Origin of the sequence: Azohydromonas aeria (assembly GCF_009760915.1) — a bacterium.
GTDB classification, from domain to species: domain Bacteria; phylum Pseudomonadota; class Gammaproteobacteria; order Burkholderiales; family Burkholderiaceae_C; genus Azohydromonas; species Azohydromonas aeria.
The window spans coordinates 222,725-332,090 of record NZ_VIDQ01000001.1 but is presented as its reverse complement, the minus strand read 5'-3'; the positions used below and the strand labels follow the sequence as shown (position 1 = coordinate 332,090).

Below are 109,366 nucleotides of genomic sequence, written 5' to 3'. Positions count from 1 at the left end.
CGTCTCGATGGCGTTCTCGCCGATGAGCAGCTTGCCCAGGTCCTGCAGGTTGGGCAGGCCTTCGAGCATGAGGATGCGGTCGATGATCTTGTCCGCGTGCTTCATCTCCTCGATGGACTCGTCGTACTCGTGCTTGGCCCAGCGCCCGAAGCCCCAGTGCTTGAGCATCCGGTAGTGCAGGAAGTACTGGTTGATCGCCGTGAGCTCGTTCTTGAGCTGGGCGTTGAGAAAGTCGATGACTTGGGGATCACCCTTCATGAGCACTCCTTGGGGGGTTGTTGTTGAGCGGAGAACTCGGATTTTGGCCGCCGCGGCGCCGGCCGGGCCTTTGTCCCTTGCATCACGCTCTGGATGCGATGCATTCGCATGGCCCGGGCCCGGGCCCGTCCCGGGGCCGGCGCGGCCCGTTCAGGCCTGCAGCAGCCCCCAGCGCAGCGCCACCAGCGTGAGCTCGGACTGGTTGCTGGCGCCGAGCTTCTGCTTGACGTGGTAGAGGTGCGTGCCCACGGTGCTGGGCGAAAGCTTCAGGTCCGCCGCGATCTGCGCCACGCTGCGCCCGCGCGCGAGCTGGATGAAGACGGCGAACTCGCGCTCGGACAGCAGGTCCACCGGGTTGGCATCGCCTTCGAGCTGCGCCAGCGCCAGCGCCTGCGCGGTGCGCGCGTCCACGTGGCGGCGCCCTTCGGCCACCGCGCGCACGGCGGCGACGAGCTCGTCGGGCGCGGAGCGCTTGGCCAGGTAGCCCAGCGCGCCGGCGCGCAGCACGCGCTGCGGGTGGGCGGTGTCCTCGTGCGCCGACAGCACCAGGATGCGCGCGCGCGCATCCTGCGCCACCAGCCGGCGCACCGCCTCCAGCCCGCCCATGCCCGGCATGGACAGGTCCATCAGCACCACGTCCGGGCGCAGCGAGGCGTAGAGCTGCACGGCCTGCTCGCCGTCGCCGGCCTCGCCCACGACCTCGATGCCGGCATCGGCCAGCAGCATCCGGAAACCCATGCGCACCAGCGCGTGGTCGTCCACCAGCAGCGCGCGCGTCACGGCGACTCCTTGTGTTCATTGGCGGCGGATCCCGCCCCCAGCGGCAGCGCCACCTGCAATTCCACCCCCTGCGGCGCGGCGGGCTGCACGGACAGCCGTCCGCCCAGGCTGCCCACGCGCTCCTCCAGCCAGCGCAAACCGTGGTGTCCCGGGCGCTCCTGCCACTGCGCGGGCAGGCCGCGGCCGTCGTCGCGCAGGCGCAGGTGCACTTCGCCGGCCCCCTCCTCCTGCCACAGCCGCAGCTCGATGCGCGTGGCCGCGCCGTGGCGCAGCGCGTTGGTCAAGCCTTCCTGCGCGGCGCGGTACAGCGCCAGCGCGGCTTCGGGCGCCAGCGGCGCGAGCTCGGCCGGCAGCTGCAGCGAGAGCTGCAGCGCCGGGTGCGCGCGGCGCGTGCGCTCGACCAGGTCCTGCAGCGCCGCGCTCAGGCCCATGCTGTCGAGCACCAGCGGCGCCAGGCGCGGGATCAGCCCGTGCATGGCGTCGTACAGGCGCGAGGACTCGTCGGCAATGATCTGCGCCGCCTGGCGCGACTCGGCGTCCTGCACCCGGCGCGCCACCGCCAGCGCCAGGGAGCGGATGGCGGTCACGGACTGGCCCAGCTCGTCGTGCAGCTCGCGCGCGATGCTGCGCCGCTCCTGCTCGATGTGGTGGTCCAGCCAGCGCGCGAGCTCGCGGCTGTCGCCCAGGCGGCGCTCGGCCAGCACGGCGCGCTTCTCGGTGTCGATGTGCGCGCGCAGCTGCCCCACCATGCGGTTGAAGGCGCGGCCGATGGCCGCCGCCTCGCGCCCGCGCAGCGGCGGCAGCCGCGCGTCGAAGCGGCCCGATTCCAGCTCGCCCAGCGCCTGCTCGATGCGCTTGAAGGGCCGCACCGCGCGCCCGACCAGCCAGAACACCAGCGCATTGAGCAGCACCAGCAGCGCCAGCGCCACGGTGGCGAAGCGCAGCAGCTCGTCCCAGGCGTCGAGCACGGCGCGCGAGGCGTTGGAGCGCACCTCCAGCCGCCCGCCCGGGAATTCGTAGGCCTGCACCAGCGGTACCGGCGCGATGGCGCGCTCGAACCAGTCCGGCGCGTCGCGCCCGGCCTTGTAGGCCGAGGGCGGCGAGGTGTAGAGCACCTGGCCCTGCGGGTCGGTGAAGGTCACCTCGTTGGAGCGGATGCGCCCAAGCCCGTTGAGGAAGCCGACCATGCCCGGCGAGCCCTGCGAGGCCGCCAGCCAGGCGGTGCGGTTGAGCAGCTGCGTGGCGACGCGGTTGGCGGCCACGACCTCCTCCTTCACCGAGTCGCGCAGGTTGCCCAGCTTGAGCACCAGCAGCCAGGCCACGAACAGCACGGTCAGCAGCCCGACCAGCCCGTTGACCTGGGCGCGCAGCGTCAGGCCGGGGCGCGTGGGCGCCGGGGCGGACGCGGGCGGCGCGGGGGGGTCGTCGGGCATGGCCACCGGCGGCTCCAGCACGCTCATTCAGCCGCCCCGAAATCGCCCCGCGCCGCGAAGGCGTCCAGCGCGCGCGCCAGGGCGTCCTGCAGCAGCGGGTGCGCCGGGTCGTGGCCGACACCGGGCAGCATGTCCAGGGTGGCCCAGGGCACGGCCTCGCGCAGCGCCACGCTGCCTTCGGGCGGGCAGACCCGGTCCTCGGCGCCGTGCAGCAGGTGAATCGGCACCCGCGGCAGCGCCGCGCAGCGCTCCAGCAGCGGCGGCGACTGCAGCCAGCAGCCGTTGCGCAGGTAGTGCGCCTGCACCCGGTAGCGGTCCAGCAGCGCGTCCAGCGCCTCGCCTTCGGGCGGCGGCGCGGCGTCGTCCTGGCCGCAGCGGCGGCGCTCCCAGCCCCACCACAGCAGCGCCAGCGCCCGGGCCTGCGCCGCGTCGGCCGCGTCCAGGTCGGGCAGCGTGCGCCAGTCGGGCACCAGCGGCTCGGGGGCGCCGTCGAAGAAGTCCTCGATGTCCGCCTCGCGCGCCAGGAACGTGTTGCGCAGCAGCAGCCCGGACACGGCCTCGGCCTGGTCCAGCGCGTGCGCCAGCGCCAGCGTCGCGCCCCAGGAGCCGCCGACCACAAGCCAGCGCTCGATGCCGAGCCGCCGGCGCAGCAGCCACAGGTCGTCCACGAGCTTGGCCGTGGTGTTGTGGGCGACCTCCCCGCGCGGCGTGCTGCGCCCGGCGCCGCGCTGGTCCGGGCAGATCAGCCGGTACTGCTGCAGGTTGAAACCGCGGCGCAGCAGCGGGCTGCAGCCCGAGCCCGGGCCGCCGTGCAGGAGGAGCACGGGCAGGCCGTCGGGGTGGCCCCACTCCTCCACGTGCAGCACGTGGCCGTGCCCCACGGGCAGGGCATGGGTGCGCGGCGCGGGGCCGGCGGGGAATTCATAAAGCTCGGACACGAGGGCGATGGTAGCCACCGCGCAAGCCCCCCTCAGGGCGGCTTGCAGATTCATGATTTTCATGAGGCGCGAATCCAGAGCGCGGGCCTGTGGCGGCGCGGGCATCGGCCGCACCATGGGCTCCGGAACGTTGTTCCCGCGGACGCCACCTTCGGCGCCGCGACCAACCCGAAAAAAGGAGACCTGACATGCAATGGACGACCCCCGCCGCCACCGATCTGCGCTTCGGCTTCGAGATCACGATGTACGTGGCGGCGCGCTGATCGATCGATCGAGCGCCTGAACCACTGAGTGGATCAGCGGGGCGGCACGGTGCAAGCCGTGCCGCCCCGCCCACATCCGGCCAGACAAAAGAAGAATCCAGACGAGACACGGGACGCCATGCGCATCACGATCCTGGGCTCCGCCGCGGGCGGGGGCTTTCCGCAGTGGAACTGCAACTGCCGCAACTGCGCCGGGCTGCGCGCGGGCACGCTGCGCGCCAAGGCGCGCACGCAATCGTCCATCTTCATCCAGCCCGACGCGGGCGGCGACGGGCTGCTGCTCAACGCCTCGCCGGACATCCTCCAGCAGATCAAGGCCACCCCGGCGCTGCAGCCGGGCCGCGCCATCCGCGACACCGCCATCGCCGCCGTGCTGCTGATGGACGGGCAGATCGACCATGCCACCGGCCTGTTCATGCTGCGCGAGCGCGGCAGCCCGCTGCCGCTGTGGTGCACCGACCCGGTGGCCGAGGACCTCTCCACCGGCAACCCGATCTTCCGCGTGCTGCAGCACTACTGCGGCGTGGACCGGCACCGCATCGAGCCCGACGGCTCGGTCTTTGAAATCCCGGGCCTGGCGCCGCTGACCTTCCGCGCCATCGCCCTGTCCAGCAAGGCCGCGCCCTACTCGCCGCACCGCGACGCGCCGGTGCCGGGCGACAACATCGGCCTGATCGTGACCGACCCGCGCAGCGGCAGGACGCTGTTCTACGCGCCGGGGCTGGGCGAAATCGACCCGCGGGTGGCCGAGGCCATGCACGCGGCCGACGCCGTGATGGTGGACGGCACCTTCTGGACCAACGACGAGATGCAGCGCCTGGGCCTGAGCCGCAAGACCGCGCACGACATCGGCCACCTGGCGCAAAGCGGACCCGGCGGCATGGTCGAGTGGCTCGGGAAACTGCCCGCCTCGACGCGCCGGCTGCTCATCCACATCAACAACACCAATCCCATCCTCGACGCGGACTCTCCGGAGCGCGCCGCGCTGGATCGTGCCGGCATCGCCGTGTGCGAGGACGGCATGACCCTGGACCTCTGAAACCTGACGCACACCCGACCATGCGAGCCGACATCCTGCTGCAAGCCCCCGCTCCCTTCGACGGCCGCCCGGCCTGGAGCCGCGAGGAGTTCGAAGCCAAGTTGCGCGAGCGCGGGCGCAGCTACCACATCCACCACCCGTTCAACGTGATGCTCAACACCGGCAAGGCCACGCCGGAGCAGGTGCGCGGCTGGGTGGCGAACCGCTACTACTACCAGATCGCGATTCCGGTGAAGGACGCCAACGTGATGGCGAACTGCCCGGACCGCGAGGTGCGCCGCGGCTGGGTGCAGCGCATCCTGGACCACGACGGGTTCGAGATCGGCGGCATCCAGGACCCGGGCGGCATCGAGGCCTGGCTGCGGCTGGCCGAGGCCGTGGGCCTCACGCGCGAGGAAGTCACGGACCTGCGCCACGTCATCCCGGCGCTGCGCTTCTCGGTCGATGCCTACATCAATTTCGCGCGCAAGGCGCCGTGGCAGGAGGCGGTGTGCTCGTCGCTGACCGAGCTGTTCGCTCCGGAGATCCACAAGCAGCGCCTGGCGACCTGGCCGCAGCACTACGGCTGGATCGAGCCCGAAGGCCTGAGCTACTTCCGCAACCGCGTCAGCCAGGCGCGGCGCGACGTCGAGCAGGGCCTGGCCATCACGCTGGACCACTTCAACACCCGCGCGCTGCAGGAGCGGGCGCTGGAGATCCTGCAGTTCAAGCTCGACATCCTGTGGGCCATGAACGACGCCATGGCGCTGCGCTACGGAGTCAACGAATGACGACGGGCACGCCGGCGCTGGACGCCGTGCCGCGCATCGGCCGCGGTTTCAGGCTGCAGTGGGAAGAGGTGCAGAACTGCTTCGTGCTGCTCTACCCGGAAGGCATGGTCAAGCTCAACCAGAGCGGCGGCGAGATATTGAAGCGCTGTGACGGCACGCGCAGCGTGGCGCAGATCGTGGCCGAGCTGGAGCAAGCCTTCAATGCGCAGGGCCTGCAGGGCGACGTGCTCGCCTTCATGGAAATCGCCGGCAAGCAGCGCTGGCTGGAGTGGGAGGCCGCCTGATGTCCGCCGCCTCGCCCTTGCCCGCCACCGGCGCCGCGCTGGCCGCGGCGCGCCCCGGCCCGCCGCTGTGGCTGCTGGCCGAGGTGACCTACCGCTGCCCGCTGCACTGCGTGTTTTGCTACAACCCGGTGGACTTCGCCCGGCACGACCAGGAGCTTTCCACCGCCGACTGGCTGCGCGTGCTGCGCGAGGGCCGCGAGCTCGGCGCCGTGCAGTGCGGCTTCTCCGGCGGCGAGCCGCTGCTGCGCGACGACCTCGAAGAGCTCGTCGCCGAGGCGCACCGCCTGGGCTACTACACCAACCTGCTGACCTCCGGCGTGGGCCTGACGCCGCAGCGCGCCAAGGCGCTCAAGGATGCGGGCCTGGACCACGTCCAGCTCTCGTTCCAGGACTCCACCAGGGAAGTCAACGACTTCCTCTCCCACACCAAGACCTTCGACCTCAAGCGCCGCGTCGCCGCGCTGATCAAGGAACAGGGCTGGCCGATGGTGATGAACGTGGTGCTGCACCGCCTCAACATCGACCACATCGACCCGATCATCGCCCTGGCCGACGAGCTGGGCGCGGAGTACGTCGAGCTGGCCAACACGCAGTACTACTCCTGGGCCTTCCTGAACCGCGAGCAGCTGCTGCCCACGCGCGAGCAGCTCCAGCGCGCCGAGGCCGTGACGGACGCCTGGCGCGCCAAGCTCGGCGACCGGATGAAGCTGTTCTTCGTCGCGCCCGACTACCACGAGGGCCGGGCCAAGAAGTGCGTCAACGGCTGGGGCAGCATGTTCATCACCGTCACGCCCGACGGCGACGTGCTGCCCTGCCACACGGCCAAGATGCTGCCCGGGCTGACCTTCCCGAACGTGCGCGACAGCTCCATCCGCGCCGCCTGGTACGACTCCGAGGGCTTCAACCGCTACCGCGGCACCGGCTGGATGAAGGAGCCCTGCGCCAGCTGCGAGCACAAGGAGCAGGACCTGGGCGGCTGCCGCTGCCAGGCCTACATGCTCACCCACGACGCCCAGGCCGCCGACCCGGTCTGCGCCAAGAGCCCGCACCACCACCTGGTGCAGGAGGCGGTGCAGCGCGTCGAGAGCGGCGCGAGCACGCCGGTGCGCGAGCAGCCGCTGGTGTTCCGCGATCCGGGGAATTCGAGGCGGCTGAGCGAGAAGCTCAAGGCCTGAACGGAGCCCCAACGAAAAATGCCCGCCGAAGCGGGCATTTCCCTTTCTAGGGCGGGCTGTCAGCGCAGGTTCACCGACGCTTGCAGCGCCTTGACCGCCCCGGCGCCGACCGCCGCGCCGAAGCGCTTGGCCAGGCGCTCGGCCACGTTCTCCTTGGGCGTGTAGTCGATGACCTCCTCGGCCTTGACTACCTCGCGCGCGACCATGTCGAGGTTGCCGAAGTGGTCGGCCAGGCCCTGCGCCACGGCGTCCTCGCCGTTCCAGAACAGGCCCGAGAAGGTCTGCGGCGTCTCCTTCAGGCGCTGGCCGCGGCCTTCCTTGACGACGCTGATGAACTGCTGGTGGATCTGGTCGATCATGGCCTGCGCGTAGGCGCGCTGCTGCGGGTTCTGCGGCGAGAACGGATCCAGCATGCCCTTGTTCTCGCCCGCGGTGAGCAGCCGGCGCTCCACGCCCAGCTTCTCCATCAGCCCGGTGAAGCCGAAGCCGTCCATCAGCACGCCGATGGAGCCCACCAGGCTGGCCTTGTCCACGTAGATCTCGTCGGCGGCCACGGCGATGTAGTAGGCGCCCGACGCGCACATCTCCTCCACCACGGCATAGACCGGCTTCTTGTGCAGCGCCTTGAGGCGGCGGATCTCGTCGTTGACGATGCCGGCCTGCACCGGCGAGCCGCCGGGGCTGTTGATGCGCAGCACCACGGCCTTCGCCCCCTGGTCCTGGAACGCGGTGCGCAGCGCCGCGACCATGTCCTCGGCATTGGCCTCGGAGTCCACGGCGATCTCGCCGCGCACCTCGATCAGCGCCGTGTGCGGGCCGCTGGGCGTGGTGACGTGCGAGCGCTGTGCCAGCAGCGCCCAGGCAATGGCCAGGAACAGCCCCAGCCAGGCCAGCCGGAAGAAGATGCGCCAGCGCCGCTCGCTGCGGCGTTCGCGCACGAACTCGCGCGCCACCTGCTCCATCACGGCTTCGTAGCTCGGACGCGGCGACGGCGTGGGCGCGGCGTCGCGGCGGGGCACAGGCGCCGCATCCGGCGCATCGCCGGGCCGGATTTCATCGTTCATGGGGAGGGCTCTCTCGGGGAAGGTTCAGCCGGCTCGACCGGCCGGATGTCGGCGCAAGGATACCAATACACCTGTTCGCTCCTTTCCTCGACGCGCACCGGCCGCAGCCGCCCGCGCCCGCAGGGCCCGCCGGCGCAGCGGCCCGTGGCCGGCTCGTAGGCCGCGCCGTGGATGGAGCAGAGGATCCATTCGCGGTCCGCGTCCAGGAACTCGCCGCGCTGCCAGTCCATCTCCACCGGCACGTGCACGCAGCGGTTCACGTAGGCCACCACCGCCCCGTCGAAGCGCAGCGCGAAGGCCGTGGCGCGCTGGCCCCACAGCAGCACGTCGAACACGACCGCCTTGCCCTTCTCAGCCAGGTCGGCGCCGGCGCACAGGCGGCGCGGGGCGGCGTCCGGGACCGGCCTTGGCGCAGGCGGCAGCGGCGTGTCAGGCATGCTCGATCAGCCAGCCCCGCAGCTCGGCCACGGAATGCAGCACCGCCAGCGGCCGGTGCGCCGCGAAGGCCTCGGGCTCGTGCGCGCCGTAGCTCACGGCCAGGCTGGGCGTGCCGGCGTTGGCGGCGAGCTGCAGGTCGTGCGTGGTGTCGCCGATCATCAGCGTGCGCTCGGCCTCCGCGCCGAACTCGCGCATCAGCTCCAGCAGCATGCGCGGGTCGGGCTTCGAGGCCGTCTCGTCGGCGGTGCGGGTGGCGTCGAACAGGCCCGCCAGTTGCGAATGCGCCAGTGCCTCGTCCAGCCCGCGCCGGGCCTTGCCGGTGGCCACGGCCAGCCAGTGGTGGCGGCCTTTCAGCGCCTGCAGCATCTCCAGCGCGCCCTCGAACAGGCTGAGCTCATGCTGGCGTGCGAAGTAATGCGAGCGGTAGCGCTGCGCCAGCACCGGATAGCGCTCCGGGTGCAGGCCCGGCACGGCGTGGCGCAGCGCGTCGTGCAGCCCTAGGCCGATGACGTAGGCCGCGGCCTCGTCGGAGGGCACCGCCACGCCCAGGTCGGCGCAGGCGTCCTGGATGCAGCGCACGATCAGCGCGGTGGAGTCGAAGAGCGTGCCGTCCCAGTCGAAGACGATCAGGTCGAAGCGGCGGGGCAGGTTCGTGGTCATGACGCAAGTGTCAGCAGGGATCGGGCCAGGACGCTCGCGCCGGCCCATGTGAATCTCAGAGCCGTTCCAGCAGGCGAGCGCAGTCCTCGGGCAGCGGCGCCTCCAGCTCGATGCGCTCCCCGCTGGCCGGGTGGTCGAAGGCCAGGCGCCGCGCGTGCAGGAACATGCGCTCGAAGCGCAGCCCCGGCACCCGCTCGCCGCGCGCCAGGGCGCGGTTCAGGGCGAAGTCGCCGTACTTGTCGTCGCCGGCGATCGGGCAACCCTCGTTGGCCAGGTGCACGCGGATCTGGTGCGTGCGCCCGGTCTTGATGGTCACGTCCAGCAGCGTGAAGGCCTCGAAACGCTGGACGATCCTCACCAGCGAGATGGAACGCCGGCCGTCGGCATGGTCGGCGTCCACGGCGCGCACGCGGCGCTCGCCGGCGGCGTCGAGGTACTTGTGCAGCGCCACGTCGATGACCTTGCGCTTCTCCGGCCAGGCGCCCGTCACCAGCGCGGCGTAGGTCTTGCCCGTGTCGCGGGCGCGGAACTGGTCCTGCAGCGCGGTCAGCGCGCTTCGCTTCTTGGCGATGAGCAGCAGGCCGGAGGTTTCCTTGTCGAGGCGGTGCACCAGTTCGAGGAATTTCGCTTCGGGCCGAGCGCGGCGCAGCTGCTCGATGACGCCGAAGCTCACGCCCGAGCCGCCGTGCACGGCCACGCCGGCGGGCTTGTCGATGACGAGCAGGTGCTCGTCCTCGAACAGCAGCGGGAACTCGCGCGCGGGCACCGGCGGCGCGGCCGTGGGCGCGGGCAGCCGCACCGGGGGCACGCGCACCTCGTCGCCGATTTCCAGCCGCGTGTCGGCACCGGCGCGGCCCTTGTTGACGCGCACCTCGCCGGAGCGGATGACGCGGTAGACGTGCGTCTTGGGCACGCCCTTGAGCACGCGCAACAGGAAGTTGTCCAGGCGCTGGCCCTGCGAGCCCTCGTCCACCGTGAGGCGCTGCACGCTCGGGGCGGCTGCGACCTTCGGGGGATTGACAGCCGGCTGCGGGGCTGCGGAATTGGCGCCTATAATGCGTCGGCCCATGTGTGTTGTAAGTGCTTGATTTTTCACAGTTTACCGGCACTGCAGCATGCACCGGCCGCGCGCAAGCGCAAAAACCCGGTGATGCAACGCGGTCGCTGCGGCGGCGGGCCCGGTCCCCAAGTGACCCGGCAGCCCCCCAGCACGGCGGAAGAGACACCGTAGAAGAAGCCCCCCTGCCGTGTGGCAGGGACCGAACAAGGTTTTAAAGGGTGCAAGGCCTGACGGGCCCTGCATCCCGCGTCCAGTTGCCGTGCGCATGTCGTCGCCCTCTCCCCTCGAACTGACCGCCAAGCGACCCCGGGATACCGGCGTGGTCGCCGCCGGCCTGCCTGTCGCCGGTGGCGACGGGCCGTGGAGATGCGTCTTCGGTGCTTGTTTTGCTGTTGTGCCGCACGCAGCCCCGCTGCCGTGCCAGGCACCTGCTTGATGCCGGCCCCGGGCGATTCCTGACCGACGCTTCTTCCACGACTCTCGTGCATCGGACAGCCGCTCGTGGAGGACACGGGCGGCGCTGAGAGAGGCGGCCGCCATCGATGCGGCCGCAGGAGTGCACATGAAGCGCATGCTGATCAACGCCACGCAGCCCGAAGAGCGGCGGCTGGCGATCGTCGACGGCCAGAAGCTGCTCGACTTCGAGACCGAGATCGAAGGACGCGAGCAGCGAAAAGGCAACATCTACAAGGCCGTCGTCACCCGCGTCGAACCGTCGCTGGAAGCCTGTTTCGTCGATTACGGCGAGGACCGCCACGGCTTCCTGCCGTTCAAGGAGATCTCGCGCCAGTACTTCAAGGAAGGCGCCGAGGTCAAGAACGCGAGGATCAGCGACGTCATCCGCGAGGGGCAGGAGCTGCTCGTGCAGGTGGAAAAGGAAGAGCGCGGCAACAAGGGCGCGGCGCTGACCACCTTCGTGAGCCTGGCCGGGCGCTACCTGGTGCTCATGCCCAACAACCCCCGCGGCGGCGGCGTGAGCCGGCGCATCGAGGGCGAGGACCGCGAAGAGCTCAAGGAGGCGATGGACCAGCTGGAGCACCCGAAGGGCATGAGCCTGATCGCGCGCACCGCGGGCATCGGGCGCTCGGCCGCCGAGCTGCAGTGGGACCTGAACTACATGCTCAAGCTGTGGAGCGCCATCGACGGCGCCGCGCAGTCGGGCAAGGGCGCGTTCCTGATCTACCAGGAGAGCTCGCTCGTCATCCGCGCCATCCGCGACTACTTCACCGCGGACGTCGGCGAGATCCTGATCGACACCGACGACATCTTCGAGCAAGCGCAGCAGTTCATGAACCACGTGATGCCGGAGACGGCCGCACGTGTGAAGCGCTACCGCGATGACGCGCCCCTGTTCAGCCGCTTCCAGATCGAGCACCAGATCGAGACGGCCTTCTCCCGCACCGTGAACCTGCCTTCGGGCGGCGCCATCGTCATCGACCACACCGAGGCGCTGGTGGCCATCGACGTCAACTCCGCGCGCGCCACGCGCGGCGGCGACATCGAGGAGACCGCCACCCGCACCAACCTCGAAGCCGCCGACGAGATCGCGCGCCAGATGCGGCTGCGCGACCTGGGCGGGCTGATCGTGGTGGACTTCATCGACATGGAGGAGTCCAAGAACCGCCGCGAGGTCGAGCAGCGGCTGCGCGACGCGCTGCGCCAGGACCGCGCCCGCGTGCAGTTCAGCTCCATCTCCAAATTCGGGCTGCTGGAACTCTCGCGCCAGCGCCTGCGCCCGGCCTTGAGCGAGGGCAGCCACATCACCTGCCCGCGCTGCAACGGCACGGGCCACATCCGCGACACCGAATCGTCCGCGCTGCAGATCCTGCGCATGGTCCAGGAGGAGTCGATGAAGGAGAACACCGCCGCCGTGCACGTGCAGGTGCCGGTGGAGGTGACGAGCTTCCTGCTCAACGAGAAGCGCACCGAGATCACCAAGATCGAGCTCAAGCAGCGCGTCACCGTGCTGCTGGTGCCCAACAAGCACCTGGAGACGCCCAACTACAAGCTGGAGCGGCTGCGCCACGACGACCCGCGCCTGGAGAACCTGCAGGCCAGCTACACGATGATCGAGGAGCCCGACGACGAGGTCGGGATCACGCGGCGCGAGAAGACGAAGCCCAAGCAGGAGCCGGTGATCAAGGGCATCCTGCCCGACACCACCGCGCCGGTGGCGCCGCCGAAGCCCGCGCCCGCGCCGGCCCCGGTGGCGGCCGCTCCGGCGCCCGCGCCCGTGGCGGCGCCCGCGCCGGCCGCGCAGGCCGCGGGCGGCGGCTTCTTCGCCTGGGTCAAGCGCCTTTTCGGCGTGGAGACGGGCGGCAGCGCCCCGGTGGCATCCGCCGCCGGCGTGGCGGCCCCGGCGGCCGCCCCGGCCGCGTCCGCGGCCCAGGGCTACCCCTTCCCCGAGGCGCGCGAGACGCGCCGCCGCGAGCGCGGTGAGCGTGGCGAACGCTCCGAGCGCGGTGGCGAGCGCGGCGAGCGTGGTGGCCGCCGCGACGGCAGCCGCGCCCGCCCCGAGGAGTCGCGCCGCAACGGCGAGGCGCGCGGCGAGTTCCGCGAAGGCCGTGACAGCCGCGAAGGCCGCGAGGGCCGCAATGGCGGCGAGCGCGAGCGCGGCCGCCGTGCCGAAGCCGTCGAGAGCGTCAACGGCTTCGAGCCGCGCGCCGAGCGCGGCGAACGTCCGCCGCGCGGCGAGCGCGTCGAACGCGCGGAGCGCCCGGAGCGTGGCGAGCGCGCGGAGCGTGCCGAGCGCGCCGAGCGTCCGGAGCGTGCCGAGCGCGTGGAACGCGAGGACCGTCCCGAGCGGGCTGAGCGTGCCGAGCGCGGCGAGCGCCCGGAACGCGCCGAGCGTCCGGAGCGTGGCGAGGGCCGCCGCGGCCCGCGTGCCGAGCCGGTGACGCCGCCGCCGCTGCAGGAGGATCCGCTGGCCGTCGCGGCCGAGCTGATCGAGAGCGCGCCGGAGCAGCTGCCGCCGGTGGCTGCCGGCGACGAGCTGGACCTGGACGCGCAGGCCGAGCAGAACCGCCGCCGTCGCCGCCGCCGTGGTGGCCGCGACCGTGACGAGCTGCGCGCCGAGGGCGATGCCGCCGAGGCCATGGCCGAGGCCGTCGCGGCCGAGGGTGGCGAGGTCATGGGTGACACCGCCGTGACTCCGGCGGCGGGCGAAGGCGCCGAGGCCGCTCCCGTGGCTGCCGAAGAGACTGGCGAGGCCGACACGCGCCGCCGCCGCCGCCCGCGCCGCGAGCGCGAGCCGGTGGCTGCCGACGCCGCCGCTGACGCCATCGCCGCCGCGGCCATGGCCGAGGGCGCCGTCTCCGCGGCGGCCGCCGACCACGCCCCCGTGGGCGAGGAGGAGCCGGTGGGCGTGCTGCCGGTGCTGCCCGAGGCGACGCCGCCCGAAGGCGACCGCTTGGCGCCGCATGCCGACGCCGAAGCGGTGCCTGCCGCCGAGCCCTTCGAGCTGCCGCTGACCGAGCTGCAGGCGCTGGCCGAGTCGGCCGGGCTGCAGTGGGTGCACTCCGACGCCGAGAAGGTGCGCGCCGCGCAGGAAGCCATCGCCAACGAGCCGCCGCCGGTGCACGTGCCGCGCGTGATCAAGCCGGTGGTGCTGGTGGACGAGGGTCCGCTGGTACTGGTGGAGACGCGCAAGGACCTCACCCAGGTGAAGCTGCCTTTCGAGCTGGAAACCGCCGTGCAGTGATGCGGCGACGGCCCGGGTGACCGGGCCGGACGCGCTCAAGGACGAACGCCGCCGGGGCTTGCGCCCCGGCGGCGTTTTTTCATGCCGGCCGGTTGAGCCTGCGGCTCAGGGCAGCCGCTCCAGCGCCCGCTGGTACACCGCCTGGTGCATCAGGTCGTCCCACGGCACCGGCGCGCCCTGCGGCAGCAGCGCCACGCGGCGCGCCTCGCTGTCGGGGTCGAGTTGCCAGGCGCCCTGCTCCAGCGCGGCCTGCAGCCCGTCGAGCAGTTCGTCCACCGCCGCGCCGCCGTCCAGCGACTGGTTGCACAGCAGCACCAGGTCGCAGCCGGCGGTGAGCGCCGCCACCGCGGCGTCGGTGTAGCTCACGACTGCGCCGTCCAGGCGCCGCGCGCCTTCCATGCTCAGGTCATCGCTGAACACGGCACCGGTGAAACCCAGGCGGCCGCGCAGGATGTCCTGCAGCCACTTCGCCGAGAAGCCGGCCGGGCGCGCGTCCACCTTCGGGTAGATCACGTGCGCCGGCATCACCGAGCCCAGCCCGGTGGACAGCCATTCGTAGGGCTTGGCGTCCTCGGCCAGGATCGCCCGCAGCGAGCGTTTATCGACCGGCACCTCGGTGTGCGAGTCGGCGTGGGTGAAGCCGTGGCCGGGGAAGTGCTTGCCGCAGGCCTGCATGCCGGCCAGCAGCAGCCCGTGCATGAGGCTCTTGGCCAGCAGCGCGGCCACTCGCGCGTCGCGGTGGAAGGCCCGGTCGCCGATGACGGCGCTCTGGCCGTAGTCCAGGTCCAGCACCGGCGTGAAGCTGAAGTCCACGCCACAGGCACGCAGCTCCGAGGCCAGCACGTAGCCGGCGGCGGTGGCGGCGTCGGTGGCGGCCATGGCGTCCCGCATCCACAGCTCGCCCAGGCGCGCCATCGGCGGCAGGTGCGTGAAACCGTCGGTCCTGAAGCGCTGGACGCGGCCGCCCTCGTGGTCCACGCAGATCAGCACGTCCGGGCGCAGGCTCTTGATCTCGGCGGTCAGCTCGGTGAGCTGGCGCCGGCTTTCCCAGTTGCGGGCGAACAGGATCAGCCCGCCGGTGAGCGGGTGCTGGAGGCGGCGGCGATCGGCGTCGTCCAGCGCCAGGCCGGCGATGTCGAGCACCACCGGGGCGTGCTGCAGGGAAGTCATTCGGTGTCCTGGGTGAGTTTCTTTTCGACGACGACGAAGCTGACGGCGTAGTCGGTCTCGTCGCTCAGCGTCACATGGCCTTGCCAGCCCTGCGCCTCGAACCAGTCGCGCAGCGCGCCGTGCAGTTGCAGGTAGGGCTGGCCGCTGGCGTGGTTGAGGATCTCGCAGTCGCGCCAGCGCATGGGCATGTGCATGCCCAGGCCGATGGCTTTGGAGAAGGCCTCCTTGGCCGAGAAGCGGGTGGCGAGGTAGGCGATGCCGCGCGCCTCGGAGCGGGCGCGCCGCGCGGCGAACACCTGCTGCTCGCTCGGGCCGAGCACGCGCAGCGGGAAGCGGTCGCTCTTGCGGCCGAGCGTGGCGGCGATGCGCCGCACGTCGCAGACGTCGGTGCCGATGCCGACGATCATGGGTTCGGAGCGAAGGCCTGCTGGATGCAGCGCTGGTAGCCGCGGATCGTCTCGGCGTAGCCCAGCTCCAGCGCGTCGGCGATCAGCGCGTGGCCGATCGACACCTCCGCCACCCCCGGCACCTCGCGCAGGAAGCGGGTGAGGTTGTCGCGGTTCAGGTCGTGCCCGGCGTTGACGCCCAGGCCGGCGGCCAGCGCCGCTTCCGCCGCGCGGACGTACTGTGCCAGCACCGCGTCCTCGTCGGCCGTGCCCCACGCGCGGGCGTAGGCCTCGGTGTAGAGCTCGACGCGGTCGGCGCCGGCCTGCGCGGCGAAGGCCATGGCCTCGGGCAGCGGGTCCATGAACAGGCTCACGCGCACGCCCAGCGCCTTCACCTGCTGAATCACCGGGACGAGGCGCTCCAGGTCGGCCGGCAGGTTCCAGCCGTGGTCGGAGGTGAACTGCTCGACGTTGTCCGGGACGAAGGTCGCCTGGTGCGGGCGCACGGCCTCGATGAAGCCGACGAGGTTGTGGAAGGGGTTGCCCTCGATGTTGTATTCGACGTGCGGCCAGGCCTTCAGGAACTCGGCCAGCGCGTGCACGTCCTCGGCGCGGATGTGGCGCTCGTCCGGGCGCGGGTGCACGGTGATGCCCTGCGCGCCGGCCTGCAGCACCTGCTCCGCCGCGCGGATCACGCTGGGAATGCCCAGGTGGCGCGTGTTGCGCAGCAGCGCGACCTTGTTGAGGTTGACCGAGAGCGCGGTGCGGGCGTCGCGCGCCTGGGATTCGGGAGCCACCAGGGGATTCATCGCTCGAAGGAAGGGGGATTTCAGGCTGCTGGAGCGGCGGGGACGCCGATGAGCCGCTGCAGGTCGCGCATCACCTCGCGGGTGCGCAGCAGCGGGGAGCCGAGATGATAGTGAAGCAGTGCGCGCAGCTGGCTGCGCAGCGGCTGCAGCGCCGCGAGGCAGCCGGCCTGCAGCGCGCCCAGGTCGCCGGCGTCGAGGGCGGCCTGCAGCGCCGTCCAGGCCTGGCCGCTGAGCGCGGCCTCGGCGCCGCCGGCGTCCACGAGGCCCGATTCGGCGCGCAGCGCGTAGCGGACGCGCGGCTCGGTGGCTTCCAGCCGCAGCGTCACCTGCGCCAGGTCGGGCAGCAGGCCGGTGTCGCGCAGCAGCAGCAGCTCGAAGGCGCGCAGCGCCGCCTGCGCGTGCAGCTCGTTGCCGCCGCCCAGCGCGGGCAGCGTGGCGGCGTAGGCGTCGAAGAGCGCGGGGTGCGGGTCGTGCCGGGCGAGCAGCTTCATCAGCAGCTCGTTGAGGTAGAAGCCGGAGAACAGCGCCTCGCCGGCGAGCATGGGCGCACCGCCGGCCCAGTCGGCGCCGCGCAGCAGCTGCACCTCGGCCTCGGCGCTGCGGCCCAGGTGCACGTTCAGGCGCTGGAACGGCAGCAGCACCGGGCGCAGCTGCGAGTACGGGCGCTTGGCGCCCTTGGCCACCACGGCGATGCGGCCCTGGCCGCGGGTGAACAGGTCCAGCACCAGGCTGGACTCGCTCCAGTCCCAGCGGTGCAGCACGTAGGCCGGCTGGGGCGGAGCCTTGGCCTTCACGCCGGCCTTACTCGTAGCCGTAGGAGCGCAGGTGCTCCTCGCTGTCGGCCCAGCCCGAGCGCACCTTGACCCAGAGCTCGAGGAACACCCGGGCGTCCATGAGCCGCTCCAGCTCCTGGCGCGCCTCGCTGCCGATGCGCTTGAGCACCTCGCCCTTGTCGCCGATGACCATGCCCTTGTGCGCCTCGCGCTCGACGACGATGGTCGCGGCGATGCGGCGCAGCTTGCCCTCTTCCTGGAACTTGTCGATCACGACGGTGCAGCTGTAGGGCAGCTCGTCGCCGGTGAGGCGGAACAGCTTTTCCCGGATCAGCTCGCTGGCCAGGAAGCGGTCGCTGCGGTCGGTGAGCGCGTCCTCCTCGTAGAACCAGCCCTGCTCGGGCAGGTACGGGCGCACGATGCCCAGCAGCCGCGTCACGTCGGCCTCCTTGCGGGCGGTCATCGGCACGAACTCGGCGAAGTCGCGGCGCTCCTGCATGGATTTCAGCCACGGCAGCATGTCGTTGCGGCGCTGCACGGCGTCGAGCTTGTTGGCGATGAGCAGCACCGGCTTGTCGGCGGGCAGCAGCGCCAGCACCTTGGCGTCGTCCAGCCCGAAGCGGCCGGCCTCGACCAGGAACAGCACCACGTCCACGTCGGAGAGCACGCCCTGCACGGTGCGGTTGAGGTTGCGGTTCAGCGCCGTGGAGTGCTTGGTCTGGAAGCCCGGCGTGTCCACGAACACGAACTGCGCGTCGCCCTCGGTGCGGATGCCGGTGATGCGGTGGCGCGTGGTCTGCGCCTTGCGCGAGGTGATGCTCACCTTCTGGCCCACCAGCGCGTTGAGCAGCGTGCTCTTGCCCACGTTGGGCCGGCCGACGATGGCCACCAGGCCGCAGCGCTGGCCGGCGGCGGCCGCTGCCGACTTGCCGCCGAAGACGGCGTCCAGGTCCACAGCCTGGCGCGCGTCGCCGTCCTGCTCGTCACCCTCCGGGGCGTCCGCCGCGTCGTCCTCGGCGCCGGTGTCGGCGCCCTCCTCCACCGCGCCGGAAGCGTCGGGGTCGGAAGCGAAGTCAGGAGGCGTGTCGGCGCCTGCGGCAGCGGCGGCCTCGGGAGGCTGGGCGGCCGGCGCGGAAGGGTCTTGGTCGGGATTCACGGTCATTCGGTTCAGGAGCGCAGCGGCCCGCCGGGGCGGTCGCTGGACTTGAGGATGTCGAGCAGCCGCCGCGCGGCGTCCTGCTCGGCGGTGCGGCGGGAGCGGCCCTCGCCCGGGGCGGCCAGGCCCAGCGCGGGCTGGGCGCATTCGACTTCGAAGGTCTGGGCATGGGCCTGCCCGCGCGTGGCGACGATGCGGTACACCGGCACCGCCAGGCGGCGCGCCTGCAGCCATTCCTGCAGCTCGGTCTTGGGGTCCTTGCTCCAGCCGTCCATCTCGGTGGAGGCGATGACCTCGCCGAAGAGGCGGCGCACCAGCGCTTGCGCCGGCTCGAAGCCGCCGTCGAGGAAGGCCGCGCCCAGGATCGCCTCCAGCGCGTCGGCCAGGATGGAGGGGCGCTGCGCGCCGCCGCCGCGGGCTTCGCCCTCGGACAGGCGCAGCACTTCGGGCAGCCCCAGCTGCAGCGCGACGCGGTGCAGGCTGTCCTCGCGCACGAGATGGGCGCGCACGCGGGTCAGGTCGCCTTCGTCGGAGCCGCTGAAGCGCTCGTAGAGCATGGCGGAGATGGTGACGCTCAGGACGGCGTCGCCCAGGAACTCGAGGCGCTCGTTGTGATCGGCGCCGAAGCTGCGGTGCGTGAGCGCGCGCTGCAGCAGCCGCGGCTGCGCGAAGCGGTAGCCCAGGCGCTGCTGCAGCGCTTCGATTCGATGGTCCATGTCAGGATGTGCGGGCAAGTGGCGCGCCTTCAACGGGAGCGGCCGTGGTACTTGATGAGCAGGTACACCGGGGCCATGAGCTCGATCTCCTTGGCGTAGGCGAAGCGGATGACGACCTGGTCGCCCTCGCGCTCGATGGCCAGGTCATCGCCGCGCAGCACCGCCAGCGGGGGCTCGCTGCCGCGCAGCCGATCGTACGCGGCACGGATCTCGGCCGGGCTGCCGTTGGTGGCCGCCAGCCGCTCGACGGCACGGCGCACGGCGTAGTACTCGTTGACGGAGGGCAGCACCCGCACGGCCGCGAGCGCCGCCGCGGCCACCAGCAGCGCCCACAGCAGCAGGCTCGGCGCGGACAGCCCGCGCTGCCGGCGCGTGTGCAGCGGCGGCTGCGGGCCCATCCTCAATGGAAGGCGCCGATGCGGCCGAGGTTGCCGAAGTTCATCCACACGAAGAAGGCCCGGCCAACGATGTTCTCGTCGGGCACGAAGCCCCAGTAGCGCGAGTCCTGCGAGTTGTCGCGGTTGTCGCCCATCACGAAGTAATGGCCCGCGGGTACCTTGCAGCTCACGCCCTCGGCGCTGTAGCGGCAGGCCGAGCTGTTGGGGAAGGCGTGGTTGCCGGGGATGAAGGCGGGGCGGTCGCGGTCGATGAGGATGCGGTGCTCCACCTCGCCCAGCTTCTCGCTGTACTGCTGCGCGTAGCGCAGGCTGTCCTCGTCGTAGAAGTCGGGCAGCTGCTGCATCGGCACCGGCTGGCCATTGATGGTGAGCCGCTTGTTGAGGTAGCTGACCTCGTCGCCGGGCAGGCCCACCACGCGCTTGATGTAGTCCACGCGCGGATCGACGGGATAGCGGAACACGATCACGTCACCGCGCACGGGCTCGCGGTTGTCCACGATCTTCTTGTTGATCACGGGCAGCCGGATGCCGTAGTGGAACTTGTTCACCAGGATCAGGTCGCCCACCATCAGCGTCGGGATCATCGAGCCCGAGGGGATCTTGAAGGGCTCGAACAGGAAGCTGCGCAGCAGGAACACGGCCACGATCACGGGAAAGAGGCCCGCCGTCCAGTCCAGCCACCAAGGTTGCGCCAGCACCTTGCGCCGCGCCTCGGTGACGTCGCCGTCCACCTTCTCGATGCCCATCTTCGCCAGCTCCGCGCGGCGCGAGGCGGCCTGCACCTCCAGCTGCGCCGCGGCGGCCTCGCGCGCGGGGCGGAAGCGCAGCCGCTCGGCCAGCCAGTACACCATCGTCACCAGCGTGAGGATGAACAGCAGCAGGGCGAAGTTGCCCATCCAGTAGCCCAGGAACCAGCCGCCGAGATAGACGATCAGGGCCCCGTACAAGAGCGCGGTGAGGGAACTCATTCGTTGTGTCAGTCGTCCACCTGGAGAATGGCCAGGAACGCTTCCTGCGGCACCTCGACGGTGCCGATCTGCTTCATGCGTTTCTTGCCGGCCTTCTGCTTTTCGAGCAGCTTGCGCTTGCGGGTGATGTCACCGCCGTAGCATTTTGCCAGCACGTTCTTGCGCAGCGCCTTGATGTTCTCGCGCGCGATGATGTTGGCGCCGATGGCCGCCTGGATCGCCACGTCGTACATCTGGCGCGGGATCTGCTCGCGCATCTTGGCCGCCACGGCGCGGCCGCGGTACTGGCTCTGCGAGCGGTGCACGATCATCGCCAGCGGATCCACCCGCTCGCCGTTGATCAGGATGTCCACCTTCACCACGTCGGCTGCGCGGTACTCCTTGAACTCGTAATCCATGCTGGCGTAGCCGCGCGAGACGGATTTGAGCTTGTCGAAGAAGTCCAGCACGATCTCGGCCAGCGGCAGCTCATAGGTGAGCATCACCTGGCGGCCGTGGTAGGCCATGTTGAGCTGCACGCCGCGCTTCTGGTTGGCCAGCGTCATCACCGGGCCGACGTAGTCCTGCGGCATGTACAGGTGCACCGTGACGATGGGCTCGCGGATCTCGCGGATGCGGCCCACGTCGGGCATCTTGCTCGGGTTCTCGACCTCGATGACCTCGCCGTCGCCGAGCTCCACCTCGTACACCACGCTGGGCGCGGTCGTGACCAGGTCCTGGTCGAATTCGCGCTCCAGCCGCTCCTGCACGATCTCCATGTGCAGCAGGCCCAGGAAGCCGCAGCGGAAGCCGAAGCCCAGCGCCTGCGACACCTCGGGCTCGTAGCGCAGCGAGCTGTCGTTGAGCTTGAGCTTCTCCAGCGCGTCGCGCAGCTGGTCGTACTCGCTGGCCTCGCTCGGGTACAGGCCCGCGAACACCTGTGGCTGGATCTCCTTGAAGCCCGGCAGCGCCTCGGTGGCGGGGCCGGCGTTGTTGGGCAGCTTCTTCTCCAGCGTGACGGTGTCGCCCACCTTGGCCGCAGCCAGCTCCTTGATGCCGCAGATCACGAAGCCCACCTCGCCGGCGCGCAGCACGTCGCGGTTCTCGCTCTTGGGCGTGAACACGCCCAGGTGCTCGATGCCGTAGACGGCGTTGGTGGCCATCATGCGGATGCGCTCGCCCTTGCCGATCTGGCCATCGACCACGCGCACCAGCATCACCACGCCCACGTAGTTGTCGAACCAGGCGTCGATGATCATGGCCCGCGGCGGGCCGTCGGCGTTGCCCTTCGGAGCCGGCATGCGCGTGACCACGGCTTCGAGGATGTCGTCGATGCCCATGCCGGTCTTGGCCGAGCAGGGAATCGCGTCGGCGGCGTCGATGCCGATGACGTCCTCGATCTCCTCCTTGGCGCGCTCCGGGTCGGACTGCGGCAGGTCCATCTTGTTGAGCACCGGCACCACCTCGACGCCCAGGTCCAGCGCCGTGTAGCAGTTGGCCACCGTCTGCGCTTCCACGCCCTGGGACGCGTCCACCACCAGTAGCGCACCCTCGCAGGCCGACAGCGACCGGCTGACTTCGTAGCTGAAGTCCACGTGCCCCGGCGTGTCGATGAGGTTGAGGTTGTAGGTCTTGCCGTCGCGCGCCTTGTACTGCAGCGCCGCGGTCTGCGCCTTGATCGTGATGCCGCGCTCGCGCTCGATGTCCATCGAGTCGAGCACCTGGGCCTCCATCTCGCGGTCGCTCAGGCCGCCGCAGCGCTGGATCAGGCGGTCGGCCAGCGTGCTCTTGCCGTGGTCAATGTGGGCAATGATGGAGAAGTTGCGGATGTGGTCCATGCGAACGGCAATGCGAGGGGCCGAGGCCGCGGGCGGCGTCGGGCGCAGGCCGCGCTGCCTGCACGGGACCCTGCGGATCGGCCCGGCGACACGCCGCGCCGGCGGCCTGTCGGGGTCAAAAAAAAGGCACGTCGAAACGGTGACGCGCCTTCCAACAAAACGTATGGCAACTGCTTGTTGGGCCTTCATTGTAGCCAAAAGACCCCCGCCGGCCAGCCTCAAACAGTCACCGCGGCGGGTCTTCCGGTCTCGGCCAGCGTCACTTTTCAACAGTTTATCCACATCGTAGCCGCCTGCTACGGTCTCGGGCAATGCCCTTTGCCGCACGCCGCGCAATCCACAAGCCGCAAATGCCGGACATTCCAACCCGGCAGGCAGTCAATGCCGCATCGTGAAAAAACCCGGCGCCCGAGTGGGACGCCGGGTCTTGGCTGCCGGCTGCCGCGGCCTGGCTCAGCGCGCGTTGCCGCCGCCCGGGCGGATGACCACGAACGTGGTCTGGTCGCCGCGGCGCACCAGCACCGACAGCGGCTTGGACTTGTCGGCCTTCTCCACCAGGCCGGTGAACTGGCGCGCGCTGGTGATCTCGGTGTTGTCCAGGGCCAGGATCAGGTCGCCCTCGCGCAGCCCGGCACGCGCCGCCGCACCCTCCACCGACTCCACGCGCACGCCGCGGCCCTTGAGGTCGCGGCGCTGCGCCTCGGGCAGGTCCGACACCGACAGCCCGATGGACGTGGGGCTGCTGGCGCGCGGTGCGCTCTCGGCCTGCGCGGCGCGGCGCGGCTTGTCGGGCTCGATCTCGGCCACCGTCACTGTCAGGTCGCGGTAGTTGCCACGGCGAAACACCTGCAGCGTCGTGCGCGTGCCGGGCTTGGTGCCGCCGATGACGCGCGGCAGCTCGCCCGAGCGCTCCACCGTCCTGCCCTCGACCTTGGTGATGATGTCGCCGGGCTCGATGCCGGCCTTCTCCGCCGGGCTGCCCGCTTCCACGTTCTGCACCAGCGCGCCCACCGGCTTGCCCAGGCCGATGGATTCCGCCACTTCCTTGGTCACCGGCGCGATCTGCACCCCGATGCGCCCGCGCACCACGCGGCCGTTGGTGCGCAGTTGCTCGGCCACGCGCATGGCCTCGTCGATCGGGATGGCGAAGGAAATCCCCATGAAGCCGCCGGAGCGGCTGTAGATCTGCGAGTTGATGCCGATGACCTCGCCGCGCATGTTCAGCAACGGCCCGCCGGAGTTGCCCGGGTTGATGGCCACGTCGGTCTGGATGAAGGGCAGGTAGTCGCCCGTGTCGCGCTGCTTGGCGCTGACGATGCCGGCGGTGACGGTGTTGTCCAGCCCGAAGGGCGAGCCGATGGCCACCACCCACTCGCCCACGCGCAGCCGGCCCACGTCGCCGATGCGCACGAACGGCAGCCCGGTGGCCTCGATCTTGACCACGGCCACGTCGGTGCGGGTGTCGGCACCCACGATGCGCGCCTTGAGCTCGCGCTTGTCGGGCAGCGTGACGATGACCTCCTCGGCGCCCTCGACCACGTGCGCGTTGGTCATGACGAAGCCGTCGGCGCTGAGGATGAAGCCCGAGCCCACGCCGCGCTGCTGTGGCTCTTCGTTGCCGCCGCCAGGGGGGGTACCGCGCGGGTTCGGCCGCCCGGGCAGCGGAATGCCGAAGCGGCGGAAGAACTCCTCCAGGCCCTCGTCCATCTCCGGCGCGCCGCGGCTGGCCGAGCGCGCGCGCTCCAGGGTGCGGATGTTGACCACCGCCGGCCCCACGCGCTCCACCAGCTCGGTGAAGTCGGGCAGCACCTGGGCCTGTGCCGGGGCCTGGGCCGGTCCCTGCTGCGCGCGCGCCGGCGCGGCCAGCGCCGCGCCCAGGCTCAACGCCGCCAGCGCGGCCAGCGTGCCTCGTCGGGCCTGCCGGCCCAGCAATACGCCATCGATTCGCATGCGTTTCCCTTGCGTGTTGAAGTGATTTTTCCGGAGGGACGTCCGGATTCCTGACCGGGGCTAGGTCCGGCGTGCCAGGCCGGCCGCGAACTTCTGCAGGGTGCCCAGGGGCACCTCGCCCACCACCGTGATCCACCAGGTGCCATGCCTCTGCATCAGCGTGTGGGTGGCGCCGATAGCGGTCTGGACCGGGTGCTGGCGTCCTTCGCGGTAAGGCTCGATGAACAGCGAGACATGCGTGAGGCCGTCGGCCCACACCGCCTGCAGCGTCGTGCTGCCCTGCCCGTCTTCGTTGTCATCGAGCACGCGCTTGACGCAACTGAGCTGCTCGAAGCCGGGCACGACCGGCGCGCTCCAGCCCTCAGCCTCCAGCCGCGTGCGCACCAGCGCCGGGCGCAGCACGCGGTAACCGTCGAGCTTGCGCATCGGGCGCAGCACGGTGTCGGGCTGCGCGCGCACGTCCAGCGCCAGCTCGGTGAAGGCGGCGCTCTCCAGCACGCGGCCGTCGCTGGCCAGCAGGTCCACGCGCAGCGGCAGGGCGGTGTGGGGGTCCATCCACAGACGCTGGGCAAAGCGCAGGCCGTCGCGGGGGTGCAGCAGCACCACGTGGGCCTCGTGGCCGGCGACGCGGTCGCTGCCTTGGGGGCGCCACTCGTATCGCTCCAGCAGCTGGGTGTCCGGCCGCGCGCGCATGAGCACCGGCATCGACGCGCCGGGCTCGCGCTGCTCGATCACGGCCAGCTTGCGCTCGGGCCACAGCGTCAGCACCACGTCGTCGTGGCGGAACACGCGCCGCAGCTGCCCATCGAGCATCTCCATGCGCTCGTACTGGTGGCCACCTTCGCCGTAGTGGGCCACGCGCGAGCTGCTGACCATGCCGCCGGCGCTGTGCACCAGCGTGCCCTGGAAGTTGCGATGCTGCGCCGCGTCGCGTAACCGCTGCAGCCAGATGGCCGCGTCGGACGGCGCCGCGGCCATCAGCGGTGGTGCGACAAGAACTGCCAACGCCGGCAACACCCCCTGCACGAACCCTCGCCTGCGCATCGCTGCGTTCGCCTCAGCGCTGGGCTGCCGAAACCCGCGTAGCCACGACCGGCATCGCGAAGCTGCTGCCCCACTGCTTGTGGGCCACGAGGTAGCGGTCGAGCTGCGCGTCGCGCAGCAGCCGGTCGTCGGCCTGGGCCACGGTGCCCGACTCCGCCGCCGGCGGCAGCGCCCGCACCTCGGACACCGGCGTCCGCTGCGTCGGTGCCGGTGCCTGGGCGATCACGGCGCCGCCTCCCTGCCCAGGCTGCACCGGCTGCAGCCGCGCCACCACCAGCACGCCGCCCACGGCCATGACGCCCGCAGCCACCGCCGAGGCCGCCCAGGCGCGGCGCGGGATGCGCCGCTGGCGCCGTGGCTCCAGTGCGAGCGCCGGCACCGGCGCCGGGGTCGGCGCCAGCAGTACCGGCTCCGCGGCCAGGCGCTCGCGCAGCCGCAGCACGAAGGCCGCATCGTGGCCGGGCGGCTGTGCCAGGTCCTGCGAGCGCATCACGTCGCCGATGAGGTGGTAGCGGTGCCAACTCTCGCGCAGCCGCGCATCGCCGCGGCAGGCGTCGGCCAGGCGCGCGGCGGCGGCGGCGTCGAGCTCGCCATCCATCAGCGCCGACAGTGCCTCCTGTTCGGGTTGCGTCGGATCGGGCCGGTCGTTGTCGAGCATCTGGAACTCCATGGATTCAGGACCGCCCTACCAGCGCTCGTCGCCGCGCGTGCCCAGCAACGGGCGCAGGCGCTGCGCGATGGCCTCGCGCGCGCGGAAGATGCGCGAGCGCACGGTGCCGATGGGACAGTTCATCACTTCAGCGATCTCTTCGTAGCTCAATCCCTCGATTTCGCGCAGCGTGATGGCCTGACGCAAATCTTCCGACAGGGCATCGATGGCGGCATTGACGGTGGCGGCCACTTCCTTGCTGGCCAGCACTGCCTCGGGGGTTTCGCCGTCGCTTAGTTCGTTTTCCACCCGGGAAGTTTCCTCGCCGTCCTCGCCATGCGTGACATATGCCGCTTCGGGCACCAGCGGGTCGCGCTTGAGGTCCACCAGCGCCTTCTTGGCGGTGTTGACCGCGATGCGGTAGAGCCAGGTGTAGAAGGCGCTCTCACCGCGGAACTGCGGCAGCGCGCGGTAGGCGCGGATGAAGGTTTCCTGCGCGATGTCGGCCACCAAGTCCACGTCGCGCACCATGCGCGCGATGAGCCGCTCCACGCGGCGCTGGTACTTGATCACCAGCAGCTCGAAGGCGCGCTGGTCCCCGCGCTTGACGCGCTCCACCAACACGGCGTCGGCCTCGGCACTCATCGCGGCTTCATCCTTGCCGCGGCGCGCCGGTGGCGGCGCCCTCCGCGGCCGGGGGTCGTGCATGCAGCGCGCAGCGCAGCGCGTGCCAGTGCGCGGCGTGGCGCGAACGCGACAGCGCCAGCCAATGCCCTCGCGCCGCGCGCGGCGCACCGGACGGCGTCGGGCACAGGCGCAGCAGCAGCCACGGGCCCAGGTCGATCATCAGCTGCGCCCGGCCGGCGCACGGCCGCGCCTGGCCGCGCAGCCACAACTGCCACTGCGCGCCATCCCAGGCCAGCGCCGCGGCCTGCGGCGCGCGCCGCCGCCACGGCCAGGCGCCGCCGGCCAGCGCTGCCGCCGCGGCCGCGCCGAAGGCCCAGGCCGGCGCCAGCTCCAGCCGCAGCGCCAGGCCCAGCACCGGCACGGCCGCCGCCGCGGCGCCCAAAAGGCAAAGGCCGACACGCCAGGGCGTGTCGGCCTCCAGGGTCAGGTGAACGGCCGGGGCCGTGCGCATGCAGGCAGCGGACAGAGCTTCGGCGTGCCAGGGGCTTCAAGCCTTGCGGAACACCAGCGTGCCGTTGGTGCCGCCGAAGCCGAAGTTGTTCTTCACCGCCACGTCGATCTTCATCTCCCGCGCCTCGTTGGCGCAGTAGTCCAGGTCGCATTCCGGATCCTGGTTGAAGATGTTGATGGTCGGCGGCGACACCTGGTGGTGCAGCGCCAGCACCGTGAACACCGACTCCAGCCCGCCCGCGCCGCCCAGCAGGTGGCCGGTCATGGACTTGGTCGAGTTCACAACCAGCCGCTTGGCATGGTCACCGAAGGCCAGCTTGATGGCGTTGGTTTCGTTCTGGTCGCCCAGCGGCGTCGAGGTGCCGTGCGCGTTGAGGTAGTGCACCTCGTCGGCGTTGATGCCGGCGTCGCGCAGCGCCGCGCGCATCGAGCGCTTGGGCCCGTCGACGTTGGGTGCCGTCATGTGGAACGCGTCGGCGCCCATGCCGAAGCCCGCGAACTCGGCATAGATCCTCGCGCCGCGCTTCTTCGCATGCTCGTACTCCTCGAGCACCAGCACGCCCGCGCCCTCGCCCAGCACGAAGCCATCGCGGTCCTTGTCCCAGGGGCGCGAAGCCGTCTTGGGGTCGTCGTTGCGGGTGGACAGCGCACGTGCCGCGGCGAAGCCGCCTACGCCCAGCGGCGAAATGGTGCTCTCGGCGCCGCCGGCCACCATCACGTCGGCATCGCCGTGCTGGATCAGCCGCGCGGCTTCGCCGATGCAGTGCAGCCCGGTGGTGCACGCGGTGACGATGGACAGGTTCGGGCCCGTGAAGCCGAAGCGGATCGACACGTGCCCGGAAATCATGTTGATGATCGAGGCCGGCACGAAGAACGGGGAGATGCGCCGCGGGCCGCGGCTGCTGTACTCCTGGTACGTGTCCTCGATCAGCGGCAGGCCGCCGATGCCCGAGCCCACGATCACGCCAATGCGCTCGGCGCCCTCTTCGCTGAGCTCGGCGCCGGAAGGCAGTCCGGCGTCCTTCACGGCCTGGATCGACGCCGCCATCCCGTAATGGATGAAGGTGTCCATGTGGCGCGCTTCCTTGCCGGGGATGTACTCCTCCACATTGAAGCCGCGCACTTCGCCGGCGAAACGGCAAGCCAGCGCCGACGCGTCGAACTTCGTGATGTGGTCGATGCCCGAGCGGCCGGCAACCAGGTTGGCCCAGCCCTCAGCCACCGTATTGCCGACCGGGCTGATCAACCCCAGCCCGGTGATGACGACGCGACGTCGGCTCATGCTTGCTTCAGCCCTTCTGACTCTGGTTCTTGACGGCGTAGTCGATGGCCAGCTGCACCGTGGTGATCTTCTCGGCCTCTTCGTCCGGGATCTCGATGCCGAACTCGTCTTCCAGTGCCATCACCAGTTCGACCGTGTCGAGCGAGTCGGCGCCCAGGTCGGCCACGAAGGCCTTCTCGTTGGTGACTTCGTCCTCGGGCACGCCGAGCTGCTCGGCGATGATTTTCTTGACACGTGCTTCGATATCGCTCATTGACTCCTCCAGGAGGGGATTGCTCAAACGGCCCGGATTCTACGCGTCCGAGGGGGCCCGCCCCCTTGACGCCCCGGCGGGCCCACTCGGTGCTATTCAGTGCATGAACATGCCGCCGTTGACGTGCAGCTCGGTACCGGTGATGTAGCCGGCCTGCGGCGAGGCCAGGAAACGCACGGCATCGGCGATTTCCTGCGGCTGCCCCAGCCGCCCCAGCGGGATCTGCTGCAGCAGCGCGGCCTTCTGCGCCTCGGGCAGCACCTCGGTCATGTCGGTGGCAATGAAGCCCGGGGCCACGCAGTTCACGGTCACGCCGCGGCTGCCGAGCTCGCGCGCCAGCGCGCGCGTCATGCCCGCCACGCCGGCCTTGGCCGCGGCGTAGTTGGCCTGGCCCGGGTTGCCCGAGGCGCCCACCACGGAAGTGATGTTCACGATGCGCCCGTAGCGCTGCTTCATCATCGGCCGCATCACGGCGCGGCTCAGCCGGAACACGGCCTTGAGGTTGGTGTCGAGCACCGCGTCCCAGTCGGCGTCCTTCATGCGCATGGCCAGCTGGTCGCGCGTGATGCCGGCGTTGTTGACCAGCACGTGCAGCCCGCCATGGGCCTTGACCAGGGCCTCGACGGCGGCGTCCACGCCGGCGGCGTCGTTGACGTCCAGCGCGATGGCGCTGCAGCCGGCAAAGCCGGCCAGGGCCTCGGCGATGGACTGCGCGCCGGCCTCGGTGGTGGCGGTGCCCACCACCTTCATGCCCGACTGCGCCAGCGCCAGCGCGATGGCGCGGCCGATGCCGCGCGAGGCGCCCGTGACGAGCGCGAGCTGTTCATTCAGCGACGGTGCGCTCATGCCAGCATCCCCTTGACTTCGGCCAGCGTGGCCGGATCGAACAGCGCCGCGCCCTGCAACTCGGCGTCGATGCGCTTGACCATGCCCGCGAGCACCTTGCCCGGGCCGCACTCGACCACGTGCGTGATGCCGCGCGCCTTCATCGCCTGCACCACCTCCACCCAGCGCACCGGGCCGAAGGCCTGGCGGTAGAGCGCGTCGCGGATGGCTTCGGGCTCCACCGGCGCGGCCACGTCGATGTTGTTGACCACCGCGATGGCGGGCACCTGCAGCGCCACCGTGGCCAGCTTCTCGCGCAGCCGCTCGGCGGCGGGCTTCATCAGGCTGGAGTGGAACGGCGCCGACACCGGCAGCGGCAGCGCGCGCTTGGCGCCGCGTGCCTTGAGGACCTCGCAACCCTTCTCGACGCCGGCCTTGCTGCCGGCGATGACGGTCTGCTTCGGGTCGTTGAAGTTCACCGCCTCGACCACCTCGCCGCTGGCCGCGGCGGCCTCGGTGCAGCCTTCGCGCACGGCCTGCGCGTCCAGGCCCAGGATCGCGGCCATGGCGCCCATGCCCACGGGCACGGCTTCCTGCATGGCCTGCGCGCGCAGCCGCACCAGCGGCAGCGCCTCGTCCAGCGTCAGCGCTCCGGCGGCCACCAGCGCGGTGTACTCGCCCAGCGAATGCCCGGCCAGCGCCTGCGGCTGCGCGCCGCCCTCGGCCAGCCAGGCACGCCAGCAGGCAATGCCCGCGGTGAGCATGACGGGCTGGGTGTTGGTGGTGAGGTCGAGCTGCGCCTTGGGACCCTCGTGGATCAGGCGCGCCACGTCCTCGCCCAGCGCCTGCGAGGCCTCTTCCAGCGTGCTGCGCACGGCGGGGTGATCACCCCAAGCGTCGAGCATGCCCACGGCCTGCGAGCCCTGGCCCGGGAACACGAATGCAAACGAAGTCATCGCGGTGAACGAATGAAGAGTGATTGCGAAGAGGAGGAATAGCGGCTGCGGCTCGCGTCGGAAGCGGAAGGCCGCTCAGAAGTCGACCAGCACCGCGCCCCAGGTGAAGCCCCCACCCACGCCTTCGAGCATGAGCGTGTCACCGCGGCGGATGCGGCCGTCGCGCACGCCCGCGTCCAGCGCCAGCGGCACCGATGCCGCCGAGGTGTTGCCGTGCTGGTCGACGGTGACGATGACCTTGTCGGCAGCAAGCTTCAGCCGCTTGGCCGTGCTTTGCATGATGCGGATGTTGGCTTGGTGCGGGATGAGCCAGTCGATGTCGGCTTCCGTGCGCCCGGCCTTGGCCAGCACCGAGTGCGCCACGTCGGCCAGCACGCCCACGGCCAGCTTGAACACCGCCTGCCCGTCCATCGTCAGCAGCGGGCTGCCGACGACCTGCCCGCCCGAGACCGTGCCGGGCGTGCACAGGATGTCGGCGTGGCGCCCGTCGGCATGCAGCTCGCTGGCCACGATGCCCGGCGTGTCGGCGGCCTCCAGCACCACGGCGCCGGCGCCGTCGCCGAACAGCACGCAGGTGGTGCGGTCGTTGAAATCGAGAATGCGCGAGAACACCTCCGCGCCGATGACCAGCGCGCGCGTGGCGCTGCCGGCGCGGATCATGGCGTCGGCGATCGACAGTCCGTAGACGAAGCCCGAGCACACGGCCTGCACGTCGAAGGCCGCGCCGTTGTGGATGCCGAGCTTGCGCTGCACCAGGCAGGCCACCGACGGGAACACCATGTCCGGCGTCGAGGTGGCGACGATGACGAGGTCGATCTGCGTTGGCTGCACCCCGGCGGCTTCCATGGCTTGGCGCGCGGCCTGCGCGGCCAGGTCGCTGGCGTTGACGCCGTCGTCCACGAAGTGGCGCGCGCGGATGCCGGTGCGCTCGACGATCCAGGCGTCGGAGGTCTCGATGCCGCGCGCGGCGAGCTGGCGCACCAGGTCGTCGTTGCTCAGCCGCCGCGGCGGCAGCACGCTGCCGGTGCCGGCGATGCGCGAAAAACGGGGGGCGTTGGAAGTCATGCAGCGTGCACCGCGGCGCCCGGCACGCTCGGCTGCAGCGTGCCCAGGATGCGGTCGTGTACCCGGTCCAGCAGCCGGTTGCGGGCGGCATCATACGCGCGCGCCAGGGCGTTCTCGAAGGCGAAGGCGTCGGCCGAGCCGTGACTCTTGAACACCAGCCCGCGCAGTCCCAGCAGGGCCGCGCCGTTGTAGCGCCGGTGGTCCAGACGCGCCTTGAAGTGCCGCAGCACCGGCAGCGCCACCACCGCCGCCATGCGCGAAAACGCGTTGCGCGTGAATTCTTGCCGGATGAACTCCGCCAGCATCGCCGCCAGCCCCTCCGACGCCTTCAGCACCACGTTGCCCACGAAACCATCGCAGACGATGAGGTCGGTGGTGCCCTTGAAGATGTCGTTGCCCTCGACGTTGCCGTGGAAGTTGAGCTGCCCGGCGGCCGCAGCCTCGCGCAGCAACTCCGCCGCCTGCTTGATGGTGTCGCTGCCCTTGATGGCCTCCTCGCCGATGTTGAGCAGCCCCACCGTGGGCTCCTCCTTGCCCTCCACCGCCGCCACCAGCGCGCTGCCCATGACGGCGAACTGCAGCAGGTGCTCGGCGGTGCAGTCCACGTTGGCACCCAGGTCGAGCATGGTGGTGTAGCCGTCGCGCCGGTTGGGCATGACGGTGGCAATGGCCGGGCGGTCGATGCCCGGCAGCGTCTTGAGCACGTAGCGCGCCACGGCCATGAGCGCGCCGGTGTTGCCCGCACTGACGCAGGCATCGGCACGCGCGCGCTCGCCCTCGGCAGCCTTGAGCAGCGAGATGGCCACGCGCATGGACGAATCCTTCTTGCGCCGCAGCGCCACCTCCACCGGGTCGTCCATGGTGACGACTTCGCTGGCGGTCACGAACGTGCAGCGCTCCCAGCCCCGCGCGGCGGCCAGTGCCTGCTCGGTGCCCACGAGCAGCAGTTCAGCTTGCGGGTGCTTGCGCAGGAAGGCCTGGCAAGCGGGCAGCGTGACGCTGGGCCCATGGTCGCCGCCCATGCAGTCGACGGCCAGGCGCACCGGCGACAGTGCGGCGTGAGACGAAGGGGACACGAGAGGATCCAGCAAGCGGCGCCTGCGCGCGAAAGGAGTCGGCGCTTCGCCGATGCGGCAAGCGCAATGCCGGCGCACAAACGAAGGCCCGGCGGCACCAACGGCACCGGCCGGGTAGAAAACCGTGCGCGCCGCCGACGGAAAAAGAGAAGCCGGCCGCGCCGGCCCTCAATTCACGCTCAGGAGGCGTCGGACTTGCTGGCCAGCACCTTGCGGCCGCGGTAGAAGCCGTTGGGGCTGATGTGGTGGCGCAGATGCACTTCGCCCGTGGTGGGCTCGACCGCGGTGCCCGGCTGGTTCAGGGCGTTGTGCGAGCGGTGCATGCCACGCTTGGAAGGGGACTTCTTGTTCTGTTGAACGGCCATGTTGGAATCTCCTGCGCTCTTGCCGAGCGGAACCTGCGCCGGCCGGAACACCGGACCCGAGTGCAGAAATACGCCTCACGCTTGGGAAGTCACGCACGCTCTAGGGCCGTGAACCGGCCGGTGCTGCTGCTCAAATGCTGCTGGACTGCTGGCGCCGCCCAACCACCGGGCAGCACCCGTGAGGCGCCATTGAACGAAGCCCGCGAGTATAGCAGCAGGGCCTGCCGAGCCCAAGGACCGGGCTTTGCGCGCGCTCAATCTCAAGTGCCGCTGCCATCGTTGCCACCTTCGGGCCGGCGGCGCAGCCGCGCCAGCGCGGCAAACGGGTTCTCGCGCACGGGCTCTTCTTCGGCATCGGGCTGCTGCGCCGCGGTCAGCGGCTGCGGGCATTGCTCGTGGCGCGGCACCAGCGGCAGCGCCAGCAGCAGCTCGTCCTCCACCAGCGCGCGCAGGTCGAAGGCGCGCTCCAGGGCGAGCACGTCGTCCTCACTGTCGGCATCGAGCCGCGCAGCCTCGTCCTCGCCGTGCACGAAGCGCAGCGTGCGCTGCAGCGCCAGGGACAGCGCCACGGGCTGCAGGCAGCGCTGACATTCGCGCCAGACCTGCGTGCCCGCCTCCAGGTGCAGCCAGCGCTCGGGCTCCAGCGCCTGGGGCTTGCGCGGCTCGCCCACGGCGGACCAGCACACCTCGCCCGCGGGCGGCGGCGCATCGGCGGGCCAGCCGTCGAGCAGCCGCTCGAAGTCCGACAGCGGCCAGCTGCCCCGCAGCGTCGCGGCGTCGGCGATGAAGTTCTCCAGGTCCAGGCGCAGGGGATCGTAGGGGCGTGCTTTCATCGCGGGCAGTGTATAGAGCGCCCGCAACCCTGCCGGGCCGGATGGGACAATGCGGCGATGAACCCGCCGCTGATCCTGGCCTCCACCTCGCGCTACCGGCACGAGCTGCTGCAGCGGCTGCGCCTGCCGTTCACGGTGCAGGCGCCGCACACCGACGAAACCCCGCTGCCCGGCGAGGCCCCGGCCGCGCTGGCGCTGCGCCTGGCGCTGGCCAAGGCGCAGGCGGTGGCGGCGCGGCATCCGCAGGCGGTCGTGATCGGCTCGGACCAGGTGGCCGACCTGCACGGCCAGCCCATCGGCAAGCCCGGCGACTTCGCACGCGCGGCGCAACAGCTGCGCCGCATGAGCGGGCAGCAGGTGGTGTTCCAGACGGCGGTGGCGGTGGTGCGGCGCGACAGCGGCTTCGAGCGCGCGCTGCTGGCGCCGGTGACGGTGGCGTTTCGCGTCCTGTCCGAGGTCGAGATCGAGCGCTACCTGACGCTCGATGAGCCCTTCGACTGCGCCGGCAGCGCCAAGAGCGAGAGCTTGGGGGTGGCGCTGCTGGAGCGCATAGACTCGGACGACCCCACCGCGCTGGTAGGCCTGCCGCTGATGCGCACCTGCCGCCTGCTGCGCGAGGCCGGGATCGATCCGCTGCTGCCCTGACTTTTCCACGCACCGGCCGCGCCCTCCCTTGGCGCGCAGCCTGGCGCCCGAACACTCCACGACGCCCGATGAGCCGCTTGCCTGCCTCACCCGCCCTTTCCGCGTTTCCCGCCCTGTGCCGCGCCGCGGCGCTGCTCGCCTGCGCCGCGGCGCTGCCGGCAGCGCAGGCCGGCCCGTCGCTGGGCCAGGCCCTGGCACGCCATCAACAGCTCCTGGAGCGCGATGCCGACCCACAGGGCGGCTTCGCCGAGACGCTGCCCACCCCGCCCGACGGCCTGCTGCTGGCCGGCGGCAACAAGCTGCAGCGGCTGCCGCAGCTGATCGCCTCGCCCATCGGCAACGGCGGCAGCGGGCTGCGCCTGCTGCATACCTTCGGCGAATCGCGTGATGGCGCAGTCGTGCGCCTGGGCGTGCTCGGCAGCACCGGGGCCCGGCGCGAATGGACGCTCGAAGGCACCGAAGCCGCGATCCCGCTCGGCCCGGGCCAGGCCTACGCCTCCGTGCAGCGGCGGCATTGGGGGCCGGGCTGGAGCGGCAGCCTGATCCTGGACGCCGCCGCGCCGGCTGTGCCGGCCGTGGGCTGGCGCAAGACGTCCAATGACCCCTTCGAAACCCGGTGGCTGTCCTGGCTGGGGCCGTGGAATGCAGACGTTTTCTTCGGTGGCCTACAGGGCCACCGTCAGCCGGCGCACCCCTATCTCGTCGGCATGCGGCTGCAGATTCAGCCTCTGTCCTGGCTGCAGCTCGGCGCTTCGCGCACGCTGCAGTGGGGCGGAAAGGGGCGCGACCAGAGCTTGCGGTCACTGTGGAATGGCTTGCTGGGCCAGGACAATCAGGGTGGCACGGCCAACGAGCCAGGCAACCAGCTGGCAGGCTTCGACGCGCGCTGGCACTGGAACTTCGCCGGCGGCCACCAGGTGGCCGTGTACGGGCAGACCACGGGCGAGGACGAAGCCGACTACCTGCCGGGCAAGAACATGAAGCTGGTCGGCGCGGAATGGGCCCTGCAGCGCGGCAGCCGCAGCCTGCGGCTGTTCGCCGAGCGCGCCAACACCGTCGCCGGCCTGCCCGGCGTGGCCTACCGCCACCACATCTATCTCCAGGGCTACACGCAGGACGGCACGGTGCTGGGCCACCCGGGCGGCGGCGACGTCAAGCTCACCAGCGTCGGCGCCCTGCTGAGCCAGGGCTCGGTCAGCGCCGAGATGGTGATGTACCGGGGCAACGCGCTGTCCTCGGTGCAGCGGCTGGTGCCGGGCAGCGTCAGCGGCGTGAACGCCACCCTGGCCTGGAGCCCGCGCAACGACCAGGCGGTGGGCGTGTCGCTGTGGAGCGGCCGCGACGGCGCCGGGCGCGACAGCGCCGGCCAGCTGTGGTGGCAGACCACGTGGCGCTGAAGGGCCGGCTGCTGCTGGTGCCCAGCCCGCTGGACTTCGGCGGCGGCGACACCCTGCCCGACATCCGCCAGGCGCTGCCGCACGGCGCGCTGGAGGCCGCGGCCGGGCTGCACCACTGGGTGGTGGAGAACGCGCGCACGGCGCGCGCCGTGCTCAAGCGCGTGGGCGCCGTGGTGCCGCTGGCCGCGCCGCTGCAGCAGCTCAGCATCGTCGAGCTGCCGCGCCCCCCCAAGGGCCGGCCGGCGCAGCCGGCGCCGGACCTGCGCGCGCTGCTGCAGCCGGCGCTGCAGGGCCACGACGTGGGGCTGATGTCGGAGGCCGGCATGCCGGCGGTGGCCGATCCCGGCGCGGCGCTGGTGGCTGCGGCCCACGCGCTGGACATTGCCGTGCGACCCCTGCCCGGACCCAGCGCGCTGCTGCTGGCGCTGGCCGCCAGCGGGCTCAACGGCCAGAGCTTCGCCTTCAACGGCTACCTGCCGGTGGACGCGGCCGAGCGCGCCGCGCGCATCCGCGAGCTGGAGGCGCTGTCGCGCCGTGCCGCGCAGGCGCAGCTGCTGATCGAGACGCCCTACCGCAACGAGGCGATGCTGGCGGCGCTGCTGGCCACGCTGCAGGGCGGTACGCGGCTGTCGGTGAGCTGCGGCCTGACGCTGCAGCAGGAGTGGACGCGCAGCGACACCGTGGCGCGCTGGCGCGTCCAGCCGCGCGCGCTGCCGGCGGACGTGCCGGCCGTGTTCGTGCTGCAGGCCTGAGGCGCGCGCCTTTCAGCGCGCCGGCCGGCGCCGCGGCTGCGAGCGAGCGGCTCAGGCGGCCGGGGAGGCGACGGTCTTCTTGGCGCCGAAGAGCGCGGCGACCTTCTTGCGCGGCTTGTTCAAGGGCAGCGCGGCGCCGCCGGGCTGCGTCGCGCCCGGGGCGCTGCGCTCCCAGGCCGGCGTGCCGTTGGTGGCGCTGGGCTCGTAGGGCCGGTCGAAGAACGGATCCGCGGGGGCACTGCGCCGCGGCGCGCCGGCGCGCTCGGGACGCGGCTCCGCGCGTTCGCTGCGGCGCGGGGCTTCCGTGCGCGGCGACGGCGACTCGCCCTCGGCGCGGCGCGGGCGGCGCCAGCGGTCGTCCTCAAGCTCCAGCGGCTCGAGCTCGACCTTCTTCTTGAGCAGCTTCTCCAGCTCGGCCACCAGCCGTGCGTCCTCGCGCGCCACCAGCGTCATGGCCAACCCCGAGGCACCGGCGCGGCCGGTGCGGCCGATGCGGTGCACGTAGTCCTCGGCGTTGAAGGGCACGTCGAAGTTGAAGACGGCGGGCAGGTCGGCGATGTCCAGGCCGCGCGCGGCCACGTCGGTGCACACCAGCACGTCGACCTCGCCACGCTTGAAGGCGTCCAGCGCCTTCAGGCGCTCGTCCTGCGACTTGTCGCCGTGCAGCGCGTTGGTGCGCAGCCCGTCGCGCTCGAAGGAGCGCGCCAGCCGCGCGCAGCCGAGCTTGGAGTTGACGAAGACGATGGCCTGGCGGATGTCTCGCTCGCGCAGCAGCTTGAGCACGGCGCGGCGCTTGTCGTCGGCGTCCACGCTGAAGAAGCGCTGCTCGACGGTGGAGGCCGTGGCGTTGGGCCGCGCCACCTCGACCAGCACCGGCTCCTGCAGGTAGCTCTCGGCCAGGCGCTTGATCTCGGGCGAGAACGTGGCGGAGAACAGCAGCGTCTGCCGCGTCTTGGGCAGGTAGCTCAGGATGCGCTGCAGGTCGGGCAGGAAGCCGATGTCGAGCATGCGGTCGGCCTCGTCGAGCACCACGTACTCGACCTGGTTGAGCACCGCGTTGCGGGCCTCGATGTGGTCAAGCAGCCGCCCCGGCGTGGCGATGAGCACCTCGACGCCGGCCTTGAGCTCGGCGGTCTGGGGCTTCATGTCCACGCCGCCGAAGACCACCGCGGCGCGCAGCTTCGTGTGGCGCGAGTAGGCCTTGACGTTGTTGGCGACCTGGTCGGCGAGCTCGCGCGTGGGCGCGAGCACCAGCGCGCGCACCGGGTGTCGCGCCGGCGACATGGAGCTGTTCTCGTGGCGCAGCATGCGCTGCAGCAGCGGGATGGAGAAGGCCGCGGTCTTGCCGGTGCCGGTCTGGGCCGCACCCATGACGTCACGGCCGGCGAGCACCACCGGGATGGCCTTGGCCTGGATGGGCGTCATCGTCGCGTAGCCCTGGTCGGCCACGGCGCGCAGCAGCTTGGGATCGAGCGGGAGGGTGTCGAAGCGTGCCGCCTCGACGGGGGCATCAGGGGCGGCAGCCGGTGCCGCGATTGGCGTGTGTTCCATCATGTCCCGCGATTATCCCCGTTGCAGCCCGGGCGGCGCGGCGGCCGCGGCGCAAGACCATCCAGCGCGGCGCCCGAAAGCGCACGATGCGCCAGTACAGCGTGACGTAGCTCACGCCGAACAGCACGATGCAGCCGGCCAGCATGAAGCTGCTGTCCCACCACACCACGGCCGGCACGATCGAGAGCATGCACAGCACCCACAGGTACGGCGCCGTCATCGAGTTGCGCCGCGTGAGGTCGCGTGCGCTGCGCCCGCTCGCGCCGTAGCGCAGCAACCGGCGGTAGATGAGGCTGTGCAGGTGCGCACCGTCGGGCATGCCCACCGGGCGGCCCTGCAGCAGCTTGCGCCGGTACATCGAGAACACCGTCTCGAACACCGGGTAGATGACCAGCGTCAGCGGGAACAGCGGCGACACCTCGGGGTTGCGCGCCAGCAGCAGGATCGCCAGCTCCGCCAGGTAGAAGCCCAGGAAGTACGCCCCGCCGTCGCCCAGGAACACCTTGCCGCCGGGGTAGTTCCAGACGAAGAAGCCCAGCACCGCGCCCACGCCCACCAGCGCCATCACCGCCACCAGGTGGTCGTCCACCGCGTAGCCGACGAAGGCCAGGCTGGCCAGCATCATGAGCACGCACATCGACGACAGCCCGTTGAAGCCGTCGATCAGGTTGACGGCATTGGCGATGCCCGAGACCGCCAGCACCGTCAGCAGCACCGCGCCGACGGAGAACGACACCACCCAGTCCAGTCCGGGTATGTCGGTGCGCCGGATGAGGGCGTCGAGCAGCCAGGCGGCCAGCATCGCCGAGGCCGCGGTGAAGAGCAGCCGCTGGCGCGGGCTCACGCGCTTGGTGACGTCCTCGGTGAGGCCCGCGCCGAAAGCCGGCATCGCGCAGCCCAGCAGCACCAGCCCCGTGCCGCCGACGCCGCGGTCCTGCCACCACAGCCCCAGCGCACCGACCGCCACGGCCGACACGATGCCCAGCCCGCCCACCCGCGGCACCGGCTGGGCGTGGAACTTCTGAGGTCCTTGATCGTGATCGTTGACCAAGTGCGCATGCGTGCGCGCCAAGCGCACCACGCCCATGGTCAGCATGAAAGCCACGCAGAAAGCTATCAGCAGCAAAGTCATGACATGGATTATCACAGCCTGCTGCAGTGCAGCATCCTGCACTGGTATCGGATTGAGATTAATTGAACCCGGGCCGCACACACGTGGCTGCGCCGCAACGCTGTCCCGGCCGGGGATCGACCGGCGCGCAAAGGCCGGGAAAACGCGACAGCTAGAATGACCCTGCTTCTGGTACGTCCGCACGTCCCGTGCCCGTCCGCAGCACCCCCTCCAACGAATCCTGGGCCGCGCCCTGGCCGGCGCCGGCGCCTGTCTTCATGTCGATGACATCCCTTCCGCGTTCGTCCTCCATTGCCGGCGGCGCTGCTCGTTGCAGTGTTCGCTTGACCGGGTCCCTGGCCGTGGCGCTGCTGGCCGTGGCCGGCGTGATGCCGGCTGGGGCCCAGACTTCTTCCTCCGGCAGCGACGCCTCGGCTTCGGGCCCGATCCGGCTGCGCCAGCCGCTGGCGAGCGGCGCCACCAATGCGGCGGACCTGGCTGCTCAATCGCAGCAGGCCCAGAACCCGTACGGCATGCAGTCCGCGACCCAGCACGCAGCCCCTCCACCCTACAAGCCCAGCGAGTTCGAGCTGTTCGTGCAGCGCCGCGCCAGCCAGGTCGGCAACATGGGCGCCAGCATGAATGGGGGCAGCGGCCCCAACAGCGGCAGCGGTGCCGGCACGGGCGTAGCCGATCCGACCCGCCGCTCGCCGGGCGACGACGCGGGCAGCGAGATCAGGGTGCGCCGCCTGGGCGCCGACCTGATCACGCGCGCCGACGACCCCAACAGCGCCGACTTCAACCCGCAGGTGCCGCCGGACTACCTGATCAAGAACGGCGACGAGATCGTGGTCACGCTGTGGGGCTCGGTGGACGCGGACGTGCGCGCGGTGGTGGATCGCAGCGGGCGCATCAGCATCCCGCGCGTGGGCCCGGTGCTGGTGGCCGGCGTGCGCTACGCCGAGCTGCCCGAGGTGATCCGCCGCCGCGTGGCGCAGACCTTCCGCAACTTCGAGCTCAGCGTCTCGCTGGGCCAGCTGCGCGGCGTGCGCGTTTACGTCACGGGCTTCGTGCCCCGCCCCGGCGCCTACAGCGTCAGCAGCCTCTCCAGCGTGCTGGGCGTGCTGCTGCGTGCCGGCGGCCCCTCCGCCGCGGGCAGCCTGCGCGACGTCTCGGTGCAGCGCGGGCGCCAGACGGTGGCGCGCTTCGACCTGTACGACTTCCTGCTCAAGGGCGACCGCAGCGCCGACATGCTGGTGCAGCCCGACGACGTCATCAACGTCGGCCCGGTGGGCCCGCAGGCCGCCGTGATCGGCAGCGTCAACCAGCCCGCCATCTTCGAGCTCAAGTCCGGCGAGACGGTGGATGACCTGATCCGCATGTCCGGCGGCTTCTCCGCCGTGGCCGACCGCAGTCGCGTCGCGCTGGAGCGGCTGGAGCAGCGCACCGGCGAGCGCGTGGCCGAGCTGCCGCTGCCGGTGAGCGGGCGGCTGCCCGTGAGCAACGGCGACGTGCTGCGGGCCTTCAGCGCCGTGGAGGCGCAGCTGTCGGTGCAGAAGCAGAGCAAGCACGTGCGCGTGGAAGGCGAAGTGGCGCGCCCGGGCGACTACGTGCTGCCCGCGGGCAGCACCACGAGCGACGCGCTGCGCGCGGCCGGCGGCTTCAGCCCCTCGGCCTACGTGTTCGGCACGCAGTTCGTCCGCCAGAGCGTGCAGCGCACGCAGCAGGAAAACTACGAGCGCGCGCTGCGCGACCTGGAAACGGAGCTCTCGCGCAACAACGCCACCCAGCGCACCTCCACCACCCAGGAAGTGGAGGCGCAGACCGCGCGCGCCGCAGCCACGACCCAGCTGATCCAGCGGCTGCGCGCGGTCAAGCCCACCGGCCGCATCGTGCTGCAGGCGGCGCCAGAGAGCACCTCGCTGCCGGAGCTGGCGCTGGAGGACGGCGACCAGCTCTACGTGCCCGCGCGCGGCAGCACGGTGGGCGTGTTCGGCAGCGTCTTCAACACCGGCAGCTTCCTGTGGAGCCAGGCGCGCAGCATCGACGACTACCTGCGCCTGGCCGGCGGCCCGACCCGCGGCGCCGACGCCGGCAGCATCTTCGTGGTGCGCGCCAACGGCAGCGTGGTGAGCGCGCGCCAGGACGGTGGTTCCTGGTTCAGCCGCGGCCGCGGCAGCCTGGGCCACGTGCCGGCCCTGCCCGGCGACACCATCTTCGTGCCCGAGGAAATGGACAAGACCACGTTTGCGCAGACCGCCCGGGATTGGACGCAGATCATTTACCAACTCGGCCTGGGCGCGGCCGCCGTCAAGGTACTGCGTGACTGACATGCGAAACGACGTGCGGGCCGGCGTGCCCATCGATGAATCGGACGATGAGGGCGTCGGCCTGCTCGACATCGCCGTGCCGCTGGTACAGCACCTGAGGCTGATTGTTGGAGGTGCGCTCCTGGCAGGTGTCCTGGCATTGGGCGCGGCTTTCATGATCATGCCCACATTCACTGCCAGGACCGTTTTCCTGCCGCCGTCGCAGTCACAAGGCGGTGCTGCGGCAGCGCTGAGCTCGCTAGGTACGCTGGCTGGCTTGGCTGGCGCCTCGCTGCCCAGCGTCAAGAATCCGGCCGACCAGTATGTCGGGCTGATGCAAAGCGCCACCATGAGTGACCGTGTCATCGAGCGCTTCAAGTTGATGGAGTTGTATGGCGTCAAGTACCGCGAGGATGCCCGCCGGGTTCTGTCCAATTCGATGCGCGTGAGTGTGGGCAAAAAGGATGGACTCATCACCGTGGAAGTGGACGACCACGATCCGCAACGCGCAGCGGAAATAGCTAATCAGTACGTAGCAGAGTTGCGCGTGCTGACCTCGGGACTGGCGCTGACAGAAGCACAACAGCGCCGCGTCTTTTTCGAAACTCAACTGAAGGAGACGCGCGACGCCCTGACGAAAGCCCAGCAGGAACTCGAAGCCAGTGGCTTCAACCAGGGTGCACTCAAGGCTGAGCCTAGAGCTGCAGCCGAGGGCTACTCGGCACTGCTGGCCGAGGCAACGGCCACAGAAATCAGGTTGCAGGCCCTGCGCCGCAGCCTGGCCGACAGCGCGCCCGAAGTGCAGCAGAACGCAGCCAAACTTTCCGCACTTCGAGAACAGTTGGCCCGGCTCGAAACCAGCAACCAGCGCGGCGGCGATGCGAACTACGTGGGCAAATACCGAGAGTTCAAATACCAAGAAGCGCTGTTCGAGATCATGGCCAAGCAGTACGAAATGGCCCGCGTGGACGAGAGCCGAGAAGGCACGCTGATCCAGGTCGTTGACGTTGCAACGCCCCCGGAGCGCAAGAGTAAACCCAGGCGAGGGATGATTGCCGTGGGCACCACGCTGGCAGCGGGGCTGCTGCTGGCCCTGTTCGTGGTCGCGCGCCATTTCTGGCGCCTCTCGTCCGCCGACCCGGCCCAGGCCGAGAAGCTGGCGCAATTGCGTACCGCGCTGCGCCGCTCCTGATCCTCAACCCTGTCCTCAAGAGCCCGACATGACGATCCTGGTCACCGGCGGTGCCGGCTTCATCGGCAGCAACTTCGTGCTCGACTGGCTGGCGCAGGGCGACGAGCCCGTCGTCAACCTCGACGCGCTGACCTACGCGGGCAACCTGCGCAACCTGGCCTCGCTGCAGGGCGACGCGCGCCACGTGTTCGTGCACGGCGACATTTGCGACCGCGCGCTGGTGGACCAGTTGCTCGCGCAACACCGCCCGCGCGCCGTGGTGCACTTCGCCGCCGAGAGCCACGTGGACCGCAGCATCCACGGCCCCGGCGCCTTCGTGCGCACCAACGTCGAGGGCACCTTCACGCTGCTGGAGGCCGCGCGCGCCCACTGGGGCGCGCTGCAGGGCGAGGAGAAGTCGGCCTTCCGCTTCCTGCACGTCTCCACCGACGAGGTCTACGGCAGCCTCGCGCCCGACGCGCCCGCCTTCACCGAGGAGCACCCCTACGAGCCCAACAGCCCGTACTCGGCCAGCAAGGCCGCCAGCGACCACCTCGTGCGCGCCTGGCACCACACCTACGGGCTGCCGGTGCTCACCACCAACTGTTCCAACAACTACGGCCCCTTCCACTTCCCCGAGAAGCTGATCCCGCTGCTGATCGTCAACGCCCTGGCGGGCAAGCCGCTGCCGGTGTACGGCGACGGGCGCCAGATCCGCGACTGGCTCTACGTGCGCGACCACTGCTCGGGCATCCGCGCCGTGCTGGCGGGCGGGCGCGTGGGCCAGACCTACAACATCGGCGGCTGGAACGAACAGGCCAACATCGACATCGTGCAGAAGGTCTGCGCGCTGCTCGACGAGCTGCGCCCCGACGCGGCAGGGCCCTACGCGCGGCTCGTCACGCATGTCGCCGACCGCCCCGGCCACGACCGCCGCTACGCCATCGACGCGCGCAAGCTCGAGCGCGAGCTGGGCTGGCGCCCGGCCGAGACCTTCGACAGCGGCATCCGCAAGACGGTGCAGTGGTACCTGGACCATCCCGACTGGGTGGCCGAGGTGCAAAGCGGCGCCTACCGCGAGTGGCTCTCCACCAACTACGCCGCACGCTGAGCAAGAAAATAAGAGGGAGGCCCGCCATGAGGATCCTGCTGCTGGGCAAGAACGGCCAGGTCGGCTGGGAGCTGCAGCGCGCGCTCGCCTCGCTGGGCGAGCTCGTGGCGCTGGACCACGCGGGCGCGCCGGGCCTGTGCGGCGACTTCCGCGACCCCGAAGGCGTGGCCGCCACGGTGCGCGCGCTGCGCCCGGACGTGGTCGTCAATGCCGCCGCGCACACCGCCGTGGACAAGGCCGAGGGCGAGCCCGAGGTGGCCGCGCTGCTCAACGCCGCCACGCCCGCCGCCATCGCGCGCGAGGCCGCGGCGCTGGGCGCCTGGCTGGTGCACTACGGCACCGACTACGTCTTCGACGGCTCCGGCACCGCGCCGCGCGGCGAGGATGCGCCCACGGCCCCCTTGAGCGTGTACGGCCGCACCAAGCTCGACGGCGAGGAGGCCATCCGCGCCAGCGGCTGCCGCCACCTGATCCTGCGCACGAGCTGGGTCTACGCCGCGCGCGGCGGCAACTTCGCCCGCACCATGCTGCGCCTGGCGGCCGAGCGCGAGGCACTGAACGTCATCGACGACCAGGTCGGCGCCCCGACCGGCGCGGACTTCCTGGCCGACGTGGCCGCGCACGCGCTGCGCGCGGCCATGGCACGCCCGGAGCTCGGCGGCACCTACCACGCCGTGGCCGCGGGCGAGACCAGCTGGCACGGATACGCGTGCTTCGTCATCGAGTGGGCACGCGCGCACGGCCTGCCGGTGAAGGTGGCAGCCGATGCGGTACGCCCCATCCCGACCAGCGCCTACCCCACGCCGGCGCAGCGGCCGCTGAACTCGCGGCTGAGCACGGCCAGGCTGCAGCGCGCCTTCGGCCTGGTGCCCCCGCCCTGGCAGCAGGGCGTGCAGCGCATGCTCACCGAGGCTTTTGGATCAGCTTAGTCCACCTTGGCTAAAATGAAACCGATCCACATCGAGGGTCCGACATGCGCACGGTGAACGTTCACGAAGCCAAGACCCAGCTGTCCCGTCTGCTGGAAGCCGTGGAGGCGGGAGAAGAAGTGGTCATTGCCCGTTCCGGTCGGCCCGTGGCGCGCCTGGTGGGACTGGCCCGTACGGCCCCGCGTCGCCAGCTGGGCCTGCTGGCGGGCCGGTTCACCGTTCCCGATGACTTCGACGCCCCGCTGCCCGAAGCGGAATTGCGCTTGTTCGAAGGCAGCTGATGCGTGTGCTGCTCGACACCCACGTCCTGCTTTGGATGCTGATGGAGCCTGAACGGCTGGCGCAGCCGTTGCGCGCCGCGCTGGAGGACCCCGGGCACGAAGTGCTGTTCTCAGCCGTCAACATCTGGGAAGTGGCCATCAAGAAGAGCCTGGGCAAGCCAGGCTTCGACTTCGAGCCGCAAGACGTGCTGGAAGCCGCCCGCGCCACCGGACTGGAAGAGCTGCCCGTGCGCGCCGAGCATGCAGCACGCGTGTCGAGCCTTGAGCCGCTGCACCAGGACCCCTTCGATCGCCTGCTGATCGCACAGGCCCTGTGCGAACCGGCCCGCCTGCTCACGGCAGACCGCACGGTGGCGCGCTATGCCGCTCCCATTGACCTGATGACTCCCCAATGAAGACCGACATCATCAACCGCAAGGGCATCATCCTGGCCGGCGGCTCCGGCACCCGGCTGCACCCGGCCACGCTGAGCGTGAGCAAGCAGTTGCTGCCGGTGTACGACAAGCCCATGGTCTATTACCCGCTGTGCACGCTGATGCTCGCCGGCATGCGCGACATCCTGCTCATCAGCACGCCGCAGGACCTGCCGCGCTTCGAGTCGCTGCTGGGCGACGGCAGCCAGTGGGGCATCTCGCTGCGGTACTGCGTGCAGCCCAGCCCCGACGGGCTGGCGCAAGCCTTCATCCTGGGCCGCGACTTCGTCGGCGGCGCGCCCAGCGCGCTGGTGCTGGGCGACAACATCTTCTACGGCCACGATTTCTACAGCCTGCTGCGCCGCGCCGACGAGCGCACGCACGGCGCCAGCGTGTTCGCCTACCACGTCAACGACCCCGAGCGCTACGGCGTGGTGGAGTTCGACGCGCAGCAGCGCGCGCTGAGCATCGAGGAAAAGCCTAAGGCGCCCAAGAGCAGCTACGCCGTCACGGGGCTGTACTTCTACGACGCGCAGGTCTGCGACATCGCCGCCGGCATCCGCCCCAGCGCGCGCGGCGAGCTCGAGATCACCGACGTCAACGCCGCGTACCTGCGCGCGGGCCAGCTCGACGTGGAGATCATGGGCCGCGGCTACGCGTGGCTCGACACCGGCACCCACGACAGCCTGCTCGAAGCCGGGCAGTTCATCGCCACGCTGGAAAAGCGCCAGGGCCTCAAGGTGGCCTGCCCCGAGGAGATCGCCTGGCGCGCGGGCTGGATCGACGCGCAGCAGCTGGAGCGGCTGGCGCAGCCCATGCTCAAGAACGGCTATGGCCAGTACCTCATGAAGATCCTGCGCGACACCGCGTTCTGAAGCCCCGAAAGCACCACGAGACATGAACGTCATCAAGACCGAGCTGGACGGCGTGCTGATCCTGGAGCCGCGGGTGTTCGGCGACGCGCGCGGCTTCTTCATGGAGAGCTTCAACCAGGCGGCCTTCGACGAGGCGGTGGGACGGCACGTGGAATTCGTACAGGACAACCACTCGCGCTCGGCGCGCGGCGTGCTGCGCGGGCTGCACTTCCAGCGGCCGCCGCATGCGCAGGGCAAGCTCGTGCGCGTGACGCAGGGCAGCGTCTTCGACGTGGCGGTGGACCTGCGCCGCGGCAGCCCGACCTTCGGGCGCTGGGCGGGCGTGGAGCTCACGTGCGAGAACCAGCGCCAGTTGTGGATCCCGCCGGGCTTCGCGCACGGCTTCCTGGTCACCAGCGACAGCGCCGACTTCCTCTACAAGACCACCGACTATTACGCGCCGCAGGCCGAAGGCGCCGTGCGCTGGGACGACCCGGCGCTGGGCATCGAGTGGCCGCTGCACGCGCTGGCCGGGCAGCCGCCGCTGCTGTCGGCCAAGGACGCGCAGGCGCCGCTGCTGGCCGCGGTGGCGCATTTCGACTGAAGAGTTCCATGGACGCCTACACCGCCCTGCAATCCCGCCTGGCCGACGCGCCGCGCACCTGGCTCGTCACCGGCGTGGCCGGCTTCATCGGATCGAACCTGCTGGAGACGCTGCTCACGCTGGGCCAGCGCGTGGTGGGCCTGGACAACTTCGCCACCGGCCACCGACGCAACCTCGAAGAGGTGCGCACCCTGGTCACGCCGGCGCAGTGGGCCAACTTCAGCTTCATCGAGGGCGACATCCGCCGCCTCGACGACTGCCGCCGCGCCATGGCCTGGGCGGATGCCGCCTCGGATCGAACCGTGGCGGTGGACCACGTGCTGCACCAAGCGGCGCTGGGCAGCGTGCCGCGCAGCCTGGCCGACCCGATCACGACCAACGAGGTCAACATCAGCGGCTTTCTCAACATGCTCGTGGCCGCGCGCGACGCGGGCGTGAAGAGCTTCACCTACGCCGCCAGCAGCAGCACCTACGGCGACCACCCGGCGCTGCCCAAGGTGGAGGAGAACATCGGCCGCCCGCTGAGCCCCTACGCCGTCACGAAGCTCGTCAACGAGATCTACGCCGAGGTGTTCGAGCGCAGCTACGGCTTTGCCAGCATCGGGCTGCGCTACTTCAACGTCTTCGGCCCGCGCCAGGACCCGGAAGGGGCCTATGCCGCCGTGATCCCGAAGTGGACCGCGGCGCTGCTGCGCGGCGAGCCGGTGTTCATCAACGGCGACGGCCAGACCAGCCGCGACTTCTGCTTCGTGGCCAACGCCGTGGCGGCCAACCTGCTGGCCGCCACGGCCGAGGCGCCCGAGGCGCGCAACCAGGTCTACAACGTGGCCGTGGGCGACCGCACCACGCTGGGCGACCTGTTCGGGCTGCTGCGCGACGCGCTGGCGCCCCACGGCGTGAGCCCGAACGTGCAGCCCACGTACCGCGACTTCCGCGCCGGCGACGTGCGCCACAGCCAGGCCGACGTCTCCAAGGCGCGGCAGCTGCTGGGCTACGTGCCCACGCACCGGCTGGCGCAGGGCATTGCGGAGGCGATGCCGTGGTACGTCGCCCAGTCCGCCGCGACGACTTCTCCTGGAAATATCCCAGCATGACTCCTTCTATTCCCGTACAGCCCGTCGTCATGGCCGGCGGCAGCGGCACGCGGCTGTGGCCGCTGTCGCGAGCCGGCTATCCCAAGCAGTTCCTGGTGCTCTCGGGCAACCAGAGCCTGTTCCAGCAGTCGGTGCAGCGGCTCATGAGCCTGGGCGGCGGCGACGTGACGCTGTCGGCGCCGCTGGTGGTGGGCAACGACGAGCACCGCTTCCTGGTGCTGGAGCAACTGCGCGAGATGCGCTGCGAGCCCGCGGCGGTGCTGCTGGAGCCCGTGGGGCGCAACACCGCGCCGGCGCTGACGCTGGCGGCGCTGCAGGCGATGGAGGGTGGCGCCGACCCGGTGCTGGTGGTCACGCCCGCGGACCAGACCGTCACCGACGCCGCGGCCTTCACCGAGGCGGTGCGCCGTGCCGTGCGCGAGGCCGCCGACGGCGCCATCGTGATCCTGGGCATCACGCCCGACCGGGCGGAGACCGGCTACGGCTACATCCGCGCCGACGGCGCGAAGGTGGCGCAGTTCGTCGAGAAGCCCGACGCCGCCACGGCGCAGCGCTACCTGGAAGCCGGCGGCTACTACTGGAACAGCGGCATGTTCGTGCTGCGCGCGTCGAGCTGGATGGCGGCGCTGGAGCGCTTCCGGCCCGACATCGCCGCCGCCACGCGCGTGGCCCACGCCGCGCGCACGGCCGACGAGCGCTTCGTGCGCCCGGGCAAGGACGAGTTCGGCGCGGTGCCGTCGGAGTCGGTGGACTACGCCGTGATGGAGCGCTGCCCGGGCAGCGGCATCGAGCTGCGCATGGTGCCGCTGGCCGCGGGCTGGAACGACCTGGGCGCGTGGGACGCGGTGTGGCAGGTGGCCGACAAGGACGCGGCCGGCAATGCCGTGGTGGGCGACGCCCTCCTGGACGGCGCCACCAACACCCTGGTGCACGCCACCAGCCGCCTGGTGGGCGTGGTGGGCCTGGACGACGTGGTGGTGGTGGAGACGCCCGACGCGGTGCTGGTGAGCCGGCGCGACCGCAGCCAGGACGTCAAGAAGATCGTGGGCCGGCTCGACGGCCAGCAGCGCGACGAGCACATGCTGCACCGCAAGGTGCACCGGCCCTGGGGCTGGTATGACAGCATCGACGCCGGGGCGCGCTTCCAGGTCAAGCGCATCATGGTCAAGCCCGGCGCGAGCCTGAGCCTGCAGATGCACCACCACCGCGCCGAGCACTGGATCGTGGTCAGCGGCACGGCCGAGGTGACGTGCGGCGACAAGGTGATGCTGCTCTCCGAGAACCAGAGCACCTACATCCCGCTGGGCGAGACGCACCGGCTGCGCAACCCGGGGCGGCTGCCGCTGGAGCTCATCGAGGTGCAGTCGGGCAGCTACCTGGGCGAGGACGACATCGTGCGGTTCGAGGACACGTACGGGCGCCAGTGAACGACATGGGCAAGAACGCCAAGATTTTCGTCGCGGGCCACCGCGGCATGGTGGGCAGCGCGCTGGTGCGCCGGCTGCAGGCCGGGGGCTACGGCAACGTGCTGACCGCCTCGCGCGAGCAACTCGACCTGCTCGACCAGCGCGCGGTGCACGTGTGGCTGGCGCGCGAGAAGCCCGACTACATCTTCATCGCTGCTGCCAGGGTCGGCGGCATCCAGGCCAACAACCTGCAGCGTGCGGACTTCATCTACCAGAACCTGGTGATCGAGGCCAACCTCGTGCACGGCGCGCACCTGGCCGGCGTGCAGCGGCTGATGTTCCTGGGTTCGAGTTGCATCTACCCGCGCGACTGCCCGCAGCCCATCCGCGAGGAGTACCTGCTCACCGGGCCGCTGGAGCCGACCAACGAGCCCTATGCGATTGCCAAGATTGCCGGCATCAAGCTGTGCGAGAGTTACAACCGCCAGCATGGCCGCCAGTACGTGAGCGTGATGCCCACGAACCTGTACGGCCCCAACGACAATTACGACTTGGCCAACAGCCACGTGCTGCCCGCGCTCATCCGCAAGGCGCACGAGGCGAAGCTGCGCGGCGACGCCGAGTACGTGGTGTGGGGCAGCGGCGCGCCGCGGCGCGAGTTCCTGTACGTGGACGACCTGGCCGACGCCTGCGTGCACCTGATGGAGCGCGGCTGGGACGGCGAGCTGGTGAACATCGGCACCGGCGAGGACGTGACCATCCGCGAGCTGGCCGAGACCGTGATGCGCGTGGTCGGCTTCGAGGGCCGCATCGTCTTCGACGCGAGCAAGCCCGACGGCACGCCGCGCAAGCTGCTCGACGTCAGCCGCCTGGCCGCGCTGGGTTGGCGCGCTCGCACCAAGCTTGAAGACGGCATCCGCCTGGCCTACACGGCCGCGCCGTTTCACAACTGAACTGAATTCCTGCAAGAGAGCAACACATGTCCGACAAGAAGGTGGCCCTGATCACAGGCGTGACGGGGCAGGACGGCGCCTATCTGGCCGAACTGCTGCTGGCCAAGGGCTACGCCGTGCACGGCCTCAAGCGTCGCGCGAGCCTGTTCAACACCGACCGCATCGATCACCTCTACCAGGACCCGCACGAGGCAAACCCGCGCTTCACGCTGCACTACGGCGACCTGACTGACTCCACGAACCTCATCCGCATCGTGCAGCAGGTGCAGCCCGACGAGATCTACAACCTCGCGGCCATGAGCCACGTGGCGGTGAGCTTCGAGACGCCGGAGTACACGGCCAACGCCGACGGCATCGGCACGCTGCGGCTGCTGGAGGCCATCCGCATCCTGGGGCTGGAGAAGAAAACGCGCTTCTACCAGGCCAGCACCAGCGAGCTCTATGGCTTGGTGCAGGAGGTGCCGCAGAAGGAAACCACGCCCTTCTACCCGCGCAGCCCCTACGCGGTGGCCAAGCTCTACGCCTACTGGATCACGGTGAACTACCGCGAGGCCTATGGGCTGTACGCCTGCAACGGCATCCTCTTCAACCACGAGAGCCCGATCCGCGGCGAAACCTTCGTCACGCGCAAGATCACGCGTGCCATTGCGCGCATCGCGCTGGGGCTGCAAGACTGCGTGTACCTGGGCAACCTGAGCGCGCTGCGCGACTGGGGCCATGCGCGCGACTACGTGCAGATGCAGTGGCTGATGCTGCAGCAGCAGCAGCCCGAGGACTTCGTCATCGCCACGGGCCGGCAATACAGCGTGCGCGAGTTCGTGCAGCGCGCCGCCAGCGAGCTGGGCGTGACGGTGCGTTTCGAGGGCGAGGGCGAAGCCGAGGTCGGCATCGTCGCGGCCGTGGCGGGCGACCAGGCCAAGGTCAAGGTCGGCGACGTGATCGTGCGGGTCGATCCGCGCTACTTCCGCCCGACGGAAGTCGAGACGCTGCTGGGCGACCCGAGCAAGGCCAAGGCCAAGCTGGGCTGGGAGCCCACGACCAGCTTCGAGGAGCTGGTGCGCGAGATGATCACCAGCGACTACGACTCGGCACGGCGCGACAGCCTCGTGAAGCTCGCCGGCTTCCAGGCTTACGACTACCACGAGTGAATTCCGGATTCCTCAAGCATCAAGACCGCATATGAAGCTGCAAGGCAAGAAGATCCTCGTGACCGGAGCCGATGGCTTCATCGGCTCGCACCTCACCGAGTACCTGGTGCGTGAACTCGGCGCGGACGTGCGCGCCTTCGTCTACTACAACAGCTTCAACTCCTGGGGCTGGCTCGATGAAGCCGAGGAGCAGGTCAAGCGCTCGCTCGACGTGTTTGCCGGCGACATTCGCGACCCCCATGGCGTGCGCACTGCAATGCAGGGCTGCGACGTGGTGATGCACCTGGCCGCGCTCATTGCCATTCCCTACTCCTATCACTCGCCCGACACCTACGTCGACACCAACGTCAAGGGCACGCTCAACGTCGTGCAGGCGGCACGGGAGCTGGGCGTGGAGCGCGTGGTCCACACCTCCACCAGCGAGGTCTACGGCACGGCTCGCTTCGTGCCCATCACGGAAGAGCATCCGCTTCAAGGCCAGTCGCCGTACTCGGCCAGCAAGATCGGTGCGGACCAGATGGCGCAGAGCTTCTTCGCCTCCTTCGCCACGCCGGTGGCCACCATCCGCCCGTTCAACACCTATGGTCCGCGCCAGTCCGCGCGGGCGGTGATCCCGACCATCATCACGCAAATCGCTTCTGGCGCCGACCGGATCAAGCTGGGTGCCGTGCATCCCACGCGCGACTTCAACTACGTGCGCGACACCGTGCGGGGCTTCGTGGCCGTGGCTGAATGCGATGCTGCCGTGGGCCAAGTCGTTAACGTGGGCAGCAACTATGAAGTGTCCGTGGGCGACACGGCACGGCTGATTGCCGAGATCATGGGACGCGACGTCGAGTTCACCTGCGACGAGCAACGCATGCGCCCGGCCGGCAGCGAGGTCGAACGGCTGTGGGCAGACAATACCCGTGCCCGCGAGTTGGCAGGCTGGAGCCCCGAATACCCGGGCATGGAGGGTCTGCGCCGCGGCTTGGCCGAGACCGTCGAATGGTTCAGCCAGCGTGACAACCTGCGCCGCTACAAGGCCGGGCTCTACAACATCTGACCTCTCCATCTCGTACGCCCAAGGGCCGTTCCATGTTCGATGCCTTGATCCGTTTCGTGCGCGAGCAGTACGCCACCAACGACTTCATCCCGCTGCACGCGCCGGTGTTCCCGGGTCGCGAGCGCGAGTACGTGTTCGACACGCTGGAGTCCACCTTCGTCTCCAGCGTGGGCGCGTACGTGGACCGCTTCGAGCAGGACATGGCACGCTATACCGGCAGCCCGCGCGCGGTGGCCACCGTCAACGGCACCGCCGCGCTGCACGTGGCGCTGCTGCTGGCGGGCGTGCAGCCGGGCGAGCTGGTGGTGACGCAGTCGCTGACCTTCGTGGCCACCTGCAACGCCATCGCCTACTGCCACGCTGAGCCCGTCTTCGTGGACGTGGACCGCGCCACGCTGGGGATGTCGCCGCGCGCGCTGGAGCAGTGGCTAGACGAGAACGCCGAGCTCGATGCGGAGGGCCTGTGCCGCACGCGCGCCGACGGCCGCGTGGTGCGCGCCTGCGTGCCCATGCACACCTTCGGCCACCCGGCCGACCTCGACGGCCTGCTCGACGTGTGCCGGCGCTGGCGCCTGGTGCTGGTGGAGGATGCGGCGGAGTCGCTGGGCAGCCTCTACCAGGGCCGCCACACCGGCACCTTCGGGCAACTGGGCACGCAGAGCTTCAACGGCAACAAGATCATCACCACCGGCGGCGGCGGCATGGTGCTCACGGACGAGGTGCTTGGCGCGCGCGCCAAGCACCTCACAACCACGGCCAAGAAACCCCACCCCTACGAGTTCTTCCACGACGAGGTGGGCTTCAACTACCGGCTGCCCAATCTCAACGCGGCGCTGGGCTGCGCGCAGCTCGAGCACATCGAGGACTTCGTCGCCGCCAAGCGGCTGCTGGCACAACGCTACGCCGAGCAGCTCGAAGGCAGCGCGCTGCACTTCGTGCGCGAGCCCGAGGGCTGCCGCTCCAACTACTGGCTCAACGCCGTGATCTGCGACAGCCGCGAGCAGCGCGACGCGCTGCTCGCGGCCACTAACGACGCCGGCGTGATGACGCGCCCAATCTGGCAGCTCATGAACCGGCTGCCCGGCTTCGCGCACTGCCGCCGCGGCGACCTCTCCACCGCCGAGTGGCTGGAAGCGCGCGTGGTGAACCTGCCTAGCAGCGTGTTGCCAGCGAGTGCGGCGTGACTAGGAAACGCATTGCGGTATTCACCGGGACTCGGGCGGAGTACGGCCTGCTGTACTGGCTGCTTAAGGACATCGACGCTAGCGAGCAGCTGGAGCTGCAGCTCATCGTGGCCGCGATGCACCTGTCGCCGGAATTTGGGCAAACCTGGCGCCAGATCGAGCAGGACGGGTTCCACATCGACGCCAAGGTCGAGATGCTGCTGTCGTCGGATACCGCTACCGGCGTGGCGAAGTCCATGGGACTGGGCACGATCGGCTTTGCCGACGCACTGCAGCGGCTGCGCCCGGACGTGCTGGTCGTGCTCGGCGATCGCTTCGAGGCTCTGGCCATCGTGCAGGCTGCACTGGTGATGCGCATTCCCGTGGCTCACCTGCACGGTGGCGAAGTCACGGAGGGTGCTTATGACGATGCGATCCGGCATGCCATCACCAAAATGGCGAGCCTGCACTTCGTGGCCGCAGAGCCTTATCGCCGGCGCGTGATACAGATGGGCGAAAGTCCGTCCACCGTCTTCAACGTCGGCGCGCTCGGCTTAGACCACCTGCAGCGTACGCCCCGCATGACGCTGTCCGAGCTGGGTGAGAGCCTGGGTTTTGTGCTTGCGGCGCCCTTCGTGCTGGCCACGTACCACCCGGTGACCATGGCCACCGAGGATCCGGTGGCCTCGACCACAGCGCTGCTGGAGGCACTAGACGCATTCCCGCAGCACCAGGTGGTGCTGACTTACCCGAACGCAGACAACGGTGGCCGCGCCATCATCCCGCTGCTGCAGCAGTACGCCGCCCAGCGCAGTTCGCGTGTGCTACTGATCGAATCATTGGGATTCAAGCGCTATCTCTCGGCGCTGGCGCACGCGCGTGCCGTGGTGGGCAACTCGTCGAGCGGCATCATCGAAGCGCCTGCGTTCCACGTGCCCACCGTCAACATCGGCGAGCGTCAACTGGGACGTCTGGCGGCCGACTCCGTGCTTCACTGCAGGGCCGATCGCGACGACATCGTGCGCACGCTTGGGCGGGCACTGAGCGACGAATTCCATCGGCACAGCGCAACAACGATCAATCCCTACGGCCAGGGTACTGCCAGCCGGTCGATCGTGCGCGAGCTCGAAGCCCATCCTGACCGCTTCCACAAACGCTTTCACGACCTGGATTTCTCATGAGGAACGCTTCAACCGTAAAGGTCTACGTGATCGCTGAAGCAGGGGTCAACCACAACGGCCAGCGCGAGCTGGCATTCGCGCTGGTGGACCAGGCCGCGGCAGCCGGCGCCGATGCCGTGAAGTTCCAGACCTTCGACGCCACACGCCTGGCCAGCAGGCAAGCGCCCAAGGCGGCCTACCAGAAGCAAAGCACTGATGCCGCGGAAAGCCAGTTCGAGATGCTGCGCAAGCTGGAGCTGCCGCGTGCCTGGCACGCCGAGCTGCAGGCGCACGCGCGCTCGCGTGGCATCGAGTTCCTGTCCACGGCCTTCGATAAGGACAGCCTGGAGTTCCTGTGCGCGCTGGACATGCCGCTGTTCAAGGTGCCCTCGGGCGAGCTCGTCAACGCGCCGCTGTTGTGGCAGTTCGCGCGTACCGGCAAGCCGTTGATCGTCTCCACCGGGATGGCCACGTTGTCGGAAGTGGAACAGGGCCTGGCCGTCATCGCGCATGCCTTGAATGCTTCAGCCGAGCCTGCCGGCATGGACGAAGTGTGGCAGGGCTGGAGCCGCAGCGCCTGGCGCGATTCATTGCACGGGCGCGTGACGCTGCTGCATTGCACCTCGCAGTACCCCACGCCGCCGCAGGAAGTGAACCTACACGCCATGGACCGACTGGCCTCGGCCTTTGGACTGCCTGTCGGCTACTCCGACCACACGGAAGGCACGCTCATTCCCGTGGCCGCCGTGGCCCGCGGCGCCTGTGTGATCGAGAAGCACTTCACGCTCGACCGCAACCTGCCAGGACCGGACCACAAGGCTTCGCTGGAACCCGGGGAGCTGGCGCAAATGCTGCGCGACATCCGCGCATTGCAGCAGGCCCTAGGCGATGGCGCCAAGGCGCCCCAACCCAGCGAGCTCGATACGCGCCGTGCGGCGCGACAGCAGGTCATCGCCGCGCGCGACGTCAGGGCTGGGGAGACTTTCGCACGCGCCGATCTAAGCACAGCACGCTGCGGACGTGGGCTACCCGCCTCGGCCCTATGGGACTTGGTGGGCCGCAGTGCGGCACGCGCCTACGCCAGCGGAGACGTGATCGAGCCATGAGCGCCACCGCATCCTTGCCACTGGTGCTGCTCGGCGCGGGAGGTCATGCCAAGGTGGTGCTGTCGCTGGCTCGTGCAGCCGGCTTCCACTGCCGTGGCGTGTGCGACCCCGCGCTGGCGCGCCAGGGGGTGGCGCAGTGGCGCGGCCTGCCCGTGCTTGGCGGCGACGAGGCGCTGCAGGCGCTCTCGCCGCGGGACGTGGCGCTGGCCAACGGCATCGGGCAACTGGTGCAGGGCACGCTGCGGCGCGAGCTGTTCGAGCGCTGGAAGCAGCAGGGCTTCCGCTTTCCCGCACTGGTACACCCACATGCCTGGGTCGATGCCTCGGCAACGCTGGACGAAGGCGTGCAGGTCATGGCCGGCGCCGTGATCCAGCCCGATTGCCGGGTGGGCGAGAACACCATCGTCAACACCGCCGCCTCGCTGGACCACGACTGCGCCGTCGGCGCCCACGTGCACGTCGCGCCGGGCGCGTGCCTGTGCGGCACGGTCAGCGTTGGCGATGGCGTGTTCGTGGGCAGCGGTGCCACGGTGCTGCCCAACCTGGCACTGGGTACGGGCTCCGTCGTCGCAGCCGGCGCCACGCTGGCGCGGGCGCTGCAGCCTGGCGAGCTGCACCTGCCGCACCGGGCGGTGCAGGCCGGCAGCTACCACCGCGCCAACGACTGACTATCCCAGCTACAAATTGCAGGAATCAAATCGATGAAATCTTGGGAGGCCGTACTCATCGGTCCGCAAGCCTCGCTGCACCAAGCCATCACCGCGCTGGACAAGGCCGGGCTGCAGATCACACTTGTCGTGGACGAATCGCGCCGCATCCTGGGCAGCCTCACCGACGGCGACGTGCGCCGCGCGCTGCTGCGGCAGGTGTCCCTGGACACGCCAGTGACCGAGGTGATGCACAGACACCCACGGACCATGCCGGCCCACAGCAGCAAGGAGCAGATGCTCGCGCTGATGGAAAGGCATCAACTGCTGCAGATCCCACTGGTTGATGCTGACGGTCGCATGGTGGGCCTGGAGACGCTGCATGGCCTGCTACAGGCTCGGCGCAGGCCCAATGCCGTGTTCCTAATGGCCGGCGGCTTCGGCAAGCGGCTGCAGCCGCTGACCGATCATTGCCCCAAGCCGCTGCTCAAGGTTGGCGACAAGCCCATCCTGGAGCTCATCATCGAGGGCTTCGTCAAGGCCGGCTTTCACCGCTTCTTCATCTCCACCCACTACCGGCCCGAGATGATCCGTGACGGCATCGGCGACGGCAGCCGCTGGGGCGTGGAAGTGCAGTACGTGCACGAGGACGAGCCGCTGGGCACGGGCGGCGCGCTGGGGCTGCTGCCGCCCGGGGAGATCAAGGAGCCGATGTTCATGATGAACGGCGACCTACTGACCAACCTCGACTTCGCCAAGCTGCTGCAGTTCCACGATGAGCACGACGGCGTGGCCACCATGTGCGTGCGCGAGTACGAGCACCGCGTGCCCTATGGTGTGATCCAGACCGATGGCGTGCGCATCACGTCCATGGTGGAGAAGCCCGCCTACCGCCACTTCATCAACGCCGGCATCTACGTGCTGTCGCCCGAGGTGGTGCACGCCGTGGCGCGCGGACGCCAAGTTGACATGCCCACGCTGCTGCAGGAGCAGATGAACCAGGGCCGCGCGGTCAACATGTTCCCGCTGCACGAGTACTGGCTGGACATCGGCCGCATGGAGGATTTCCAGCGCGCGCAGGCTGAGGTGACGGGGCTCTTCCATGGCTGAGACCGCCGCCCGGCTGTTGGCGGTGATCCCGGCGCGCGGCGGCAGCAAGCGGCTGCCGGGCAAGAACGTACGCCCGCTGGCTGGCCGGCCGCTGATCGCCTGGTCCGTCGCCACGGCACGAAACAGCGGCATGTGCGAATGCGTGATGGTGTCCACCGACGACGCGCAGATCGCCGCCGTGGCACGCCAAGCCGGCGCTCACGTGCCCTGGCTGCGTCCGCCTGAGCTGGCCACGGATACCGCCACCACGAGCGACGTGCTACGCCACGCGCTGGCTTGGTACGAGGCCGAGCACGGCCGCATCGAGGCCGTGCTCCTGCTGCAGCCCACTAGCCCGCTGCGCCGTACGGACTCGGTGCGGGAAGCGGTGGCGATGTACTTGATGCAGCCCCCGGGGCAGCGCCACTGCGTGGTCAGCGTCAGTCCGGCGGCACCGCATCCCGCGTGGTGCTTTCGGCTCACGGCTCAGGGCATGGAACCCTTCCTAGGCTGGGATGCCCTGTCCCGACGTTCGCAGGATCTGCCGCCGGCTTATGCACTCAACGGCTCGATCTACGTCATTCCGGCCGACACCGTGCGTTCGGGCGAGCCCGTGATCGGGCCAGGGGCGAAGGCCTTTGCGATGTCGGCCCCGTACGAGAGCGTGGACATCGACACCGAGGCGGATTGGCGGCTCGCTGAATCCCTGGTGTCTCAGTTACCAGGGGAAGGAGCATGACCGCCGCCACGCCTGCCACGCAACGCCCCACGGCCTGCACCGCTCGCGCCGGCACGGCTCAAGCGCTGTAAGCGTGGAACGCCAATACCGTCATGATTTTCTTTCTCGTCAACAACGACTATCAGCTGCTTGACGCGCGCCACCACGCCGGCGCCCTGAAACGCGAGGGCTTGGCTTCAACGCTGATCGAGATTCCCCACAAGCTGGCAGATGCACCCGAGGTGGCTGAATTCGCGGCCCGGCTGCGCCTGGCATCGCCGGTGAAATTGCGGGGCCCGGCACGGCGCTGGTTGGGCTACCGGGCGTCGGCCCGAGAAGTCGCCAACCGGCTCGACCCGCAGGCAACGGACGTCCTGTTCATCTACACCGAGTTCGAACTGCTCAACCACTTGGTGGCGCACCGTTTCAAGCGTGCCGGCGCTCGGGTTTTCATCATCGAGGATGGCGGGGTCGGCACATACATCCCCTTCTCGCTGCCCAGTAACGAAGCTCTTTCAACGCGGGAAAAAATTGCTGCGGCAATGACCCGCCGCCTGCCGGGCCTGCGTGGCACGCAATTCCACAAACTCAATGGCATCGTGTTCCCATGGCTGGCAGACGGGCAACTCGACGGCTTGTGCACCTACCGACCCTTGTCCATCGTGCGCAAGATTCCCGTCACCGTCTTAGCTCCTCCCACGCGCCAGAAAATCAGCCCCCGCACGGGCTGCGTCATTTTCTTGAATCAGCCCCTGTACGCCGACTACCAGACCGATGAGGGCTATCTACAGGGCCTGCAGCAGATCATGCAGGCCCTGCAAGCGGGTTTCGATGAAGTACTCTTTAAGTTTCATCCCAGAGAAACAGACGAGTGGACTACGCGTATCCGCAGCACCCTGGCCGAACAGGCACCTCGCGTGCGCATCATCGAGGAAACCGGCCCGGTTGAAACTTTGCTGGAAAGCACCCGGCCCGAGGCTGTTGCGTCTTTCTTTTCCACCACGCTGCTGAACTTGGACGGCACGGGCATTACACCCATATTTCTCTATCACTTACTGCCGGACTTGGCATCACAGACCCTCATGCGGCAACTCACTGGCTTGCTGCAGCAATGGAATTACCGTTTCGTGACACATTGGGAAGATCTCAGGAGCGGCTACGACAGCGGCATGGCCGCTGAGGGCGATGGTATTCGACTCAACCTGCACGACCTTATTACCGCGGCGCCCCCCGTCGCCGCTTCCCAGGAAGTTAACTGAACAGGCCGGATGCACCACAATGAAGTTCGGCAAGCAGTTGACCCACTTGGGGTTGTACCTGAGTTTCTCGCTGTCCGGCGCTGCCTTGAGCTTCGGCGCCGTACTGATACTTACCCGCGTTCTTCCAACTGAAGAGTACGGTGCGATTGGCATTTTTTTTAGCATCCTGTACTTAGTGGCCCCGGCCGTCTCACTGGCCGCGGATGGACTGGTGTCGGTCAACAAGTCCCGCTTGGATCCCAAGCAGTATCTTGAATTCCAGCGAACCTACGTCACCATAGCTTTTGCATCCTTCCTGGTATTCCAAACTGGATTTGTCCTGGCATGGCTCGCCAAACTTTATACGATGCCGCTGCTCGCTTTCGTCCCGGCGTATGCGCTGATCCGCTTTCTCTCCGCCATGGCCGCTGCGGAAAGTGTGATCGACGAAAAGCCCTGGCTCTATGGCCTGATTGCTGTTCTGACCCCAGCCTCTGCACTGGCCATGACTGCAATGTTGGTTTTTACGCTGGGAGGGTATGCCGTATACCGCATTCTCGCCACCTTTTTGGCAGAGGCGCTCGTCGTGTTTTTTCGATACCGGACCCACCTGATACATTTTGTGGCGCTGCGCTTCGACCGCGCGACAGCCCGGCAAATTTTCCGCTTTGGCTTGCCCAGTCTAGTTGCCTTAACGGGGGGTTGGGCTCTTAACGAGTCCGACAAGATTATCATCGCGCGGGAAGCTGGCCTCGACGTCGCAGGCATCTACACGGCGGCAGCCTCTTTGGCGGCCATTATGATGACGCTCAATCAATCCGTCACCAATGCGCTGTACCCTGAAATGTTCCGGCGACTCAAGACCGGCCAACAGCTCAGGCAGGTCATCATTCGCTACGTCGCCAGTTTCGTGGGTATTTCCAGCCTGCTGTGCCTCGCCGTTATCAGCGCCTATTTGCTCGTGCGCGACATCGTGCTGCCCGAGCGCTATGCCGATACAAAACCCTTTTTCATTGCCTTGGCCCTGGCGGGGGTGGCGGTCAGTTTCTACCGCCCTTTCGGACTCGCTGCGGAATACTTTCAACTGGCCCGCACGCGTGCCATCGCCATTTTGCTCGGCGGCGCCACCACGCTGTTGGTTTCCACGGTGGGCGTGCGCCATGGCAACGCGCTCTGGGCGCCGGCCGGCATTGCAGCAGGCTATTTGATGGCAGCCTTCGTCGTGGCCAGCGGCTTGAAAATGAGAGAAAAAAACCACTCAAACACCCAATGACGCCGCGTCGCATTTTTCATGAAGCAGGTCAGAAATTTTCTCATCCATTTCCTGCGCTTGCTGCAGATCGAGCGCCTTCAGCAGCGCTGGCAATCCCTCATGGTGAGCGTGAAACTGGAAAACTACCACCGCCAAGGTGTTCAACTAAAGTTTGTAGCCCAAGGCGGCAATGATTTCGAGATCATGGGCGACCTGTCTCGCTTCGAAATTTCGCCGACTTCTCATATCAAGTCCGGCACCTACATTGAAGCCAGCGGCGGTGTGCGCATTGGCCGGTATTTCCATCCAGGTCGCGGCCTGACAATTTTCTCGGCCACGCACAACTACGAGGGTGCCTCCCGCCTGCCCTATGACGAAGTCATCATTCACCGTCCCGTCGTGATTGAAGATTTCGTATGGTGTGGCGCCAACGTCACCATCCTGCCCGGCGTCACGATCGGCGAAGGGGCCGTCATTGCAGCCGGCAGCGTGGTAACCAAGAATGTTCCACGATTGGCCGTGGCGGGCGGCAATCCCGCCAAGGTCATCAAATATCGGGACGATGTGCATTTCAACCAATTGAAGTCGAATGATTGCTTTTTTTAAAAATTGGAGCCGACTGATGGAGCGCGCCAGACGCGCCTACTACCGCCACGTCACCTTTGACAGGGTGGATTTCGACCGAAACTCCGTAATTCTCGGCGCAGATGTCTGCCGCAATTTCCATTTGGTTCACGGGCAAAATCTAAGCATCGGACAAGGCACGGTACTCAACGGCGATTGCTATCTCAATGCCCAAGGTGGCATACGCATTGGAAAATACTGCCATATTGGCAAAGGCCTGACGGCACTGTCGTCGAACCATAATTTTCGCTCAAGCACAAGAATTCCGTATGATCAGCACGACATTATGCAGCCCATTGCCATCGGCGATGCAGTCTGGATTGGTGCCAACGTCAGCCTTTCGCCCGGCACGCAAATAGGCGACGGTGCCATCATCGCGCTGGGCGCTGTCGTACGGGGCACGGTGCCACCTTGTGCGATTGTCGCCGGCAACCCGGCCACCGTCGTAGGCTGGAGGAATAAGGACGACTTCAACCGGCTTGCGCGTGAAGGAGCCTATGCATGACATGCTGGCCCACCGAAGAAAAAATCTAACGCTGCTGATGCAGTCGTCATGGCTGCACCATCGCATGCTTTCAAACCATTGCCGGGACGTGGGCATTCGAATCAAGAAATCGTAAGGCAAGCATATGAAGCTGCACATCATCACTGTCGTGTACCAAGATGGCGACGACCTCGCAGCCACCTACGAAAGCTGCCACTCTCACGGGCATTCTCCATTGAACATGGTTCATTGGATCTTCATTAAAAAATACCATGATGAACTTCAGACCAAATATCCGCGCTCGCAAGTTTTCCACAGCAATGACAGGGGAATCTACAACGCCATGAACCTTGCGTTCGGCCATATCAGCTCGAGTTTGCAAGACAACGACGTTGTTTTATTCCTCAATGCAGGCGACAAGATCGAAGGCCGCGAACTCGCAGCCCATTTGCAGCACCATGTCCGGGAACAGGCCGATGTCAGCGTGGCGGCGGTCACGTTGCTGCGCCATGAGGTGCCGCTGAGCAAGCGCCTGCCACCCAATCCGGACACGACACTTGGCGCCATTATTTATCGCCAATTCCCGTGTCACCAATCGACGTTTTACGCAGCCAAGCTGTTGAAAAAAGTCTGGAACCAACGCGGTTGTCTGTACCGCGAAGAATTCAATGTTTGTGGCGACCTGGAACTCTATCTAGCGGTTCAGCGCAGCAAGGTCGTAGCCACCGACCTAGCCACCAGCGCCTATGACGTCGACGGATATTCATCGAAACAAGCTCTGGTCGTTGCCAGAGAAAAGAAACGGCTGGCTCGGATGTATCGCGTCGGCGCTTGGTGGCGATGCTATTCCACCTACTGGCATTTCAAGGCTCGTCTGGTAGCACCCAAACGGCTCGTCTTGCGGCTGCTCCGGAGAGCATGATGAAAGCCAATCCACTTGCTGTTGCCTTTTTCACACTGGCCTTTTTTGCAGATTATCTGGAAGCTTTCGGCATCGGCTTTGGACTGAAAGCCGGTGTAACTCTGATTTTTCTGGTGACCTATGTGCCGGCCGCCTTGCAGATGAAGCGCGCCAGCTTGGCCGCCATGCTGCTGGCGCTGGGATACCTGTCGTACTGCCTGTTCAGATTTTCCAGCTTTGCCGCTTCGACTTACGAGTTCACCAAGTTGTTACTGGCCTTGATCTTCATACTGGGCTGCATCAATGCCAGCACCGGCAGCCGTCGCGCAGCCGCCGGGCCGGTACGTCTTGAGAGTGCCCTGCAGTTAGCTCTGACCCTGGCCATCGCCATCAACGCATTCTTTGTATTGATTCAGGTGCTGTTGGGCAACCACGCCCTGATCGCCGTCGGCGTTCCTTCCAACTTTTTTGACGGTCCGCAGAAGGAGGGCCGCTACAGCGGACTGATCTTGAATCTGCCGCTGTGGTCTTCAATGCTTTTCGTACGTCTCCTGCGCATAGACCGCAAGCTTTTTCCGGTTGACGCATGGCCAGCTTCTAGAATCTACAAATTCATGCTTTACGGCTTGTTGATCCTTTCCGGTCAGAAATACATCATCATGTGCACCCTGATTTACCTGGCGCTGCGGTTGCCTTTCTTGAAAATCACGGTGCTCGCCGTCGTACTTGCCTTGGTCGCACCGCTACTGTTGAATACAGAAAACTTCCAGATCGTTGACCGCATGCGCCAAGCTGCGGACATCGTTGACACGGGCATCATCAACCTGTTCAGGAGTGCGGATGCATCAGCCGATTACCCACAGTTCCTGTTCCTTGACCTGCGCTTGAATTCCTGGCTTTACAGCCTGGCCAACATCATTGAGAACCCCTTCGGCCGGGGGCTGGGAACCTGGGGAGATTTTTCGGCATCGCTCAACCCGCAGATCGTCAACCCGATCACGCTGTCGGAAAGCCAGTGGGCGCATATGCTCGTAGAGCAAGGCTATGGCGCCTTCGCTTTCCTCCTGCTGGCATCGGCACCGTTCCTCTTTGCCCACCGCGCGTTGCGCAGCAATTTGCGCTGGCTTGGTTTTCTGATTTTCCTGGCGGGCTGGTTCACCATGGGAACCAGCGACTATCTTTGGTTTTTCGTGACCTTTGCCCTGCTGTTCAACCTGCGTGCCGTTCACAACCCAACATCGTGGCGCCGGCGCCCTCGCGCACTTGCGCAGCCCTGACCGAGTATGACCATGGAGTGGTTGTTTCTTTCAAACATGTTTCCTTCAGCGAGCGACCCGTCTTATGGCGCGTTCGTGGCGCGCAGCCTGTCCGACTTGAAATCGCAGGGCATCAAGATCGCGCACACGGTGGTTATCGAAGGCAGACATTCGGGCTGGGCCAAGCTGCGCCGTTACCTGGACTATTTCCGTCGCATTTTCAGTGCCGGCAGTTCCAGGAGAGTCGAGGCCATATATGCACACTATGCGTCACACCATTGCCTGCCAATCGCGCTGCTGGCGCTCCTATTCCGCAAGAAGCTGGTACTGCACATTCATGGCGACGACTTGGCCATGCGCCAGAGCCTGAGTCGTGCATTGAACCGCACGGGTCAGCATACACTGGTCAAGCATGCTCGCTTGATCATAGTGCCGTCGCTGTACTTCTCAGAAATGCTGCGCGCCGTCTACCGCGACGTGGACGAGAACAAGATTTTTGTGTCTCCGTCCAGTGGCGTGGAAATAGATGCTTTCGCAGCTTCAGGACAGTCCCGCGTCAGGTATTGGGATACCGCAGGCAGTGCTCCCACCATTGCCCACTTTGGTTACGTCGGCCGTATTGATGCCGACAAGGGCTGGAAACTCATTTTCGAAGCTTGCGCCAAACTCCCCCATCATTTGGCCGAGCACGTTCACCTTCATTTCTGGGGTAGCGGCCAAGAGCTAGATGATCTGCATTTAGAGATATCAAAAATTGGATTCTCGCAAGCCACGTATCATGGCCACGTTGAACCGGACAAGGTGCCTGACATTCATCGAGAATTTGACTTTCAAATTATTCCTTCCTACCGCGAGAGCCTAGGTCTATCTGCCATCGAGGGCTTAGCTGCTGGCCACGTGGTTCTGTGTTCGGCCATACGACCATTCACAGATTTCACCACAGACGGAGAAACGGCCATTCATTTCGCTCCCGGCGATGCTGAATCACTCTGCAGCGCCATGACCCAAGTCATTACAGGCTCCTCCGTACAATGGCGTGCGATGTCGGTCGCCGCTTCTCGACTGGCGCGACAGTACGACCGTCAGCTCGTGGCGAAGCAACTGTCCGACATGATCAGGAACAAAGTATGCAGCAACTGAAGGTTTTTGGATTAACATTTAAGGGCTTGACGCGCGAACAAATTTTTGCGCCTCACGACGGATGCAGATTGATCGTAACTGTCAACGCGGATTTCATTGTCCGCGCCAATGAGCAGGATCAACGCCTGGCAGAAATCATCAACTGCCACACAAGCACTTTCGATGGCATGTGGCCGTTTCAAATTGCTCGCCGAAAATTTCCGGATATAAGGATTGAAAAAATCAGCGGCTCGGACCTTATTTATCAACTGGCCGAACGTTGCGTCGCCTCATCTGGGACGTTGTTGCTTGTGGGCGGTGCGCCAGCCAGTGCTGCCGGCGCCCAAGCCAACTTGAATCGGCGCTACTGCAAGGATTTTTGTAGAGCATGGTCACCTGATTTCGAAAAATATCCTTACTCTGCAAGATTTGTGGAACAATTCCAGTCCTTGGTGCGGCAGCACAAGCCCAAGGTTATTGCTTTCTGCCTTGGCTCCCCGTCTCAAGAATATTTTGCTCAGGACCAACTGGCGTTCATGACGAACGAGGGTGTGGAATACTGTATCGGCGCCGGGGGAACAGTGGATTTTCTTTCCGGCAAACTCAAACGTGCCCCCGCCCTAGTACAAGTTATCGGCTTAGAAGGCCTGTGGCGGCTGATGACACAACCCTCGTTGTTTCGCATCCAGCGATTGCTCCGGTCAGTGCGGGTTTTTCGCTTCATGTACCGATAGGACGCAAGTGTCGCGGGCTCAGAGGCCGAGAATGAATTGACGAAGCAAGATTTCGGGCCACTTCAAGGGGTCTTCGACCCCTTTTCCGCACCTCAAAAAAAATCGCTCTACGGCCGTTCTGTGAGGCCGCGTCTTTACGCTGTGGGCATTCATAGCAGCACCTTCTAATTTACTCTCAGCCTCTCAGTCGTGGCGCGTGGCCGACTGGCCCCGCCTCGCCGTGACCACCATTGCACCATTACAGAATGCATATACCCGGTGAAACAAGATTGTTCCCACGACGGTTCGTCGCACGAAGACAATGACGGAATGCCTCCTCGTCAGAAGAGTCCAACGCCCGGAATCCCGGCACCCGAGCTTTCCGTGCTCCACCGCCGGCGCATGATGCTGTTGACTGGTGCCTTGGGAGGGCTGGTGGCTGAACAACCAGCCCACGCTGCGGATATGACCCCGACCGCCGCCGCACCGGCATCAAATGAGTTCACCTCTGTGATGCGCTTTGGCGCCAAAGGCGATGGTCTAGCCGATGACACGGCGGCGATCCAGGCAGCTATCGATTCAGTACCACGGTTTCAGGAGCCCGGGTGGAAGCCAGCCGGCTTGTATTTTCCGGTACCCCCTGTCAAATATAGAGTTACCCGCACTTTGACCTTGAGAAACCATCAGGGTTTGATGATCCACGCCGAGGGCTGCCGCATCGAGGCTAATTTTCCAGGAATCGTGCTAGATATTGGCGATACCAGCGGGGCCAACGACATGCTACGATTTCATCTCGACGGCCTAGAGGTGGTCCAACTTTCCAAGGCTGAAGGGTCCGGGGCTGTTCGTGCACGCCATATCTATGGAGGAAGTTTCTCTCGGTGCTATTTTTTCGGTGGACGCGTTGCTTTCGAACTAGACGGAAATGCCAACCTGGTTTCAGCCTGCATGTTCCGCGCCGCTCAGGATGCCAATGTCAGGACCGGCATGCGAGGTAACAACGAGGTCAATATATTTCATGCATGCACCAATGAGCTTTCTAACGGCTATGGTTATGATCTCGGTGTCGGGTCTGGCTCAGGCGGCTTCACGATTATTGATGCAGGATACTGCGAGCACAACGCCAAGGGCGGTATCTTCATCTCCAACAATCAGAAGACGAAGATTCGCGACGTTTATTTCAATCTTCAAAACCGTTCCAGCGCCATTGTTCTCGGCGGCACGGTTGGCCCCAATTACAGTAATCCCAGCGTGAGCGTTGAAGGCTGCCGCGTGCTAGGCTCGGCATCCGGCAGTGCATCCAAGTTCATTGAGGAACTCGGCCCTTCTTCAATCAATTGCCAGTATGCGGACAATACGTTGGAAGACAACGCTTGCAACATGTATGGCACGGCACAGAAAAGCATCAATTTGCGCCGCAAGGGCCGGTTGTGCCATATCGTCAATGCCCGCTCCATTACCCAGATTGGCGCTAGCGGGGCTCCAGACGGATGGACCTTGGGTGGCCAAGGCAACGTTTCCCTGGTAGCAAGCGTATCGCCTTATGTCAGCGGTTTCGCCGCTAGCATTTCAAATTCCAACCGGCTCATCTTTCAGCGCATCACTGCTCCTGCAAGTTCGCTTGTTCGCGTTACTGTGTGGGCCCGGTGCTCGGGTTCGCAGGCTCGGGCGTCACTGCAGGTCTGGTCACTTGGGTTCGATAAACAGTACAAAGCCGTGAGCAGCTCCAGCGCGGCGTCCGTGCCACTGGAACTTCACCTCACCCCATCGGAGCGCAGTAACAGCGGCACGGCATTCCTGCTGGTGCTGATGAATGCCGGCTTCGGCGATGAGGCGCAGTTCAACGACGTCGAAATCGAGGACATGTCGGCTTAGAGATGGCAACGCCGACCGGGTCAGCCTCCTGACAGGCTTAGTCTGAAGCATTTCTGGGATAAACAAGCGTTTCTGGACCGGCTTAACTTGAGAGCGCATGCCCCTATCGACGCTGTAGTACCAGATCCAAAGGCACAGCTCTCCCTTACCCCCCGCTCCGGAACTCCGGCACCAGCTCCCGCAAACACGCCCGCACCGCCGCGTCGCCCTGGCGCGCCGCCGCCTCGCAGCGCTCCAGCCACGGCCCCACCCGCTCGCGCGCGGCCGCGTCGTTGAGCCGCGCGATGCGCAGCCGCTGGAAGCGCGTGGGCAGCGTGGTGTCGGCGTCGGCCAGCAGCTCCTCGAACAGCTTCTCGCCCGGGCGCAGCCCGCTGAAGACGATGGGCACCTCCTCCGGCGCCATGCCCGCCAGCCGGATCAGCTGCCGCGCCAGGTCCACGATCCGCACCGGCTCGCCCATGTCGAGCACCAGCACCTGGCCGGATTCGCCAATGGCCGCGGCCTGCAGCACCAGCCGCGCCGCCTCGGGGATGGTCATGAAGTAGCGAATGATGTCCGGGTGCGTCACCGTCACCGGCCCGCCGCGCGCGATCTGCTCCTTGAACTTCGGGATCACGCTGCCGCTGGACCCGAGCACGTTGCCGAAGCGCACCGCCATGAAGCGCGTGCCCGGGTGCAGCGCCGCCAGGTGGCTGACCACCAGCTCCGCCGCGCGCTTGGTCGCGCCCATCACGTTGGTCGGGTTCACCGCCTTGTCGGTGCTGATCAGCACGAAGCGCTCGGCGCCGCCTTCCGCCGCGGCCAGCGCCGCGTGGTACGTGCCCAGCGCGTTGTTGCGCAGCGCCGCGCCCGCGTTGTCCTCCTCCATCAGCGGCACGTGCTTGAACGCCGCGGCATGGAAGACCACGTGCGGGCGCCAGCGCGCGCAGGTGGCGCGCAGGTGGGACAAATCCTTGACGTCGCCCACCAGCCGCACCAGCGGCAGGTGCGGGAAGCGGTCGGAGAGCTCCTGCTCGATGCCGTAGAGCGCGAATTCGCTGAGCTCGTAGAGCACCAGCCGGGCCGGGCCGTAGCGCGCGACCTGGCGGCACAGCTCGCTGCCGATGGAGCCGCCGGCGCCGGTGATCAGCACCGTCTTGCCGTTGAGCGTGCCGGCAATGCCGGCCTCGTCGAGCAGCACGGGGTCGCGGCCCAGCAGGTCTTCGGCCTCGACGCCGCGCAGCCGGTCCACGGCGCCCGTGCCCTGGCGCAGCTCCTCCAGCGTGGGCATGGTCAGCACGCGCAGCCCGCTGGCGGCGGCCAGGTCCAGCGCGCGCCGCCGCGCCGCGGTGGCGGCACCCGGCAGCGCGACGATGACGTGGGTGGCGTCGGCGCGGATGTCCTCGCGCGCGACGTCCTCCAGCCGCCCGATCACCTGCACGCCGCCGATGCGCGCGCCCTGCTTGGCCGGGTCGTCGTCGAGCAGCCCCAGCACGCGCCAGCCCTGGCGCTGGATGCCGCCCAGCAGCAGCCGCGCGGCCTCGCCCGCGCCCATCACCAGCGCGCGCTGCGGCGCGCCGCCGGCGCCGGCGGCGCTGCCCTGGCGCGCGTGCTCGTAGAGCATGCGGTAGGCGATGCGCACGCCGCACACGCCCAGCAGGCTCATCAGCGGGTGCAGCGCCAGCACCGCGCGCGGCACGGCCTGCAGCTGCGCCATGAGCACCACCACGGCGCTGAGCGAGCCGGCGGCGAAGCAGGCCGCGCCCAGCCGGCGCAGCTCGCCCACGCCCACGAAGCGCCACATCGCGCGCGGAATGCCCAGCAGCGCGAACACCGCCAGGTACGCCGCGATCACGCCGGCCATGACCCAGGGGTCGTAGTCCGGGCGCGCGCTCCACCAGCGCTCGAAGCCCAGGCGGAACAGGTACGTCGCGTTCCAGGCCAGCGCGATGACGGCGGCGTCGATGGCCATCGACAGCGCCTCGCGCCGCGTGCGCAGCCGGTCGGCGAGCCGGCCGAGGCGGCCCCAGGGCATGGCGCCGCTCATCCGCGCGAGGCCAGCAGCCGCAGCGTGCGCAGCAGGATGCGCACGTCCGACGCCAGCGTGGCGCTGCGCGCATAGCCCGCGGCCAGCGCCAGCTTCGCGGGCAGCACCTGCTCGACGTAGGCGCGCTCGGGGTCAGGGGCGCGGGCCAGCAGCGCGTCCTCGTCCAGGTGCGCCAGCGAGGCCGGGTCGGTGATGCCCGGGCGCACCGACAGCACCTGCTCGCGCAAGGCCGGCGGATAGTGCGCCACGTAGCGCGGCACCTCCGGGCGCGGCCCGACCAGGCTCATGTCGCCCTTGAGCACGTCGATGAGCTGCGGCAGCTCGTCCAGGCGCCTCGTGCGCAGCCAGCGCCCGGCGCGGGTGATGCGCGCATCCGCCCCCACCGTCAGCGGCAGCCCGGCGGCCTGGGCGCGCATGGTGCGGAACTTGTGGATGCGAAAGGTGCGGCCATGCCGGCCGACGCGCTCCTGGCGGAACAGCGCGGGGCCGGGCGAGTCCAGCCGGATCCACAGCGCGATGCCCAGCAGCAGCGGCGACAGCAGCAGCAGCGCCGCCGCGGCGATGACGAGGTCGAAGAGACGCTTGCCCATGTACGCAATCAACACCCACCAGTACAGCGGCCCCTGGACTTCACAAGCCCAGCCGCTGCAGCAGCTCGTCCCTTTCAATCCTCAACCTGCCGCAAACCTCCGACAGGATGGCCGCCAGCGTGCCCAGCTTGAGCGGCTGGTGCGCCGGGATGGTCACGTGATGCCCGGGCGCCTCGTGCAGCGTCAGCCGGATGTGGCTGCCGCTCTGCCGCGTGACCGCATAGCCCACGCGCGCCAGCGCCTTGGCCAGCTGCAGCCCGGTAACGTCACGCGGCAGCTTGGTCATGCCGCCAGCACCTCGTCGCGCACGAAGTGCAGCCGGATCAGGCGCGGCTTGTCCTCGGGCTCGAAGTGGCAGCCCACCGCATCGCGTACCTGCTCGCGCAACTCGGGCAGCGTGTCGGCCTGCACGAAGATGCCTTGGCCCAGGGCGCGTGCCACGAAGCCGCCTTCGGGCGCCTCTTCCACCGTGAACAGGATTTCGGTCTGCATGCTTGCCTCGCTGTCTGCCATGCCGGAATTGTCGCCGCGCCTGCCCGGCCCCTTCAGCCCAGCGCCCCGCGCACCGCCGCGATCACGCGCGCCACGTCCGCGTCCGTCATGCGCGTGTAGATCGGCAGGCTCAGCATGCGCTCGTAGGCGTGCTGGCTGCGCGGGAAGTCCTCGGCCTTGAGCCCGTAGCGCTCGCGCCAGTACGGGTGCAGGTGCAGCGGGATGTAGTGCACGCTGCAGCCGATGCCGGCCTTGAAGAGGGCGTCCACGAAGGCGTCGCGCCCGATCGGCGCGCCCTCGGCCAGGCGCAGCACGTAGAGGTGCCAGGCATGCGTGTCGCCGCCCTGCGGCCCTGGCGGCGTGACGAGCGGCAGGCCCCGGAAGGCCTCGTCGTAGGCCGCCGCGATCTGCGCGCGCCGCTGCTGGAAGGCATGCGCCTTCTTCAGCTGGTGCAGCCCCAGCGCCGCGGCGATGTCGGTCAGGTTGTACTTGAAGCCCGGCGCGACGATCTCGTAGTACCAGCTCGGCACCGTGGCCGTGAAGCGGTCGAAGGCGTCGCGGCTCATGCCATGCAGCCGCATCACGCGCGCGCGCTTCGCCACCTCGGCATCGCGCGTCACCAGCATGCCGCCCTCGCCCGTGGTCATGGTCTTGTTCGCATAGAAGCTGAACACGGTGGCGTCGCTGGCAAGCGTGCCGACGAGCTGCCCGGCGCGGGTGGTGGGCAGCGCATGCGCGGCGTCCTCCACCACCTTCAGCCCATGCCGGCGCGCGATGTCGAGGATCGCCGGCATGTCCGCGGCCAGGCCGGCGTAGTGCACCGGCAATATCGCCCGGGTGCGCGGCGTGATGGCGGCCTCCACCGCGGCGGGGTCGATGTTGAGCGTGGCCGGGTCGATGTCCACGAGCCGCACGTCCGCGCCCAGGTAGCGCACCACCTCGGCGGTGGCGGTGAAGGTGTGCGTGGTGGTGATGACCTCGTCGCCGGGGCCGATGCCCAGCGCCTCCAGCGCCAGGTGCAGCCCGGCGGTGGCGGAATTGACGGCAATGCACTGCAGTGCCTCGTCGCCCAGGAACTCCGTGAATGCCTGCTCGAAGCGGCGCGCCTTGGGCCCGGTGGTGATCCAGCCGGAGCGCAGCGTGTCCACCACCTCGGCGATCTCGTCGTCGCCGATCTCGGGCAGCGCAAAGGGCAGGAAGGCGCTCACGCCTGGGCACTCCCCGCCCCGGCCAGCCCGGTGCCGCGCCCGATGCCGTGGTACTCCAGCCCCATGGCGCGCATCAGCACCGGGTCGAACAGGTTGCGCCCGTCGAAGACCAGGGGTTGCCTGAGGCGGCTGCGCAGCCCGTCGAAGTCCGGGCTCTTGAACTCGCGCCACTCGGTCACGAGCACCAGCGCGTCGGCCCCGTCCACCGCCTCCATGGCGCTGGCCGCATAGGCCAGGCCCGGCTGCTCGCCGAAGACGCGCCGCGCCTCGTCCATCGCCACCGGGTCGTAGGCGGTCACGGCCGCGCCGCGCTCCAGCAGCTGCTGCACCAGCACGCGGCTGGGCGCCTCGCGCATGTCGTCGGTGCCGGGCTTGAAGGCCAGGCCCCACAGCGCGAAGCGCCGCCCCGACAGGTCCGCGCCGAAGCGCGCCGTGATCTTGTCCACCAGCACGCGCTTCTGGCGCTCGTTGGCGCGCTCCACGGCGTCGAGCACCAGCAGCGGCTGCCCCTGCCCGGCGCCGGTGTGCAGCAGCGCCTTGACGTCCTTGGGGAAGCACGAGCCGCCGTAGCCCGTGCCCGCGTACAGGAAGTGCGTGCCGATGCGCGGGTCGCTGCCGATGCCGCGGCGCACCTGCTCGATGTCCACCCCCACCTTCTCCGCCAGCAGCGCCAGCTCGTTCATGAAGCTGATGCGCGTGGCCAGCATGGCGTTGGCCGCGTACTTGGTGAACTCGGCGCTGCGCACGTCCATGAGCTGCAGCCGCTCGTGGTTGCGGATGAAGGGCGCGTACAGCGCGCGCATGAGCAGCACGGCGCGCTCGTCGTCGGCGCCGATGACGATGCGGTCCGGGCGCATGAAGTCCTCCACCGCCGCGCCCTCCTTGAGGAACTCGGGGTTGGAGACCACGGAGAAGTCCACCGCCACGCCGCGCGCGGCCAGCTCCTCGGCCACGGCCGCGCGCACGCGGTCGGCCGTGCCCACGGGCACGGTGCTCTTGTCCACGATGACCTTGTAGTCGGTCATGCGCCGGCCGATGGCGCGCGCCGCCGCCACCACGTGGCTCAAGTCGGCCGAGCCGTCCTCGTCGGGCGGGGTGCCCACGGCGATGAACTGCAGCGTGCCGTGGCGCACGGCCGCGTCCACGTCGGTGGTGAACTCCAGCCGCCCCGCCGTCACGTTGCGCCGCACCACCTCCAGCAGCCCCGGCTCGTGGATGGGCAGCCCGCCCTCCTGCAGCACGCGGATCTTGCTCTCATCCAGGTCCAGGCACAGCACGTGGTTGCCCATCTCCGACAGGCACGCGCCCGTGACCAGGCCCACGTAGCCGGTGCCCACGACAGTGACTTTCATGATCTCACTCCTTGTTCAGAACTCTCGGGCTTGGCGATCCAGCACAGCCGGTGCGTGCGCAACCACGGCAGCACGTCGAGCAGCCGGTGCAGCGCCGGGTGCGCGCGCACGGCCGCGCGCGCCAGCGGCGGCGCCAGCGTGACGCGGCGCGCCTGGATGCGCCCCTGCGGAAACAGCGCGCGCACGCGCGCCAGCGGCACGCCGCGCACGTCCGGGTTGCGCGGGTTGTCGAAGGCGAAGTCGTACCACAGCACCGCGCCGCCGGGGCGCAGCCAGCGCCACATCGCGCCGGCCAGCCGCTGCTGGAAGGCGTCGTCCAGCAGCGAGGAGAACACGGTGCTCTGCAGCACGATGTCCTGGCTGCCCGGGACCACGTCGGCCTCGACGGCATTGCCCAGCACCAGCCGGGTGGCGGCCGGCAGCCGCTCGCGCGCCTGCGCATGGCGCTCGGCCAGCAGCTCGATGCCGGTGAGGTGCGCGGGCGCGAAGCCCAGGCGCAGCAGCTCCAGCAGGTTGTCGCCGTGGCCGCAGCCGACCTCCGTGACGCGCAGCGCCGCCAGGTCGAAGCCCGCGTGCGCGCGCAGCAGCGCGCACAGCGCGCGCTCGCGCTGCTGGCGCGCCAGCAGCACGTTCACGAGCAGCGGGTGGTAGCGGTCCCCGAGACCGGCGCGGCGCGCGTAGCGCGCGCGCACGGCGGCGGCTTCGTCGTTGTCGGGCGTGGCGTCCATGTCGGGTGCGCTAGCGCGTGAGCCTGGCGAAACGTTCGCGCCCGCGGCCGTGGCGCAGCACGTCCCACCAGCCCAGCAGCGTGCCGATGCCATAGCCCACGTGGTGCGCGGCGATCACGGCCGGCAGCCGCGGCAGCAGCGCCCAGTGCCCGCCGGCGGCCACCAGGAGCGACAGCGCGCCCAGCGCCACGCCGTAGGCGCCGAGCCAGGCCAGCGGCAGCCACGCCGGCGCGCCCAGCAGCGCGGCCGCGGTGAGCAGCAGCTGGCCGCCGACGAAGATGCCGGGCACCAGCTGGCGCAGCGCCGCGGGCTGGCCGTGCTTCCTCATCACGAAGGGCTTCCAGTAGCCGTACTGCAGCCACTGCCGGAACAGCGCGCGCACCGAGCCGCGCGGCCGGTACAGCGAGCGGATGCGCGCGCTCTGCCACACGCGTCCGCCGCCGCGCGTGATGCGCAGGTTGTGCTCGTCGTCCTGGTTGCGCACCAGGGCCTCGTCGAAGCCGCCGAAGCGCTCGAAGGTCTCGCGCCGCCACGCGCCCAGGTACACCGTGTCGGCCTCGCCCTCGTAGTCGAGCTGGCGCGAGCGCGCCCCGCCCGAGACCCAGCGCGACTGGAAGGCCGCCGCGATGGCGCGCTGCCAGGGCTCGACGCCTTCGGCGCGCCAGGGCCCGCCCACCACCGCCGCGCCGCTGCGCGCGAGCGCCTCCACGCACTGCGCGACGTAGTCCGGCGCATAGGTGCTGTGCACGTCCATGCGCACGACGATCTCGCCGCGCGCCGCGGCCAGCGCCCGGTTCAGCCCGCAGGAGACGATGCGCCCGGGGTTGTCGATGACGCGCAGGGCCGCGTCGGCCGGGGCCAGGCGCCGCAGCTCCAGGCGCGTGCCGTCGTCGCTCTCGCCGTCGGCGACCAGCAGCTCCAGCCGCCACGGCGCCGGCAGCCGTTGCGCTCGCACCGAGGCGCAGAAGGCGGCGATGTGCGCGCGCTCGTTGCGGCACGGCACGATCACGCTGACCAGGTAGGGCGTGCCCGTCGTCATGCTCGCAACCTTTCAGCGGCCGCGCGGCCCGCCAGCTGCAGGTACAGGGAATACATGCGGTCCATGTGCTGCTTGCGCGCGGCGCGCTGCAGCACCAGGGAGCGGTTGCGCCGGCCCATGGCGTCGAGCGCGGCGCGCGGCAGCGCCGCCAGCGCGGCCAGCGCGTCGGCCAGCGCCGGGGCGTCGCCGGCGGGCACGAGGCGGCCGCCGCTGTCGTCGAGCCACTGCCGGTTGGCGGGCAGGTCCGAGGCCGCCAGCGCCAGGGCGCAGGCCATCGACTCCAGCACCGACACCGAGGTCGCGTCGCTCTCGGGCACGCTCACCGAGACGCGGCTGCGCTGCATCCAGTGGCGCATGCCGGCGTCGTCCTGCCGGCCGACGAAGCGCACCGCGTCGTGCACGCCCAGCGAGCGCGCGAGCTCGCGCAGTTGCGGCTCCAGCGAGCCGCCGCCCAGCAGCGCCAGGCGCGGCGGCGGGCTCGTGCCGCGCTCGCGCAGCAGCGCCAGCGCGCGCAGGATCACGTCGATGCGGTAGTTGGGCTCCCAGGCGCGCAGGCTCAGCAGCTCGAAGCCGCCGCCCTCCTCGCCTTCGGCGGCCTCGCGCACGCCCGGCGCGGGCGGCTCGAAGCGCTCCGTGTCCACGCCCCAGAGCAGCTCCTCGCGCGGCGCGGTGGCGCCATAGCCGTCCATGGCCTCGACCAGGTCGCGCGAGTCGCCGGTGAGCAGGTCGGCGCGGCGCAGCGTCCAGCCGGTGAGGGCGTGCATGAAGCGGCTGCGCCGCGGCGTCACCAGCAGGTCCGACCCCCAGGCGGTGAGCACCAGCGGGCGGCGCCCGCAGGCCGCGGCCCACAGGCCGTTGGAGCTGACGTAGTGGCCGTGCACCACGTCCGGCGCGATGCGCGCGGCCCGGCGCCGCACTTCGGGCAGCGCCAGGAACCAGCCCGCGCCGTCGCCGCCGGGGCGGATGGCGTGCACGGCGGCCGCGCCCGGCACCTCGGCCGGGCGGCGCGTGAGCACGTGGCACTCGGCGCCGCGCCGGTGCATCTCCAGCACCCAGCGCTGCAGGTGCACGCTGTCGGCGTCGCCGGTGAAGAGCAGGCGCAGCGGGCGCCGCGGCGTGGCGAGGTCAGCCATCGGCACGGCGTTCATGCCTGCTCCCCGGCCCAGGCACGGTAGTGCTCGCGCATTTCCGGGTGCAGCTTGAGCAGCGCGTGGTCCACCTCGCGCACGTCGCCGACCACGCGCGCGGGCTGGCCCTGCACCACGGCGAAGTCGGGCACGTGGCCCGCGACGTAGCTGTAGGCCGTGACGAGCACGCCGCGGCCGAGCCGCGCGCCCGGGGCGATGACGGCATGCGGGCCGATGAAGCAGTAGGGGCCGATCTCGGTGGGCGCCTGGCGGTAGCCGGGCGGGCGCGGGTGACCGAAGTAGGCGCGCCCGCATACGCGCAGCGCATGGTGCGAGCTGTGGGTCAGGATCGAGACGTGGTTCGTGATCTGGCAGCCCTCGCCGATGGACAGTCCACCCGACGCATCGAGGAAGTTGAAGTGGCCGATGAAGACGTGGTCGCCGAGGTGCAGGCTGTCGCGGTGCTCGACGTGCGCATGCGTGCTCACGCGCGTGTGGCGCAGCAGCCGGCCGTCGGGCGTGCGCCAGCCGTACACCATGCGCGGCGCCAGCACGCAACTCAGCAGCGTCAGCAGGGCTCTCTTGATCGACACGGCGGACAACGGGAGGACGGGGGGCAAAGACGGCTATTGTCGCAAGGGCGCTACGCCCTGCCGGGCGCCGCCGGCCGCGGCGCGTCGGAACAGCCACAGCGCCACGCCGATGGCGCCCAGGTACGCCGCGCTGGTGCTGGCCGCCGCGCCCACGGCGCCGAAGCGCGGCACCACGAGCAGGCAGCCCAGCGTGTTGAGCGCCAGCGACAGCGCGGCGATCAGCCCCGACAGGTGCGGCCGGCCCAGGTGGTTGGTGAAGAAGGCCGACAGGCTCGACGCCGCCGCGTAGGCCACGATGCCCGGCAGCAGCGCCGCCAGCGGCATCAGCGCGCCGGCATAGGCCTCGCCCAGCACACGCGGCAGCGCCAGTGCCGCCGCGCCCCACAGCAGCGGCGCGGCCAGCGCCGCCAGGCCCACGTTGAGCCGCGCGGCCTGCAGCGCGGTGCGCGCGGCGGCGTCCGTGTCGGGCTGGCCGATGCGGTGGTAGGCCGAGACGGTCAGCGCCGACGACAGCAGCCACAGCAGCTCGGCCACCTGCACCGCCACCGAGTACACGCCCGCGGCGGCCAGGCCTTCCTGGCGCTCGACCAGGAACAGCGTGACGCGGTAGTTCAAGAGGCTCACCACGTTGGTCAGGCCGATCTCGATCACGAAGCGCGCGTCGCGCTTCAGGCCACCCCGGGGCGGGCCGGCCTCGGCCGGCGCCTGGCGCAGCGCCGCCGTGGCCGTGGCCAGGCCGACCAGCACCTTGGCCGCGACCCACGCCACCAGCACCGGGCCGAGCAGGTCGGCGCCCTCGCCCGCGGGCCGCAGCAGCGGCAGGAGCAGCAGCGCGGCCAGCACCAGCGCCGGCGCGGCGACCTGGGGCGCGTTGAGCGGCGCCATGCGGCCCTGGCCCAGCCACAGCCCGCTGGCCGTGGGCACCAGCAGCAGCAGCGGTGCGGCCAGCGCCAGCAGGCCCAGGCGGTCGTAGGGCGCCCGCTCGATGGCGGCGGCCAGCGCCAGCAGCACGAGCGCGGCCACGGCGCCGAAGGCCACGGCCACCATCAGCCAGCGCCGCAGGCTGCGCCCGGGCGCTTCTTGGTGATGCGAGATGCGCCGCGCCAGGGCCAGGCCGAAGCCCGAGCCCAGTGTCAGCAGCACCGACTCCACGGCCACGAAGAGGGCGAAGGCGCCCTGCACCGCCGGCCCCAGCCGCGCCACGTGGACCATGAGCGCCAGGCCCAGCGCCACGGTGGCGGCGCGCGCGAGCAGGTTCAGGCTGGCGCCACGGGCCAGGCCGGCGAGGGACATGGGGGAGATTCAGGAACAGCGAGGGGGCCGCATTGTCGCCGGGGCGCCTTGCGCGGCCGTGACGCCGCGACTCAGGCAGCGGCGGCGTCCACGCCCCGGAAGACGTCTTCCAGCGCCACGCTGCAGGCGATGCTCGGCAGTGCCAGGGCGTCGCCGTCGCTCATGTCGTGGAAGGTCCAGCCGCCGTCGTCCATGCGCCGGAAAGCTTCGACGCGGCGCGTGTCCGGATCGACCAGCACGTACTCACACAGCGCGGCAATGCGGCGGTAGAGGGCGAATTTCTGGCTACGGTCGTAGGCCTGTGTGCTGGGAGACAGCACCTCGATCACCAGCATCGGCGCCCGGAAAATCATCTCCGTGGCGAGGTCGGCCTTGTCACAGGTGACGAACACGTCGGGATACAGGATCGTGTCGTCGGCGACCTGCACTTTCATCGACTCGCTGAACACTTGGCAGGGCGTGTCGCCCAAGCGGTTGTGCAAGGCCGCAGCAATGTTGACCACGACTCGCCCGTGGCTGCGCCGTCCACCCACCATCGCGAATACTTCACCGCGATGGAATTCGTGGCGGTCGGGTTGGGCGTTTTCCCATTCGAGGAATTCGGCCAGCGTCAGCTTCTGCAGTGGGACAGCCATGTGCGCATCTCCAGATAGGGAGATTGTGGGCGAAGGCACCGCGCCTTCCCCATGTCCGGGCCGCTCTCCTCCCCTCTCTACAATCCGCCCTTTTTCCGCCGCCACTTCCTTCGCCATGAGCAGCCACGAACTTCCCCCGACCGACGACAACAAGCTCATCGCCGAGCGGCGCGAGAAACTGGCGGCGCTGCGCGAGCGCGGCGGCGTGACCTTCCCCAACGACTTCAAGCCCACGCATGCCGCGGCCGACCTGCAGCAGCGCTTCGGCGAGGTCCCGAACGAGGAGCTGGAGCCGCAGGGCGTGCAGGTGGCCGTGGCGGGGCGGCTGATGCTCAAGCGCGTCATGGGCAAGGCCAGCTTCGGCACGCTGCAGGACGCCTCCTTCGGCCCCACCAGCGGCCGCATCCAGCTCTACGTCTCCAAGGCCGACGTCGGTGACGGGCCTTACGAGGACTTCAAGCACGGCGACCTGGGCGACATCCTGGGCGCCAGCGGCACGCTCTTCCGCACCCGCACGGGCGAGCTGTCCATCAAGGTCACGCAGCTGCGCCTGCTGACCAAGAGCCTGCGCCCGCTGCCCGACAAGTTCCACGGCATGGCCGACCAGGAGCAGAAGTACCGCCAGCGCTACGTGGACCTGATCACCGACGAGGCCGCGCGCGCGCGCTTCGTGGCGCGCAGCAAGGCGGTGAGCTCGATCCGCAGCTTCATGGTCGAGCACGCCTTCCTGGAGGTCGAGACGCCCATGCTGCACCCGATCCCCGGCGGCGCGAATGCCAAGCCCTTCGTCACGCACCACAACGCGCTGGACCAGCAGATGTTCCTGCGCATCGCGCCCGAGCTCTACCTGAAGCGGCTGCTGGTGGGCGGCTTCGAGCGCGTGTTCGAGATCAACCGCAACTTCCGCAACGAAGGCATCAGCGTCCGGCACAACCCGGAGTTCACGATGATGGAGTTCTACGCGGCCTACTGGAACTACCACGACGTGATGGGCTACACCGAGGAGGTGATCCGCCACGCCGCGCGCCAGGCCACGGGCAGCGCCAAGGTCACCTACCAGGGCCGCGAGGTGGACCTGGAGAAGCCCTTCGCGCGGCTCTCGATCCGCGACGCCATCGTGCGCTACGTGCCCGAAGTCGGCGCCGAGCGCATCGACGACGAAGGCGCGCTGCGCGCGCACCTCAAGCGCGGCGGCCACGAGGCGCCGGCGCACTGGAACCTGGCGCAGCTGCAGTTCGGCGTGTTCGAGGAGTTCGTCGAGCACCACCTGTGGGAGCCCACCTTCATCGTGGACCACCCGGTGGAGGTCAGCCCGCTGGCGCGCGCCAACGACCTCGACCCGACCCGCACCGAGCGCTTCGAGCTCTATATCACCGGGCGCGAGATCGCCAACGGCTTCTCCGAGCTCAACGACGCCGAGGACCAGGCCGAGCGCTTCCAGTCGCAGGTGAAGAACAAGGACGCCGGCGACGAGGAGGCGATGTATTACGACGCCGACTTCATCCGCGCGCTGGAGTACGGCATGCCCCCGGCCGGCGGCTGCGGCATCGGCATCGACCGGCTGGTCATGCTCATCACCGACAGCGGCAGCATCCGCGACGTGATCCTGTTCCCCGCGCTGCGCCGCGTGGGCGAGGCGTGATCGCCATCCCCTGACGGCCGGCCGGCCGCGCGGCGCCCGCCGCACGGCCCTGACGGCCTTCAAGCGCCGGCCCGGGACAAACCCGCGCCGGCGCTTTGTCTTTGATCCAGGTGAATCCCCCGTTGGCCGCGGCCGTCCTACGCTGCGCCGCACAACGAGGAGACAGGGCGGGTTCAAGCCCCCGGAAAGCCCCATGGATCACACACCCCTGGAACACCTGGCGACGCTGCCCGACATCGAGGCGGCCTGCTGGCGCGAGATGGAGCGTGCCGCCGGCGACCGCGCCCACGCCTGGCGCACCATGACGCTGGCCACCACCGACGGGCGCGAGGCGCATGCGCGCAGCGTGATCCTGCGCGAGGTGGACGCCGAGGGGCGCGAGCTGCTGTTCTTCACCGACTCGCGCAGCACGAAGGTCAGGCACATCGACACGAACCCGCGCGGCACGCTGCTGCTGTGGTCGCCGGCGCTGGGCTGGCAGCTGCGGCTGCGCGTGACGCTGGAGGTGGAGTCGGAAGGCCTGGCCGTGTCCTCGCGCTGGGCCCGGCTGAAGCTCACGCCCGCGGCGCAGGACTACCTCTCGCCCCTGCCCCCGGGCGAGCCGCTGGCGCAGGCGCAGGCCGAGCGCGGCTCGCGCGGGCATTTCGCGCTGGTGCATGCGCGGATCAGGAGCATGGACTGGCTGGAGCTGCGGCCCGCGGGGCACCGGCGCGCCTGCTTCGATGCGGCCGGCGGGCGCTGGGTGCAGCCGTAGCCGCCGGGGCCGGCGGCGCTACGGCCCGCTCGCCCCCACCGGCGCGCGCACCGCCTCCATGTAGCGCTGGATGATGCCCTCGATGTCCGGGGGCAGGTCCACGAAGCGCATGCCCACCATGAAGCCGCGCTGGCGCCCGCTGAGCACGCTGTGCACCACCTGCACCGGCGCCACCACCGTGTCCACGCCGTAGGGCTCGCGCGTGAGCGTGAAGCGGATCTGCCCGATCCACTCGTAAGGCAGGTTCGTGGGCGAGACGATGCCCAGGCCGCCGATGCTGATGTCGAGCGTGTGCACCTCGATCGGCGCGCGCCCGGGCACCAGCACGTGCGCCGTGCCGGAGAGGAACTTGCGCGGGTGCTCGCGCCGCTCGCGCGCGGAGTTCCATCCGGCGGACTCGATCAATCCCGACATGGCTCAACGACTCCCGGGCAGCCCGGCGGGCCCCGTCCACTGTGCGCCCGGCGCGCGCACTCGGCTCGGCACAGGGTCTTGCAGGCTGCGCTCGCTCATCGGCTCAACGGTGCTTGAAGCTCGGCTTGCGCTTGGCCAGGAAGGCGTCCATGCCCTCCTTCTGGTCCTCGGTGGCGAACATCGAGTGGAACAGCCCGCGTTCGTAGGCGATGCCCTCGGTGAGCGTGGTCTCGAAGGCGCGGTTGACGCAGTCCTTGGCCATCATCACCGCGGGCAGCCCGTAGCCGCAGATCACGGCCGCGGCGGCCAGCGCCTCCTCCATCAGCTTGTCGGCCGGCACCACGCGCGACACCAGCCCGGCGCGCTCGGCCTCCTGCGCGTCCATCATCCGGCCGGTGAGGATCAGGTCCATGGCCTTGCTCTTGCCGATGGCGCGCGGCAGCCGCTGCGTGCCGCCGGCGCCGGGCATGATGCCGATCTTGATCTCGGGCTGGCCGAACTTGGCCGAGTCGGCGGCGATGATGAAGTCGCACATCATGGCCAGCTCGCAGCCGCCGCCCAGCGCGAAGCCGGCCACCGCGGCGATGACGGGCTTGCGCACCTGGCGGATCGTCTCCCAGTTGCGGGTGATGAACCGGGTGCGGTAGACGTCCATGAACTCGCGCTTGGCCATGGCGGCGATGTCGGCGCCGGCGGCGAAGGCGCGCTCGCTGCCGGTGAGCACGATGCAGCCCACCGAGTCGTCGGCGTCGAAGGCCAGCAGCGCGGCGCCGAGCTCGTCCATGAGCGGGTCGTTGAGCGCGTTCAGGGCCTTGGGCCGGTGCAGCGTGATCACGGCGGTCTTGAGCGCGCCGTCCTCGCCGCCGTGCAGCGCCGTCATCAGGTTCTCGAATTCCATGGGTCGTCTCTCTCCGGGAGTCAGATCAGGCGCCGCCGACTATACGGGGCGGCTTCAGCAAGACCGGGCATGGCTGCCTTGTCGCCTTGATCTCCGTTCAGGCTGGGCCCTTCGACAAGCTCAGGGCGAACGGGAAAAGGTTAGCGCGCCTGCAGCGGCAGGCGCTTAAGCTTGAGGTCGGCCCAGACCTCGGCGCTCTGGCGGATGAGCAGCCGCACCGGCAGGTACTGCAGCGTGGGCGCGAACCAGGCCTCCACCGTCATGACCTCGCCGTTGCCCTTGGGCGGGATGCGCGGGCGCAGGTGCACCGCCGGGATGCGGCCCAGCGGCGTGTCGAGCACCTCCTCGCCCAGCACGTCGTAGGTCCAGGTGTCCATGCGCCTGGGCAGCGCCAGCGGCAGCGCCACCGTGCCGCCGGGCGTCAGCAACTCGGGCTGCATGGTGAACATCCACGTCATCTGCACGAACTGGCTGGCCGTGTCCTGCACGCCCAGCTCGGCCACGCGGCGCGTGCCGTTGCCCAGCACGATGACGTCTGGCTCGAACAGCACGGTGGCCTGGCGCGAGCTGAAGCCGAACTTCGTGACCTCGTCGTAGCGCTTCGGGGCCAGGCCGCGCGGGGTGACCTCGCCGTCGCTGCTCATGCGCCGCGACATCAGCGGCGCGAAGCTCGGCCCGATCGTCACGTCCAGGTGCACCTGGTAGCGCCGATCCTGGCGCAGCCACTGCACCCGCGCGCTGCCGTGCACGTCGCCCCGGTACCAGCCGGTGAGCTCGAAGTCCAGCTGCGTCGCCGGCGGCCAGTCGGGCTGCGCGCCGGTGGCGCCACGGGCGTCGGCCACGGCGGCGGCCTGTTCTGGCAGCGGCATGGCCGAGGCGGCGGCTTCGGCCGGCGGCGGCGCGGAGGCAGCCTGCGCCACGGCGGACGCCCCCTCGCCTTCGCCAGGCGCCCAGGCGGGCGTGGAAGCGGCATCGGCCGCGGCGAGCTGCTCGTCCGCCGGCGCGGAGGCTGCGTCCAGCGGGGCGGATGCCGCCGCCTGCGCTTCAGGCGGCGCCGACGCGGGCTCGGCCGCCGGCTTCGGCGCGGGCCGGGCCACGGGTTCAGGCCTGTGCCGCGGCGGCGCGGCGGCCGGCGGGGGCGGCGGCGCCGCCGTGGGGGCGAGCTCGCGCACGAAGGCGACCTCCAGGCGCGGCGGCGGCGCATCCGGGCGCGGCAGCGACAGCGCCACGTCGTCGATCAGCCACGCATGCGCCAGCGCCACGCCCAGCACCAGCAGCGCCAGGCGCAGCCGGCGCCGCGGGCGGCGTGTCGGGGGGACTTCAGGGGCGGGCATGCGGCGGCGGCGCGTTTCGGGCGCCGGGTACTGCTTCTTTCCGGATGGGCGCTTCTCAGCCTTGCAGCCAGGCGCGGCGCAGCGCGCGCGCGTCGGCACCGGCCTCGTCGTCGGGCGCCAGCGCCACGCTCACGGCCGGCTGCGCCGGCGGCTCGACGTGCACCGTCAGCACGCGCTGGTTGCGCACCAGCAGCAGCTCGAAGGGCGCGCCCACCGTGAGCCACTGCTGCGCGTCGTCGAGGCGGCGCACGCGCCAGCGGTCCACCGCCAGCAGCTCGTCGCCGGCCGACACGCCGGAGCGCTCCGCGGCGCTGCCGCGCAGCACCGAGCGCACCTGCACTCCCGTCACCGGCCCCTCGCTCAGGCGCAGGCCCAGCGCGGCGGCGAAGGCCTGCGGCTCGGTCTTCCAGGCCACGCCCAGGCGGGCCAGCAGCGGCTTCACGTCGATGTCGCCGGTGCCGTGCACCCAGGCCCGCAGCGCCTCGGCCGCCGGCGCGCCGGCCACGTCGCGCACGGCCTGCGCGATGTCGTCCTCGGACACCGGCCCGCCGCCGCTGCGCCGCCACAGCGCGCGCATCACGTCATCGAGGCTGCCGCTGCCGGCACCGCGCAGCGTCAGGTCCAGCGCCAACGCCACGAGCGAGCCCTTGGCGTAGTAGCTCACCGTGGCGTTGGGCGTGTTCTCGTCGCTGCGGTAGTACTTGACCCAGGCGTCGAAGCTCGACTGCGCCACGCTCTGCACCAGCCGCCCCGGCGTGGCCAGCACGCCGTTGAGGTTCTTGGCCACGAGCTTCAGGTAGCGCCCTTCGTCGATCAGCCCCGCGCGCACCAGGAAGAGGTCGTCGTAGTAGGACGTGAAGCCCTCGAAGAACCACAGCAGCTCGGTGTAGTTCTCCTGCGTGTAGTCGAAGCGCTCGAACTCGCGCGGCCGCAGGCGCTTGACGTTCCAGCTGTGGAAGTACTCGTGGCTGATGAGGCCCAGCAGCGTGACGTAGCCGTCGGTGAGCAGATGGGCCGGGTTGCCGCGGCGCGGCAGGTCGCGGCGCGAGGCGATCAGCGCGGTGCTGGCGCGGTGCTCCAGGCCGCCGTAGCCGTCCTCCACCACGTTGAGCATGAAGACGTAGCGCTCGAAGGGCGCGGGGCCGCCCTCCGGGTGCCAGAAGGCGATCTCGGCCTCGCAGATGCGGCGCGTGTCGGCCAGCAGCCGCTCGCCGTCGAAGCCGGGCCAGGCGCCGGCGACAACCAGCTCGTGCGGCACGCCCGCGGCCTCGAAGCTGCCGCGCCAGAAGCAGCCCAGCTCGAAGGGGTGATCGACCAGCTCGTCGTAGTCGGCGGCGACGAAGCCCAGCGCGGCGCCATCGGGCGCGGCGGGCATGGCCGTGGCGACCTCCCAGCCTTCGGGCAGCCGTCCGAAAACCAGGCCGTGCGGCTCGTGCTCGCGGCCTTCCACGCGCAGGCACAGGCTGGTGCCGTTGAAGAAGCCGCGGTCGGCGTCAAGGAAGGCGGTGCGCACCGAGGTGTCGAAGGCATAGGCCAGGTACGTCACCTCCAGCGCGCCGCCGCCCTCGCCCGCGCCCTCGGCCAGCCAGGTGGTCTTGTCGAGCTGGCGCAGCGGCAGCGCCCGGCCGCCCTGGCGCGCGCCCAGGCTGGAGAGGTGGCGGCCGAACTCGCGCACCATGTAGCTGCCCGGAATCCACACCGGCAGGCTCAGGCGCTGCGCGGCGGCCGGCTGCGGCACGGCCAGCGTGACGCGCCAGAGGTGGGAGGCGGCGTCCTCGACGTCGATGCGGTAGGAAATCATGACTGCGGTCCCGGGTGTGGCAGGGAAACGGGGAGCGGGGAGCGGGGAAGCGGCCGCGCCGGCGCCCCCGCGAAAGGGCCCATTGTCCGCGCCCGGGAGTTCAGGCGCCCGCGGCCCCCAGGAAGCAGCACAGCGCGCCGATGGCGGTGAGGCGGAAGCGCAGCGTCAGCCAGCCCTTGAGGCCCAGCACGGGGTAGACGCGCCGGTCCACCAGGTAGCAGGCCACCAGCATCACGCCCAGCAGCACCAGCGTCGCGTCGGCGCGCATGAGCTGCGCCACCCACGCCACCAGCGAGGGCACCACGCCCCAGACGAAGAGCCGCGGCTGGCCGTGGATGAAGCCCAGGCCCCAGTGGATGCCGCCCAGGAACGACACGATCACCGCCGCGTAGCCCGAGAGCATGGCCACGGCGAAGCCGTGCGGCGCCTCGGATTGCGCGTCGGGCTGCAGCAGCCACACCAGCAGCGCGCCGAACACGAAGGGAATCAGCCCGGCATAGCCCAGTTGCAGCGCCTGCTGCGTGGGGACGTAGGGACCGGAGGGAGCGACGACGGGAGAGGACATGAGCGGGATTGTGTGTTGCGTCCCGCTGACACCCGGCTGACCCGTGGGCCCGCCGCGACAGCGCCGACACAGTGCCGCCACGAAGCGCCCGGGTCCGCGCTCAGGCGCTCAGGACTTGCGCGCGCTCTCCGCGAGCTGCTTCTCGACCTCGGCGCCCGAAACCGCGCCGGGAATGCGCGTGCCGTCCTCGAACACCAGTGCCGGCGTGCCCTGCACGCGGTGCTTCTTGCCGAAGGCGACGTTGCGCTCCAGCGCGGCGTCGTCGCAGCCGGTGCCCATGACGCGCGGCGGCGTGACGCCGTTGAGCATCCAGTCGCGCCAGGCCTTGCCCGGGTCCTTGGCGCACCAGATGGCCTTGGACTTGGCGTCGGAGTCCGGGCCCAGGATCGGGTAGAGGAAGGTGTAGACCGTCACGTCCTTGACGCCGGCGAGGTCCTTCTCGAAGCGCTTGCAGTAGCCGCAGTTCGGATCGACGAAGACGGCGAGCTTGCGCGCGCCGTTGCCCTGCTTGATGACCACCGCGTCCTTGAGCGGCAGGCTGGCGAAGTCGATGGCGCTGAGCTTGTTGAGGCGCTGCTCGGTGAGGTTGGTGCGCGAGCGGGTATCGACGATCTGGCCCTGGATGAGGTGGTCGCCCTTGTCGTCCGAGTACATGACGTCGTTGCCGATGCGCACCTCCCACAGCCCCGGCACCGGGGTGCGCGTGACCTCGTCGATCTTGGGCAGGTTGGGCAGCCGCTCGGCCAGGTTCTTGCGGATCTGCGCCTCCTGCGCCGACGCGCCCAGGGCGGCGGCGGCCAGCAGCGTGAGGGCGCCCAGGCGGGCCAGCGTGCGCGTCGTGTTCATGCAGGTCTTTCCTTGCGGCAGCGGTGTGCGTGTCAGGCGCCCAGCGCGCGGCCGGCGAGCCAGCGCTTGAGCGGGGAGATCTGGTTGACGAGGTTCAGGCCGTGGTTGCGCAGCTCGCGCAGCACCGGCGCGTCGTGCGCGAACAGGTGCAGCAGCCCGTCGGTGAGCTGCTGCATGGCCAGCACCGGCACGGCGCGCTCACGCGCGTAGCGGCGCAGCAGCTTCTCGTCGGACAGCGGGCGCCAGGACTCGCGCTGCGCGATCACGTTGACCAGCGCCTCCACGTCGCCCAGGCCGAGGTTGAGGCCCTGGCCCGAGAGCGGGTGCACCGTGTGCGCCGCGTCGCCCACCAGCACCCAGCCGGGGCCGCACACGCGCTCGGCGCGGCCGAGCTGCAGCGGCCAGCCCACGCGCGGGCCTTCCAGGCGCAGCGTGCCGGCGGCGCCGCCGGTGGCCTCGTTGAGGGCGGCGTCGAAGTCGGCGTCCGACAACTGCTGCAGCTCCTGCGCGCGCGCCGCGGGCACGGACCACACCAGGCCGTAGCTGCAGCCCGGCCGCGGCCGGTCGAAGGGCAGCAGCGCCAGGATGTCCGGGCTGCGGAACCACTGCCGCGCCACGCCCTCGTGCGGCTTGTCCGCGACCAGCCGCGCCGCCACCGCCGTGTGGCCGTAAGGCTTCACGTCGTAGGCCACGCCCAGCGCCTCGCGGGCGGCCGAGTGCTTGCCGTCGCACAGCGCGGTGAGCGCGGCCTGCACCGGCGCGTCGGCCGGCAGCACCGTGACGTGCGGGGCGAAGCGCACGGCGGTGGCCAGCGCCTCGTCGAGCGCCTGCGCGTCCACGATCCAGCACAGCGCGTCCACGCACTGGCTCCAGGCCGAGAACTCCAGCTGGCTGGCGTGGGCGTCGCCGTGGACGAGCATCTCCGACACCGGCGTGGCGGCATCGGCCGGCAGCGCGTCCCAGACTTTCAAATTGCGCAGCAGGTTCACGGCCTGGGCGTTGAGCGCGTAGGCGCGCACGTCGGGGCCGTTGTCGCGGGGCGGCGTGGACAACAGCGCCACCCGCAATCCCTGGCGCGAAAGCGCCAGCGCCAGGCTGCGGCCCACCGCGCCGGCGCCGCGCACGGCGATGTCGTAGGAATCCATGCGCGGGATTGTAGGCAGCGCGTCCTGTCCATCCCCCCGGGGGGTGGTGGCCGCTTAGGATGCGGCGCCCTGCCCTTGCCGAAAGAGTCCCGTCCCGTGAGCGACCTGTCCCTGCGCCTGCACGCGCTGACCGTTTACCCCGTCAAATCCTGCGCCGGCATCGCCCTGGAGCAGGCGCTGCTCACGCCCACGGGCCTGGCGCACGACCGCGCCTGGATGCTGGTGGACGCCGACGGCGATTTCGCCAGCCAGCGCCAGTGGCCGCGGCTACAGCTCATCCGCCCGGCCTTCGAAGGCGACACGCTGCTGCTGCACGCGCCGGACATGCTGCCGCTGGCCCTGCCGCTGCAGGTACAGGGCACGCCGCGCGAGGTGCGGGTGTGGGATGACGCCGTGACGGCGCTGGACCAGGGCGACGCCGCGGCGCACTGGTTCGAGGCCGCCACGGGGCAGCCGCTGCGGCTGGTGCGCTTCGACCCGGCGCAGCGCCGGCTCTCCGACCCGGCCTGGAGCGCCGGCATCAAGGCCGAGAACGCCTTCAGCGACGGTTTTCCATTGCTGGTGGCGTCCACGGCGTCGCTGGCCGAGCTCAACGCCCGGCTGGCGGCGCGCGGCCAGCCGCCGGTGACGATGGAGCGCTTCCGGCCCAACCTCGTGCTCGACGGGCTGGAAGACGCGAACGGCGAGGATTTCATCGACACGCTGGAGCTGCCCGGCGGCGTGCGCCTGAAGCTCGTCAAACCCTGCGTGCGCTGCTCGATACCGAACGTGGACCCGGCCACCGCCGAGCGCGGGTTTGAACCCGGCGACACGCTGGCCGGCTACCGGGCCGATGCGCGCATGAAGGGCCGCGTCACCTTCGCCATGAACGCCGTGATCGAGGCCGGCGCGGGGGCGGTGCTGCGCGTGGGCGACGCGGTGCAGGCCACGCTGGCGGTGTGAACGCACGCCGGGCGCTGCCGCGGCTTGTCCCCCGCCGGGGTGCTTGACAGGCCGGGCGACTAGAATTTCGGCCCTTCAGGCCCGTGTCCGGGCCCTCTATTCCCGGCTTTGACGAGCCTCTCACCCCGGAACCATCCATGAGCCTCAAGTGCGGCATCGTGGGCCTGCCCAACGTGGGCAAGTCCACCCTCTTCAATGCGCTGACCAAGGCGGGCATCGCCGCCGAGAACTACCCCTTCTGCACCATCGAGCCCAACGTGGGCGTGGTGGAGCTGCCCGACCCGCGCCTGGAGCAGCTGGCCGGGATCGTGAAGCCGGAGCGCGTGGTGCCGGCCATCGTCGAGTTCGTGGACATCGCCGGGCTGGTGGCGGGCGCGTCCAAGGGCGAGGGCCTCGGGAACCAGTTCCTCTCGCACATCCGCGAGACGGATGCCATCGTCAACGTGGTGCGCTGCTTCGAGGACGAGAACGTCATCCACGTCGCGGGCAAGGTGGACCCGATCGCCGACATCGAGGTGATCCAGACCGAGCTGTGCCTGGCCGACCTGGGCACCGTCGAGAAGAGCCTGCACCGCTACGTCAAGGCCGCGCGCTCCGGCAACGACAAGGAAGCCGCGGCGCTGGTGAAGGTGCTGGAGAAGTGCCAGGCCGCGCTGGACCAGGCCAAGCCGGTGCGCACCATCGACTTCAGCAAGGAGGAGCTGGTCATCCTCAAGCCGCTGTGCCTGATCACGGCCAAGCCGGCAATGTTCGTGGGCAACGTGGCCGAGGACGGCTTCGAGAACAACCCGTTCCTGGACCGGCTCAAGGAATACGCCGCCAGCCAGAACGCGCCGGTGGTGGCGATCTGCGCCAAGACCGAGTCCGAGCTGGCCGACATGGAGGACGAGGACCGCGCCATGTTCCTGGCCGAGATGGGCCAGGACGAGCCGGGGCTGAACCGGCTGATCCGCGCCGCCTTCAAGCTGCTGGGCCTGCAGACCTACTTCACGGCCGGCGTGAAGGAAGTGCGCGCCTGGACCATCCACATCGGCGACACCGCGCCGCAGGCCGCGGGCGTGATCCACACCGACTTCGAGCGCGGCTTCATCCGCGCCCAGACCATCGCGTTTGACGACTTCATCGCCTACAAAGGCGAGCAGGGGGCGAAGGACGCGGGGAAGATGCGGGCGGAAGGCAAGGAGTACGTGGTCAAGGATGGGGACGTGATGAACTTCCTGTTCAACGTCTGACAGGCCTTCTCCAGGCCAGGATGCCCTGAATGAATCCCCGCATGCCGCGATGGCTGCGGGGATTTTTGTTTTGTCCCTGCGCAGCCGGCGTGACGCCAGCCACGGAACCCCGGACCGGCTCAGGGTTCCCGGCCTTAGCACTCACGGGGGTAGAGTGCTAATATTTTGGGAACCAATGGCCACCCCCCCGATCTGAGCACTCCATGAACATGTCCACTGCGAATGCTGTTGCTCTGCGTGACCCCTGGGCGCTGGTGCCGTCGCTCGGGAACCTGGACGCCTACATCTCGGCAGTCAATCGCGTGCCGATGCTGACGGCCGAGGAAGAGAAGGATTTCGCCACGCGGCTGCGTGACCACGGCGACGTGGCGGCCGCGGGCCGGCTGGTGGTGTCGCACCTGCGCCTGGTGGTGTCGGTGTCGCGCCAGTACCTGGGCTATGGGCTGCCTCACGGCGACCTGATCCAGGAAGGCAACGTCGGCCTGATGAAGGCCGTCAAGCGCTTCGACCCGGACCAGGGCGTGCGGCTGGTGAGCTACGCGCTGCACTGGATCAAGGCCGAGATCCACGAGTACATCCTGCGCAACTGGCGCATGGTCAAGCTCGCCACGACCAAGGCGCAAAGGAAGCTGTTCTTCAACCTGCGCTCGCTCAAGCAGGGCTTCAAGAACGAGGCCGAGGACGGGCGCAGCTGGCGCAACTCGCTCAGCGGCGACGAGGTGCGCACGGTGGCCGAGCAGCTCAACGTCAAGCCGGAAGAAGTGCTGGAGATGGAGACGCGCCTGTCCGGTGGCGACGTCGCGCTGGAGCCGCAGGGCGGCGACGACGGCGAGGAGGTCGCCTTCGCGCCCATCGCCTACCTGGCCGACGAAGGCAGCGAGCCGACGCGGGTGCTGGAGGCGCGCCGGCGCGATGCGCTGGCCAGCGACGGCATCCTGCGCGCGCTGGACGCCCTGGACGCCCGCAGCCGCCGCATCGTCGAGCAGCGCTGGCTGGAGGTGAACGACGACAACTCCGGCGGCATGACGCTGCACGAGCTGGCGGCCGAGTACGGCGTCAGCGCCGAGCGCATCCGCCAGATCGAGGTCGCGGCCATGAAGAAGATGCGCAAGGCGATGGAGGCGACGCCGGCCTGATCCGGCATCCGCCTCTCCCAGCGGACTTCCCCGCTGAAACGACGACGGCCCCCGCGGGGGCCGTCGGCTTTTGTGGGCCCGGAATCAGGCCGCCGCGGACTGCGCCAGCAGCTTCCTGATGTCGTCGGCCAGCGCCTGCGCGCCGCCGCCGTAGCGGCTGAACAGGCGCACGCGGCCCTGCGTGTCGAAGATGTAGCTGCCGGCGGTGTGGTCCAGGGTGTAGGCGCCATCGGTCTTGCCCGGGACCTTCATGTAGAACACCTTGAACTCGCGCGCCGTGGCCTTGAGTTGCTCCGGCGTGGGGCGCAGCGCGACGAAGCCGGCGTCGAAGTTGCCGACGTAGGCTTTCAGCAGCTCCGGCGTGTCGCGCTCCGGGTCGAGCGTGACGAACACGCCCTGCACCCGGTCCCCGTCGGCGCCCAGCGCGCGCTTGACTTCGGCCAGCTCGGCCAGCGTGGTCGGGCACACGTCGGGGCACTGGGTGTAGCCGAAGAACACCACCGTGACCTTGCCCTTGAATTCGGAGAGGCTGCGCGTCTTGCCCTCCAGGTCGGGCAGGTCCAGCTTGCCGGCGTAGTCGGCGCCGGTGATGTCCACGGCGTGGAAGCTGCCGACGGTGGCCTTGGGCGCGCCGTCGGCGCTTTCACGGCCGCAGCCGGACAGGCTCAACAGCGCCGCGGCGGCGGCGGACAGGGTGAAGGCGCGGCGGGTGGTCAGAAGGCGATCCATGGGTGCAGGTAGTGGTCCAGCAACAGCGCCGCGAACAGCAGCGACAGGTACAGGATGGAGAAGCGGAAGGTCTTGCGGGCCTGCGCGTCGCTGTAGTCGCGCCACAGCCTCCAGGCGTGGAGGATGAACATGCCGCCCAGCGCCAGCGCCGCTGCGAGGTAGATCAGCCCGCTCATGCCGTAGAGCCAGGGCAGCAGCGTGCCGGCCAGCAGCACCAGGCTGTAGAGCAGCACCTGCAGCCGCGTGAACTCCGAGCCGTGCGTCACCGGCAGCATCGGCAGCCCGGCGCGGCGGTAGTCCTCGGTGCGGTAGAGCGCCAGCGCCCAGAAGTGCGGCGGCGTCCACAGGAAGATGATCAGGCACAGCATCAGCGCCTCGGGGCCGACGTCGCCGCGCACCGCGGCCCAGCCCAGCACCGGCGGCATGGCGCCGGAGGCGCCGCCGATGACGATGTTCTGCGGCGTCAGCGGCTTGAGCACCACGGTGTAGACCACGGCGTAGCCGACGAAGGTGGCGAAGGTCAGCACCATCGTCAGCGGGTTCACCCACAGCCACAGCAGCGCGCTGCCGAGAGCGCACAGCAGCGCGGAGAAGACCAGCGTCTGCCGGTTGCTGAGCTGCCCGCGCGCGGTGGGGCGCCAGGCGGTGCGCGACATGCGCGCGTCGATGTGCTGCTCGACCACGCAGTTGAAGGCCGCCGCCGCCGCGGCCACCAGCCAGATGCCGGCCGTGGCCGCCACGACCACCCCGGCCGGCGGCAGGCCCGGCGCGGCCAGCAGCATGCCGATCAGGGCGCAGAAGACGATGAGCTGCACCACGCGCGGCTTCGTGAGCGCGTAGAACTGGCGCCAGACCGGGATGCGGATCGCGGCGGCGGGCGTGGGCGTGGATGAGGAAGCGGGAGCAGCGGGGGCCACGGGCGGGGTCACGGGTGAGGAATGGGTGGCGGTTCGGGTCATCGGTATCGCGCTCCGGGAACCAGGTCAGGCGGCGCGCCGCGGCGCGCGGGAACAGCGGCAAGGCGCGCGCCGCTGTGGGCACGCATGAGCATCAGGCTGAGCGTCACGGTCAGCGCGGCGGCGCCGCCGGTGTGGGCCACCGCTGCCAGCAGCGGCCAGCCCAGCACCACGTTGGACACGCCGCTGGCGAGCTGCCAGGCCCCCAGCGCCAGCAAGGCGCCGGCCCAGCGCCGGGCCTGCGCATCGTTCAGGCGCACCAGGCGCCAGGCCACCAGCGCCAGCGCCGCCAGCAGCGCCAGCGCCATGAGCCGGTGCGTGAAGTGGATGGCGGTCAGCGCCGGGAACGGCAGGTTGCCGCCCTCCCCCGTGCTGCCCAGCGCGCGCTGCAGCGTGAAACCGTTGGCGAAATCCATGTCGGGCCACCAGCGGCCCTGGCAGGTGGGGAAGTCGCTGCAGGCCAGCACCGCGTAGTTGGTGCTGACCCAGCCGCCCAGGGCGATCTGCCCCAGCGTCAGGGCGGCCAGTGCCCAGAGGCCGCGGCGCAGTCCCGGCGTCAGGGCCAGCGGCCGGCTGCCCGGTCCGTTGAAGGCCTGGGACTGCGCGGCCAGCAGCGCCAGCAGGCCCAGGCCGCCGAGCAGGTGCGCGGTAACGATGGCCGGGTAGAGCTTCATGGTCACGGTGAGCGCGCCGAAGGCGCCCTGCAGGCACACCCACACCAGCGTCGCCGTGGACCACCAGGGCGAGATCACGCCCGGCGTGCCGCGGCGGTGCAGCCGCCAGCTCATGACGGCCAGCACCGTGATCAGCGCGCCCACCGCGGTGGCGAAGTAGCGGTGCAGCATCTCGATCCAGGCCTTGGCATGCGTGACCGGCCCGTCGGGCAGCAGCGACTGCGCGGCGGCGATGTGGTGCTGCGCGCCCAGCGGGCTGGCGTTGCCGTAGCAGCCGGGCCAGTCGGGGCAGCCCAGGCCGGAGTCGGTGAGCCGGGTGAAGGCGCCGAAGAGCACCAGGTCGAAGCACAGGAACAGCGTGAGGCCGGTCAGCGCGCGCAGCCGCGCCGCCGGGGCGCGGTGGCGCAGCGCGATCCAGGCCAGCGGCACGGCGGCCAGCAGCGCGCCCAGCAGCAGCAGCTGCAGCAGCGGCGAGAGGTTCCAGGGGGCGGCGGTGGCGGCGTCCATGACGTGGTGTCAGCGTCCCTCGCGGTCCCAGCTGGCGGAGGCGCGCAGCAGCCGCTCCAGGTCGCGCTTGAGCTTGGAGGGGTCGGGGCGGGTCGGAGCGCGCATCATCCAGTTGCCCATCGGATCGACGATGTAGAGGTGCGCGCCCAGCGACTCGCCCGGCGCGGGCTGCAGCCACTGCGCCAGCTGCGCCGCGTCGGCGCGCAGGATCTGCGCCGCGCCGGCGTCGAGCACTGCCTGCTGCAGCGCGGGCGCGGGTGCGCGGTCGTCGGTGAGCAGCCACAGCTTGTCGATGCGCACGCGCTCGCGGCCGGTCATCTCGCGCAGCTGGCGCTGCAGGTACAGCAGCTTCTGGCACTCGGCGTCGCAGTCGCCGCTGCCGGCGACCACCAGCAGCCACTGGCCCTTGAGCGTGTCGGCGGGGACTGTGCGGCCGTCGAGCGTGCGCAGCGCGAGTGCAGGCAGCGGGTGCGGCGGCTCGACCAGCGCGGCGTAGTTGTTGCGGCCCTCGGGACGGATGACGAAGTAGGTGAAGTACGAGGCGATCACGGGCGAGGCGCACGCCAGCAGCACCAGCAGCATCTTCAGCCGCCCGCTGCGCGTGCGCCGCGCCTGCGCGTCGACTTCGGGCCGGGGCATCGAGTGCACCGTCAGGCCGAGCGGCTCAAGCGGCGCGCCGGCGGGGGCGGAGGAGTTGGAACCAGACATAAAGACCCGTGATCAGCGCCGCCAGCGAGAACCACTGGACGGCATAGCCGTAGTGCTTGTGCACGTCCACCGCCGGCAGCGGCCAGCGGCGTCGAAGCCCGTCGGCTGCCGGCGCTGCCGCCGCATCGCCATCGTCGAGCTGCAGCAGCGTGAGCGGACGCAAGGAAAGCTGCGTCTCGTCCGCAAAGGATTCAATCGAAAGATTTTGACGGATGGGGCCCGCCTCGCCGTCCAGCGGGGTGAATTCGTAGAGCCGTGCCGGCGGCCCCTGCACCCTCGCGACCAGCGTCACCGGCGCCTGCGGCGTGGGCACTTCGGGCAGCCGGGTGCGCTCCTGCGCGTCGCGCGGCACCCAGCCGCGCTGCACCAGCACGGCGCTGCCGTCGTCCAGGCGCAGCGGCGTGAGCACGAAGAAGCCGGGGCGCCCGTCCATCTGCCGGTTGTCGAGAAACACGGTGTGGCCCGGCACCCATTGCCCGCGCACCGTGGCACGCCGGTGCAATTGCTGTGCTGCCTGCGCGGCCGTGCTCGCCAGCTCGGACGCAGGCAGCGGCGGCAGCGCGGCCTGGGCCTCGACGGCCTGCTGCAGCGCCTGCTTCTGCGCCGCGCGGTCGAGCTGCCACAGTCCCAGCCGCGCCGTCAGCAGCGCGGTCGCCAGAGCCGCCAGCGCCACCACGAGGCGCCGTGCACGCGCGCTCAGCATGGGCACCGGCACCGGCGCCGCAGCGGCGCGATGCCAGAATGGCCGCCCATGAAAACCATCATCGTGCTGGCGCTGCTGTGCATCCTGGCGGCGCTGGCCGGCGCCGGCGTGCTGATGCTGCGCCGCAGGCCGGACGACGCTGCCGGCGCCCCCGGCGCACGGCCCGACAAGCGCATGGCCCGCGCGCTGGCGCTGCGCGTGGGGTTGTCGGTGGCGCTGTTCGTGTTCATCTTGTTCAGCTACCTGATGGGCTGGATCCAGCCCACCGGCCTTCCCGTCGTGCGCTGACGACCTGGCGCCGCACCGGGCGGCGGCGCCTGCGCCGTCGGCGCTCAGAGCCAGTACACCAGCAGGTACAGGCCCAGCCACACCACGTCCACGAAGTGCCAGTACCACGCGGCGCCCTCGAAGCCGAAGTGGCGCTCGGGCGTGAAGTGCCCCTTCATCAGCCGCAGCGTGATGAACAGCAGCATCAGCATGCCCACGAACACGTGGAAGCCGTGGAAGCCGGTGAGCATGAAGAAGGTCGAGCCGAAGATGCCCGAGCTGAGCTTGAGGTTCAGGTCCTGGTAGGCATGGGCGTACTCGTAGGCCTGCACGCACAGGAAGGTCGCGCCCAGCGCCACCGTGATCCACATCCAGGCGATGCACTTGGCGCGACGCCCGGCGATGAGCGCGTGGTGCGCGATGGTCAGCGTCACGCCCGAGGTCAGCAGCAGCGCGGTGTTGATGGTGGGCAGCGGCCAGGGTCCGATGGTCGAGAAGGGCTCGACGATGCCCGCGGGCGAGGCCGTGGTGCCGGGCTGGTCGGTGGGCCAGGCCGCCTTGAAGTCAGGCCACAGCAGGCTGTTGTTGAGGTCGCCGAGCGTGGGGATGGTGTAGTAGCGCGACCAGAACAGCGCGCCGAAGAAGGCGCCGAAGAACATCACCTCCGAGAAGATGAACCAGCTCATGCTCCAGCGGTAGGAGATGTCGATGTTGCGGCCGTAGAGCCCGCTCTCGCTCTCGCGCACCGCGTCGCCGAACCACTGGAACATCACCACCGCCCACCACAGCAGGCCGAAGAGGAGCGAGTACGCGCCCCAGCTATGGCCGTTGATCCACTGGGCCGCGCCCAGGATCACGAAGAACAGCCCGATGGACGTCATCAGTGGATGCCGTGACGGGCTCGGCACGAAGTAGTGGGGCACGCTGCCCTGGTGCGTTGCTGCGGACATGCCGGGTTTCTCCTCGAAGGTTGCTGTCTCGAAGGTTGCTCTTGTGTCGCGCGGGTCAGGCGGCCACGCCGCTGCCCACCACCCATCTCACCAGCAGCACCAGCAGCGCCACGAACAGCGCCGCGGCCACGAGGCCGGCGACGATGACGTGTTGCGGCTTGAGCTGGCTGACATCCTGTTCGTAGTCGCTGCTGCGGCGCACGCCGAAGAAGGACCACGCCACCGCCTTGAAGCTGCGCCGCCAAGAGCCCCGGCGCCGCATGCCCTCGTCGCCGCGGCCCGCGTTGCTCACGAGCGCGGCTCCGTCGCCTGCGCTGCGGCGCTGTTCTTGCCGCCGGCCACCTCGAAGAAGGTGTAGGACAGCGTGATGGTCGTGACGTCGCGCGGCAGCTTGGGGTCGATCACGAAAGTCACCGGCCACTGCCGCGACTCGCCCGGCGCCAGCGTGTACTCGTTGAAGCAGAAGCACTCGACCTTGTTGAAGTAGGCCGTGGCCTGCTTGGGCGCGTAGCTCGGGATGGCCTGCGCCGTCATCGTGCGCGGCTGGCGGTTGCGGAAGTCGTACATCACCGTGACCAGCTCGCCCGGATGCACCTGCAGCGCGGCCTGCGCGGGCTTGAAGTCCCAGGGCCCGCGCGCGTTGGCGTCGAACTCCACCGTGACGGTGCGGCTGCGGTCCACCTGCGTGTTGGCCACGTCCACGCCGGAACGGCCGAAGCCGGCGGTCTGACGCTCCGACAGCGACAGCACGTTGATGCCCAGCGCCTCGCAGATGTGCCTGTACAGCGGCACCAGCGCGTAGCCGAATCCGAACATCAGCACCGCTACCAGCGCGAGCTTGGCCACCATCTGCACGTTGTCGCGGCGCAGCCGGGCCTGGCGGCGGGGGTCCATGCGGCGCTCTCCTCTTGGTTGATGCGCGTGCGGCCCTGGGGCTCAGGGCCCCAGCAGCACGATCTTGGCGGCGAAGCCCACCGCGAAAGCCGCAGCCACCGATGCCAGGATCAGCGCCAGGCGCAGGTTGGCGCGGCGGCGTTGCGCGGCCCGGGCCTCGGCATCGCGGTCCGGCGGCGTCATGGCGTGCTCCATCGCCAGCGCCTCAACCCACCACGCGCGTGGCCGTGGCATCCAGGCGCGGCGGCGTCTCGAAGGTGTGGAACGGCGCCGGCGACGGCACCTCCCACTCCAGCCCCTCGGCGCCGTCCCAGGGCCGCTGCGGCGCGGGCTGGCCCTGGCCGCGCATCATCGGCAGCACCACGAACAGGAAGAAGTACACCTGCATCAGCCCGAAGCCGAAGGCGCCGACCGAGGCCAGGGCGTTGAAATCGGCGAACTGCATCGGGTAGTCGGCGTAGCGGCGCGGCATGCCCGCCAGGCCGAGGAAGTGCATCGGGAAGAAGGTGACGTTGAAGAAGATCAGCGAGCCCCAGAAGTGCAGCTTGCCGCGCGTCTCCGAGTACATCGTGCCGGTCCACTTCGGGCCCCAGTAGTACACGCCCGCGAACAACGCAAACAGCGAGCCCGCGACCAGCACGTAGTGGAAGTGCGCCACCACGTAGTAGGTGTCCTGCAGCTGGATGTCCACCGGCGCCATGGACAGGATCAGCCCGGTGAAGCCGCCCATCGAGAACACGAAGATGAAGCCTACCGCGAACAGCATGGGCGTCTCGAAGGTCATGGAGCCGCGCCACATCGTGGCGACCCAGTTGAACACCTTCACGCCCGTGGGGATGGCAATAAGCATCGTGGCGTACATGAAGAACAGCTGCCCCGTCACCGGCATGCCCGTGGTGAACATGTGGTGCGCCCAGACGATGAACGACAGGATCGCGATCGAGGCGGTGGCGTACACCATGGAGGTGTAGCCGAAGAGCTTCTTGCGCGCGAAGGCCGGCACGATCTGGCTGATGATGCCGAAGGCCGGCAGGATCATGATGTAGACCTCGGGATGCCCGAAGAACCAGAAGATGTGCTGGTACATCACCGGGTCGCCGCCGCCGCCGGGCTGGAAGAAGGCGGTGCCGAAGTGGCGGTCGGTGAGCGTCATGGTGATGGCGCCGGCGAGCACCGGCATCACGGCGATGAGCAGATACGCGGTGATGAGCCAGGTCCAGCAGAACAGCGGCATCTTCATCAGCGTCATGCCCGGCGCGCGCATGTTCAGGATCGTGACGATGATGTTGATCGAGCCCATGATCGAGCTCGCGCCCAGGATGTGCATGGCGAAGATGCCCGCATCCATCGACGGGCCCATCTGCAGCGTCAGCGGCGCGTAGAGCGTCCAGCCTGCCGCAGGTGCTCCGCCGGGCATGAAGAACGAGCCCACCAGCATCAGCGCCGCGGGGATCATCAGCCAGAAGCTGAAGTTGTTCATGCGCGCGAAGGCCATGTCCGGCGCGCCGATCTGCAGCGGCACCATCCAGTTCGCGAAGCCGACGAAGGCCGGCATGATCGCGCCGAACACCATGATCAGCCCGTGCATGGTGGTGAACTGGTTGAACAGCTGCGGGTTGACGAACTGCAGCCCGGGCTGGAACAGCTCCAGCCGGATCAGCAGCGCCAGCACCCCGCCCACCATCAGCATGGTGAAGCTGAACAGCAGGTACAGCGTGCCGATGTCCTTGTGGTTGGTCGCGAACAGCCAGCGCCGCCAGCCGTGCGGATGCGCATGCGCCTCGTCGTGGGCGGCGCCGTGTTGGGGAAGAACTGCGCTCATGGAGGCTATTTCCTTTCAGGTGGCGGCGCGGCGCCTTACTTGCGCGCTGCCACGATCTCGGCGGGCTGCACGGTCTGGCCGGTACGGTTGGACCAGGCGTTCTTGGTATAGGTGATGACGGCGGCGATCTCGGTGTCGGAGAGCTGCTTCCACGCCGGCATGCCGTTGGGCAGGCCGTTGAGCATCACCGCGATCTGCTTGCCGTGGTCAGCGTCGGTGACCAGCGCCGAGCCGTCCAGGCGCTTGATCGGACCCGCGCCCTGCCCATCCGCGCGGTGGCAGGCGGCGCAGTTGGCGGCATAGACCTTCTCGCCGCGCGCCACCAGGTCGGCCTGTGTCCAGACCTTGGCCGGATCATCGGCCGCGGCAGCCATCTTCTTCTGCTGTGCCGCCACCCAGGCGCTGTAGTCGGCCTGCGACAGCACCTTCACGTGGATCGGCATGTACGCGTGCTCCTTGCCACAGAGTTCGGCGCACTGGCCGTAGTAGTCGCCGGTCTTGTCGGCGCGGAACCAGGTGTCGCGCACGAAGCCGGGGATGGCGTCCTGCTTGACGCCGAAGGCCGGGATCATCCAGGCGTGGATGACGTCGCTGGCGGTGGTGACGATGCGGATCTTCCTGTCCACCGGCACCACCAGCGGGTTGTCGACCTTGAGCAGGTAGTCGTCGCCTTGCGGCTTGCCGGCGTCGGACATCTGGCGGTGCGTCGCGTCCAGCGTCGAAAGGAAGTTGATGCCCTGCCCTTCGCCGTTGAGGTAGTCGTAGCCCCACTTCCACTGGTAGCCCGTGGCCTTGATGGTGAGGTCGGCGTTGGTGGTGTCCTTCATCGCCACCACGGCCTTGGTCGCGGGCAGCGCCATGCCGATGACGATGAGGAAGGGCACGATGGTCCAGGCCACTTCCACCGCCGTGCTCTCGTGGAAGTTGGCAGCCTTGGCGCCGCGCGAGCGCCGGTGCTTGAGGATCGAATAGAACATCACGCCGAACACGGCCACAAAGATGGCCGTGCAGATCACCAGCATGAAGTTGTGCAGCCAGATCAGCTCGGCAGCGATGCGCGTGGCCGGCGGATGCAGGTTGGTCTGGTTGACCGCCGGGCCGCCCGGCAGGTCGTTGACCGCCATGGCGGCATGGGTGGCCAGCAGCGCGCCGCCTGCCAGCGTGGCCTGGGCGAGGCGGCCCGTGAGCGTCCTGATTTGGTTCATGGTCCTCACTCTTGTTGCATTGCCGTGTTCTTGGAACGCGCCGGCGGCTGCAGCCCCACGGTGCGCAGCGCCCGCCGCAGTTCCTGCGCCAGCTGCAGGCGCAGTTCCGGGCGCAGGTAGCGGCCCACCCGCATCTGCCGTCCCTCGCCGGAGAGTTCCACCAGGGAGCCTTGGGCCCGTGCCGGCTCCACGCGCACGCGCGCGGCACGGAACTCCATGCGCTCGGTGCGCGCGCCGCAACGGTGCTCGACCACGAGGGCACCGTCGGCCAGCGTGAGCAGCTCGCGGTCGGCGGCATGGCGCGCGTACAGCAGCAGCACCGTGCCCAGCAGTGCCAACTCGCCCGCGGCCAGCGCCGCAGCCATGGACACGCCTTGCCACCAGAAGAACAGCGTCACTGCCAGCGTCACGGCACCGGCCAGGCTCCAGGCCCTCAGATGCCGGCGCGGCCCCAGCGCGCCGTTGCGGCCGAGCACCCAGCGCAGGCCGCGACCATCGTCGAGTTCGCAACCGAACTGCCAGTTTTTTCGCGCGGCCGGCGTGGGCCAGGGGCTCGGAGCAACGGTCGCGGTCATGTCGGGTCTGGGACTCTAGCCGGACAGCGGCGCGGTCCGCGCGCCGGTGCTGAAGCAGGTTTAGCAGGTTTTGTCGTTGACGAAACGCAAATACTGTTCAGGAACCGATGGATTCTAGGCAGAGTTTGCGTTGCGTCGAAGCATCTTTGCCTGATTCCGACGCCCCGTGCAACCTTGGGAAAACCTCAGGTGCGCCGCGCGCGCACCATCTGTCGCATTTCTTCCAGGCCCACTTCGGTACGCTCGGCCACGCGCGGACGCGGCGCGGCCTTGAAGGCATGGCCGTAGACCAGCTCGAAGGACAGCGCCGGGCGGCCGTCGGCGCCGGCCAGCGCCTGCAGCGCCTCGGCCAGCCGCCGCCGCCAGCGCGGAGTGCGCCATCCTGCAACACGCCGCGGATCGGCATTGACACCGAAGGTGCGCAATTCGGCCAGGGCGGCCGCGGCATCGGCCCAGTTCAGCTTGATCACTTCCTGGTCCATCACCGGATCGGCAAAGCCGGCATGCACCAGCATGTCGCCCAGGTCGTGCATGTCCACGAATTCGGCCATGGGCGAACCCCATCCGCGCTCGCGGTAGAGCGTGCGCAGCTCGACCAGCGTGCCCGGGCCGAAGGTAGAGAACATCAGGAAGCCGTCCACGGCCAGCGCGCGGTGCCACTGCGCAAACAGCGCCGTCGGGTCGGCATGGCCGTGCAGCGCCATGTTCGACCACAGCAACTGCGCCGCGCCGCTCGCCACCGCGTCCTCGGCCAGCGGCGCGGCCGCGGCGGCACCGCCCCAGCGCCGCAGCGACCACCAGGGCGCCGGCGACGGCGCTGCCTGCGCGTTGCGCACGGCCTTGGGCTCGACCACGAGCTGCCGCGCCTTCGGATAGGCCTCGCGCAGCAGCGCCTCGCTCGCACCCAGGAAGCCCGGCCACTGCAGCACCACCTCTGGCGTGCGCCGGATGATCGGCAGCCGGTCCGCCATGCGCCGCGCCGCCTCGGCATGCAGCCACGGCGCTTCTTCGGCACGGGCCATGCGCCGCACGGCGCGCTGCACGGCGCGCGTGTCGAGCGCGCGGGAATTCGAGGATTCGGTGGGAGCGTTCATGAGAGGGCCGGGCAGTATATTGAGCCGATGCCCGCCCGCCTCCGCCGGGGTCTTGGCGCCCTGGCCGCGCTCGCCGCCCGGCTGCCCAGCCAGTGCGCCGTGTGCCATGCCTGGGACGCCGGGCGCCTGTGCCGAGACTGCTGCACGCGCTTCATCCCGCTCGTGCCGCGCTGCCCCGGCTGCGCCCTGCCCCTGGCGGCGCCGGGCGCACCCTGCGCCGACTGCCTGCGCATGCCGCTGCCCTTCGAGCGCTGCGTCGCGGCACTGGACTATGCCTGGCCCTGGAGCGGCGTGATCGGGCAGCTCAAGTTCCGAGACGGGCTCGACCTGACCGCCGCGCTGTCGGCGCTGCTGCTGCAGGCGCTGCAGCGCGCCGCGCCCCCGCCGGTGGAGTTGCTGCTGCCGCTGCCGCTGGGCCCGCAGCGCCTGCGCGAGCGCGGCTACAACCAGGCCTGGGAGCTGGCGCGTCGCGTCGCGCTGGCGCTGGACCTGCAAGCCGACGCGCGGCTGCTGCTGCGCCTGATCGACACGCCGCGCCAGAGCGGGCTGGCGCAGGCCGAGCGCCAGCTCAACGTGCGCGGCGCCTTCGGACTGGCACCGGGGCGCGCGAGTGCGCTGCGCGGCCGCCGCGTGGCCCTGATCGACGACGTCATGACCACCGGCGCCACCGCTGCCGAGGCCGCGCGCACGCTGCTGGACGCCGGCGCCGCCGCGGTGCAGCTGTGGGTGCTGGCGCGCACGCCGCGGCCGTCGGATACCTGAGCGGCCCGGGCACGAGCCTGGCGCCGACAATTGCGGGATGTTCCGAATCGTCCTCGTCCACCCGCAGATCCCGCCCAACACGGGCAACGTCATCCGGCTCGCTGCCAACACCGGCTGCGAGCTGCACCTGGTGGAGCCGCTGGGCTTTTCCATGGAGGACAAGCTGCTGCAGCGCGCCGGGCTCGACTACCACGAGTACGCCAGCGTGCGCCGCCATGCCGACTGGGACGCCTTCGTGACCGCCGAGCGGCCCGATGCGCGGCGCTGCTTTGCCTTCACCACGCGCGGCACGCGTGCGCTGGGCGACGTGGCCTGGCAACCGGGCGACTGGCTCGTTTTCGGCAGCGAGACGGCCGGGCTGCCGCCGGCGCTGCGCGAGAGCTTCGACCCGGCACAGCGCATCCGGCTGCCGATGCGCCCCGGACAGCGCAGCCTGAACCTGAGCAACGCCGTGGCGGTGTCGGTGTTCGAGGCCTGGCGCCAGAACGGCTACGCCGGCGCGGTCTGACGCGGCTGCACGACGCGCCCTCGGCCTGCCAGGAAAAAGGCCGGTCAATGCCGGCCTTGGGTGATCGCGGGGCGCCTCTGCAGCGCCTCAGCTGTAGCGCTCGGTGTTGGGCGCACGCTGCATCAGCTGCCACACCGCGTCGGTCGGCGCCAGGCGGCCTTCGAGCACGGCCACCACGGCCTCGGTGATGGGCATCTGCACAGCCCTGTCGCGGGCGCGGCGCAGCACCGTGGCAGCGCTGTAGACGCCTTCGGCCACATGGCCCAGGTGCGTCAGCACTTCGGGCAGCGTCTGGCCCGCAGCCAGCTGCAGCCCGACGCGGCGGTTGCGCGAGAGCTCGCCCGTGGCGGTGAGCACCAGGTCGCCCAGTCCGGACAGGCCCATGAAGGTTTCCACCTGCGCACCCAGCGCCACGCCCAGCCGGGTCATCTCGGCCAGGCCGCGCGTGATCAGCGCCGCGCGCGCGTTCAGGCCCAGCTCCAGCCCGTCGCACAGGCCCGTGGCGATGGCCAGCACGTTCTTGACCGCGCCGCCCACTTCCACGCCCACCGGGTCGGCGCTGGTGTAGACGCGCAGCGCCTCGCCGTGAAAGGCCTGCACCGCCAGCTCGCACAGCGCCGCGTCGGCACTGGCGGCCACCAGCGCGGTGGGCTTCAACTGCGCCACCTCGGCCGCGAAGCTGGGGCCGGAGAGCACGCCGGTGGCCGCGCTCGGACACACCTCGCGCGCGATCTCATGGCCCAGGCGCCCGGTATCGGCCTCGAAGCCCTTGCACAGCCACAGCGCGCGCGCGCCTTCGGGCAGCCGTTGCAGCATGCCGCGCAGGCCCGACATGGGCGTGGCGATCACGAGCAGACCTGCGCGCGCATGCGCCAGCGCCGCGTCGAAGTCGCTGGCGACGGCCAGCGCCGCGGGCAGCTCGACGCCGGGCAGGTAGCGCTCGTTGCGGCGCTGCGCGCGCAGCGCCTGCGCCTGGCCCGCGTCGCGCGCCCACAGCAGCACCTCGTGGCGTGCGGCGGCCTGCACCGCCAGCGCGGTGCCCCAGGCGCCCGCGCCCAGGACGCTGATCCTCATGCCCTGCCCGCGCAAGGCGTCGTCAGGCGACGTTGCCCTGCTGCGCGGCGAGCTGCTGCTGCTGCGCTTCGAACATGGCCTGGAAGTTCACCTCGGCCAGCATCACCGGCGGGAAGCCGGCGCGGGTGCAGACGTCGGAGACGATGGCGCGCAGGTACGGATAGACCATGCCCGGGCAGGCGATGCCGATGATGGCCTGCAGCTGGTCCTGCGGAATGTTGCGGATCTCGAAGATGCCGGCCTGCTTGGCCTCGACCAGGAACAGCGTCTTGTCGCCGATCTTGGTCGTGACGGTGGCGGTGACGCAGACCTCGTAAATGCCGTCGGTGATGGTCTCGGCCGACAGGCCCAGGTTGATCTCGACCTGGGGCTGCTGCTGCTCGGTGAGGATCTGCGGCGAGTTCGGCTGCTCCAGCGACAGGTCCTTCAGGTACATGCGCTGGATCTGGAACACCGGGGTCTGCTCTTGGTCGGCCATGGTCTCGTCTCGAAGAAAAGAAGGCCCGCGACTTGCGGGCGGGGCCGATTATCACGCAGCGCCACGGCGGCTTTGCGACCCTGCCTTGACCCGGGACAAGGTCCGGGCCCGGGCGCGCCGTCAGCCCTGCAGCAGGGGCATCAGGCCGCCGCGCTGGTCCAGCGCGACGAGGTCGTCGCAGCCGCCCACGTGCGTGTCGCCGATGAAGATCTGCGGCACGGTGCGCCGCCCGGTGAGCTCCATCATGACGGCACGCTGCGACGGGTCCTGGTCGATGCGCACTTCCTCGATGTGCTCGACGCCGCGCTGCTTGAGCAGCTGCTTGGCGCGCTGGCAGTAGGGGCAGACCAGCGTGGTGTACATCTTGACGGCATTCATCGCAGGACGGGCGCGGTGCGCGCAACGGGTTGGTGGCAGATGGCGCGATTGTCCGCGCCGCCTTCAACCCTTGCAGGCGCCGGGCGACTTGGCCCCGGCCATGCCGCCACCCGCCAAGGCCGTTGCCTGCGCAACGGCTGCGGGCCTTGCGCCGGGTCCGGGCTTCAGGCCGCGGACTCGATGGGCAGGTTGGCCTCGCGCCAGGCGGCCATGCCGCCGGCCACCGCCTGGCTGTTCTCGTAGCCGCGCTTCTTGAGCAGCGCCACGGCGCGCGTGGCGCGGTTGCCGGTGGCGCACATCACCAGCAGCGGCAGGGCCTTGTTGCTGGGCAGCGCGGTGGCGGTCTCGATCTGCGACAGCGGCACGTTGCGCGCGCCCGTGGCATGCGACTTGGCGAACTCGGCGGGCTCGCTCACGTCGATGAGCACGCCCTTCTCGCGGTTGATGATCCGCACGGCCTCGGCGGTGCTCACGGCGCCGCCGGCGGCGCCGCCGCGAAGGGCCGGCCACAGCAGCAAGCCGCCGGAGACCAGCGCGGCCAGGATCAGGTACCAGTTCTGGAGCAGGAATGTCACGGCGTTTGCAAGGGGCTGGTCAAAGCCGCGAATTATAGAATTCAAGGATTTGCCGCCCGCATCCGCCCCTTGCGCGACCGTCGGCGGCGGCTGCGCCCGGCAGCACCGGTTTCTTCACTCTCAAGACCTAGGCCTCCCATGTACAAGCTCGTGCTGATCCGCCACGGCGAATCGACCTGGAACCTCGAAAACCGCTTCACCGGCTGGACCGACGTGCCGCTGACCGACACCGGCGTGGCCCAGGCGCGCCAAGCCGGCCGGCTGCTCAAGGAAGGCGGCTGGGAGTTCGACGTCGCCTACACCTCGGTGCTCAAGCGCGCCATCTGGACGCTGTGGCACTGCCTCGACGAGATGGACCGCACCTGGCTGCCCGTGGTCAAGGACTGGCGACTCAACGAGCGCCACTACGGCGCGCTGCAGGGCCTCAACAAGGCCGACATGGCCAAGCAGTACGGCGACGAGCAGGTGCTGATCTGGCGCCGCAGCTACGACACGCCGCCGCCCGCGCTCGACGCCGCCGACCCGCGCGGCCAGCGTCAGGACCCGCGCTACGCCCGGCTCGACCCCGAGCAGGTCCCGCTCACCGAGTGCCTGAAGGACACCGTGGCGCGCGTGCTGCCGGCCTGGAACGAGGTGCTCGCCCCGGCCATCAAGTCCGGCCAGCGCCTCGTCATCGCCGCGCACGGCAACAGCATCCGCGCCCTCGTGAAGTACCTCGACGGCATCAGCGACACCGAGATCGTCGGCCTGAACATCCCCAACGGCATCCCGCTGGTGTACGAGCTCGACGCCGAATTGAAGCCCATCCGCCGCTACTACCTGGGCGACGCCGAAGCCGCCGCCAAGGCCGCCGCGGCCGTGGCCAACCAGGGCAAGGCTTGAATCACAGCTTTTCCCGCGTGAGATGACGAAGGGGCCGCGAGGCCCCTTTTTCACGTCCGGCACACGGGCTTGCGGGCTACAGCGCCAGCGCCGCCTGCGCCAGCAGCGGCGCGACGCTGACCACGTTGCTCGGGTGCGGCACGGCGTCGGTGCTCCAGACATGGCGCACGCCGGCCTCGTGCAGCTGCGCCAGCGCGTCGCCCACGAAGAGCGCGTGCGTCACCGCCACGTCCACCGAGGCCGCGCCGCGCGCCAGCGCCTGCGTCGCCGCGGCGATCAGCGTCTGCCCGGTGCTGGCCACGTCGTCGAGCAGCACCACGGCGCGGGCGCCGAACTCGAAGGGCGGCAGCTCCAGGATCACCTCGCGGTCGCCCAGCCGGTGCTTGCGCCCGATGCCATGCTCCAGGCCGCGCGCGGCCGCCGCGGCCTGCACCCATTGCGCCGCCTCCTCGTCCGGGCCGATCAGGATCGGGCGGTCCAGCTGTCCCGCCACCCACTCGCCCAGCAGCGGCGCCGCCGACAGCGCCAGCGCGCGCCGGCCCGGGAACAGTTCTTCCATGGAATGCACGCGGTGCAGGTGCGGGTCCACCGTCAGCACCGCGTCGAAGAGCCCGCCCAGCAGCGCCGCGACGTGGCGCTGGCTCACCACCTCGCCGGGCGTGAAGGCCATGTCCTGGCGCATGTAGGCCAGGTACGGCGCCAGCAGCACCAGCTCGCGCGCGCCCAGCTCGCGCGCCGCCGGTGCGCACAGCGCCAGCTCCAGCAGCTTTTCATTGGGCCGCTGCAGGCCGCGCAGCATCAGCACGCGCGGCGGCAGGCTTTCGGGCAGGCGCAGCCGCAGCTCGCCATCGGGAAACTGGTGCCGCTGCACGAAGGCCAGCGGCGCGCCCAGCGCCTGCGCCAGCGCCTGCGCCAGCGGCGCCTCGTCGTCGAAGGCCAGCAGGATCTGCTCGCTCATGGAACTTCTCCCCAACGGTTTTCCGGGGTGGTGCCTGAAAAAGCGCCGTGTGTCAGCGCCTCTCGGAAGGCTGCAGCGCCTGCGCGATGGTCTCGCGCAGCTGCGCCGCCAGCGCACGGCGGTCGGCATGCGCCACCGCCTGCGGCGGCAGCACGCGCAGCTCGACCGTGAGCCCCTGCGCGCAGGCCAGCGCCCACAGGCTCTGCGCCAGCGTCGTGTCGCCGACGAAGCGCGCGGCCGGGCTGACCGCGTGCCCAGGGTCGCTGTAGCGCAGCGCCACCGGCTGCACCGGCGCGCCGCTGACGATCACGGCCTGCAGCAGATTGGCGTGGAAGGGCAGCGGCTCGTGGCCCTCGCCGGTGGTGCCCTCGGGAAACACCGCCACCGTGTCGCCCTGCTGCAGCGCCTGCGTGATGGCGTGCAGCACGCGCATGGCGTCGCGCGCGCGCTCGCGCTGCAGGTACAGCGTGTCGGCGCCGTCCACCAGCCGCCCCACCAGTGGCCACTGCCGCACCTCGGCCTTCGACACGAAGCGCGCCTGCGGGCACAGCGCGTGGATGGCGGCGATGTCCAGCCACGACACGTGGTTCGCCACGATCAGCTTGGCGCCCGGGCGGAAGCTGCCGTGCGTGCGCAGCTCCAGCCCAAGCACCTGCAGCAGCCGGCGCGACCACGCGCCGATGCGCGCCTGGCGCTGCGCCGGGTTCATGCGCGGGAACAGCAGCAGCACCGTGGCCAGGCCCCGCAGCCCGTGCAGCACCGTGCGCGCCAGGCGCCAGGCCGCGCGCAGCCGGCGCAGCGGCGGCACCGGCGCGGGCCGGGCCGCCAGCGAGGACACGGAAGAGTCGGGACGGCCCTGCATCGGCGGCGTGCGCTGCGGCCTCAGAAGGACTCGTGCGCCACCGTGCCGGCCACCAGCGTGGCCACCACGCGCCCGGGCAGCAGGCTGCCGGTGTGCTCGAAGGCGAACGGCGTGTGCTTGCCCTGGCTGCGCAGCTGCGAGGCGTCGAGTCCCCACTGCGCCTGCGCGTCGAACAGGCAGACGTCGGCCACGCCGCCCTCCACCAGCCGCCCCGCGCTGGAGGCCAGCGAGCCCAGCGCCTCGCCCAGCACGCCCACCGGGCCGCTGGTCACGCGCGCGAGCGTGTCGGCCAGCGACAGCCCCTGCTCCTGGCCCCATTTCAGCGCCAGGCTCAGCAGCAGCTCCAGCCCCGTGGCACCGGGCTCGGCCTCGGCGAAGGGCAGGTTCTTGGCGTCCTCGTCCAC

Annotated in this window: 116 protein-coding genes and 1 pseudogene (2 of these 117 cut by a window edge); 46 read left to right on the top strand and 71 right to left on the bottom strand. The window is 69.7% G+C overall.

All coding sequences use genetic code 11. From position 1 onward, the window contains the following. The 4 genes from bfr to FJ694_RS01615 all read right to left on the bottom strand — a co-directional run. On the bottom strand, window positions 1–258 hold the 5' portion of the coding sequence (gene bfr, locus FJ694_RS01630; protein WP_157263741.1) for a bacterioferritin. It extends 222 nt beyond the left edge of the window; 258 of the gene's 480 nt are visible here — the first part of the coding sequence; it begins with the start codon at window positions 256–258; the stop codon falls past the left edge of the window. A 150-nt stretch (window positions 259–408) separates the two neighbouring features. Further along, on the bottom strand, window positions 409–1,038 hold the full coding sequence (locus FJ694_RS01625; protein WP_157263739.1) for a response regulator: 630 nt from the start codon (window positions 1,036–1,038) through the stop codon (window positions 409–411). Continuing rightward, complete coding sequence (locus FJ694_RS01620; protein WP_232539843.1) at window positions 1,035–2,471, bottom strand: HAMP domain-containing protein; 1,437 nt, start codon at window positions 2,469–2,471, stop codon at window positions 1,035–1,037. The genes FJ694_RS01625 and FJ694_RS01620 overlap by 4 nt, the downstream gene beginning before the upstream one ends. Window positions 2,472–2,494: 23 nt before the next feature. Beyond that, window positions 2,495–3,427, bottom strand: coding sequence for an alpha/beta fold hydrolase (locus FJ694_RS01615; RefSeq protein WP_232539842.1), 933 nt, complete (start codon window positions 3,425–3,427; stop codon window positions 2,495–2,497). A 170-nt stretch (window positions 3,428–3,597) separates the two neighbouring features. Here FJ694_RS01615 and pqqA point away from each other — a divergent pair, with 170 nt between their 5' ends. The 5 genes from pqqA (at window position 3,598) to pqqE (ending at window position 6,940) form a co-directional block, all read left to right on the top strand. Continuing rightward, window positions 3,598–3,672 carry a pyrroloquinoline quinone precursor peptide PqqA gene (gene pqqA, locus FJ694_RS01610; RefSeq protein WP_144290218.1) on the top strand — a complete coding sequence of 25 codons (75 nt, stop codon included), beginning with the start codon at window positions 3,598–3,600 and terminating at the stop codon, window positions 3,670–3,672. A 118-nt stretch (window positions 3,673–3,790) separates the two neighbouring features. After that, the gene (gene pqqB / locus FJ694_RS01605) at window positions 3,791–4,711 is read left to right on the top strand and encodes a pyrroloquinoline quinone biosynthesis protein PqqB (RefSeq protein WP_157263737.1); all 921 of its coding nucleotides are present in this window, start codon (window positions 3,791–3,793) and stop codon (window positions 4,709–4,711) included. A 20-nt stretch (window positions 4,712–4,731) separates the two neighbouring features. Continuing rightward, entirely contained in the window at window positions 4,732–5,481 is a 750-nt protein-coding gene (gene pqqC / locus FJ694_RS01600; protein WP_157263735.1) for a pyrroloquinoline-quinone synthase PqqC, read from the top strand. Beyond that, complete coding sequence (pqqD, locus tag FJ694_RS01595; protein ID WP_157263733.1) at window positions 5,478–5,765, top strand: pyrroloquinoline quinone biosynthesis peptide chaperone PqqD; 288 nt, start codon at window positions 5,478–5,480, stop codon at window positions 5,763–5,765. Before pqqC ends, pqqD begins: the two co-directional genes overlap by 4 nt. Next, window positions 5,765–6,940 carry a pyrroloquinoline quinone biosynthesis protein PqqE gene (pqqE, locus tag FJ694_RS01590; protein ID WP_157263731.1) on the top strand — a complete coding sequence of 392 codons (1,176 nt, stop codon included), beginning with the start codon at window positions 5,765–5,767 and terminating at the stop codon, window positions 6,938–6,940. Before pqqD ends, pqqE begins: the two co-directional genes overlap by 1 nt. A gap of 59 nt (window positions 6,941–6,999) precedes the next feature. On the opposite strand, the gene FJ694_RS01585 is transcribed toward pqqE, so the two are convergent. From FJ694_RS01585 to FJ694_RS01570, 4 genes are read right to left on the bottom strand one after another with little or no spacing between them, the layout of a single operon-like run. Further along, complete coding sequence (locus FJ694_RS01585) at window positions 7,000–8,004, bottom strand: S49 family peptidase (protein WP_157263729.1); 1,005 nt, start codon at window positions 8,002–8,004, stop codon at window positions 7,000–7,002. Further along, entirely contained in the window at window positions 8,001–8,441 is a 441-nt protein-coding gene (locus FJ694_RS01580; protein ID WP_157263727.1) for a Rieske (2Fe-2S) protein, read from the bottom strand. The genes FJ694_RS01585 and FJ694_RS01580 overlap by 4 nt, the downstream gene beginning before the upstream one ends. Then, window positions 8,434–9,102 carry an HAD family hydrolase gene (locus FJ694_RS01575; protein WP_157263725.1) on the bottom strand — a complete coding sequence of 223 codons (669 nt, stop codon included), beginning with the start codon at window positions 9,100–9,102 and terminating at the stop codon, window positions 8,434–8,436. The genes FJ694_RS01580 and FJ694_RS01575 overlap by 8 nt, the downstream gene beginning before the upstream one ends. A 55-nt stretch (window positions 9,103–9,157) precedes the next feature. Next, on the bottom strand, window positions 9,158–10,090 hold the full coding sequence (locus FJ694_RS01570; RefSeq protein WP_232539841.1) for an RluA family pseudouridine synthase: 933 nt from the start codon (window positions 10,088–10,090) through the stop codon (window positions 9,158–9,160). Between the two features lie 634 nt (window positions 10,091–10,724). Here FJ694_RS01570 and FJ694_RS01565 point away from each other — a divergent pair. After that, window positions 10,725–13,862, top strand: a complete 3,138-nt coding sequence (locus FJ694_RS01565; protein ID WP_157263721.1) for an Rne/Rng family ribonuclease — start codon at window positions 10,725–10,727, stop codon at window positions 13,860–13,862. 105 nt (window positions 13,863–13,967) lie between these two features. On the opposite strand, the gene nagZ is transcribed toward FJ694_RS01565, so the two are convergent. The 22 genes from nagZ to FJ694_RS01455 form a co-directional block, all read right to left on the bottom strand. Next, window positions 13,968–15,032 carry a beta-N-acetylhexosaminidase gene (nagZ, locus tag FJ694_RS01560; protein ID WP_157263719.1) on the bottom strand — a complete coding sequence of 355 codons (1,065 nt, stop codon included), beginning with the start codon at window positions 15,030–15,032 and terminating at the stop codon, window positions 13,968–13,970. Next, window positions 15,029–15,439: a holo-ACP synthase gene (gene acpS / locus FJ694_RS01555; protein WP_157263717.1), complete on the bottom strand. Its 411-nt coding sequence runs from the start codon at window positions 15,437–15,439 to the stop codon at window positions 15,029–15,031. Before acpS ends, nagZ begins: the two co-directional genes overlap by 4 nt. Next, a complete protein-coding gene (locus FJ694_RS01550; protein WP_157263715.1) occupies window positions 15,436–16,227 on the bottom strand; it encodes a pyridoxine 5'-phosphate synthase in 792 nt (263 codons plus the stop codon). Before FJ694_RS01550 ends, acpS begins: the two co-directional genes overlap by 4 nt. Window positions 16,228–16,247: 20 nt before the next feature. After that, window positions 16,248–17,021 (bottom strand): DNA repair protein RecO, encoded by a 774-nt coding sequence (gene recO / locus FJ694_RS01545; protein ID WP_157263711.1) that lies wholly within the window; start codon window positions 17,019–17,021, stop codon window positions 16,248–16,250. 7 nt (window positions 17,022–17,028) lie between these two features. Then, the gene (gene era, locus FJ694_RS01540) at window positions 17,029–17,955 is read right to left on the bottom strand and encodes a GTPase Era (protein ID WP_157263855.1); all 927 of its coding nucleotides are present in this window, start codon (window positions 17,953–17,955) and stop codon (window positions 17,029–17,031) included. Window positions 17,956–18,167: 212 nt separating this feature from the next. Further along, the gene (rnc, locus tag FJ694_RS01535; protein WP_157263709.1) at window positions 18,168–18,872 is read right to left on the bottom strand and encodes a ribonuclease III; all 705 of its coding nucleotides are present in this window, start codon (window positions 18,870–18,872) and stop codon (window positions 18,168–18,170) included. Window positions 18,873–18,901: 29 nt separating this feature from the next. Continuing rightward, window positions 18,902–19,270: a DUF4845 domain-containing protein gene (locus FJ694_RS01530; RefSeq protein ID WP_232539852.1), complete on the bottom strand. Its 369-nt coding sequence runs from the start codon at window positions 19,268–19,270 to the stop codon at window positions 18,902–18,904. Between the two features lie 2 nt (window positions 19,271–19,272). Next, on the bottom strand, window positions 19,273–20,238 hold the full coding sequence (gene lepB / locus FJ694_RS01525; protein ID WP_157263705.1) for a signal peptidase I: 966 nt from the start codon (window positions 20,236–20,238) through the stop codon (window positions 19,273–19,275). Between the two features lie 8 nt (window positions 20,239–20,246). Then, window positions 20,247–22,055 (bottom strand): translation elongation factor 4, encoded by a 1,809-nt coding sequence (lepA, locus tag FJ694_RS01520; protein WP_157263703.1) that lies wholly within the window; start codon window positions 22,053–22,055, stop codon window positions 20,247–20,249. Window positions 22,056–22,508: 453 nt separating this feature from the next. Continuing rightward, window positions 22,509–24,005, bottom strand: coding sequence for a DegQ family serine endoprotease (locus FJ694_RS01515; protein ID WP_157263701.1), 1,497 nt, complete (start codon window positions 24,003–24,005; stop codon window positions 22,509–22,511). A gap of 60 nt (window positions 24,006–24,065) precedes the next feature. Next, the gene (locus FJ694_RS01510) at window positions 24,066–25,010 is read right to left on the bottom strand and encodes a MucB/RseB family sigma factor regulatory protein (RefSeq protein ID WP_198320674.1); all 945 of its coding nucleotides are present in this window, start codon (window positions 25,008–25,010) and stop codon (window positions 24,066–24,068) included. Between the two features lie 52 nt (window positions 25,011–25,062). Continuing rightward, the gene (locus tag FJ694_RS01505) at window positions 25,063–25,707 is read right to left on the bottom strand and encodes a sigma-E factor negative regulatory protein (protein WP_157263697.1); all 645 of its coding nucleotides are present in this window, start codon (window positions 25,705–25,707) and stop codon (window positions 25,063–25,065) included. Window positions 25,708–25,734: 27 nt separating this feature from the next. After that, window positions 25,735–26,343, bottom strand: coding sequence for an RNA polymerase sigma factor RpoE (rpoE, locus tag FJ694_RS01500; RefSeq protein ID WP_157263695.1), 609 nt, complete (start codon window positions 26,341–26,343; stop codon window positions 25,735–25,737). A gap of 7 nt (window positions 26,344–26,350) precedes the next feature. Then, window positions 26,351–26,836: a hypothetical protein gene (locus FJ694_RS01495; RefSeq protein ID WP_157263693.1), complete on the bottom strand. Its 486-nt coding sequence runs from the start codon at window positions 26,834–26,836 to the stop codon at window positions 26,351–26,353. A gap of 36 nt (window positions 26,837–26,872) precedes the next feature. After that, window positions 26,873–28,117 (bottom strand): beta-ketoacyl-ACP synthase II, encoded by a 1,245-nt coding sequence (fabF, locus tag FJ694_RS01490; RefSeq protein ID WP_157263691.1) that lies wholly within the window; start codon window positions 28,115–28,117, stop codon window positions 26,873–26,875. A gap of 7 nt (window positions 28,118–28,124) precedes the next feature. Next, window positions 28,125–28,370: an acyl carrier protein gene (acpP, locus tag FJ694_RS01485; RefSeq protein ID WP_157263689.1), complete on the bottom strand. Its 246-nt coding sequence runs from the start codon at window positions 28,368–28,370 to the stop codon at window positions 28,125–28,127. A 96-nt stretch (window positions 28,371–28,466) separates the two neighbouring features. Continuing rightward, entirely contained in the window at window positions 28,467–29,216 is a 750-nt protein-coding gene (fabG, locus tag FJ694_RS01480; RefSeq protein WP_157263687.1) for a 3-oxoacyl-ACP reductase FabG, read from the bottom strand. After that, window positions 29,213–30,151, bottom strand: coding sequence for an ACP S-malonyltransferase (gene fabD / locus FJ694_RS01475; RefSeq protein WP_157263685.1), 939 nt, complete (start codon window positions 30,149–30,151; stop codon window positions 29,213–29,215). The genes fabG and fabD overlap by 4 nt, the downstream gene beginning before the upstream one ends. A 75-nt stretch (window positions 30,152–30,226) precedes the next feature. Then, the gene (locus FJ694_RS01470; protein WP_157263683.1) at window positions 30,227–31,216 is read right to left on the bottom strand and encodes a beta-ketoacyl-ACP synthase III; all 990 of its coding nucleotides are present in this window, start codon (window positions 31,214–31,216) and stop codon (window positions 30,227–30,229) included. Further along, window positions 31,213–32,259: a phosphate acyltransferase PlsX gene (plsX, locus tag FJ694_RS01465; protein WP_157263853.1), complete on the bottom strand. Its 1,047-nt coding sequence runs from the start codon at window positions 32,257–32,259 to the stop codon at window positions 31,213–31,215. Before plsX ends, FJ694_RS01470 begins: the two co-directional genes overlap by 4 nt. A 212-nt stretch (window positions 32,260–32,471) precedes the next feature. Beyond that, on the bottom strand, window positions 32,472–32,657 hold the full coding sequence (rpmF, locus tag FJ694_RS01460) for a 50S ribosomal protein L32 (protein WP_157263681.1): 186 nt from the start codon (window positions 32,655–32,657) through the stop codon (window positions 32,472–32,474). Between the two features lie 260 nt (window positions 32,658–32,917). Then, a complete protein-coding gene (locus tag FJ694_RS01455; protein WP_157263679.1) occupies window positions 32,918–33,490 on the bottom strand; it encodes a YceD family protein in 573 nt (190 codons plus the stop codon). Window positions 33,491–33,547: 57 nt separating this feature from the next. Here FJ694_RS01455 and FJ694_RS01450 point away from each other — a divergent pair, with 57 nt between their 5' ends. The 3 genes from FJ694_RS01450 to FJ694_RS01440 all read left to right on the top strand — a co-directional run bounded on the left by FJ694_RS01450 (window position 33,548) and on the right by FJ694_RS01440 (window position 36,284). Then, entirely contained in the window at window positions 33,548–34,135 is a 588-nt protein-coding gene (locus tag FJ694_RS01450) for a Maf family protein (protein WP_157263676.1), read from the top strand. Between the two features lie 68 nt (window positions 34,136–34,203). Continuing rightward, window positions 34,204–35,532, top strand: coding sequence for a capsule assembly Wzi family protein (locus FJ694_RS01445; RefSeq protein WP_157263673.1), 1,329 nt, complete (start codon window positions 34,204–34,206; stop codon window positions 35,530–35,532). Continuing rightward, window positions 35,511–36,284 (top strand): SAM-dependent methyltransferase, encoded by a 774-nt coding sequence (locus FJ694_RS01440; protein ID WP_232539840.1) that lies wholly within the window; start codon window positions 35,511–35,513, stop codon window positions 36,282–36,284. The genes FJ694_RS01445 and FJ694_RS01440 overlap by 22 nt, the downstream gene beginning before the upstream one ends. A 51-nt stretch (window positions 36,285–36,335) precedes the next feature. On the opposite strand, the gene FJ694_RS01435 is transcribed toward FJ694_RS01440, so the two are convergent. After that, window positions 36,336–37,838 carry a DEAD/DEAH box helicase gene (locus tag FJ694_RS01435; RefSeq protein WP_157263670.1) on the bottom strand — a complete coding sequence of 501 codons (1,503 nt, stop codon included), beginning with the start codon at window positions 37,836–37,838 and terminating at the stop codon, window positions 36,336–36,338. Then, on the bottom strand, window positions 37,795–38,967 hold the full coding sequence (locus FJ694_RS01430) for an MraY family glycosyltransferase (RefSeq protein ID WP_157263667.1): 1,173 nt from the start codon (window positions 38,965–38,967) through the stop codon (window positions 37,795–37,797). The genes FJ694_RS01435 and FJ694_RS01430 overlap by 44 nt, the downstream gene beginning before the upstream one ends. Window positions 38,968–39,290: 323 nt before the next feature. Between FJ694_RS01430 and FJ694_RS01425 the strand changes: the two genes are divergently transcribed. The 28 genes and pseudogenes from FJ694_RS01425 to FJ694_RS01290 all read left to right on the top strand — a co-directional run bounded on the left by FJ694_RS01425 (window position 39,291) and on the right by FJ694_RS01290 (window position 67,609). Further along, the gene (locus tag FJ694_RS01425) at window positions 39,291–41,276 is read left to right on the top strand and encodes an SLBB domain-containing protein (RefSeq protein WP_198320672.1); all 1,986 of its coding nucleotides are present in this window, start codon (window positions 39,291–39,293) and stop codon (window positions 41,274–41,276) included. A 1-nt stretch (window position 41,277) separates the two neighbouring features. Continuing rightward, window positions 41,278–42,447: a Wzz/FepE/Etk N-terminal domain-containing protein gene (locus tag FJ694_RS01420; RefSeq protein ID WP_157263662.1), complete on the top strand. Its 1,170-nt coding sequence runs from the start codon at window positions 41,278–41,280 to the stop codon at window positions 42,445–42,447. Between the two features lie 28 nt (window positions 42,448–42,475). Further along, entirely contained in the window at window positions 42,476–43,537 is a 1,062-nt protein-coding gene (gene rfbB / locus FJ694_RS01415) for a dTDP-glucose 4,6-dehydratase (protein WP_157263659.1), read from the top strand. Between the two features lie 26 nt (window positions 43,538–43,563). After that, window positions 43,564–44,466, top strand: a complete 903-nt coding sequence (rfbD, locus tag FJ694_RS01410; protein ID WP_157263656.1) for a dTDP-4-dehydrorhamnose reductase — start codon at window positions 43,564–43,566, stop codon at window positions 44,464–44,466. 44 nt (window positions 44,467–44,510) lie between these two features. Then, window positions 44,511–44,747 carry a type II toxin-antitoxin system Phd/YefM family antitoxin gene (locus tag FJ694_RS01405; RefSeq protein WP_157263653.1) on the top strand — a complete coding sequence of 79 codons (237 nt, stop codon included), beginning with the start codon at window positions 44,511–44,513 and terminating at the stop codon, window positions 44,745–44,747. Next, the gene (locus FJ694_RS01400) at window positions 44,747–45,142 is read left to right on the top strand and encodes a type II toxin-antitoxin system VapC family toxin (protein WP_157263651.1); all 396 of its coding nucleotides are present in this window, start codon (window positions 44,747–44,749) and stop codon (window positions 45,140–45,142) included. Before FJ694_RS01405 ends, FJ694_RS01400 begins: the two co-directional genes overlap by 1 nt. Beyond that, window positions 45,139–46,035 (top strand): glucose-1-phosphate thymidylyltransferase RfbA, encoded by an 897-nt coding sequence (gene rfbA, locus FJ694_RS01395; RefSeq protein ID WP_232539839.1) that lies wholly within the window; start codon window positions 45,139–45,141, stop codon window positions 46,033–46,035. The genes FJ694_RS01400 and rfbA overlap by 4 nt, the downstream gene beginning before the upstream one ends. Window positions 46,036–46,057: 22 nt before the next feature. After that, window positions 46,058–46,618, top strand: a complete 561-nt coding sequence (gene rfbC, locus FJ694_RS01390; protein WP_157263649.1) for a dTDP-4-dehydrorhamnose 3,5-epimerase — start codon at window positions 46,058–46,060, stop codon at window positions 46,616–46,618. Between the two features lie 8 nt (window positions 46,619–46,626). Continuing rightward, window positions 46,627–47,712 carry an NAD-dependent epimerase/dehydratase family protein gene (locus tag FJ694_RS01385; protein WP_157263647.1) on the top strand — a complete coding sequence of 362 codons (1,086 nt, stop codon included), beginning with the start codon at window positions 46,627–46,629 and terminating at the stop codon, window positions 47,710–47,712. Beyond that, window positions 47,709–49,139, top strand: coding sequence for a mannose-1-phosphate guanylyltransferase/mannose-6-phosphate isomerase (locus tag FJ694_RS01380; RefSeq protein ID WP_232539838.1), 1,431 nt, complete (start codon window positions 47,709–47,711; stop codon window positions 49,137–49,139). Before FJ694_RS01385 ends, FJ694_RS01380 begins: the two co-directional genes overlap by 4 nt. A gap of 5 nt (window positions 49,140–49,144) precedes the next feature. Continuing rightward, window positions 49,145–50,071, top strand: a complete 927-nt coding sequence (locus FJ694_RS01375; protein ID WP_157263645.1) for a GDP-L-fucose synthase family protein — start codon at window positions 49,145–49,147, stop codon at window positions 50,069–50,071. Window positions 50,072–50,097: 26 nt separating this feature from the next. Continuing rightward, window positions 50,098–51,219 (top strand): GDP-mannose 4,6-dehydratase, encoded by a 1,122-nt coding sequence (gene gmd, locus FJ694_RS01370; RefSeq protein ID WP_157263643.1) that lies wholly within the window; start codon window positions 50,098–50,100, stop codon window positions 51,217–51,219. 31 nt (window positions 51,220–51,250) lie between these two features. After that, a complete protein-coding gene (locus FJ694_RS01365) occupies window positions 51,251–52,264 on the top strand; it encodes an NAD-dependent 4,6-dehydratase LegB (protein WP_157263641.1) in 1,014 nt (337 codons plus the stop codon). A 32-nt stretch (window positions 52,265–52,296) separates the two neighbouring features. Beyond that, a complete protein-coding gene (locus tag FJ694_RS01360) occupies window positions 52,297–53,448 on the top strand; it encodes a LegC family aminotransferase (protein WP_157263639.1) in 1,152 nt (383 codons plus the stop codon). Further along, window positions 53,445–54,608: a UDP-N-acetylglucosamine 2-epimerase gene (neuC, locus tag FJ694_RS01355; protein WP_198320671.1), complete on the top strand. Its 1,164-nt coding sequence runs from the start codon at window positions 53,445–53,447 to the stop codon at window positions 54,606–54,608. The genes FJ694_RS01360 and neuC overlap by 4 nt, the downstream gene beginning before the upstream one ends. Next, entirely contained in the window at window positions 54,605–55,693 is a 1,089-nt protein-coding gene (gene neuB / locus FJ694_RS01350; RefSeq protein ID WP_157263637.1) for an N-acetylneuraminate synthase, read from the top strand. Before neuC ends, neuB begins: the two co-directional genes overlap by 4 nt. Continuing rightward, window positions 55,690–56,361, top strand: a complete 672-nt coding sequence (locus tag FJ694_RS01345) for an acetyltransferase (protein ID WP_157263635.1) — start codon at window positions 55,690–55,692, stop codon at window positions 56,359–56,361. Before neuB ends, FJ694_RS01345 begins: the two co-directional genes overlap by 4 nt. 33 nt (window positions 56,362–56,394) lie before the next feature. Next, entirely contained in the window at window positions 56,395–57,450 is a 1,056-nt protein-coding gene (locus FJ694_RS01340; RefSeq protein WP_157263633.1) for a nucleotidyltransferase family protein, read from the top strand. After that, window positions 57,443–58,168 (top strand): acylneuraminate cytidylyltransferase family protein, encoded by a 726-nt coding sequence (locus FJ694_RS01335; protein ID WP_157263631.1) that lies wholly within the window; start codon window positions 57,443–57,445, stop codon window positions 58,166–58,168. Before FJ694_RS01340 ends, FJ694_RS01335 begins: the two co-directional genes overlap by 8 nt. Window positions 58,169–58,260: 92 nt before the next feature. After that, window positions 58,261–59,406: a polysialyltransferase family glycosyltransferase gene (locus tag FJ694_RS01330; RefSeq protein WP_157263629.1), complete on the top strand. Its 1,146-nt coding sequence runs from the start codon at window positions 58,261–58,263 to the stop codon at window positions 59,404–59,406. Window positions 59,407–59,425: 19 nt separating this feature from the next. Continuing rightward, a complete protein-coding gene (locus FJ694_RS01325; RefSeq protein ID WP_157263627.1) occupies window positions 59,426–60,658 on the top strand; it encodes a lipopolysaccharide biosynthesis protein in 1,233 nt (410 codons plus the stop codon). A gap of 372 nt (window positions 60,659–61,030) precedes the next feature. After that, window positions 61,031–61,243, top strand: a pseudogene (locus FJ694_RS37890) (DapH/DapD/GlmU-related protein); the annotation flags it as partial. A 16-nt stretch (window positions 61,244–61,259) separates the two neighbouring features. Further along, window positions 61,260–61,766: an acyltransferase gene (locus tag FJ694_RS01315; RefSeq protein ID WP_157263623.1), complete on the top strand. Its 507-nt coding sequence runs from the start codon at window positions 61,260–61,262 to the stop codon at window positions 61,764–61,766. A gap of 124 nt (window positions 61,767–61,890) precedes the next feature. Beyond that, a complete protein-coding gene (locus tag FJ694_RS01310; protein ID WP_157263621.1) occupies window positions 61,891–62,667 on the top strand; it encodes a glycosyltransferase family protein in 777 nt (258 codons plus the stop codon). Then, window positions 62,667–63,923, top strand: a complete 1,257-nt coding sequence (locus FJ694_RS01305; RefSeq protein ID WP_157263619.1) for an O-antigen ligase family protein — start codon at window positions 62,667–62,669, stop codon at window positions 63,921–63,923. Before FJ694_RS01310 ends, FJ694_RS01305 begins: the two co-directional genes overlap by 1 nt. Window positions 63,924–63,935: 12 nt before the next feature. Beyond that, entirely contained in the window at window positions 63,936–65,042 is a 1,107-nt protein-coding gene (locus tag FJ694_RS01300; RefSeq protein ID WP_198320670.1) for a glycosyltransferase family 4 protein, read from the top strand. Further along, window positions 65,030–65,755, top strand: coding sequence for a WecB/TagA/CpsF family glycosyltransferase (locus tag FJ694_RS01295; RefSeq protein WP_157263615.1), 726 nt, complete (start codon window positions 65,030–65,032; stop codon window positions 65,753–65,755). Before FJ694_RS01300 ends, FJ694_RS01295 begins: the two co-directional genes overlap by 13 nt. 444 nt (window positions 65,756–66,199) lie before the next feature. Then, on the top strand, window positions 66,200–67,609 hold the full coding sequence (locus FJ694_RS01290) for a glycosyl hydrolase family 28-related protein (protein WP_157263613.1): 1,410 nt from the start codon (window positions 66,200–66,202) through the stop codon (window positions 67,607–67,609). Window positions 67,610–67,754: 145 nt separating this feature from the next. Here the strand turns inward: FJ694_RS01290 and FJ694_RS01285 are convergent, their stop codons facing one another. The 12 genes from FJ694_RS01285 to FJ694_RS01230 all read right to left on the bottom strand — a co-directional run bounded on the left by FJ694_RS01285 (window position 67,755) and on the right by FJ694_RS01230 (window position 78,692). Continuing rightward, complete coding sequence (locus FJ694_RS01285; protein ID WP_232539837.1) at window positions 67,755–69,623, bottom strand: polysaccharide biosynthesis protein; 1,869 nt, start codon at window positions 69,621–69,623, stop codon at window positions 67,755–67,757. An 8-nt stretch (window positions 69,624–69,631) separates the two neighbouring features. Further along, a complete protein-coding gene (locus FJ694_RS01280; RefSeq protein ID WP_157263609.1) occupies window positions 69,632–70,225 on the bottom strand; it encodes a sugar transferase in 594 nt (197 codons plus the stop codon). Between the two features lie 40 nt (window positions 70,226–70,265). Continuing rightward, window positions 70,266–70,511: a type II toxin-antitoxin system HicA family toxin gene (locus FJ694_RS01275; protein WP_157263607.1), complete on the bottom strand. Its 246-nt coding sequence runs from the start codon at window positions 70,509–70,511 to the stop codon at window positions 70,266–70,268. Continuing rightward, entirely contained in the window at window positions 70,508–70,717 is a 210-nt protein-coding gene (locus tag FJ694_RS01270; RefSeq protein WP_157263605.1) for a 2-oxoisovalerate dehydrogenase, read from the bottom strand. Before FJ694_RS01270 ends, FJ694_RS01275 begins: the two co-directional genes overlap by 4 nt. A gap of 53 nt (window positions 70,718–70,770) precedes the next feature. After that, a complete protein-coding gene (locus tag FJ694_RS01265; protein ID WP_157263603.1) occupies window positions 70,771–71,925 on the bottom strand; it encodes a DegT/DnrJ/EryC1/StrS family aminotransferase in 1,155 nt (384 codons plus the stop codon). After that, window positions 71,922–73,277 (bottom strand): UDP-glucose dehydrogenase family protein, encoded by a 1,356-nt coding sequence (locus FJ694_RS01260; protein WP_157263601.1) that lies wholly within the window; start codon window positions 73,275–73,277, stop codon window positions 71,922–71,924. The genes FJ694_RS01265 and FJ694_RS01260 overlap by 4 nt, the downstream gene beginning before the upstream one ends. Next, window positions 73,274–74,005, bottom strand: a complete 732-nt coding sequence (locus FJ694_RS01255) for a class I SAM-dependent methyltransferase (protein ID WP_157263599.1) — start codon at window positions 74,003–74,005, stop codon at window positions 73,274–73,276. The genes FJ694_RS01260 and FJ694_RS01255 overlap by 4 nt, the downstream gene beginning before the upstream one ends. Window positions 74,006–74,015: 10 nt before the next feature. After that, on the bottom strand, window positions 74,016–75,044 hold the full coding sequence (locus FJ694_RS01250) for a glycosyltransferase family 2 protein (RefSeq protein ID WP_157263597.1): 1,029 nt from the start codon (window positions 75,042–75,044) through the stop codon (window positions 74,016–74,018). After that, window positions 75,041–76,192: a glycosyltransferase gene (locus tag FJ694_RS01245; protein ID WP_232539836.1), complete on the bottom strand. Its 1,152-nt coding sequence runs from the start codon at window positions 76,190–76,192 to the stop codon at window positions 75,041–75,043. Before FJ694_RS01245 ends, FJ694_RS01250 begins: the two co-directional genes overlap by 4 nt. Continuing rightward, complete coding sequence (locus FJ694_RS01240) at window positions 76,189–76,764, bottom strand: acyltransferase (protein WP_375140187.1); 576 nt, start codon at window positions 76,762–76,764, stop codon at window positions 76,189–76,191. Before FJ694_RS01240 ends, FJ694_RS01245 begins: the two co-directional genes overlap by 4 nt. A 33-nt stretch (window positions 76,765–76,797) precedes the next feature. Beyond that, window positions 76,798–78,057, bottom strand: a complete 1,260-nt coding sequence (locus FJ694_RS01235; RefSeq protein ID WP_157263595.1) for an oligosaccharide flippase family protein — start codon at window positions 78,055–78,057, stop codon at window positions 76,798–76,800. Window positions 78,058–78,128: 71 nt separating this feature from the next. Next, the gene (locus FJ694_RS01230; protein WP_157263593.1) at window positions 78,129–78,692 is read right to left on the bottom strand and encodes a Uma2 family endonuclease; all 564 of its coding nucleotides are present in this window, start codon (window positions 78,690–78,692) and stop codon (window positions 78,129–78,131) included. 115 nt (window positions 78,693–78,807) lie between these two features. Here FJ694_RS01230 and lysS point away from each other — a divergent pair, with 115 nt between their 5' ends. Together lysS and FJ694_RS01220 are read left to right on the top strand one after the other, a co-directional pair. After that, a complete protein-coding gene (gene lysS, locus FJ694_RS01225) occupies window positions 78,808–80,334 on the top strand; it encodes a lysine--tRNA ligase (protein ID WP_157263591.1) in 1,527 nt (508 codons plus the stop codon). Window positions 80,335–80,527: 193 nt separating this feature from the next. Continuing rightward, window positions 80,528–81,088: a pyridoxamine 5'-phosphate oxidase family protein gene (locus FJ694_RS01220; RefSeq protein ID WP_157263590.1), complete on the top strand. Its 561-nt coding sequence runs from the start codon at window positions 80,528–80,530 to the stop codon at window positions 81,086–81,088. Between the two features lie 18 nt (window positions 81,089–81,106). Here the strand turns inward: FJ694_RS01220 and FJ694_RS01215 are convergent, their stop codons facing one another. From FJ694_RS01215 to FJ694_RS01185, 7 genes are all read right to left on the bottom strand, one after another. Next, the gene (locus tag FJ694_RS01215) at window positions 81,107–81,502 is read right to left on the bottom strand and encodes a PilZ domain-containing protein (RefSeq protein WP_157263589.1); all 396 of its coding nucleotides are present in this window, start codon (window positions 81,500–81,502) and stop codon (window positions 81,107–81,109) included. A gap of 103 nt (window positions 81,503–81,605) precedes the next feature. Beyond that, a complete protein-coding gene (locus tag FJ694_RS01210) occupies window positions 81,606–82,382 on the bottom strand; it encodes an enoyl-CoA hydratase (RefSeq protein ID WP_232539850.1) in 777 nt (258 codons plus the stop codon). Window positions 82,383–82,540: 158 nt separating this feature from the next. Then, on the bottom strand, window positions 82,541–83,734 hold the full coding sequence (locus FJ694_RS01205; protein ID WP_157263587.1) for a DUF3108 domain-containing protein: 1,194 nt from the start codon (window positions 83,732–83,734) through the stop codon (window positions 82,541–82,543). A gap of 55 nt (window positions 83,735–83,789) precedes the next feature. Next, window positions 83,790–85,535, bottom strand: a complete 1,746-nt coding sequence (locus tag FJ694_RS01200) for a M61 family metallopeptidase (protein ID WP_157263586.1) — start codon at window positions 85,533–85,535, stop codon at window positions 83,790–83,792. A gap of 100 nt (window positions 85,536–85,635) precedes the next feature. Then, entirely contained in the window at window positions 85,636–86,100 is a 465-nt protein-coding gene (locus FJ694_RS01195) for a DUF3429 domain-containing protein (RefSeq protein ID WP_157263585.1), read from the bottom strand. A gap of 108 nt (window positions 86,101–86,208) precedes the next feature. Continuing rightward, window positions 86,209–86,946, bottom strand: a complete 738-nt coding sequence (locus tag FJ694_RS01190; protein WP_157263584.1) for a DsbC family protein — start codon at window positions 86,944–86,946, stop codon at window positions 86,209–86,211. 32 nt (window positions 86,947–86,978) lie between these two features. Continuing rightward, on the bottom strand, window positions 86,979–88,091 hold the full coding sequence (locus FJ694_RS01185; RefSeq protein ID WP_157263583.1) for an FAD-dependent monooxygenase: 1,113 nt from the start codon (window positions 88,089–88,091) through the stop codon (window positions 86,979–86,981). Between the two features lie 96 nt (window positions 88,092–88,187). On the opposite strand from FJ694_RS01185, the gene FJ694_RS01180 reads away from it, so the two are divergent. The 3 genes from FJ694_RS01180 (at window position 88,188) to rpoH (ending at window position 91,401) form a co-directional block, all read left to right on the top strand. Continuing rightward, complete coding sequence (locus FJ694_RS01180; RefSeq protein ID WP_157263582.1) at window positions 88,188–89,033, top strand: MOSC domain-containing protein; 846 nt, start codon at window positions 88,188–88,190, stop codon at window positions 89,031–89,033. Window positions 89,034–89,170: 137 nt separating this feature from the next. Next, entirely contained in the window at window positions 89,171–90,265 is a 1,095-nt protein-coding gene (ychF, locus tag FJ694_RS01175; RefSeq protein WP_157263581.1) for a redox-regulated ATPase YchF, read from the top strand. Between the two features lie 209 nt (window positions 90,266–90,474). After that, complete coding sequence (gene rpoH, locus FJ694_RS01170) at window positions 90,475–91,401, top strand: RNA polymerase sigma factor RpoH (RefSeq protein WP_375140186.1); 927 nt, start codon at window positions 90,475–90,477, stop codon at window positions 91,399–91,401. A gap of 84 nt (window positions 91,402–91,485) precedes the next feature. Here rpoH and FJ694_RS01165 read toward each other — a convergent pair whose 3' ends face one another. From FJ694_RS01165 to FJ694_RS01145, 5 genes are read right to left on the bottom strand one after another with little or no spacing between them, the layout of a single operon-like run. Next, a complete protein-coding gene (locus FJ694_RS01165) occupies window positions 91,486–92,130 on the bottom strand; it encodes an SCO family protein (protein ID WP_157263579.1) in 645 nt (214 codons plus the stop codon). After that, the gene (gene cyoE, locus FJ694_RS01160; protein ID WP_157263578.1) at window positions 92,115–93,089 is read right to left on the bottom strand and encodes a heme o synthase; all 975 of its coding nucleotides are present in this window, start codon (window positions 93,087–93,089) and stop codon (window positions 92,115–92,117) included. Before cyoE ends, FJ694_RS01165 begins: the two co-directional genes overlap by 16 nt. Continuing rightward, window positions 93,086–94,267 carry a COX15/CtaA family protein gene (locus FJ694_RS01155; RefSeq protein ID WP_157263577.1) on the bottom strand — a complete coding sequence of 394 codons (1,182 nt, stop codon included), beginning with the start codon at window positions 94,265–94,267 and terminating at the stop codon, window positions 93,086–93,088. The genes cyoE and FJ694_RS01155 overlap by 4 nt, the downstream gene beginning before the upstream one ends. A gap of 9 nt (window positions 94,268–94,276) precedes the next feature. Further along, on the bottom strand, window positions 94,277–94,975 hold the full coding sequence (locus FJ694_RS01150; RefSeq protein ID WP_157263576.1) for an SCO family protein: 699 nt from the start codon (window positions 94,973–94,975) through the stop codon (window positions 94,277–94,279). Next, complete coding sequence (locus FJ694_RS01145) at window positions 94,932–95,678, bottom strand: SURF1 family protein (RefSeq protein ID WP_157263575.1); 747 nt, start codon at window positions 95,676–95,678, stop codon at window positions 94,932–94,934. The genes FJ694_RS01150 and FJ694_RS01145 overlap by 44 nt, the downstream gene beginning before the upstream one ends. A gap of 48 nt (window positions 95,679–95,726) precedes the next feature. Between FJ694_RS01145 and FJ694_RS01140 the strand changes: the two genes are divergently transcribed. Next, complete coding sequence (locus FJ694_RS01140) at window positions 95,727–95,966, top strand: DUF2909 domain-containing protein (protein ID WP_157263574.1); 240 nt, start codon at window positions 95,727–95,729, stop codon at window positions 95,964–95,966. A gap of 44 nt (window positions 95,967–96,010) precedes the next feature. Here FJ694_RS01140 and FJ694_RS01135 read toward each other — a convergent pair whose 3' ends face one another. From FJ694_RS01135 to FJ694_RS01105, 8 genes are all read right to left on the bottom strand, one after another. Further along, window positions 96,011–96,895 carry a cytochrome c oxidase subunit 3 gene (locus FJ694_RS01135; protein WP_157263573.1) on the bottom strand — a complete coding sequence of 295 codons (885 nt, stop codon included), beginning with the start codon at window positions 96,893–96,895 and terminating at the stop codon, window positions 96,011–96,013. A 55-nt stretch (window positions 96,896–96,950) separates the two neighbouring features. Then, the gene (locus FJ694_RS01130; RefSeq protein ID WP_375140185.1) at window positions 96,951–97,187 is read right to left on the bottom strand and encodes a DUF2970 domain-containing protein; all 237 of its coding nucleotides are present in this window, start codon (window positions 97,185–97,187) and stop codon (window positions 96,951–96,953) included. After that, window positions 97,184–97,789, bottom strand: coding sequence for a cytochrome c oxidase assembly protein (locus FJ694_RS01125; RefSeq protein WP_157263572.1), 606 nt, complete (start codon window positions 97,787–97,789; stop codon window positions 97,184–97,186). The genes FJ694_RS01130 and FJ694_RS01125 overlap by 4 nt, the downstream gene beginning before the upstream one ends. A gap of 42 nt (window positions 97,790–97,831) precedes the next feature. Beyond that, window positions 97,832–97,972, bottom strand: coding sequence for a cytochrome oxidase small assembly protein (locus FJ694_RS36615; protein ID WP_198320669.1), 141 nt, complete (start codon window positions 97,970–97,972; stop codon window positions 97,832–97,834). A gap of 22 nt (window positions 97,973–97,994) precedes the next feature. Continuing rightward, a complete protein-coding gene (gene ctaD, locus FJ694_RS01120) occupies window positions 97,995–99,611 on the bottom strand; it encodes a cytochrome c oxidase subunit I (RefSeq protein ID WP_157263571.1) in 1,617 nt (538 codons plus the stop codon). A gap of 35 nt (window positions 99,612–99,646) precedes the next feature. Beyond that, on the bottom strand, window positions 99,647–100,816 hold the full coding sequence (coxB, locus tag FJ694_RS01115; RefSeq protein WP_157263570.1) for a cytochrome c oxidase subunit II: 1,170 nt from the start codon (window positions 100,814–100,816) through the stop codon (window positions 99,647–99,649). Between the two features lie 5 nt (window positions 100,817–100,821). Beyond that, window positions 100,822–101,391: a DUF2244 domain-containing protein gene (locus FJ694_RS01110; protein WP_157263569.1), complete on the bottom strand. Its 570-nt coding sequence runs from the start codon at window positions 101,389–101,391 to the stop codon at window positions 100,822–100,824. Between the two features lie 185 nt (window positions 101,392–101,576). Further along, window positions 101,577–102,485, bottom strand: a complete 909-nt coding sequence (locus FJ694_RS01105) for a methyltransferase domain-containing protein (RefSeq protein ID WP_157263568.1) — start codon at window positions 102,483–102,485, stop codon at window positions 101,577–101,579. A gap of 27 nt (window positions 102,486–102,512) precedes the next feature. Here FJ694_RS01105 and FJ694_RS01100 point away from each other — a divergent pair, with 27 nt between their 5' ends. Beyond that, a complete protein-coding gene (locus FJ694_RS01100; protein WP_157263567.1) occupies window positions 102,513–103,247 on the top strand; it encodes a ComFC family protein in 735 nt (244 codons plus the stop codon). 37 nt (window positions 103,248–103,284) lie between these two features. Continuing rightward, on the top strand, window positions 103,285–103,755 hold the full coding sequence (gene trmL, locus FJ694_RS01095; RefSeq protein ID WP_157263566.1) for a tRNA (uridine(34)/cytosine(34)/5-carboxymethylaminomethyluridine(34)-2'-O)-methyltransferase TrmL: 471 nt from the start codon (window positions 103,285–103,287) through the stop codon (window positions 103,753–103,755). Window positions 103,756–103,842: 87 nt separating this feature from the next. Here trmL and FJ694_RS01090 read toward each other — a convergent pair whose 3' ends face one another. The 4 genes from FJ694_RS01090 to FJ694_RS01075 form a co-directional block, all read right to left on the bottom strand. Then, entirely contained in the window at window positions 103,843–104,829 is a 987-nt protein-coding gene (locus FJ694_RS01090; RefSeq protein WP_157263565.1) for an NAD(P)H-dependent glycerol-3-phosphate dehydrogenase, read from the bottom strand. Window positions 104,830–104,851: 22 nt separating this feature from the next. After that, window positions 104,852–105,307 carry a protein-export chaperone SecB gene (gene secB / locus FJ694_RS01085; RefSeq protein WP_157263564.1) on the bottom strand — a complete coding sequence of 152 codons (456 nt, stop codon included), beginning with the start codon at window positions 105,305–105,307 and terminating at the stop codon, window positions 104,852–104,854. Between the two features lie 120 nt (window positions 105,308–105,427). Continuing rightward, on the bottom strand, window positions 105,428–105,685 hold the full coding sequence (gene grxC / locus FJ694_RS01080; protein ID WP_157263563.1) for a glutaredoxin 3: 258 nt from the start codon (window positions 105,683–105,685) through the stop codon (window positions 105,428–105,430). A 164-nt stretch (window positions 105,686–105,849) separates the two neighbouring features. Next, window positions 105,850–106,260: a rhodanese-like domain-containing protein gene (locus tag FJ694_RS01075; RefSeq protein WP_157263562.1), complete on the bottom strand. Its 411-nt coding sequence runs from the start codon at window positions 106,258–106,260 to the stop codon at window positions 105,850–105,852. Window positions 106,261–106,398: 138 nt separating this feature from the next. On the opposite strand from FJ694_RS01075, the gene gpmA reads away from it, so the two are divergent. Further along, the gene (gpmA, locus tag FJ694_RS01070) at window positions 106,399–107,142 is read left to right on the top strand and encodes a 2,3-diphosphoglycerate-dependent phosphoglycerate mutase (protein WP_157263561.1); all 744 of its coding nucleotides are present in this window, start codon (window positions 106,399–106,401) and stop codon (window positions 107,140–107,142) included. 76 nt (window positions 107,143–107,218) lie between these two features. On the opposite strand, the gene FJ694_RS01065 is transcribed toward gpmA, so the two are convergent. The 3 genes from FJ694_RS01065 to FJ694_RS01055 all read right to left on the bottom strand — a co-directional run. Further along, window positions 107,219–108,100, bottom strand: a complete 882-nt coding sequence (locus FJ694_RS01065; protein ID WP_157263560.1) for a ribose-phosphate diphosphokinase — start codon at window positions 108,098–108,100, stop codon at window positions 107,219–107,221. Between the two features lie 52 nt (window positions 108,101–108,152). Continuing rightward, the gene (locus FJ694_RS01060) at window positions 108,153–108,899 is read right to left on the bottom strand and encodes a lysophospholipid acyltransferase family protein (protein ID WP_157263837.1); all 747 of its coding nucleotides are present in this window, start codon (window positions 108,897–108,899) and stop codon (window positions 108,153–108,155) included. A gap of 83 nt (window positions 108,900–108,982) precedes the next feature. Further along, window positions 108,983–109,366, bottom strand: the 3' portion of a protein-coding gene (locus FJ694_RS01055; RefSeq protein ID WP_157263559.1) for a dihydroorotase. It continues 924 nt past the right edge of the window; only the last 384 of its 1,308 coding nucleotides appear in the window; the start codon falls outside the window, past its right edge; it ends in the stop codon at window positions 108,983–108,985.

Bases quoted from the DNA above. Each gene is read 5' to 3' on its own strand.
- rfbB (WP_157263659.1), top strand. From the start codon at position 42,476: ATGACGATCCTGGTCACCGGCGGTGCCGGCTTCATCGGCAGCAACTTC.
- lepB (WP_157263705.1), bottom strand. From the start codon at position 20,238: ATGAGTTCCCTCACCGCGCTCTTGTACGGGGCCCTGATCGTCTATCTC.
- FJ694_RS01330 (WP_157263629.1), top strand. From the start codon at position 58,261: ATGATTTTCTTTCTCGTCAACAACGACTATCAGCTGCTTGACGCGCGC.
- FJ694_RS01435 (WP_157263670.1), bottom strand. From the start codon at position 37,838: ATGATGGAACACACGCCAATCGCGGCACCGGCTGCCGCCCCTGATGCC.
- FJ694_RS01280 (WP_157263609.1), bottom strand. From the start codon at position 70,225: ATGGGCAAGCGTCTCTTCGACCTCGTCATCGCCGCGGCGGCGCTGCTG.
- FJ694_RS01145 (WP_157263575.1), bottom strand. From the start codon at position 95,678: ATGCTGAGCGCGCGTGCACGGCGCCTCGTGGTGGCGCTGGCGGCTCTG.
- acpS (WP_157263717.1), bottom strand. From the start codon at position 15,439: ATGATCGTCGGCATCGGCACCGACGTCTGCGACGTGCGGCGCATCGCC.
- FJ694_RS01220 (WP_157263590.1), top strand. From the start codon at position 80,528: ATGGATCACACACCCCTGGAACACCTGGCGACGCTGCCCGACATCGAG.
- FJ694_RS01455 (WP_157263679.1), bottom strand. From the start codon at position 33,490: ATGAAAGCACGCCCCTACGATCCCCTGCGCCTGGACCTGGAGAACTTC.
- FJ694_RS01385 (WP_157263647.1), top strand. From the start codon at position 46,627: ATGGACGCCTACACCGCCCTGCAATCCCGCCTGGCCGACGCGCCGCGC.
- FJ694_RS01380 (WP_232539838.1), top strand. From the start codon at position 47,709: ATGACTCCTTCTATTCCCGTACAGCCCGTCGTCATGGCCGGCGGCAGC.
- FJ694_RS01575 (WP_157263725.1), bottom strand. From the start codon at position 9,102: ATGACCACGAACCTGCCCCGCCGCTTCGACCTGATCGTCTTCGACTGG.
- rfbC (WP_157263649.1), top strand. From the start codon at position 46,058: ATGAACGTCATCAAGACCGAGCTGGACGGCGTGCTGATCCTGGAGCCG.
- FJ694_RS01110 (WP_157263569.1), bottom strand. From the start codon at position 101,391: ATGACCGCGACCGTTGCTCCGAGCCCCTGGCCCACGCCGGCCGCGCGA.
- FJ694_RS01495 (WP_157263693.1), bottom strand. From the start codon at position 26,836: ATGCGCACGGCCCCGGCCGTTCACCTGACCCTGGAGGCCGACACGCCC.
- ychF (WP_157263581.1), top strand. From the start codon at position 89,171: ATGAGCCTCAAGTGCGGCATCGTGGGCCTGCCCAACGTGGGCAAGTCC.
- fabF (WP_157263691.1), bottom strand. From the start codon at position 28,117: ATGAGCCGACGTCGCGTCGTCATCACCGGGCTGGGGTTGATCAGCCCG.
- FJ694_RS01335 (WP_157263631.1), top strand. From the start codon at position 57,443: ATGGCTGAGACCGCCGCCCGGCTGTTGGCGGTGATCCCGGCGCGCGGC.
- FJ694_RS01305 (WP_157263619.1), top strand. From the start codon at position 62,667: ATGAAAGCCAATCCACTTGCTGTTGCCTTTTTCACACTGGCCTTTTTT.
- FJ694_RS01345 (WP_157263635.1), top strand. From the start codon at position 55,690: ATGAGCGCCACCGCATCCTTGCCACTGGTGCTGCTCGGCGCGGGAGGT.
- secB (WP_157263564.1), bottom strand. From the start codon at position 105,307: ATGGCCGACCAAGAGCAGACCCCGGTGTTCCAGATCCAGCGCATGTAC.
- FJ694_RS01165 (WP_157263579.1), bottom strand. From the start codon at position 92,130: ATGGATCGCCTTCTGACCACCCGCCGCGCCTTCACCCTGTCCGCCGCC.
- FJ694_RS36615 (WP_198320669.1), bottom strand. From the start codon at position 97,972: ATGACGCCGCCGGACCGCGATGCCGAGGCCCGGGCCGCGCAACGCCGC.
- cyoE (WP_157263578.1), bottom strand. From the start codon at position 93,089: ATGACCCGAACCGCCACCCATTCCTCACCCGTGACCCCGCCCGTGGCC.
- pqqC (WP_157263735.1), top strand. From the start codon at position 4,732: ATGCGAGCCGACATCCTGCTGCAAGCCCCCGCTCCCTTCGACGGCCGC.
- FJ694_RS01285 (WP_232539837.1), bottom strand. From the start codon at position 69,623: ATGCCCTGGGGCCGCCTCGGCCGGCTCGCCGACCGGCTGCGCACGCGG.
- FJ694_RS01430 (WP_157263667.1), bottom strand. From the start codon at position 38,967: ATGACTTTGCTGCTGATAGCTTTCTGCGTGGCTTTCATGCTGACCATG.
- FJ694_RS01290 (WP_157263613.1), top strand. From the start codon at position 66,200: ATGACCCCGACCGCCGCCGCACCGGCATCAAATGAGTTCACCTCTGTG.
- FJ694_RS01470 (WP_157263683.1), bottom strand. From the start codon at position 31,216: ATGACTTCCAACGCCCCCCGTTTTTCGCGCATCGCCGGCACCGGCAGC.
- FJ694_RS01325 (WP_157263627.1), top strand. From the start codon at position 59,426: ATGAAGTTCGGCAAGCAGTTGACCCACTTGGGGTTGTACCTGAGTTTC.
- FJ694_RS01310 (WP_157263621.1), top strand. From the start codon at position 61,891: ATGAAGCTGCACATCATCACTGTCGTGTACCAAGATGGCGACGACCTC.
- FJ694_RS01135 (WP_157263573.1), bottom strand. From the start codon at position 96,895: ATGTCCGCAGCAACGCACCAGGGCAGCGTGCCCCACTACTTCGTGCCG.
- trmL (WP_157263566.1), top strand. From the start codon at position 103,285: ATGTTCCGAATCGTCCTCGTCCACCCGCAGATCCCGCCCAACACGGGC.
- FJ694_RS01450 (WP_157263676.1), top strand. From the start codon at position 33,548: ATGAACCCGCCGCTGATCCTGGCCTCCACCTCGCGCTACCGGCACGAG.
- ctaD (WP_157263571.1), bottom strand. From the start codon at position 99,611: ATGAGCGCAGTTCTTCCCCAACACGGCGCCGCCCACGACGAGGCGCAT.
- FJ694_RS01210 (WP_232539850.1), bottom strand. From the start codon at position 82,382: ATGACGGCGCTGCACGGCGGCGAGGACGGCGCGCTCAAGACCGCCGTG.
- FJ694_RS01270 (WP_157263605.1), bottom strand. From the start codon at position 70,717: ATGCAGACCGAAATCCTGTTCACGGTGGAAGAGGCGCCCGAAGGCGGC.
- FJ694_RS01505 (WP_157263697.1), bottom strand. From the start codon at position 25,707: ATGCTCGACAACGACCGGCCCGATCCGACGCAACCCGAACAGGAGGCA.
- FJ694_RS01235 (WP_157263595.1), bottom strand. From the start codon at position 78,057: ATGTCCCTCGCCGGCCTGGCCCGTGGCGCCAGCCTGAACCTGCTCGCG.
- FJ694_RS01365 (WP_157263641.1), top strand. From the start codon at position 51,251: ATGAAGCTGCAAGGCAAGAAGATCCTCGTGACCGGAGCCGATGGCTTC.
- FJ694_RS01105 (WP_157263568.1), bottom strand. From the start codon at position 102,485: ATGAACGCTCCCACCGAATCCTCGAATTCCCGCGCGCTCGACACGCGC.
- FJ694_RS01155 (WP_157263577.1), bottom strand. From the start codon at position 94,267: ATGGACGCCGCCACCGCCGCCCCCTGGAACCTCTCGCCGCTGCTGCAG.
- coxB (WP_157263570.1), bottom strand. From the start codon at position 100,816: ATGAACCAAATCAGGACGCTCACGGGCCGCCTCGCCCAGGCCACGCTG.
- rfbD (WP_157263656.1), top strand. From the start codon at position 43,564: ATGAGGATCCTGCTGCTGGGCAAGAACGGCCAGGTCGGCTGGGAGCTG.
- gpmA (WP_157263561.1), top strand. From the start codon at position 106,399: ATGTACAAGCTCGTGCTGATCCGCCACGGCGAATCGACCTGGAACCTC.
- FJ694_RS01275 (WP_157263607.1), bottom strand. From the start codon at position 70,511: ATGACCAAGCTGCCGCGTGACGTTACCGGGCTGCAGCTGGCCAAGGCG.
- FJ694_RS01125 (WP_157263572.1), bottom strand. From the start codon at position 97,789: ATGGACCCCCGCCGCCAGGCCCGGCTGCGCCGCGACAACGTGCAGATG.
- neuB (WP_157263637.1), top strand. From the start codon at position 54,605: ATGAGGAACGCTTCAACCGTAAAGGTCTACGTGATCGCTGAAGCAGGG.
- FJ694_RS01585 (WP_157263729.1), bottom strand. From the start codon at position 8,004: ATGAACGATGAAATCCGGCCCGGCGATGCGCCGGATGCGGCGCCTGTG.
- FJ694_RS01420 (WP_157263662.1), top strand. From the start codon at position 41,278: ATGCGAAACGACGTGCGGGCCGGCGTGCCCATCGATGAATCGGACGAT.
- FJ694_RS01140 (WP_157263574.1), top strand. From the start codon at position 95,727: ATGAAAACCATCATCGTGCTGGCGCTGCTGTGCATCCTGGCGGCGCTG.
- FJ694_RS01255 (WP_157263599.1), bottom strand. From the start codon at position 74,005: ATGGACGCCACGCCCGACAACGACGAAGCCGCCGCCGTGCGCGCGCGC.
- lysS (WP_157263591.1), top strand. From the start codon at position 78,808: ATGAGCAGCCACGAACTTCCCCCGACCGACGACAACAAGCTCATCGCC.
- FJ694_RS01340 (WP_157263633.1), top strand. From the start codon at position 56,395: ATGAAATCTTGGGAGGCCGTACTCATCGGTCCGCAAGCCTCGCTGCAC.
- acpP (WP_157263689.1), bottom strand. From the start codon at position 28,370: ATGAGCGATATCGAAGCACGTGTCAAGAAAATCATCGCCGAGCAGCTC.
- rpoH (WP_375140186.1), top strand. From the start codon at position 90,475: ATGTCCACTGCGAATGCTGTTGCTCTGCGTGACCCCTGGGCGCTGGTG.
- FJ694_RS01445 (WP_157263673.1), top strand. From the start codon at position 34,204: ATGAGCCGCTTGCCTGCCTCACCCGCCCTTTCCGCGTTTCCCGCCCTG.
- FJ694_RS01300 (WP_198320670.1), top strand. From the start codon at position 63,936: ATGGAGTGGTTGTTTCTTTCAAACATGTTTCCTTCAGCGAGCGACCCG.
- FJ694_RS01185 (WP_157263583.1), bottom strand. From the start codon at position 88,091: ATGGATTCCTACGACATCGCCGTGCGCGGCGCCGGCGCGGTGGGCCGC.
- FJ694_RS01100 (WP_157263567.1), top strand. From the start codon at position 102,513: ATGCCCGCCCGCCTCCGCCGGGGTCTTGGCGCCCTGGCCGCGCTCGCC.
- FJ694_RS01550 (WP_157263715.1), bottom strand. From the start codon at position 16,227: ATGAATCCCCTGGTGGCTCCCGAATCCCAGGCGCGCGACGCCCGCACC.
- FJ694_RS01515 (WP_157263701.1), bottom strand. From the start codon at position 24,005: ATGCGAATCGATGGCGTATTGCTGGGCCGGCAGGCCCGACGAGGCACG.
- FJ694_RS01565 (WP_157263721.1), top strand. From the start codon at position 10,725: ATGAAGCGCATGCTGATCAACGCCACGCAGCCCGAAGAGCGGCGGCTG.
- nagZ (WP_157263719.1), bottom strand. From the start codon at position 15,032: ATGACTTCCCTGCAGCACGCCCCGGTGGTGCTCGACATCGCCGGCCTG.
- FJ694_RS01400 (WP_157263651.1), top strand. From the start codon at position 44,747: ATGCGTGTGCTGCTCGACACCCACGTCCTGCTTTGGATGCTGATGGAG.
- FJ694_RS01150 (WP_157263576.1), bottom strand. From the start codon at position 94,975: ATGTCTGGTTCCAACTCCTCCGCCCCCGCCGGCGCGCCGCTTGAGCCG.
- FJ694_RS01260 (WP_157263601.1), bottom strand. From the start codon at position 73,277: ATGAAAGTCACTGTCGTGGGCACCGGCTACGTGGGCCTGGTCACGGGC.
- pqqE (WP_157263731.1), top strand. From the start codon at position 5,765: ATGTCCGCCGCCTCGCCCTTGCCCGCCACCGGCGCCGCGCTGGCCGCG.
- FJ694_RS01580 (WP_157263727.1), bottom strand. From the start codon at position 8,441: ATGCCTGACACGCCGCTGCCGCCTGCGCCAAGGCCGGTCCCGGACGCC.
- FJ694_RS01620 (WP_232539843.1), bottom strand. From the start codon at position 2,471: ATGCCCGACGACCCCCCCGCGCCGCCCGCGTCCGCCCCGGCGCCCACG.
- FJ694_RS01190 (WP_157263584.1), bottom strand. From the start codon at position 86,946: ATGAACACGACGCGCACGCTGGCCCGCCTGGGCGCCCTCACGCTGCTG.
- FJ694_RS01230 (WP_157263593.1), bottom strand. From the start codon at position 78,692: ATGGCTGTCCCACTGCAGAAGCTGACGCTGGCCGAATTCCTCGAATGG.
- FJ694_RS01295 (WP_157263615.1), top strand. From the start codon at position 65,030: ATGCAGCAACTGAAGGTTTTTGGATTAACATTTAAGGGCTTGACGCGC.
- FJ694_RS01215 (WP_157263589.1), bottom strand. From the start codon at position 81,502: ATGTCGGGATTGATCGAGTCCGCCGGATGGAACTCCGCGCGCGAGCGG.
- FJ694_RS01090 (WP_157263565.1), bottom strand. From the start codon at position 104,829: ATGAGGATCAGCGTCCTGGGCGCGGGCGCCTGGGGCACCGCGCTGGCG.
- fabD (WP_157263685.1), bottom strand. From the start codon at position 30,151: ATGACTTCGTTTGCATTCGTGTTCCCGGGCCAGGGCTCGCAGGCCGTG.
- FJ694_RS01245 (WP_232539836.1), bottom strand. From the start codon at position 76,192: ATGAACGCCGTGCCGATGGCTGACCTCGCCACGCCGCGGCGCCCGCTG.
- lepA (WP_157263703.1), bottom strand. From the start codon at position 22,055: ATGGACCACATCCGCAACTTCTCCATCATTGCCCACATTGACCACGGC.
- FJ694_RS01530 (WP_232539852.1), bottom strand. From the start codon at position 19,270: ATGGGCCCGCAGCCGCCGCTGCACACGCGCCGGCAGCGCGGGCTGTCC.
- rnc (WP_157263709.1), bottom strand. From the start codon at position 18,872: ATGGACCATCGAATCGAAGCGCTGCAGCAGCGCCTGGGCTACCGCTTC.
- fabG (WP_157263687.1), bottom strand. From the start codon at position 29,216: ATGAGCGCACCGTCGCTGAATGAACAGCTCGCGCTCGTCACGGGCGCC.
- FJ694_RS01250 (WP_157263597.1), bottom strand. From the start codon at position 75,044: ATGACGACGGGCACGCCCTACCTGGTCAGCGTGATCGTGCCGTGCCGC.
- grxC (WP_157263563.1), bottom strand. From the start codon at position 105,685: ATGAATGCCGTCAAGATGTACACCACGCTGGTCTGCCCCTACTGCCAG.
- FJ694_RS01200 (WP_157263586.1), bottom strand. From the start codon at position 85,535: ATGATTTCCTACCGCATCGACGTCGAGGACGCCGCCTCCCACCTCTGG.
- gmd (WP_157263643.1), top strand. From the start codon at position 50,098: ATGTCCGACAAGAAGGTGGCCCTGATCACAGGCGTGACGGGGCAGGAC.
- pqqB (WP_157263737.1), top strand. From the start codon at position 3,791: ATGCGCATCACGATCCTGGGCTCCGCCGCGGGCGGGGGCTTTCCGCAG.
- FJ694_RS01195 (WP_157263585.1), bottom strand. From the start codon at position 86,100: ATGTCCTCTCCCGTCGTCGCTCCCTCCGGTCCCTACGTCCCCACGCAG.
- FJ694_RS01405 (WP_157263653.1), top strand. From the start codon at position 44,511: ATGCGCACGGTGAACGTTCACGAAGCCAAGACCCAGCTGTCCCGTCTG.
- FJ694_RS01360 (WP_157263639.1), top strand. From the start codon at position 52,297: ATGTTCGATGCCTTGATCCGTTTCGTGCGCGAGCAGTACGCCACCAAC.
- rfbA (WP_232539839.1), top strand. From the start codon at position 45,139: ATGAAGACCGACATCATCAACCGCAAGGGCATCATCCTGGCCGGCGGC.
- rpmF (WP_157263681.1), bottom strand. From the start codon at position 32,657: ATGGCCGTTCAACAGAACAAGAAGTCCCCTTCCAAGCGTGGCATGCAC.
- FJ694_RS01375 (WP_157263645.1), top strand. From the start codon at position 49,145: ATGGGCAAGAACGCCAAGATTTTCGTCGCGGGCCACCGCGGCATGGTG.
- FJ694_RS01315 (WP_157263623.1), top strand. From the start codon at position 61,260: ATGGAGCGCGCCAGACGCGCCTACTACCGCCACGTCACCTTTGACAGG.
- pqqD (WP_157263733.1), top strand. From the start codon at position 5,478: ATGACGACGGGCACGCCGGCGCTGGACGCCGTGCCGCGCATCGGCCGC.
- rpoE (WP_157263695.1), bottom strand. From the start codon at position 26,343: ATGAGTGCCGAGGCCGACGCCGTGTTGGTGGAGCGCGTCAAGCGCGGG.
- FJ694_RS01065 (WP_157263560.1), bottom strand. From the start codon at position 108,100: ATGAGCGAGCAGATCCTGCTGGCCTTCGACGACGAGGCGCCGCTGGCG.
- FJ694_RS01205 (WP_157263587.1), bottom strand. From the start codon at position 83,734: ATGCCCGCCCCTGAAGTCCCCCCGACACGCCGCCCGCGGCGCCGGCTG.